Consider the following 99,626-nt stretch of genomic DNA (forward strand, 5'->3'; position numbering starts at 1 on the left):
CCTGGCGACTGACGACAACGCGGCGAGGTGCGGTGCCAGACCCCGCGAGCCCGGCAAGATCCAAACGAGAGGCCCTAGCGGAACAGCCGCTCCAGGACCACCGCCACGCCGTCGTCCTCGTTCGACAGCGTGATCTCGTCCGCGACCGCCCGGAGCTCCGCGTGCGCGTTGGCCATCGCGACCCCGTGGGCCGCCCAGCGGAACATCGGGATGTCGTTCGGCATGTCCCCGAAGGCGATGGTGTCGCGGCCCGAGAAGCCCAACTCCCCCGCGGCCAGCGCCAGTCCGCTCGACTTGTCGATGCCCAGCGGCTGCAGCTCCACCGCGTGCTCGCCCGCCATGGTGACGTTGACCAGGTCCCCGACGACCGCGCGGGCCGCCCGCGTCAGCTCGTCGTCGTCCAGGTCCGGGTGCTGCATCAGCACCTTGGTGATCGGGGCGGACCACAACGCGTCCCGGCTCGCCACCCGTACGGTCGGCAGATGGCTGTGCCACATCCGGTAGCCCGGCCCGGTCAGCATCTCGGCGTCGACGCCCTCGCGGTTCACCGCCGCGTACACCTCGCCGATCTCGGCCTCGATCTTCGCCAGCGCCAGGTCGGCCAGCTCCCGGTCCATCGGCACGGACGACACCAGCCGGTGCGCCCCCGCGTCGTACACCTGCGCGCCCTGCCCGCACACCGCCAGCCCGCGGTAGCCGAGGCCGTCCAGCAGGTACCGCACCTGAGGGGCCGGGCGGCCGGTGACCACGATGTGCTGGGCGCCGGCCGCGCAGGCGGTGGCGAGCGCGGCGCGCGAGCGTGCGGAGACCGTCTCCCCGGCGGATCCTCCGCCCAGCAGGGTGCCGTCCAGGTCAGTGGCGATGAGGGCGTACGGAAGAGCGCGGGTCACGGCGACAAGGATGGCACTCCCGCCCCGGGCGGCGCCCACGTAACGTGTCGTCCAACACCGTGCTCACCGGGGACACCCCCCGGCCCCCGTGGAAAGGCGAGGCAGCACCCCATGCCCGAGCAGAGCCCGCTCGACATTGCCGAGGGCGACCCCTTCGGTCCGCACAACCTCCCGTACGGCGTCTTCTCCCGCACGGGCATCCCGGACGACCGGCCCCGGGTCGGCGTCCGCATCGGCGGCCATGTGCTGGACGCGGGGGCGGCGGCGGCCGCGCTGGGCTCGCCGTACGGCGCGCTGCTCGCGCGGCCGACGCTCAACCCGCTGCTGGCGGCCGGGCGTACGGCCTGGCGGGACGTCCGCCGCGCGCTGACCGCATGGGTCACCGTGCCCGCGCACCGGCCGGTGATCGAACCGCTGCTGTACCCGCTGGACGAGGTCACGCTGCACCTGCCGTACGAGGTCGCCGACTACGTCGACTTCTACGCAAGCGAGCACCACGCGACCAACGTCGGCCATATCTTCCGCCCCGACGGGGACGCGCTGACGCCCAACTGGAAGCACCTGCCGATCGGTTACCACGGCCGCGCCGGCACCGTCGTCGTCTCGGGCACGGACGTCGTCCGTCCGTCGGGCCAGCGCAAGGCGCCCACCGACCCCGCCCCCGTCTTCGGCCCGTCGGTCAAGCTCGACATCGAGGCCGAGGTCGGTTTCCTCGTCGGCGCCCCCTCCGAGCAGGGCACGCCGGTGGCCCTCGGGGACTTCCGCGAGCACGTGTTCGGGCTCTTCCTGCTGAACGACTGGTCGGCGCGCGACATCCAGGCCTGGGAGTACGTGCCGCTCGGCCCGTTCCTCGGCAAGTCCTTCGCGACCTCCGTCTCGGCCTGGGTCACCCCCCTGGAGGCCCTGGACGCGGCGCGGGTGGCGCCGCCGGCCCGCGACTTCCCCCTGCTGCCGTACCTCGACGACTCGGCTGAGGAGGAGCCCGGCGGCTTCGACCTGAACATCGAGGTCAGGATCAACGGGCACGTCGTCTCCCACCCGCCCTTCTCGTCCATGTACTGGACCGCGGCCCAGCAGCTGACGCACATGACGGTGAACGGCGCGTCCCTGCGTACGGGAGACCTCTTCGGCTCCGGCACGGTCAGCGGACCCGAGGTCGCACAGCGCGGCTCCCTGCTGGAGCTGACCTGGAACGGCCGCGACGCCCTGGAACTGCCGGACGGCAAGCGGACGTTCCTGGAGGACGGCGACGAGGTCACGATGACGGCCTGGGCCCCCGGCCCGGACGGCACCAGGGTCGGCCTGGGCGAGGTGACGGGCCGGATCGTCCCGACGGCATGACCCGCGCACGGGCCTGGCTGCTCCTGCCGGTGCTGCTCCTGGCCGCCTCCTGCGCGGAGCCGCCGAGCCCGGCGGAGCAGTACCGGGAGGGCTACCACTACGGCCGGGGGGACGGGGGCCCCGACGGCCACGTGGACGACACCCCCGCCCCGGCCGACCCCGCCGCGGAGGACCCCGCCGGGGACGAGGACTCCGCGGCGGATTCGGAATGCGGTGAGCACGCGGAGTCGGACGGGATCCAGCCGTTCCCGCCCTCGAAGGACTGGATGGCGGGCTGCAGGGACGGCGCGCTGGGCCGCCCGTCGGCGGAGGACCGGTACTGAGCCCGTACGGCCCGCCGCCCCGGCGTCCGGGGCTCCGCCATGCGAGGACGCTCCGGCGGGCCTAGCGTGGTGGGGAGTGATGTCCTCGTCGGATGTACTCGTCTGGCAGGAGGCCTTTCGTGAGGTACTCGCAGATGTGTTGCCGCAGGGCGTACGTGGGACTGGCCGCGGCCGCGATGCTGGCCGTACCGGCGGCCCCGGGAAGCGCGTACGGCGTCGCACCCGCCCTGGAACCGTCCTTCTCCGCACAGCCGTCCCCCAGCGACACCGACTTCCCCGAGCTCACCCCGGCCGTCGCCGCGCGTCTGGACACCGCCGTCCGGAAGGTCATGAGCGAGGCCGGGGTGCCCGGTGTGACCGTCGGGCTGTCGGCCCCGGGCAAGGGGACCTACATCCGGTCCTTCGGCGTCGCCGACAAGGCCACCGACGCACCCATGAAGCCGGATCTCTACATGCGGATCGGCAGCGAGACCAAGACCTTCACCGTGACCGCCCTGCTCGAACTGGTCGACCAGGGCAAGGTGGGCCTGGACGATCCCATCGCGAAGTACATCAAGGGAGTCCCCAACGGAGACCGGATCACCCTGCGCAATCTCGCGGGCATGCGCAGCGGGCTGTTCAACTACTCCATGGACGAGGACTTCTTCAAGGCGCTCACCTCCGACCCGAAACGGGCTTGGAAGCCGCAGGAGTTGCTGGACATCGCCTTCAAGCACCCGGTGCAGTTCCAGCCCGGTGAGGAGTTCGAGTACTGCAACACCAACCTGATCCTGCTGGGGCTGGTCGTGGAGAAGGCCGGCGGTATGCCGCTGCCCGAGTTCATCGAGCAGAAGGTGTTGAAACCGGCCGGGCTGCGCCAGACCGTCTTCCCGACCGGCGCCGAGTTCCCCAGCCCGCACGCCCACGGCTACACCAACCAGACCGCCTCCGGCAAGGTCGAGGACTCCACGGACTGGAATCCCTCCTGGGGGTGGGCGGCCGGCGCGATGATCTCCAACCTGCAGGACCTGCGCAGTTGGGCCCGTACGCTCGCCACCGGCACCCTGCTGTCCCCCGAGACGCAGGCCCAGCGCCTCAAGACCGAGCCGACGACGATTCCGGGCGCCGCCTACGGTCTGGGCATCTTCAACGTCCAGGGCTGGATCGGGCACAACGGCTCACTGCCCGGCTACGAGTCGCTGACCATCTATCTGCCCGAATCGCAGGCGACGTTGGTCGTGCTCCTCAACACGGACATCCTGCACGACCAGTCGGAGCCCAGCACCCTCTTCGGCCAGGCCATCACCCGCATCGTGACCCCCGAGCACGTGTTCAACCTGCCGGTGACGGGGGCCCGGCCGACGCCCAAGCCGACGTCCACGCCGACCTCCGAGTGACGGCGGAACGGCTCGGGCCCGGCTCCCCCCGAGGGAGCCGGGCCCGGTCGCGTATTGCGGAGCGGCGCTACCGCACGAACACTCCCGCCTGGCTCGCCAGGTCCAGGAAGTACTGCGGCGCCACGCCCAGGACCAGGGTGACCGCCACGCCCACGCCGATCGCCGAGATCGTCAGCGGCGACGGGACGGCGACCGTCGGGCCGTCCGCCTTCGGCTCGCTGAAGAACATCAGCACGATCACCCGGATGTAGAAGAACGCGGCGATCGCGGACGAGATCACACCGACCACGACCAGCGCCCCGGCGCCGCCCTCCGCCGCGGCCTTGAACACCGCGAACTTGCCGGAGAAGCCCGACGTGAGCGGGATGCCGGCGAAGGCCAGCAGGAAGATCGCGAACACCGCCGCGACCAGCGGCGAACGGCGGCCGAGGCCCGCCCACTTCGACAGGTGCGTCGCCTCGCCGCCCGCGTCGCGTACCAGCGTGACCACGGCGAACGCGCCGATGGTCACGAAGGAGTACGCGGCCAGGTAGAAGAGGACGGACGAAATGCCGTCCGGTGTCGTGGCGATGACACCGGCCAGGATGAACCCGGCGTGCGCGATGGAGGAGTACGCCAGCAGCCGCTTCACATCGGTCTGGGTGATCGCGATGACCGCGCCCGCCAGCATCGTGACGATCGCGACGCCCCACATCACCGGCCGCCAGTCCCAGCGCAGGCCGGGCAGGACGACGTACAGCAGGCGCAGCAGCGCCCCGAAGGCCGCGACCTTGGTGGCCGCCGCCATAAAGCCGGTGACCGGCGTCGGGGCGCCCTGGTAGACGTCCGGGGTCCACATGTGGAACGGAACCGCGCCGACCTTGAAGAGCAGGCCGGTCAGGATCATCGCGCCGCCGATGAGCAGCAGCGCGTCGTTGCCCATGGTGCCGGCGAGCGCCGGGTCGATCTGCGTCAGGTTGCCGTCGACGACGTCGGCGATACGGGCGTACGAGACGGAGCCCGCGTAGCCGTACAGCAGCGCGATCCCGAACAGCAGGAACGCCGAGGAGAAGGCCCCCAGCAGGAAGTACTTCACCGCGGCCTCCTGCGACATCAGCCGCTGGCGGCGGGCGACGGCGCACAGGAGGTAGAGCGGGAGGGAGAAGACCTCCAGCGCGATGAACAGCGTCAGCAGGTCGTTCGCCGCCGGGAAGACCAGCATGCCCGCGATGGCGAACAGGGCGAGCGGGAACACCTCGGTGGTGGTGAACCCGGCCCTGACCGCGGCCTTCTCGCTGTCGCTGCCCGGTACGGACGCGGCCTGCGCGGCGAAGGAGTCGACGCGCTTGCCGTGCGCGACCGGGTCCAGCCGGCGCTCGGCGAAGGTGAAGACGGCGACCAGCGAGGCCAGCAGGATGGTGCCCTGGAGGAACAGCGCCGGGCCGTCGACGGCGATCGCGCCCATGGCGGCGATCTGCGCCTTCGAGGTGCCGTAGCCGCCGGCCGCGAGCCCGACGACCGCCGCGAAGGCGGCGGCGAGGGCGACCACCGACAGGAACACCTGGACGTAGTACCGGGCCTTGCGCGGAACGACGGCCTCGACGAGTACGCCGAGGACCGCGGCGCCGACGACGATCAGCATCGGGGCGAGCTGCGCGTACTCGATCTGGGGGGTCGGGATCTGCTCGACCGGGTCGACGGCGGCGGCCGTCGCCGTCGTCCACAGGCTGTGGGCAACTGATGCGCTCACGGGGCCGCCTCCACCTCTGGCTTGGGGTCCTTCTGCTGTACGTCGGACATGGTGTGCTCCACCGCCGGGTTGACGATCTCCGTCAGCGGCTTCGGGTAGACGCCGAGGAAGATCAGCAGCGCGATCAGCGGGGTGATCACCACCAGCTCACGGACCCGGAGGTCGGGCAGCTTCTCCAGACCCGGTTTCAGCGGGCCGGTCATCGTCCGCTGGTACAGGACGAGCGTGTAGAGCGCCGCCAGGACGATGCCGAGGGTGGCGATGATCCCGATGACTGGGTAGCGGGCGAACGTGCCGACCAGGACCAGGAATTCACTGACGAAGGGGGCGAGCCCCGGCAGCGACAGCGTCGCGAGGCCGCCGATCAGGAAGGTGCCGGCGAGCACCGGCGCCACCTTCTGCACCCCGCCGTAGTCGGCGATGAGCCGCGAGCCGCGCCGCGAGATCAGGAAGCCGGCCACCAGCATCAGTGCGGCGGTCGAGATCCCGTGGTTGACCATGTAGAGGGTCGCGCCCGACTGGCCCTGGGACGTCATCGCGAAGATGCCCAGGATGATGAAGCCGAAGTGCGAGATCGAGGCGTAGGCGATCAGCCGCTTGATGTCCCGCTGGCCGACCGCGAGCAGCGCCCCGTAGATGATGCTGACCAGTGCGAGGACCAGGATCACCGGCGTCGCCCACTTGCTGGCCTCCGGGAAGAGCTGGAGGCAGAAGCGCAGCATCGCGAAGGTGCCGACCTTGTCGACGACCGCGGTGATCAGCACGGCGACGGGGGCGGTGGCCTCGCCCATGGCGTTGGGCAGCCAGGTGTGCAGCGGCCACAGCGGCGCCTTCACCGCGAAGGCGAAGAAGAAGCCGAGGAAGAGCAGCCGCTCGGTGTTGGCCGCCATCTCCAGCTCGCCGCTCGCCCGCGCCGCGGCGATCTCCTGGAGGGAGAAGTTCCCGGCTACGACGTACAGCCCGATGACGGCGGCCAGCATGATGAGCCCGCCGGCCAGGTTGTAGAGCAGGAACTTGACGGCGGCGTACGAACGCTGGGTCGCCGCCGTCGCTTCGTCGCCGGCGTGCGCCCGGTCCCCGAAGCCGCCGATGAGGAAGTACATCGGAATGAGCATGGCTTCGAAGAAGATGTAGAAGAGGAAGACGTCGGTGGCCTCGAAGGAGATGATCACCATCGCCTCGACCAGCAGGATCAGGGCGAAGAAGCCCTGAGTCGGCCGCCACCTGGACGACTTGCCCGCGGCGGAGCCGCTATTGGACACAGCCAGCGGGTCGGCGTCGTGCCAGCCGGCGAGGATGACGAACGGGATCAGCAGCGCGGTGAGCGCGATCAGCGCGACCGCGATGCCGTCGACCCCGAGCTCGTACCGCACCCCGAAGTCCGCGATCCAGGCGTGGGACTCGGTGAGCTGGTAGCGGTCGCCGCCGGGGTCGAACCGTACGAGCACGACCGCGGCCAGGACCAGCGTCGCGAGCGAGAAGAGCAGCGCGAGCCATTTGGCGGCCGTGCGGCGGGCGGCCGGCACCGCGGCGGTGGCGATGGCGCCGACCGCCGGGAGCGCGGCCGTCGCCGTCAGCAGAGGAAAGCCTGCGTTCGCTACTACAGACATGTCGATCAGACCGCCCTCATCAGCAGGGTCGCGGCGATGACGATCGCCGTACCGCCGAACATCGAGACCGCGTAACTGCGGGCGTAGCCGTTCTGCAGCTTGCGCAGCCGGCCGGACGCCCCGCCGACCGAGGCGGCCGTACCGTTGACGACTCCGTCGACCAGCTTGTGGTCGACGTACACCAGCGAGCGGGTGAGGTGCTCGCCGCCGCGGACCAGGACGACGTGGTTGAAGTCGTCCTGGAGGAGGTCCCGCCGGGCGGCCCGGGTGAGCAGCGAGCCGCGCGGAGCGGTCACCGGGACGGGCTTGCGCCCGTACTGGAGGTACGCGAGCCCGACGCCGATGACCATCACCGCGACCGTGGCGGTCGTGATGGCGGCCGCTCCGATCGGCGGGTGACCGTGCTCGAACTGCGTGACGGGCTTGAGCCAGTTGACGAAGGCGTCGTTCAGGCTGAAGAGCCCGCCGGCGAACACGGAGCCGAAGGCGAGCAGGATCATCGGGATGGTCATCGACTTCGGCGACTCGTGCGGGTGCGGCATGTCACCGGGCTTCGCCTCGATGCCGGGCTCGACTCCCGCCGTGGTCTCCGGGTCGGGGGCGGGCTGCCAGCGCTTCTCACCGAAGAAGGTCAGGATCATCACGCGGGTCATGTAGTACGCGGTGATGGCCGCACCCAGCAGCGTGACGGCGCCGAGAATCCAGCCCTCCGTACCGCCCTTGGCGAAGGCCGCCTCGATGATCTTGTCCTTGGACCAGAAGCCGGACAGGCCGGGGAAGCCGATGATGGCCAGGTAGCCGAGGCCGAACGTCACGAAGGTCACCGGCATGTACTTGCGCAGGCCGCCGTACTTCCGCATGTCGACCTCGTCGTTCATGCCGTGCATGACCGATCCGGCGCCGAGGAAGAGCCCGGCCTTGAAGAAGCCGTGCGTGACCAGGTGCATGATCGCGAAGACGTAGCCGATCGGACCGAGACCGGCGGCCAGGATCATGTAGCCGATCTGCGACATCGTCGAACCGGCCAGGGCCTTCTTGATGTCGTCCTTCGCGCAACCGACGATCGCACCGAAGAGGAGCGTGACCGCGCCGACGACCACGACGGCCAGTTGGGCGTCGGGCGCGGCGTTGAAGATCGCGCCGGACCGGGTGATCAGGTACACGCCCGCGGTCACCATCGTCGCGGCGTGGATGAGGGCCGAGACCGGGGTAGGGCCCTCCATCGCGTCCCCGAGCCAGGACTGCAGCGGCACCTGGGCCGACTTGCCGCAGGCGGCGAGCAGCAGCATCAGGCCGATGGCGGTGAGCATGCCCTCGGAGGTCTCACCGGTCGACGCGAGCACCGGCCCGAAGGCGAAGGTCCCGAAGGTCGTGAACATCAGCATGATCGCGATCGACAGGCCCATGTCGCCGACCCGGTTGACCAGGAAGGCCTTCTTGGCCGCCGTGGCCGCGCTGGGCTTGTGCTGCCAGAAGCCGATCAGCAGGTACGACGCCAGACCGACGCCCTCCCAGCCGACGTACAGCAGCAGGTAGTTGTCGGCGATGACGAGCAGCAGCATCGCCGCGAGGAACAGGTTCAGATAACCGAAGAAGCGGCGGCGGCGCTCGTCGTGCGCCATGTAGCCGATCGAGTAGAGGTGGATCAGCGTGCCCACCCCGGTGATCAGCAGTACGAAGGTCATCGACAACTGGTCGAGCTGGAAGGCGACATCCGCCTGGAAGCCCTCGACGGGGATCCAGCTGAACAGATGCTGGCGCATGGTCCTGGCTTCGGTCTCGTACCCCAGCATGCTGCTGAAGAGCACCGCGCCGATCACGAAGGACGCGGCCGCCAGCAGGGTGCCGAGCCAGTGCCCCGTACGGTCCAGGCGCCGCCCGCCGCACAGCAGTACCGCCGCTCCGAGCAGTGGCGCTGCGACAAGCAGCGCAATCAGGTTCTCCACTTTTCAGCGACCCCTTACAACTTCATCAGGCTGGCGTCGTCGACCGAGGCCGAGTGGCGGGTACGGAAGAGCGACACGATGATCGCCAGACCGACCACGACCTCCGCGGCGGCGACGACCATCGTGAAGAACGCGATGATCTGGCCGTCGAGGTTGCCGTGCATCCGGGAGAAGGCGACGAGCGCGAGGTTGCAGGCATTGAGCATCAGCTCGATGCACATGAAGACGACGATCGCGTTCCGCCTGATCAGGACCCCGGCCGCACCGATGGTGAACAGCAGCGCGGCGAGATAGAGGTAGTTGACGGGATTCACTGCGCGGCCCCCTCTGCACGGTTACCGTCCCGGTCGCGGCCCAGCCGGTCCGCCGACTTCTGCTCCAGCGCCTTGAGATCGGCGATCGCCTGGTCCGACACGTCGCGGATCTGGCCGCGGGCGCGCAGCGTCTTGCTGACGGTGAGCTCCGACGGGGTGCCGTCCGGCAGCAGACCGGCGATGTCCACCGCGTTGTGCCGGGCGTAGACGCCGGGCGCGGGCAGCGGCGGGAGCTGCTTGCCGCTCCGTACGCGCTGCTCGGCCAGCTCGCGCTGGGTCGCGGGCCGCTCGGTGCGCTCGCGGTGGGTCAGCAGCATCGCCCCGACCGCCGCGGTGATCAGCAGCGCACCGGTGATCTCGAAGGCGAAGACGTACTTGGTGAAGATGAGGGCGGCCAGACCCTCCACGTTCCCACCGGAGTTGACCCGGCCGAGCCCGTTGAAGGTCGTCAGCGACGCGTTGCCGAGGCCGGCGATCAGCAGGATGCCGAAGCCGAGCCCGCAGGCGGCGGCCAGCCAGCGCTGGCCCTTCAGCGTCTCCTTCAGGGAGTCCGCCGCCGTCACACCGACCAGCATCACGACGAACAGGAAGAGCATCATGATCGCGCCGGTGTAGACGATGATCTGGACGACGCCCAGGAAGTACGCACCGTTGGCGAGGTAGAAGACCGCCAGGATGATCATCGTCGCGGCGAGACTCAGCGCGCTGTGCACGGCCTTCTTCATCAGGATGGTGCCCAGCGCGCCGATCACGGCGACCGTGCCCAGCAGCCAGAACTGCACGGCCTCGCCCGTGGAGGTGGTGGAGGCCGCGGTGGTGGAAACGGCGGCGGCGAAGGCGCTCATCGTCCGATCACCTTCTCCGACGCCGGCTCGTTCTCGCCGAAGTCCGAAGCGCCCTCCTGCGGGGTCTCGCCCTTGGAGACCGCGACCTGGCGGACCGTGCCGGGCGCGGCCTCCGTCACCAGGCCCCGGTAGTAGTCCTGCTCGTCCGTGCCGGGGAAGATCGAGTGCGGAGTCTCGACCATGCCCTCCTCCAGCCCGGCGAGCAGCTGCTCCTTGGTGTAGATGAGGGCCTCGCGGCTGCTGTCGGCCAGTTCGAACTCGTTGGTCATCGTCAGCGCCCGGGTGGGGCAGGCCTCGATGCACAGCCCGCACAGAATGCAGCGGGCGTAGTTGATCTGGTAGACGCGCCCGTAGCGCTCACCCGGGGAGTAGCGCTCCTCCTCGGTGTTGTCCGCGCCCTCGACGTAGATCGCGTCGGCGGGACAGGCCCAGGCACACAGCTCGCACCCGATGCACTTCTCCAGCCCGTCCGGATGCCGGTTGAGCTGGTGCCGCCCGTGGAAGCGCGGAGCGGTGGTCTTCTGCTGCTCCGGGTACTGCTCGGTCAGCCGCTTCTTGAACATGGCCTTGAAGGTCACGCCGAAGCCGGCGACAGGGTTCTGGAACGGGGTCCGGGAGGTTTCCTCCCGGGAGGACTCACTAGGCACCGTCGGCCTCCTCACCATTGGATGTCTCGGCCGTGCCGACCAACTGCCTCTCGTGCCGGGACCTTCGGCGCGGTACGGGCGGCAGGGTCTGCCCGGGCTTCGGCGGTACGGGGTAGCCGCCCGCCATGGGATCGAAGGGCGCCTCGTCCTCGACGGGGACCGCTTCCTTCTCCCGCTTGTCGCGCTGGTCCCGGAAGATGTCCGCGACGAAGGAGAGCAGCAGGATCGCGACGACCGCGCCTCCGACGTAGAGCACGATCTGCTGGAAGTCGTAGTTCTCGTTGCGCAGCGCGCGCACGGTCGCGACCAGCATCAGCCAGACCACCGAGACCGGGATCAGGACCTTCCAGCCGAGCTTCATCAGCTGGTCGTAGCGGACGCGTGGCAGCGTGCCGCGCAGCCAGATGAAGAAGAACAGCAGCAGCTGGACCTTGATGACGAACCAGAGCATCGGCCACCAGCCGTGGTTCGCGCCCTCCCAGAAGGTGCTGATCGGGTACGGGGCCCGCCAGCCGCCCAGGAAGAGGGTGACCGAGACCGCCGAGACAGTGACCATGTTGACGTACTCGGCCAGCATGAACATCGCGAACTTGATCGAGCTGTACTCGGTGTTGAAGCCGCCGACGAGGTCGCCCTCGGACTCCGGCATGTCGAAGGGGGCGCGGTTGGTCTCGCCCACCATCGTGACGACGTAGATGATGAAGGAGACCGGCAGCAGGATGATGAACCAGCGGTCCGCCTGCGCCTCGACGATCGCCGACGTCGACATCGACCCGGAGTAGAGGAAGACGGAGGCGAAGGCCGCGCCCATCGCGATCTCGTAGCTGATCATCTGAGCGCAGGAGCGTAGTCCGCCGAGCAGCGGGTACGTCGATCCGGAGGACCAGCCGGCGAGGACGATGCCGTAGATGCCGACGGAGGCGACCGCGAGGATGTAGAGCATCGCGATCGGCAGGTCGGTGAGCTGCATCGTGGTGCGGTGGCCGAAGATCGAGACCTCGTTGCCGGCCGGGCCGAACGGGATCACGGCGATCGCCATGAAGGCCGGGATGGCGGCGACGATCGGCGCGAGGACGTAGACGACCTTGTCCGCGCGCTTGACGATCACGTCTTCCTTGAGCATCAGCTTGATGCCGTCGGCGAGCGACTGGAGCATGCCCCAAGGACCGTGCCGGTTGGGCCCGATGCGCAGCTGCATCCAGGCGACCACCTTGCGCTCCCACACGATGGAGAACAGCACGGTGATCATCAGGAACGCGAAGCAGAAGACGGCCTTGATGACGACGAGCCACCAGGGATCGCGGCCGAACATGCTGAGGTCCTCGGCCGCGAGGACGCTCCGCTGGGCTTCCGCGATATGCGCGAGGGCGCTCATGCTCGCACCTCCGTTGCGGGCGTTGCCGGGGCGGTGCCCGGCCGGACGAAGACGGTCACGACTGCACCTCCGGTGCGTTCACGGCTGCGCCGATGCGGACCAGATCGCCCGGGCGGGAGCCCGTGTCGGCGGTGACACCGCGGCCGGCGGAGTTGAGCGGCAGCCACACCACCCGGTCCGGCATCGGGGTGACCTGCAGGGGCAGCCGGACCGTGCCCGAGGGACCGGTGACCGCCAGCAGGTCGCCGTCCTTGACGCCCGTCTCGGCCGCGGTGGCGGCGGAGAGCCGGGCCACCGCCGCGTGCCGGGTGCCGGCCAGCGCCTCGTCGCCGTCCTGCAGACGGCCCTGGTCGAGGAGGAGCCGGTGGCCCGCGAGGACGGCCTCGCCCTCGGCCGGGCGCGGCAGCGGGCGCGGCGACTCGGACGGGTCGGCGGCGTGCGGACCGGTCCAGGACCCGAGGCGGTCCAGCTCGGCGTGTACGGCCCGGACGTCCGGCAGCGCGAAGTCGCTGTACCTGTCAGCGCCTTCGGCGCCGGCCATCGCGTCCGCGAGCATGTGCAGCACCCGCGCGTCCGACGGTGCGAGCCGGCGAGTCATCTGGTCCGGCTTGAGCGCGGCCTCGAACGGCCGCAGCCTGCCCTCCCAGTTGAGGAACGCGCCGGCCTTCTCGGCGACCGCGGCGACCGGGAGGACCACGTCCGCCCGTTCGGTGACCTCGCTCGGCCGCAGCTCCAGGGAGACCAGGAACCCGACCGCGTCGAGCGCGCCGAGCGCCCGCGCCGGGTCCGGCAGGTCCGCGACCTCGACCCCGGCGACCAGCAGCGCGCCCAGTTCGCCGGTGGCGGCCGCCTCCAGGATCTGGCCGGTGTCGCGGCCGTAGCGGTGCGGGAGTTCCGCGACCCGCCAGACGGCGGCGACCTCCTCGCGGGCCCGCGGGTCGGTGGCCGGCCGGCCACCGGGCAGCAGCGACGGGATCGCACCCGCCTCCACCGCGCCGCGTTCGCCCGCCCGGCGCGGGATCCACACCAGCTCGGCGCCGGCCGCGGTCGCGGCCCGTACGGCGGCGGTCAGCGCACCGGGCACACCGGCCAGCCGCTCGCCGACGACGATGACCGACCCGGCGGCGCGCAGCGCCTCGGCGGCCTGCTGTGCGACCTCGTCCTCGGCGGTGCCGCCGGCCAGCGCGTCGAACCATTCGGTCTCGGTGCCGGGGGCGGCGGGAAGCAGCGTGCCACCCGCCTTCTGCAGTCCGCGCGTCACATGCGTGGCCAGGGCGAACGTGCGCTGACCGTACTTGCGGTGGGCCTTGCGCAGCCGCAGGAAGACGCCGGGCGCCTCCTCCTCGGACTCGAATCCGGCGAGCAGGACGGCCGGGGCCTTCTCCAGCGAGGTGTACGTGACGCCCCCGCCACCGAGGTCCTTGCCGCGGCCTGCCACCCGGGAGGCCAGGAAGTCCGCCTCCTCACTGCTGTGCACGCGGGCCCGGAAGTCGATGTCGTTGGTGTCCAGGACGACCCGGGCGAACTTGGCGTACGCGTACGCGTCCTCGACCGTGAGCCGGCCGCCGGCCAGCACGCCTGCCCGGCCCCGCGCGCCGGACAGACCGCGCGCGGCCGCCTCCAGCGCCTCGGGCCAGCTCGCCGGCTCCAGGACGCCGTCCGCGTTCCGTACCAGCGGAGTGGTGAGCCGGTCGGGACGCTGCGCGTAACGGAACGCGAAGCGGCCCTTGTCGCACATCCACTCCTCGTTGACCTCGGGGTCGTCGGCCGCCATCCGCCGCATGACCTTGCCGCGCCGGTGGTCGGTACGGGTCGCGCAGCCGCCCGCGCAGTGCTCGCAGACGCTCGGGGACGAGACCAGGTCGAAGGGGCGGGAGCGGAACCGGTACGCCGCCGACGTCAGCGCGCCCACCGGACAGATCTGGATGGTGTTGCCGGAGAAGTACGACTGGAAGGGGTCGCCCTCGCCGGTGCCGACCTGCTGGAGCGCACCGCGCTCGATCAGTTCGATCATCGGGTCGCCCGCGACCTGGTTGGAGAACCGGGTGCAGCGGGCGCACAGGACGCACCGCTCACGGTCGAGCAGCACCTGGGTGGAGATGGGCACGGGCTTCTCGTACGTCCGCTTCCTGCCCTCGAAGCGGGTGTCCGGGTCGCCGACCTGCATGGCCTGGTTCTGCAGCGGGCACTCGCCGCCCTTGTCGCAGACCGGGCAGTCCAGCGGGTGGTTGATGAGCAGCAGCTCCATCACGCCACGCTGGGCCTTCTCCGCCACCGGCGAGGTGAGCTGGGACTTCACCACCATGCCGTCGGTGCAGGTGATGGTGCACGACGCCATCGGCTTGCGCTGGCCCTCGACCTCGACGATGCACTGCCGGCAGGCGCCGGCCGGGTCCAGGAGCGGGTGGTCGCAGAACCTCGGGATCTCGATGCCGAGCAGCTCGGCGGCGCGGATGACCAGCGTGCCCTTGGGGACGCTGATCTCGATGCCGTCGATGGTCAGCGAGACGAGGTCCTCGGGCGGGACTGCCGCCTCGCCGCCGCCGGAGGGGGCGTTGGTGGTGACGGTCATGCGTTCACCCCCTGGTGAGAGTTCTTGTCATCGGCCCAGAGGGTCGACTTCGAGGGGTCGAAGGGGCAGCCCCGGCCCGTGATGTGCTGCTCGTACTCCTCGCGGAAGTACTTGAGCGAGGAGAAGATCGGCGAGGCGGCGCCGTCGCCGAGAGCGCAGAACGACTTGCCGTTGATGTTGTCGGCGATGTCGTTCAGCTTGTCGAGGTCGGACATCTGTCCCTTGCCGGCCTCGATGTCGCGGAGCAACTGCACCAGCCAGTAGGTGCCTTCGCGGCAGGGTGTGCACTTGCCGCAGGACTCGTGGGCGTAGAACTCGGTCCACCGGGTCACGGCCCGCACGACGCAGGTGGTCTCGTCGAAGCACTGCAGCGCCTTGGTGCCGAGCATCGACCCGGCGGCGCCCACGCCCTCGTAGTCCAGCGGGACGTCGAGGTGCTCGTCGGTGAACATCGGGGTCGAGGAACCGCCCGGGGTCCAGAACTTCAGCCGGTGGCCGGGCCGCATGCCGCCGCTCATGTCGAGCAGCTGGCGCAGGGTGATGCCGAGCGGGGCCTCGTACTGGCCGGGTCCGGCGACATGGCCGCTCAGCGAGTACAGCGTGAAGCCCGGGGACTTCTCGCTGCCCATCGACTTGAACCAGTCCTTGCCCCGGCTCAGGATCGCGGGAACGGAGGCGATCGACTCGACGTTGTTCACCACAGTGGGGCACGCGTACAGACCCGCGACGGCAGGGAAGGGGGGACGCAGCCGGGGCTGGCCGCGACGGCCTTCGAGCGAGTCGAGCAGCGCGGTCTCCTCACCGCAGATGTACGCGCCCGCGCCCGCGTGCACGGTGAGTTCGAGGTCGAGTCCGCTGCCCAGGATGTTCTCGCCGAGGTAGCCGGCCGCGTACGCCTCGCGGACCGCCTCGTGCACCCTGCGCAGGACGGGGACGACCTCGCCGCGCAGGTAGATGAAGGCGTGCTGCGAGCGGATCGCGTAGCAGGCGATCACGATGCCCTCGATGAGCGAGTGCGGATTGGCGAACAGAAGGGGGATGTCCTTGCAGGTGCCCGGTTCCGACTCGTCGGCGTTGACGACGAGGTAGTGCGGCTTTCCGTCGCCCTGCGGGATGAACTGCCACTTCATTCCGGTGGGGAAGCCCGCACCGCCGCGCCCGCGCAGACCGGAGTCCTTGACGTACGCGATCAGGTCGTCGGGTGACATCGCGAGGGCCTTCTTGAGGCCTTCGTACCCGTCGTGCCGCTTGTAGGTCTCCAGGGTCCAGCTGTCCGGCGCGTCCCAGAAGGCCGACAGGACGGGCGCGAGCAGCTTCTCCGGGCTCGTCTCGCCGCCGGCCTCCGGCCGGGGGGCTCCCCCGTATTCGGTGGACATGGTCATCACTCCCCCTCCTCGGCGTCGCGCGGGTGCACCACACGCGGTGCCTCGCCCTTGGCGAGCCGCAGGCCCGCGAGCGAGGCGGGACCCGCGCCGCCGGACGCCTCGACCGCACCGGGGCGCTCGTCGGGGAAGCCGGCCAGGATGCGGGCGGTCTCCTGGTACGTGCACAGGGGCGCCCCGCGGGTCGGGGAGACCTGCCGTCCTGCCCGCAGGTCGTCGACGAGCTGCTTGGCGGACTCGACGGTCTGGTTGTCGAAGAACTCCCAGTTGACCATCACCACGGGGGCGAAGTCGCAGGCCGCGTTGCACTCGATGTGCTCCAGCGTGACCTTGCCGTCGTCGGTGGTCTCGCTGTTGCCGACGCCCAGGTGCTGCTTGAGCTCGTCGAAGATGGCGTCGCCGCCCATGACCGCGCACAGGGTGTTGGTGCAGACGCCCACCTGGTAGTCGCCCGAGGGCTTGCGGCGGTACATCGAGTAGAAGGTGGAGACGGCGGTGACCTCGGCGGTGGTCAGGCCCAGCACCTCGGCGCAGAAGCGGACGCCGGTGCGGGTGACGTACCCCTCCTCCGCCTGCACGAGGTGCAGCAGCGGCAGCAGGGCGGACCGGCTGTCGGGGTAGCGGGCGATCAGCTCCTTCGCGTCCGCTTCGAGCCGGGCGCGTACGTCGGCCGGGTAGTCGGGGGCGGGGAGCTGAGGCATCCCCAGCGCCACCTCTTGATTTGCGGGTGTGGCTGTCACCGGTCGACGCCTCCCATCACGGGGTCGATGGACGCGACGGCGACGATGACGTCGGCGACCTGGCCGCCCTCGCACATCGCCGCCATGGCCTGCAGATTGGTGAAGGACGGGTCCCGGAAGTGGACCCGGTAGGGGCGGGTGCCGCCGTCGGAGACGACGTGCACGCCCAGTTCGCCCTTGGGCGACTCGACGGCCGTGTACGCCTGTCCGGCCGGGACCCGGAAGCCCTCGGTCACCAGCTTGAAGTGGTGGATCAGCGCCTCCATGGAGGTGCCCATGATCTTCTTGATGTGGTCGAGCGAGTTGCCGAGCCCGTCCGGGCCGAGCGCGAGCTGCGCGGGCCAGGCGATCTTCTTGTCGGCGACCATCACCGGTCCGGGCTCCAGCCGGTCCAGGCACTGCTCGACGATCCGCAGCGACTGCCGCATCTCTTCGAGCCGGATCAGGAAGCGGCCGTAGGAGTCGCAGGTGTCCGCGGTCGGGACGTCGAAGTCGTACGTCTCGTAGCCGCAGTAGGGGTCGGTCTTGCGCAGGTCGTGCGGCAGGCCGGCCGCGCGGAGGATCGGCCCGGTGGCGCCGAGCGCCATGCAGCCGGCCAGGTCGAGGTAGCCCACGTCCTGCATGCGTGCCTTGAAGATCGGGTTGCCGGTGGCGAGCTTGTCGTACTCCGGCAGGTTCTTCTTCATGGTCTTCACGAACTCGCGGACCTGGTCCACGGCGCCCGGGGGCAGGTCCTGGGCGAGCCCGCCGGGCCGGATGAACGCGTGGTTCATCCGGAGGCCGGTGATCAGCTCGTAGATGTCGAGAATGAGTTCACGATCACGGAAGCCGTAGATCATGATCGTCGTCGCGCCCAGCTCCATACCGCCGGTGGCGATGCACACCAGGTGCGAGGAGAGCCGGTTGAGCTCCATCAGCAGGACCCGGATGACCGTCGCCCGGTCGGGGATCTGGTCCTCGATGCCGAGCAGCTTCTCGACACCGAGGCAGTACGCCGTCTCGTTGTAGAACGAGGTCAGGTAATCCATGCGCGTGACGAAGGTCGTGCCCTGCGTCCAGTTCCGGTACTCGAGGTTCTTCTCGATACCGGTGTGCAGGTAGCCGATGCCGCAGCGGGCCTCGGTGACCGTCTCGCCCTCGATCTCCAGGATGAGCCGGAGCACGCCGTGCGTGGACGGGTGCTGCGGCCCCATGTTGACGACGATGCGCTCGTCGTCGGCCTTGGCCGCGGACTGGACGACCTCGTCCCAGTCACCGCCGGTGACGGTGTAGACGGTGCCCTCGGTGGTGGCCCTAGCCGGGGAAGGATGTTGCTGCGCGTGGGGAGTGGTCACGAGTACGACCTCCGCTGGTCCGGAGCCGGGATCTGGGCGCCCTTGTACTCGACGGGGATGCCGCCGAGCGGATAGTCCTTGCGCTGCGGGAAGCCCTGCCAGTCGTCCGGCATCATGATCCGGGTGAGGGCCGGGTGCCCGTCGAAGACGATGCCGAAGAAGTCGTACGTCTCGCGCTCGTGCCAGTCGTTGGTCGGATAGACCTCGACCAGGGACGGGATGTGCGGGTCCGCATCCGGCGCGCCGGCCTCCAGCCGGATCAGCCGGCCGTGCGTGATCGAGCGCAGGTGGTAGACCGCGTGCAGCTCACGTCCCTTGTCCTCGAGGTAGTGGACGCCGGAGACGCCCGTACAGAGCTCGAAGCGCAGGGCCGGGTCGTCGCGCAGGGTCCGCGCCACCTGGAGCAGGTGCTCGCGCGCGATGTGGAAGGTCAGCTCACCGCGGTCGACGACGGTCTTCTCGATGGCGTTCTCGGGGACGAGTCCCTGCTCTTCGAGGGCGCCTTCGAGCTCGTCGGCGACCTCGTCGAACCAGCCACCGTAGGGACGGCTGGTCGCGCCCGGCAGGGTCACGGTCCGGACGAGTCCGCCGTAACCGGAGGTGTCGCCGCCGTCGGCGGCACCGAACATGCCCCTGCGTACGCCGATGACCTCACCGGTGTCGTCCCGCTGGGCAGGAACGTTGTTCCCGTTCCGCTGCTCGTCACTCACCGCAGCAGCCCCTTCATCTCAATGGTGGGGAGCGCCTTGAGGGCCGCTTCCTCCGCCTCGCGGGCGGCTTCTTCCTGGTTCACCCCGAGCTTGGAGTGCTGGATCTTGTGATGGAGCTTGAGGATGGCGTCCATCAGCATCTCGGGGCGGGGCGGGCAGCCGGGCAAATAGATATCGACAGGAACAATGTGATCAACACCCTGCACAATGGCGTAATTGTTGAACATCCCGCCCGATGAGGCACAAACCCCCATGGAGATAACCCACTTGGGGGCGGGCATCTGGTCGTAGACCTGCCGCAGCACCGGCGCCATCTTCTGGCTGACCCGGCCGGCCACGATCATCAGGTCCGCCTGGCGCGGAGAGCCCCGGAAGACCTCCATGCCGAAGCGGGCGAGGTCGTAGCGGCCGGCGCCGGTGGTCATCATCTCGATGGCACAGCAGGCGAGGCCGAAGGTCGCGGGGAAGACGGAGGATTTACGCACCCAGCCCGCGGCCTGCTCGACGGTGGTCAGCAGGAAGCCGCTCGGCAGCTTCTCTTCGAGTCCCATTGGTAAGGCCCCTCAGTCCCATTCCAGGCCGCCGCGCCGCCATACGTACGCGTAGGCAACGAAGACGGTGAGCACGAAGAGCAACATCTCCACGAGCCCGAAAAGCCCCAGGGCGTCGAAGGTGACGGCCCAGGGATAGAGGAAGACGATCTCGATGTCGAAAATGATGAAGAGCATCGCCGTCAGGTAGTACTTGATCGGGAAGCGGCCGCCCCCGGCCGGCGTGGGAGTGGGTTCGATACCGCACTCGTAAGCCTCAAGCTTCGCCCGGTTGTACCTCTTTGGGCCGATAAGCGTGGCCATGACCACGGAGAAGATCGCAAACCCTGCCCCGAGGGCGCCGAGCACGAGGATGGGTGCGTACGCATTCACGCTCCTCGCTCCTTCCAGTCGTCCTTGACCGTTGGACCGCTGCCGGGCGGGTTCCCCGCCCCACGAAGATCGTGCTCATGTGAGGCAGTTCACAAGCCTGGCTGCTGCGCATCCTATGCCTGTCGGTCTGTGATCTGCGACACGGGGTCGGACAACGACTTTGTGATCTCCACCACCAGTCGAACGATCATGAAGGCGGATGAGCGGTGATCTTCATACGTGAAGCACTCATCTGATTACCAGTTGTGACATCCGAGCGCGTTACCGCTGGTGAGCGGCGTGCGACCTATCAAGGCACGACCCCCGCGAGCAAATTGGCTCTGGACCGAATCGGGTGATAAAGGAGCGGGGTCGCACGGTCGGGGGAGTCGGCGGGACGGAAGTGGACGCGTGCGTCCGTTCACGAGCCGAGGAGCCTGCCCCTCCGTGATCATTCTGTGATCTGCACCACAGCCGTTTCGCTCCGGTAAAACCGGGCTTGGCCAACGGTGTGAACGGATGGTAGGCGCCACGCAATTAGGGCGTATTAGTGATAACCCGTGATCACAGCCCTGTCATGGCCAGTCCGATTCGTCCGTTACGGCGTCAATAAGGCCCGCAGCGCGTCCGATTCGCGCCTTCGGCGAGCAACTGTGGCGCACCCCACGTTTCTTGATGGGAACCGCGAACCCCTGATAGCCGTTGTTCTCATGTCCCACACCGCTCACATACCCAGCCACCGGAAGCCCCGCCGCAGCGCGTCGAAACTCGCGCTCCGAGCCGGAGTTGCCGGTGGCGTCCTCAGCACCATCGCGGTGGCCGGAGCTGCCGGGCCGGCGAATGCCGAGCCGGTGACCGAGACCATCGAGATGCCCACCCTCACCTCCGGGCTGTCCACCGCCGTCGCCAAGTCCGCGGACGCCACCCAGCAGGCCGCGCTCGGCTACGAGCTGCAGGCCCAGGAGGAGGCTGCCCGCACCACCGCCGAGGCGGCCGCCAAGAAGTCCAAGGCAGAGGCGGAGCGCAAGGCCGAGGCCAAGCGCAAGGCTGAGGAAGCCGCGAAGAAGAAGGCCGAGGAGCGCGCGTCGCGGTCCTCCGACCGTACGACGCTCAGCACGGTCTCCAGCTCCTCCTCCCCCGCGAGCGGCTCGACCGCGACCGTCATCGCCTTCCTCAAGGCGCAGCTCGGCGACGCGTACGTCCTGGGCGCCACCGGCCCGAACTCGTGGGACTGCTCCAGCCTCGTCCAGGCCGCTTTCCGGCAGGTCGGCGTCGACCTCCCCCGCGTCTCGCAGGACCAGTCGCTGGCCGGCACGCCGGTCTCCCTGGACAACCTCCAGGTCGGCGACATCCTCTACTGGGGCGGCGCGGGCTCCGCGTGGCACACCGGCGTCTACATCGGCGGCGGCCAGTACCTCGACGCCGCCAACCCCGGCAAGGGCGTCGTGATCCAGGACCTGTCGGGCTACCCGGCCAGCGGCGCGGTCCGCGTTCTCTGATCCACCCGCACCTCGACGCACGGCGAAGGGCCGCGGCTCCCCCGCTCGGGGGTGGAGCCGCGGCCCTTCGGCGTTCCTCGTCCGCTACGCCTTCGGGGCCACCTTGCTCAGCCCGTTGATGATGCGGTCCATCGCGTCGCCGCCCGTCGGGTCGGTGAGGTTCGCCAGCATCTTCAGCGTGAACTTCATCAGCAGCGGGTGGGTCAGGCCGCGCTGCGTCGCGATCTTCATGACCTTCGGGTTGCCGATGAGCTTCACGAAGGCGCGGCCCAGCGTGTAGTAGCCGCCGTAGGTGTCCTTGAGGATCTTCGGGTAGGCGTGCAGCGCCAGTTCGCGCTGGGCCGGGGTCTGCCGGGCATGCGCCTGGACGATGACGTCCGCCGCGATCTGGCCGGACTCCATGGCGTACGCGATGCCCTCGCCGTTGAACGGGTTGACCAGGCCGCCCGCGTCACCGACGAGCAGCAGGCCCTTGGTGTAGTGCGGCTGCCGGTTGAAGGCCATCGGCAGCGCCGCGCCGCGGATCGGCATCGTCATGTTGTCCGGGGTGTAGCCCCAGTCCTCCGGCATCGAGGCGCACCAGGCCTTCAGCACCTCGCGCCAGTCCAGCTCCTTGAAGGAGTCGGAGGTGTTCAGGACACCGAGGCCGACGTTGGACGTACCGTCGCCCATGCCGAAGATCCAGCCGTAGCCGGGCAGCAGCCGGTCCTCACCGGGGCCGCGCCGGTCCCACAGCTCCAGCCAGGACTCCAGGTAGTCGTCGTCGTGGCGCGGGCTGGTGAAGTACGTCCGTACCGCCACACCCATCGGGCGGTCCTCGCGGCGGTGCAGGCCCATGGCGAGCGAGAGCCGCGTGGAGTTGCCGTCGGCGGCGACCACCAGCGGGGCGTGGAAGGTGACCGGGGTCTTCTCCTCGCCCATCTTGGCGTGCACGCCGGTGATCCGGCCGGTCCGCTCGTCGACGATCGGCGCCCCGACGTTGCAGCGCTCGTGCAGGCGCGCGCCCGCCTTCTGCGCCTGGCGGGCCAGCTGCTCGTCGAAGTCGTCGCGCTTGCGCACGAGTCCGTAGTCCGGGTAGCTCGCGAGATCCGGCCAGTCGAGCTGGAGCCGGACACCGCCGCCGATGATGCGCAGGCCCTTATTGCGCAGCCAGCCGGCCTCTTCGGAGATGTCGATGCCCATGGCGACGAGCTGCTTGGTGGCGCGCGGCGTGAGGCCGTCACCGCAGACCTTCTCGCGCGGGAAGGCGGTCTTCTCCAGCAGGAGGACGTCGAGTCCGGCCTTCGCCAGGTAGTACGCGGTCGTGGAGCCGGCGGGCCCGGCCCCGACGACGATCACATCTGCGGTGTGTTCGGAGAGGGGCTCGGTCACGGCGGGATCTCCCGAAGACTCGATATTGCGTGCCGAACGGCACAGGACAGAGGCAGTCTATGCAGCAGCACTGACCGGTTTACTGAAGGGCTGCCCTCCATGACCAAGCCGCTCCCCGTCGTCCAGCTCCGCGTGCCCACCGAGGAGGACGCCCTCGCCTGGCACCAAGTCTTCGACGACCCGGACGTGATGGAGTTCCACGGCGGGGCCTCGGCCGAACTCTCGGTGTACGACGAGCTGACCGCCCGGCAGCGGATGCACGACGCCGCCCACGGCTTCTGCCTGTGGACGATGCTGGACGAGAGCGGCACCGTCCTGGGGTTCACCGGCGCGCAGCCGTGGCCGCACGCGTGGGGGCCGGCGGGCCGGATCGAGATCGGCTGGCGGCTCGGCCGCGCGTACTGGGGTCAGGGGTACGCGACCGCCGCCGCCGCGGCGACGCTGGAGCGGGTCCGGGCGGCCGGGGTGAAGGAGGTGGTGGCGATGGTCGACGCCCGGAACGAGCGGTCCATCGCGGTCACCCGGCGGCTGGGCATGGAGCTGGCGGAGACGCTCTACACGCCGGTGTCGAAGAAGAAGTGCTTCCGCTACCAGCTCGCGCTGTAGGGGCTGTCCGCTCAGAAGACCGAGAGGCCGGTGAGCGTGGTGAAGCGGTCCAGCGCCGCCACACCGGCCACCGAGTTCCCCCGCGCGTCCAGGCCGGGGCTCCACACGCACAGCGTGCAGCGCCCCGGCACGACCGCCACGATCCCGCCGCCCACGCCGCTCTTGCCCGGCAGCCCGACCCGGTGGGCGAAGTCGCCGGCCGCGTCGTACGTGCCGCAGGTGAGCATCACCGCGTTGATCTGCTTCGCCTCGCTGCGGGTCAGCAGGCGGGTGCCGTCCGCGCGCAGGCCGTGGCGGGCCAGAAAGCGGGCGGCCAGCGCGAGGTCGGCGCAGCTCATCTCGATCGCGCACTGCCAGAAGTAGTGGTCGAGGAGGGTGGGCACGGGGTTGGTGATGTTGCCGTACGAGGCCATGAAGTGGGCCAGGGCGGCATTGCGGTCGCCGTGCGCGGCCTCCGACTCGGCGACCTCCGGGTCGAAGGCCAGGTCGGGGTTCCCGCTCTCCTGCCGCAGGAACTCCAGGAGTTCACTGCTCGCGTCGCCGGTCAGGGTCTGCAGGCGGTCGGTGACGACGAGCGCGCCCGCGTTGATGAACGGATTGCGTGGGATGCCGTTCTCGTACTCCAGCTGCACGAGGGAGTTGAAGGGGTTGCCGGAGGGCTCGCGGCCGACCTGCCGCCAGAGGCTGTCGCCGCCCTGGGCCAGAACGAGGGCCAGGGTGAAGACCTTGGTGATGGACTGGGCGGAGAAGGGCTGCCGCCAGTCCCCCACTCCGTACACCGTGCCGTCCAGATCGGCGAGGGCCATGCCGAAGCGGTGCGGGTCCACGGAGGCGAGGGCCGGGATGTACTCGGCGGGGCGGCCGCCGCCGATCCGCGGTGCGACGTCCTCGGCGACCCGCTCCAGGACGGCCTGGTAGTCCACGGCAGGTCAGGCGGCGGGATCGGCGGGATCGGCCGGCTTGGTGCCGCGGTGCAGCGCGACGATCCCGCCGGACAGGTTGCGCCAGGCCACCCGGGACCAGCCGGCCCGCTGGAGCCGCGAGGCCAGCGCGGGCTGGTCGGGCCAGTCGCGGATGGACTCGGCGAGGTAGACGTACGCGTCGGGGTTGCTGGAGACGGCCCGGGCTACGGGCGGCAGCGCGCGCATCAGGTACTCGGTGTAGACCGTGCGGAACGGGGCCCAGGTCGGGTGCGAGAACTCGCAGATCACCACCCGGCCGCCGGGCTTGGTGACCCGGTACAGCTCGCGCAGCGCCAGGTCGGTGTCGTGCACGTTGCGCAGGCCGAACGAGATCGTCACCGCGTCGAAGACGCCGTCACGGAACGGCAGCTTCGTCGCGTCACCGGCAGTCAGCGGCAGATGCGGATGGCGCTTCTTGCCCTCGCGCAGCATGCCGAGCGAGAAGTCGCACGGGACGACGTACGCACCGGCGGCGGCGAACGGGAGCGAGGACGTGGCCGTGCCGGCGGCGAGGTCGAGGACCTTCTGCGCGGGGCGGGCGTCCACGGCCCTGGCGACCTCTCTGCGCCACAGCCGGTCCTGACCGAGCGAGATCACGTCGTTGGTGAGGTCGTAGTTCGCCGCCACGTCGTCGAACATCGAGGCGACTTCGTGCGGCTGCTTGTTCAGGTATGCGCGGGTCACGCGGCCATTGTGTCCTGCGAGCCGCCGGACACGGCCCGCAGGGGGTGCGGTGTCGCCCTCCGGCGGCGGGCCCGGCGTACCGAGCAGCCCCAGGCCCCCACCTCGCGGCCCGGCACGACCCGGCCGGCCGGTGGCCGGGGCCGCGGTCGTGGCGGGCGGCCGGCAGCCGCGCAGGCGGGTCAGCGGGCTCGGTACACCAGCCGGCCGTCGAGCACGGTGGCGACGCAGCTCGCCGCGCCCGCCGCCCGCAGAGCCACCTCGTCGGGCACGTCGAAGGCGGCGAGGTCCGCGCGGGCGCCGACGGCCAGGGGGGCGTGCACCGACCCCGCCAGGTCGTGGCCCTCCACGAAAGGGTCGAGGTCCGGCCCGTCGAGGAGCATGCTGCCCGGGCCGCCCGCCGCAGAGACGACGGTCAGCCCGGAGCGCTGCACGGCGGTCCGCACCGCCGGGTCGTCGCGCAGCACCGCCAGCGCCGTGGTGCCGTGGCGCAGCATCCGCTGCAGACCGCGCCGTACGCTGCCCGCCCAGCGGGCGCCGTCCAGCTCCAGCCGCTCCAACGCCTTGCCGGACAGCGGCAGTTCGCCGAGCTCCGCGTACTCGCGGGGATCGGGGTGGTAGCAGCGCGTCAGCAGCCACGTGCCGTGCCACTGGCGGAGTCCGGGCGTCAGTACGCCGGGCCACCGCCGGACGCGGGCGTCCGGATGCGTCGCCGCCAGCTCCTCGTACGGGCCTATCGCGGCGATCCGGCTGCCGTCGACGACGACCGCACCGTCCGGCACCTGCGCCGCGCCGACCGGCAGGACCAGCGGCGCGGCGTGAATCGTCAGCACCGCGGCCTCAGTTGGTCGCGATGAGCTTCAGCTCGGGATGCGCCGTTCCGCCCGCGATCGCCGTGGACGAGATGTGCGAGGCCACGCGCTCGTCGACCGGGTCGTTCGCCGGGTCGTGGTGCACGAGCAGGTGCTCGTACGTCGTCGCGCGCTGCGCCGGCACCCGGTCCGCCTTGCGGATCAGGTCGATGATCTCCTGCCGGTTCGACCGGTGCTTGGCGCCGGCCGACGACACCACGTTCTCCTCCAGCATGATCGAGCCGAGGTCGTCCGCGCCGTAGTGCAGCGACAGCTGGCCGACCTCCTTGCCCGTGGTCAGCCAGGAGCCCTGGATATGGGCGACGTTGTCGAGGAAGAGGCGCGCGATGGCGATCATCCGCAGGTACTCGAAGAGCGTGGCCTGCGTGCGGCCCTTCAGGTGGTTGTTCTCGGGCTGGTATGTGTACGGGATGAAGGCGCGGAAGCCACCCGTCCGGTCCTGCACGTCGCGGATCATCCGCAGGTGCTCGATGCGCTCGGCGTTGGTCTCGCCCGTACCCATGAGCATCGTCGACGTCGACTCGACGCCCATCCGGTGCGCGATCTCCATGATCTCCAGCCACCGCTCGCCGGACTCCTTGAGCGGGGCGATCGCCTTGCGCGGCCGGGCGGGCAGCAGTTCGGCGCCCGCGCCGGCGAAGGAGTCGAGACCAGCCGCGTGGATACGGGAGATGGCCTCCTCGACGGAGACACCCGAGATCCGGGCCATGTGCTCGACCTCGGACGCGCCGAGGGAGTGGATGACCAGCTGCGGGTAGGCCTTCTTGATCGCGGAGAAGTGCTTCTCGTAGTACTCGACGCCGTAGTCCGGGTGGTGGCCACCCTGGAACATGATCTGCGTACCGCCCAGCTCGACGGTCTCCGCGCAGCGGCGCAGGATGTCGTCGAGGTCGCGGGTCCAGCCCTTCTCCGTGTCCTTCGGCGGGGCGTAGAACGCGCAGAACTTGCAGGCGGTCACACACACGTTGGTGTAGTTGATGTTCCGCTCGATGATGTACGTCGCGATGTGCTCCGTACCCGCGTACCGGCGGCGGCGCACTGCGTCGGCGGCGGCGCCGAGCGCGTGCAGCGGGGCCGAGCGGTAGAGGTCGAGCGCCTCCTCCGGGGTGATCCGGCCACCCTCGGCAGCGCGGTCGAGGACAGACTGAAGGTCGGCCTTCTCGGTCACCGGGGCGTCACCTTTCGGTGGTGGATCACTGTTTGTGCGGACCGATCCAGCCTACGCCAGCGCACCGACAGCCCTGCGGGCGGCCGGTCGTGCCCCGCCGGGTGCGGTGGGTGGTGGGGTGTGTCGCGGGAACCGGCCGCGTCACGGCACCCGGTTGAGGTCGCCCTCCGGGTTGCCCGCCGGCTTGTCGCCGGACTTGTAGTGCAGGCTGCCGCCCGGGTTGAGCGTGAACCGCTCGTTGGCCGAGCCGTTGGAGCAGATGCCGGGCGCCGGGTTCGTGCCGCCGCTGGTGTCCAGGACGACGGACCGCTCGGTGGCCGACACCAGCTTCCAGTCGCCGCTGCAGTCGGTCTTCGTACCGAGCAGGTCCATGACCGACTTGTCCCGTCCGACCACCTCGCCGACCCTGCCCTTCCTGAGGGTGATCTCGAACGGTGTGCTGATCCCGGCGTTCAGGGTGACGAAACCCTTCCAGGTGCCGACCAGCGCGTCCGGAACGGTGGTCCGCGCCACCCCCTGCTCCGTGTCCGAGGGGGCCGAGGACGAGGCCGACGCCGCCGGGGGCTTCGGCTTCGCCCCCGCCTTGTCGCCGCTGTCCTCGTCGACACCCGGCATCAGGTCCAGTACGAAGATCCCGCCGACCGTCACGGCCGCCAGCGCCGCCGCCACGGCCAGAGCCACCGTGCAGCTCATCCGGCGGCCGCCCCGTTCGCCGTCGCCGGCCGGCACCGAGTTCGCGGTGACCGAGACCGCGAGCCGGCCGGGCGACGCGTCGCGCGGCTCGCGCGGCTGCGGTACGCCTTGGCCGTACGACGGGTCGGGAGGCCCGAACGTACCGATCGAGGGGCCGCCGGCCATCGAGGGGCCGCCGCCCGGATCGCCACCGGCCGAAGGCCCGCCCACCGAGGGGCTGCTGAACGGCACCGGTCCGGACCCGCCCGGCGCCGACGGCTGCGGCTCCAGGTCGAGCAGCCGCACCGCGGCCCGGCTCACCTGCTCGACCAGGGGTCCCGGCAGCCAGCCCGCCGCGACCAGCGGGGCCGCGCCGCCGGGCGCCAGACGCTCGGCGATCTCGCGCGGGCCGGGGCGGGTGCCGGGGGCCTTGGCCAGGCAGTCGGCGACCAGTGCGCGCAGCTCGCCGCTCAGTCGGTCGCCGAGCTCCGGCTCCTCGTGCACCACCTTGTAGAGGAGGGTGGCCGAGTTGTCGCCGGGGAAGGGCGGAGTACCGGCCGCGGCGTACGCGAGCACCGCGCCGAGCGAGAAGACGTCGGCGGCGCCGGTCACCCCCTTGCCGAGGATCTGCTCGGGGGACATGTAGCCGGGTGAGCCGATCGAGACACCGGTCGAGGTCAGCGACGCCGTGCCGTCGGTGGCCCGTGCGATGCCGAAGTCGATGAGCCGGGGCCCGTCGAGGGTGAGCAGCACATTGGACGGCTTCACGTCACGGTGGACGAGTCCCAGTTCGTGCACGGCGGCCAGCGCCTCGGCGAGTCCGGCGCCCAGCGCGCGTACCGCGTGCTCGGGCAGCGGACCGTACTCACCGATCGCCTGCCCCAGCGCCGGGCCCGCCACATAGCCGGTGGCCACCCACGGCACGGACGCGTCGGGGTCGGCGTCCAGGACGGGCGCGGTCCAGTCGCCGCCGACCTGCCGGGCGGCCTCGACCTCGCGGCGGAAGCGGGCGCGGAACTCCTCGTCGGAGGCGAAGTGCGGGTGGACCACCTTGACCGCGACGGTACGGCCGCCCGCGCTGCGCCCCAGATAGACCCGGCCCATGCCGCCCGCGCCGAGCCGGCCGAGCAGCCGGTAGGCGCCGATGGTCTGCGGTTCGCCGGCTTCGAGCGGCTGCATGACGTCGACCTCCCCCTCGGACCCCCGACCCCCGGGGCCCCCTGGGACTTCCCAGGCTTCCGAGACTCCGAGCAGCCTATGCCCTCGCCGCTTGGCGCTGGCCGCGAAGCCTGGCGGCCCGGACGTTTATCTGGCGTTCCAGATCGGCACCAGGGAATCCGGGGTGGCCGGCCTGAAGAAGTTCGTCAGGAATTGGACGGTCAGCGCATCAGCGCAGGAGTTCGACGTTCACATCGGCCGGGAATCCGGTCGTGGGTCCGGTCCGGCGGGCGAATTCGCGTACGCCCGCGAGCTGCTCCGGCCCGAACCGGAAGTCCAGCGTCGTGAAATAGCGCTTCAGCAGATCCGCGTCGAAGGACTCCCACCGGGCCGCCTGCTCGGCGACCTTGGCGACCTCCTCCAGAGACAGGTCACGCGAGGCCAGGAACGCCTCGTGCACCTGCTCCACAACGACGGGCTCGCGCGCCAGGTACTCCTTGCGCGCCGCCCAGACGGCGAACACGAAGGGCAGCCCCGTCCACTCCTTCCACATCAGCCCCAGATCGTGCACCTCCAGCCCCAGCCGGGGCGCGTCGTGCAGGGAGGCACGCAGGGCCGCGTCCCCGATCAGTACGGCCGCGTCGGCCTCCTGCATCATCACCCCGAGGTCGGGCGGGCACGTGAAGTAGTCGGGCTCGACGCCGTACTGCTCGGTGAGGAGCAGCTGCGCGAGGCGTACGGACGTACGGGACGTGGAGCCGAGGGCGACCCGGGCGCCGTCGAGCCGGCTCAGCGGCACCTGGGAGACGATCACGCAGGACATGACGGGGCCGTCGCAGCCGACCGCGAGGTCGGGGAAGGCGACGAGCTGGTCGGCGTGGCGCAGGAACTCGACCAGGGTGATGGGCGCGATGTCCAGGTCGCCCGCCACCAGGCGCTCGCTGAGCTTTTCGGGGGTGTCCTTCGTCAGCTCGAGATCGAGGAGCGTTCCGGTCCTGGCGAGCCCCCAGTAGAGGGGCAGGCAGTTCAGGAACTGGATGTGGCCGACACGCGGCCGGCTGCGACGGTGGGCGTCGGCCGCTGTGTCTGCTTCGGTGCCGGGTTCGGTGCCTGTTTCGGTGTCCACATCGCGAGGCTAGCCCTGGCGTCTTCGTCAGCACGTCAGAGGGGTGTCAAACGTCCGGGTGACGTGATCTTTTTCCCTCTACCCCTCAGCCGATCCTGCGTGCTAGGCTCATCGCAAGTTGCAGTTTGGTTTCCCTTGCAGTACAGAGCCTGCGGAGCATGTGACCCGCAGGCTTTTGTAGTTTTCAGACTTCTTAGCAGGTTCTGGAGCAGGGCAACCCTTTGGCCCAAGGAGGGCTTATGGCTACCGGAACCGTGAAGTGGTTCAACGCTGAAAAGGGCTTCGGCTTCATCGCCCAGGACGGCGGCGGCCCGGATGTCTTCGTCCACTACTCCGCGATCAACGCGTCTGGCTTCCGCTCCCTCGAGGAGAACCAGACCGTTAACTTCGACGTCACGCAGGGTCCGAAGGGCCCGCAGGCTGAGAACGTCACCCCGGCCTAGTTGCCCGGGCCGACCGGATCGCGGTCGGAGTTAGCAGTACCCAAGGAGCCCTGTCCCCACCTCGGTGGGGACAGGGCTCCTGCCTTTGTTGCTTCCTTTTTGTCTCTTGTCTGCTGTCTGCCGCTACGGCTCGGGCGTCGGGGCGGGGGCCGACTCGGCCGGCTTCTCCTTGACCGTGAGGGTGATGTCCAGGGTGACGCCCTCGGGCGTGGTCAGGCGCAGCGTGTACGTGCCCGGCTTGTCGTCCGTGAAGATCTCCGGGAGTACGGCCTTGCCGTCGGCGCCGGTGGCCGGGAGCGTGAGCGTGCGGACCGGCTTGCCGTCCGTTTCCGCGTCCGTGGCCGTGGCCTTGAAGTACGGGCCGGTCTCGGCCGGGACCCAGTCGCCGTTCTCGTCCTTGGTGAGCACGCTCGCGGTGAGCACGGTGCCCGCGACGGCCTTGCCGTCGGCGGTCGCCAGGATGCCGACCGGTTCGGTGAAGCTGTCGCCCGCGACCGTTTCCAGCGGCTTGTCGCTCGTACGGGCCAGCGCGTCCGCCACGGGGGCGGGCGCGGGCTTGACGGTGGCGCTGAAGCCGACGGCGGGCAGGTCCCGGGCGGGGATCGTGGCGCGCACGGCGAAGGTGCCGGGCCGGTCGCCGGCCGAGAGGGCGGGGGCGGTGGCACGGCCGTCGGGGCCGGTGGTCACGAAGGCGGTTCGCTTGCCGGACGGGAAGCGGGCGTCGGTGTCGCCGACGATCTCGAACCGCACGGCCTCACCGGCGGCCGGCTTGCCGTCGCTCTTGCCCGCCTTGACCTGGGGGCGGGTGGCGAACTCGGCGCCGGCCTCGGCGGTCAGCGCCGAACTGCCGACTCGCTCCAGCTTGTTCACGGTGGGAGCGGGCGGGGTCGGCTTTTCGGGGGTGGTCGGGGGCGTCGGGGTGCCCGGCCCGGGGGGCGTGGTCGGGGGGGTGGTGGGCGGTGTGGTCGGGGGTGTGGTGGGAGGCGTCGCGGGGGTGGTGGGGGGCGGGGTCGGGACGACCGGGGTGGCCGGCGTCTCGGGGACCGGGTTGACCACGGCCGGCGGGTTGGGCACCTCGGCGGCGCCGCCCTGCTGGTACGTACGCATCCAGGTGAGGACCGTGTTCACGTACTCGCGGGAGCGGTTGTAGCTGAGGAGCGCCTTGTCGAGGTCCTCGGCCTTGGCCAGGTCGCGGTCACCGGCACACAGGTACATACCCGTGCCGAGCGCGGCGTCGTAGATGTTGTTCGGGTCCCGCTGGCCGTCGCCGTTGCCGTCCATCTCCCAGTCCGCCCACGTCGAGGGGATGAACTGGGTCGGGCCGATCGCCCGGTCGAACTCGGTGTCGCCGTCCCAGCGCCCGCCGTCCGTGTCCTTGATGAGTGCGAACTGCTTGCCGTCCAGGCGCGGTCCGCGGATCGGCTTCTCGGTCGAGCCGTCGGCCTTCAGGCCGTAGCCCGAGGCGTGTACGGACTCCACCCGGCCGATGCCGGCGATCAGCTCCCAGGGCAGATGGCACCCGGGCAGGGCGGCTGCCACCGAGGTCGCTGCGCGCTTGTACGCGTCGAGGGCCGTGCCGGGTATACCCGCGGCTCCGTCCGGACTGCCCGGTGGGGCGGGCGGGTTGACCACCAGATCCGGCAACTCCAGCCGCGCGTTGCCACGGTCCTGAGCCTGCGGGCTGTCGGGCGTGGGCTCCGACTCCCCCGCACCGGCGGTCGTGGGCGAGCCCACGACGGCGGCGGTGGTCAGGGTGGCTGCCAGCGCGGCGGCGCACAGCACTTGACGGGTGACGTTGATGAGATGGCGGCGAAGAGGCTTCACAGTGCGGAGGTCCCCCTGGGCGTACGCAGGCCGATCGGGCCGTGAACGACCTCTGTGTCTATCAGGTCGCGTGGCGCGCGTCTGCACCAACCCCCACTTCCTTTACCGAATGCCCGGACGGAATCCCTTTTGTCCACGGGGAGTTCACGAGCGCGGGGATTGAGATAGAGGATGAGATGGGGGGATTCCTCTCGGTTCGGGACGTTCGGGACGCGACGGGTTGTCAGCCGGGTGGGGGGATGGGGGCGTGGGCCGGATGGCGTCCGGCTTGGCCGGGGGTGGGTGGTGCGGGGAGGGGGCCGCCCGGTTGCGATGATGGCGGCTCCGGGCCGGCCCCCGGCGCTGCTTGCGCCCCACTTGCGGTCCGCCCCCGGCCGCAGGCCGGTGGGCAGTTCCGGGACGCGGTCTCTCCGCTGTGGGCCCGGCCCCGGCTCAGCGGCCGCAGGCCGGTGGGGGGGCATCCGCGCCCGGGAGCGAGCAGTGCGGGGAGGGGGCCGCCCGGTTGTGATGATGGCGGCTCCAGGCCGGGCGTCAAGGGCGCTCCTTCGTCGCGTCGCTGCGCGATGGCCTTCGGCCACCCTGGACTCCCGTCCCTCCACCGCTACTGCTTGTTGAGGGGGCGGCCCCCGGAGCGGGGCCCCGGGGATCCACCGGCTGCTGGTCCCGGTCGGCCCCCGGCCGCAGGCCGGTGGGCGGTTGCGGGACGCGGCAGGCCCGGGATGAGTCCGGCCCCGGCTCAGCGGCCACCGGGTGGTGGGTGGTGCGCGATCCGCCTCGGTATGGGCGCGGCCCCGGCTCAGCGGCCACCGGGTGGCGTGGGGTGCGCGATCGCCTCGGCATGGGCCCGGCCCCGGCTCATCGGCCGCAGGCCGGTGGGTGGGGGCGACAGACTCGTGGTGCGCCCGATCCGGCGCAGCGGCCGCAGGCCGGTGGGCAGGGCGCCATCTTCTCCGGCCCACCGGCCGCAGGCCGGTGGGTGATTGTCGCGTGCGGCAGGCAGGGAGGGCCCCGGGCCGCCTATGCGGCCGTCAGGCCGTTGGAGCCGAGGTGTGGCGACATCAGTCCGCATGCGGGGTCCGCCGAGCCTCAATCGTGCCCGGTTTGCCGGGGTTTGTGGCCTGCTTGCGGGCCCCCTCGGCCGCTTGGTGTCGTCCCACCTCGGATCCGGCGTTGTCCCAGCACAACAGGCGGCCGTCGGCCGCTATGCCGGGGCCCGCAGCCCCCGAACCTGGTGCGTGTCTTGCCCCGCCCACCGGGCTGAGGTCACCGACGAGAGCGCAGCCAGCGTCCCAGCTCTGGTGGGGCCCCGCTCCCCGGGGCCGCCCGACACTCATCTGCACCAGCGGGACGGGGCGGACGGTCAAGGGGGGCCGAAGGCCATCGCGCAGCGACGCGACGCAGGAGCGCCCTTGACGGTCCGACCCGGCCCGCCATACTCACAAACCGGGCGGCCCCGGGTTTCCCGTCCACCCCTCGCCCCCGGACACAGTCACCCCCCCATCACGCCGCCTCGTCCGTCTCCACAGCCCTTCCCAGCTTGTCCGCGCCTTCGGTGATCGTCCGGGCCGCGCTGCGGCAGGGTGAGTCCTTTGCATCGGCCGCCGGGTCGCCTGCGCACTATGGACAGCCCGTGGCCCACCCGTGACCGCCCGGTGAACCCCCGTCACCTCCCGTACAGCCCCTCGATCTCCTTCCCGAAGTCCCGCTCGATCGCCGCCCGCTTCAGCTTGAGCGACGGCGTCAGGTGGCCGCTCTCCTCCGTGAAGTCCACCGGTAGTACGGCGAACCGGCGGATCGACTCCGCCCGCGACACCAGGCGGTTCGCGTCGTCCACCGCGCGCTGGAGGGCGGCCCGCAGCTCCTCGTCCGCCACCAGCTCACGCAGCGGCACATCCTGCTTCTTCTTCATCTGCCGCCAGTGCAACAGCCCGTCCGGCTCCAGCGTGAGCAGCGCCGTGATGTACGGGCGGTTGTCGCCGATCACCATGCACTGACCGACCAGCGGATGCGCCCGCAGCCAGTCCTCCAGGGGCGCCGGCGCCACGTTCTTGCCGCCGGACGTGATGATCAGGTCCTTCTTGCGGCCCGTGATCGAGAGATAGCCGTCCTCGTCGAGCGCGCCGATGTCACCCGTGGCCAGCCATCCGTCGGCAGCCACCGGCACGGCCTCCGCCCGCTGCGCGTCCCAGTAGCCGCCGAACACGTGCCCGCCCGCGAGCAGCACCTCGCCGTCGTCCGCGATGCGTACGGCCGTACCGGGCAGCGGCCAGCCCACCGTACCCAGGCGCGGCTTGAGCGGCGGGGTGACGGTCGAGGCCGCGGTCGTCTCCGTCAGGCCGTAACCCTCGAAGATCTCGATGCCCGCGCCCGCGTAGAACGCGGCGAGCCGGCGGCCGAGCGGTGAGCCGCCGCAGATCGCGTACCTGACCTTGCCGCCGAGCGCGGCCCGGATCGGCCGGTAGACCAGCGGATCGTAGAGCGCGCGGGCCGCGCGCAGCCCGAAGCCGGGGCCGGGGCCCGTGCCGTGCTCCGCGGCCTCGACGGCCTGCCCGTACCGCTGGGCGATGCGCGCCGCGCGGTCGAAGGAGGAGGCCCGGCCCATCTTCTCGGCCGTCGCGCGGCCGGTGTTGTAGACCTTCTCCAGGACGTAGGGGATGGCGAGGAGGAAGGTGGGCCGGAAGCCGGCCAGGTCAGCCAGGAGATCCTCGGTCTGGATGCTGGGCGCATGCCCGAGGCGGACCCGCGCCCGCAGGCAGCCGACGGCGACCATGCGCCCGAAGACGTGGGACAGGGGGAGGAAGAGGAGCGTGGAGGCCGGCTCCTTGCTCACCGACTTGAAGACGGGGTGCAGCAGCTCGATCGAATTGTCCACCTCGGCGAAGAAGTTGGCGTGGGTGAGGACGCAGCCCTTCGGCCGGCCGGTGGTTCCCGAGGTGTAGATGAGTGTGGCGATCGCGTCGGGCGACAGACGCGCGCGGCGCGCAGTCACCACCTCGTCCGGGACCTTCGCCCCGGCCCGTACGAGCCGGGCCACGGCCCCCGTGTCGAACTCCCACAGGTGCGCGAGGTCCGGCATGTGCTGCCGCTCCGCGCTGACGACCCGCGCCTGCTCCTTGCTCTCGACCGCGCACGCGACCGCGCCCGAGTCCTGGATGATCCAGCGCGCCTGGAAGGCGGAGGACGTCGGGTAGATGGGGACGGTGACCAGGCCCGCCGCCCAGCCGGCGAAGTCGAGCAGCGTCCATTCGTACGTCGTACGGGCCATGATGGCGAGCCGGTCGCCGGGCTTCAGGCCCTCCGCGATCAGCCCCTTCGCGACGGCGAGCACCTCCCCGGCGAACTCGGCCGCCGTCACGTCCCGCCAGCTGCCGTCGGGCTGCTTCCGGCTGAGGACGGCCTCGCCGGGGGCCTGGCGGGCGTTGTCGAAGGGGATGTCGGCGAGCGACCCGCGCCGGACGGGCGGCACCAGGGCCGGCACCGACGCCTGCCGTACGACGCCGTCGACCCGGGTCAGTTCGGGCTCGACGAGGGTGGGGGGTGCCGGGTTCTGCCGTATGCGCTCTGCCTGCTTCACGTCCTGCTGTACGTCCACGAGCGGCTCCTTCACCAGGGGTTCGGGTCGTGCGGCTGTGCAGAATCGATGAACTGATCGGGCGCCAGGGGCGCCAGGGGCTTCACGAGGCAGCGGCGTCAGGGTCGTTCCAGGATCGCCGTCACGCCCTGGCCGCCCGCCGCGCAGATCGAGATCAGGCCCCGGCCCGGCGCGTCCCGTTCCGCCAGGAGCTTGGCCAGGGTGGCCACGATCCGGGCGCCCGTGGCCGCGAAGGGGTGGCCCGTGGCCAGCGACGAGCCGGCGACGTTGAGGCGGTCCCGGTCGAGCGGGGGCAGTCCCTGCTTCTCCCACGCGGCCAGCGTGGCCAGCACCTGGGACGCGAACGCCTCGTGGATCTCGTACAGGTCGAAGTCACCGAGGCCGAGGCCGGCCCGCGCCAGCATGCGCGGTACGGCGTACGCGGGCGCCATCAGCAGCCCGTCCGCGCCGCCCACGTAGTCCACGGCGGCCGTCTCGTACGCCGTCAGATAGGCCAGCGGTACGAGACCGCGCTCGCACGCCCACTCCTCGCTCGCCAGCAGCACGGTCGCCGCGCCGTCCGTGAGCGGGGTCGAGTTGCCCGCGGTCATCGTCGCCTCGGCCGGGTGGTCGGTCCCGAACACCGGCTTGAGGGTGGCGAGTTTCCCGGGCGTGGAGCCGGGGCGGAGGTTCTGGTCGCGGGCCAGGCCGCGGAACGGCACCACCAGGTCGTCCAGGAACCCGCGTTCGTACGCGGCGGCGAGCCGCCGGTGGCTGCCGGCGGCCAGCGCGTCCTGATCCTCGCGGGCGATGCCCCACTCGCGGGCCGTCACGGCCGCGTGCTCGCCCATCGAAAGGCCGGTGCGCGGCTCGGCGTTGCGCGGGATGTCCGGCACGAGGTGGGACGGACGTACCCGCGCCAGCGCCCTGACCCGGCCGCCGAGCGACGTGGCGCGGCGCGCCCGGAGCAGCAGCTTCCGCAGCTCGTCGTTGACGCCGAGCGGTGCGTCGCTCGTGGTGTCCGTACCGCCCGCGACCGCCGAATCGAGCTGGCCGAGCGCGATCTTGTTGGCGGCGGCGATGACCGCCTGCAGCCCGGTGCCACAGGCCTGCTGGATGTCGTACGCGGGCGTGCGCGGGTCGAGGCGCGAGCCGAGCACGGTCTCGCGGGCGAGGTTGAAGTCCCGGCTGTGCTTGAGGACCGCGCCGGCGACGAACTCCCCCACCTGCTGCCCCGCGAGGCCGAAGCGTTCGACGAGTCCGTCCAGGGCCGCGGTGAGCATCTCCTGGTTGGAGGCGGTCGCGTACGGGCCGTCCGAGCGCGCGAACGGGATGCGGCTGCCGCCGAGAATCGCGACGCGCCGCGGTTCCGGAAGCCTGAGGGGATCCATCTCGACCAGCTCCTGACCCTTGAGTAACCTTACTCAGAAGTAAACTCACGACCAGGCAGGGAGTTTGGACAATGGCGGATCGCTATCTTCACTTCGCGGGCACCACTCCCGGCCGGTTCCTCACCCGGCGGCTCGGCCTTCCGCAGCCCGCCCCGCTGCGCCGCTGGACAGCTGAAACGCCCGCCCTGGACGGCCCTTTGCTCCACCTCACGGCCGGCAGCTCCCGTCATACGACGGCCCTGGCCGGGCTCCTCCCGCGGATCCTCCCGACCGGAACCGGACGCCCGGCCGGAACCGGGCGCCCGGCCGCCGTCGTTCTCGACGCGAGCGGAGTCACGAGCGCCGGCGCCCTTGCCGACGTGCACGGCGCGCTCCACCCCGTCGTACGGTCCCTCGCGCCGAGCGGCCGCATCGTCGTCCTCGGTGCCCGCCCGTCGCCCGACGACCACCACCAGGCGGCGGCGCAGCAGGCGCTGGAAGGCTTCGTACGCTCTCTCGCCAAGGAACTCGGCGGCGGCCGCACGGCCCAACTCGTCCGCCTCGGCGCGTCCGTCTCGGCCGCGGAATCGACGCTGCGCTTCCTGCTGTCCCCCAAGTCGGCCTACATCAGCGGCCAGGTCATCGAGGTCGGCGATACGGAACCCACCGCTCCGGACGACTGGAGCCGCCCCCTCGCCGGCCGTACCGCCCTCGTCACCGGCGCGGCGCGCGGCATCGGAGCAGCCGTCGCCGCCGTCCTCGCCCGCGACGGCGCGCATGTCGTCTGCCTGGACATCCCACAGGCCCAGGCCGACCTCGTCCGCACCGCCGACCGGCTCGGCGCCACCGCCCTCCCGCTGGACATCACCGCCCCCGACGCGGCCGACCGCATCGCGGCGGCGCTCCCCGACGGGCTCGGCATCCTGGTCCACAACGCGGGCATCACCCGCGACCGGCGGCTGGCCAACATGCCCGCCGACCGCTGGGATCCCGTCCTCGCCGTCAACCTGGCGAGCGTGCTGGACACGACCGACGCGCTGCTGAAGTCCGGCACTCTCCGCCCGGGCGGCCGGATCGTCGCCACCGCGTCCATCAGCGGCATCGCCGGTAACACCGGCCAGACCAACTACGCGGCGAGCAAGGCGGGCATCATCGGTCTGGTGCGCTCCCTGGCCCCGCGGGCGGCCGCGGAACACGGGGTCACGGTCAACGCGGTGGCCCCGGGGTTCATCGAGACCAGGATGACCGCGGCCGTTCCTCTCCTCATCCGGGAGGCCGGGCGCAGGATGAACTCCCTCGCGCAGGGCGGCCTCCCGGCCGATGTCGCCGAGACCACCGCATGGCTCGCCCACCCCGCCTCGGCGGCGGTCAACGGCCAGGTCGTACGCGTCTGCGGCCAGAGCCTGCTGGGGGCCTGATGCTGACCACGCTGGTACGCGGCGCGCTGGCCTCCCGGCGCAAGCGGCGGGCGCTGGGCGACGGCGCGCCCGCCCTGCCGACCACCCGGCTGACCCAGCCGGCGACGGCGATCGACCCCGCGCACGTGGCGGCGTACGCGGACGTCTGCGGCTTCCCGCCGGCCCGCGGCGGCCCGCTCCCCCTCACCTACCCGCACGTACTGGCCTTCCCGCTCACGATGCGGCTGATGGCGGACCCGTCGTTCCCGCTTCCGCTGCTGGGCCTGGTCCACACGTCGATCGAGATCACCCGCCACGGCCCCCTCACCGGTGCGGACACCCCGGAACTGACGGTGTACGCATCGGAACTGACCCCGCACCGCCGCGGCACGGAGGTGAAGATCACCACGGAGGCCCGTCTGGCCGGCACCCTGGCCTGGACATCCCACAGCACCTACCTGGCCCGCCACCGACTGCCAACCGCCCCGCAGAAAGCCGGTCCGGCCGTGACCGCGCCGGGCCCGGAAACCCCCACCCCGGACCGGCCCGCGCCCCGCCCCACCCCGGACCGGCACGCGCTACGCCCGGAAACCCCGGCCCAGGACCGGCCCGCGCCCGACCCGGGCAGGCCCACCGCGCCGCCGCGCGGCGGCAGAACGGCCGCGTCCCGGCCGGGAAGCGGGCCGGAAACGCGGCCAGGGGCCACCGGCCCCGAAGCAACCCCCGGGCCGCCGAACACCACCCCGCCGAGCAACGGCACCACCGAGCCCCGGCCGCGAAGCAGGCCGGAAACCGGGCCCGGGGCCACCGGCCACGAAGCACAGGTCGCACCCCGGCCGCGAAGCGGGCCGGGAAGCGGGGCCGGGGGGCTTGCCCCCCGGGATCAGGGCGGGTGGGTGGGGGACCCGCCGCCGCGCAGCGGCGGACCCGGCTTCGCGCGGGTCGCCCAGTGGCGGCTGCCCGCCGGGCTCGGCCGGCGTTACGGGGCCGTGTCCGGCGACCGTAACCCCATCCACCTGCACCCGCTCACCGCGAAAGCCTTCGGCTTCCCCCGGGCCATCGCCCACGGCATGTGGACCGTCGCGCGCTGCCTCGCCGAGGCGGACCCCGAGGGCCGCGTCACCCACGCGCACGCCGAGTTCAAGGCACCCGTGCTGCTGCCCGCCACCGTGACCTACGCCACCGAGGGCCGGACCCTCCAGCTCCGCAGCGGCGACCGCGTGCACCTCGTCTGCCGCACCACCACTCGCGCTACGCGGACGGAGTCCACCGCTTCCCGTTCATGAGGTTCTCCAGGCCCGCCCACGCGAAGTTCATCAACGTCGCCGCGGTGTCCTTCGCCGACACCCCCGGCGTCACATTGGCCCACTCGGCCAGGGACTCCGCGGCCCCCACCAGCGCGTGGGCGAGGCCGGCCACCTCCCGGTCGGCCAGCACCGGGTCGCAGCCCGCCTCCGCCGCCGCCGCCGCGATCAGCATCGTCACCAGCGCGGTGATCTCCGCGCGCATCGCGGCGACCTCCGCCGCGAACGGCTCCCCGTGCGTACGGGCCTGATTGCTGAGCACCGCCCACCCGTCAGGGTTCTCCGCCGTGTGCGCGAAGAACGCGAGCAGTCCGTTCCACAGCTGCCGGTCGGCCGGCACCCCCGGGGTGATCCCGCCCCGTACCGCCGCCACCAGTGCCTCCGCCTCCCGGCGGATACACGCGGTGAACAGCTCCTCCTTGGAGTTCAGGTACAGGTACACGAGCGGCTTCGAGACCCCGGCCAGCTCCGCGATCTCGTCCATCGACGCGGCCCGGTACCCCCGCTGCCCGAACGTCGTCACTGCGGCGTCGAGCATCTGCTGCTCCCGCACCGCGCGCGGCATCCGTTTGCCCTTCACCGCACCTGCCACAGAAACTCCTCCGCCCCGCACGCCCTACTCGTAAGTAAGCGTACGGGGCGGAGGATTGGCACCGACCGGATCAGGACGACCAGGCAGCCGATCAGACTGCGACCGGCACCGGCACCTTCCGCTCGGACTGCTCGTTCTCGGCCGTCGACCGCAGGAGCACCCGACCGGCCACGCTCGTAACCCTATGTTCCGTATGTACGTTGAGCAGCTCGGTATTGGCCGACAGAGGGGACAAGATCATGGCCACGCCGAAGCGCGTAGGGATCTACGTCCGGATCAGTAGAGACCGCAAGGGCCAGGAACTGGGCCTTGCGCGTCAGGAGAAGGCGTGCCGTGAGTTGTGCGAACGCCTCGGGTGGGAAGTGTCCAAGGTCTACCCCGAGAACGACGCATCGGCATCAACCACCAGCAAGCGGCAGCGCCCCTTGTACGCGGAGATGTTGCGCGATGCTCGAGACGGCTTGGTCGACGGCATCGTGGTCTACTCCATCGACCGGCTCACCCGGCGGATCACCGAGCTGACGACATTCCTGGATGATCAGAATGAGCACGGTTTCGCATTCGCCACGACGGAAGGCGAGGACACTTCGACCGCAAACGGTCGGATGGTACTGACGATCAAGGGAGCAGTGGCTCAGCAGGAGACCGAGCGCATGTCGGAGAGAGTAAACAGCTCCCTGCTCCAGCGCCGCGAGAAGGGGAAGCCACATGCCGGGGGCTCACGAGTCTTCGGATTCGAGCCCGGCTCGAACTTCCAACGAGTCGTGCCCGAGGAGGTAGAGCTGATCCGGCGCGGCTACCACATGCTCGTGGGCCCGACTCAGGGGACTCCGGGTGATGTAGCACGCCTCTGGAACGAGTCCGGAGCGCGGACTCCCGGGACTCGGACCGCATGGACCATTCAGAAGGTCAAGCGGGTGTACCGGTCCGAGCGCGTCGGGGGAATCATCACGTACAAGGGTCAGGACATCGGCGACAGCATCTACCCGCACCCGCTCACGCGGGAGGAGTGGGAGAGAGTTCAGGCCCTTCTCAATGACCGCGCCACACCTGCCGCCCAGGGATCGGGCAAGCGGAAGCACATGTACTCAGGATTTCTCAAATGCGGGTACTGCAAATCCACGATGCGCATTCAATGGGCGACGATCCAGGGGCGCACGTTCCGTCGTACGTTCTGCCACTCAGGACAGGTCGGCGCGAATGGCGAACTGGGCTGCGGCAAAGTAAGCCGGGCGTACTCATGGATCGAGGAACGTCTCAACGAGGTGATGGAAGCAGCTCTCGAGACGCGCGGTCCGGAGTCACCATCCGCTCCCTCGGAAGACCTGACTGACGCCATCGCCGTCCAAGAGGGGCGTATCCGGGGACTTCGCAGTCGCTGGAAGGAGGGAGAGATGGAAGACGAGGACTACTTCGACTCCCTCAAGCATCTCCGGGACAAACTGCAGGTGCTCCGCACGCGGCAGGCCGCTGCCGCCGTCCGGCAGTCACGCGCCGAGACCGATGCCCTCGCCATCTGGCATGACAAGGACGAGAACAACCTCGAACGCCGCAGGAGCATCGTCGCCGGCGTCATCAAGGAGGTCGCCGTCTACAGCGTGGGCAGGGGGCGACGGAAGCCACCCGAGATCGACTCGATCAAGGTCACGCCGACCGGCTCAAGCCCCGGCGAATCCCGGCCCTGAGAGGGCTTGGCTGAGAGCTGAGTACCAGTCGACCACAGCCTGCACGCTCGTGTGCCCCCAAACCACAGAGATCTGGGGGCACAGGCCAAGTGGTGCGAAGGGTCATACCGTAACCGGCACCGGGACCTTCTCGGCTTCCGTCACCTCACGGTCGTCGACCGGCGATGCCGAAGCGGCGTTGTACGCGTCACGGTCGAGGATGTTCTCGCGCGCGGCCACGATCAACGGCGATACAACCTGGCCCGCCACGTTCGTCGCCGTACGCATCATGTCCAGGATCGGGTCGATGGCCATCAGCAGGCCGACGCCCTCCAGCGGCAGGCCCAGGGCCGAGAGCGTCAGCGTCAGCATGACCGTCGCGCCGGTCAGGCCGGCGGTGGCGGCCGAGCCGATCACCGAGACGAAGGCGATCATCAGGTAGTCGCCGATGCCGAGCTGGACGTCGAAGATCTGCGCGATGAAGATCGCGGCGAGCGCCGGGTAGATCGCGGCGCAGCCGTCCATCTTCGTGGTGGCCCCGAACGGGACAGCGAACGACGCGTACTCCTTCGGCACGCCGAGCCGCTCGGTGACCTTCTGGGTGACCGGCATGGTGCCGACCGAGGAGCGGGAGACGAAGGCGAGCTGGATCGCCGGCCAGGCGCCCCGGTAGAACTGGAGCGGGTTGACCTTGGCGACGGTCGCGAGCAGCAGCGGGTAGACGCCGAACAGCACCAGCGCGCAGCCGATGTAGACGTCGGCCGTGAAGGTCGCGTACTTGCCGATGAGGTTCCAGCCGTAGTCGGCGATGGCGTAGCCGATGAGGCCGACGGTGCCGAGCGGGGCAAGCCGGATGACCCACCACAGGGCCTTCTGCAGCAGCTCCAGCACGGACTCGCTGAGGGTGAGGATTGGCTTGGCGCGGTCGCCGAGCTTGAGCGCGGCGACACCGGCGACGGCGGCCATGAAGACGATCTGGAGGACGTTCAGCTCGGTGAACGGCGTGATGACGTCCGTCGGCACGATGCCGGTCAGGAAGTCGATCCAGGAGCCGGCCTTCTCGGGCTTCTCGCCGTCCTTGGGGGTGAGGCCGGTGCCCGCGCCCGGGTTCGTGAGGAGGCCGATCGTGAGGCCGATGCCCACCGCAATCAGCGACGTGATCATGAACCAGAGGAGGGTACGGGAGGCCAGCCGCGCGGCGTTGTTGACCTTGCGCAGGTTGGTGATCGAGACGAGGATCGCGAAGAAGACCAGCGGGGCCACGGCCAGTTTCAGCAGCTGGACGAAGATGCCGCCGACCTGGTCCAGGGTGGTCTTGAGCCAGCTGATGTCCTGGCTGCGGGCGAGCCAGCCGAGCAGGACACCGAGCACGAGACCGGTGACGATCTGGGCCCAGAAGGGCACCTTGAAGACGTTGGATATCCGGGACACGGACACACTCCGGGGTAAACGCACGACGAAACGGGGGCGGGGTGCGGTGCGCCGGAAAAGGGGGACGGCACCGCTGCTGTGTCGCTCAGCGGCAACAGGCCGCGGACAGGCAGCGGCAGAGATCGACATGCAGACGCGCCACGAGCGGGATGCCCGGGGTGACGCGGTTGAGGTCTGCAGTCTTCATGCCGAACACGTTAACACTTGAACTTTGAGAACCTCAAAGGCGTGCTTTGACCACCGAGGCTCCGCTCACGCGGTCCGCGCCGCGTCGTCGGCGGCGTCCTCCTGGCTGCGGTTGTCGTTCAGCTTGGCCTTCACGCTGCTCACGCGGTCGACGATCTGCTCGGACATCGCGTCGCGCTGCTTGCGCAGGAGTACGAAGCTGAGCGGCGCGGAGATGACGAGCGACAGCACCAGGACCCACATGAGGTTCGATTCGCCGAGCCCGGCCGGCACGAAGCCGAGGCGGACCAGGCCCCAGACGGCGAAGAAGCAGCCCACGAAGATGGCCAGACGCATCGCGGTGTAGCGGAACGTGGCGCTCGGCTTGGGGGGCACGGCGAGCCTTCTCTCTTCATTCGCGTACGACGATTTCTGCCCGACCAGTGAAGCACGAGTCATTTGTGATCAATTCAGTGGGAGCAGCATGACGATGTCGTCCCGGTCGTCCCCCTCCGCGACCCGGATCGCGCCCGGCACCCGGCCGACCTCCTTGTAGCCGCAGGCGGCGTAGAAGCGGTCGGCGCCGGTGCCGCCGCGGCAGGTGAGGCGGATCGCCTCGATGCCCTCGATGGTGCGGGCGGAGTCCGCGGCGGCCGCCATGAGCTCACGGCCGTACCCCTTGCCCTGGTGCCGGGGGTGGACCATGACCGTGTAGAGCCAGAGCCAGTGCGTCATCAGCCGGTGGGTGTTGAGGGTGAGGAAGGCGGTCGCGGCGACCGCGCCGTCCTCGTCGTGCCCGACGAGTAGCCGGGTGCGGCCCTCGCTCATGGCGGCGAGGTGCTTGACCAGCTCCGGCCGGACGATGCCTGGGGTGACGGGCGGCACGAAACCGACGGCCCCGCCCGCGTTGGAGACGTCGGACCAGAGGGTGAGGACGCCGTCCCGCAGAGCGCGGTCGATCGGGGGATCCAGCCGGAAGGTAAGGGCCATGAGGCGATATTAGGGATTACCGACGGTGGGGCTCAAACGCCGTCCACCACGCGAGAAGCCCCAGCACAGGGCCGGGGCTTCGGGCGCTTCGGGCGCTTCGGGCGTGAGAGTTCGTACCGCGTCAGACCCGCATCGGCTGCGGGGACTCCCGCCGGGACTCGTCCGGGCCGGGGTACTCGCGGATGATCTCGTAGCGGGTGTTCCGCTCGACCGGGCGGAAGCCGGCGTCGCGGATCAGGTCGAGCAGATCCTCGCGGCCCAGCTTGTTCGGCGTGCCGTAGTTGTCGGCGTCGTGCGTGATCTTGTACTCGACGACCGAGCCGTCCATGTCGTCCGCGCCGTGCTGAAGCGCGAGCTGGGCCGTCTGGACGCCGTGCATGACCCAGAAGACCTTGACGTGCTGGACGTTGTCGAAGAGCAGCCGCGAGACCGCGAAGGTCTTGAGCGCTTCCGCGCCGGTGGCCATGGTCGTACGCGCCTGGAGGCGGTTGCGGACCTTGCCGTCCTGCATGTCGACGAAGTCGTGCTGGTAGCGCAGCGGGATGAAGACCTGGAAGCCGCCGGTCTCGTCCTGGAGTTCACGCAGCCGGAGCACGTGGTCCACCCGGTGCCGGGGCTCCTCGATGTGCCCGTACAGCATCGTGCACGGGGTCTTCAGGCCCTTCTCGTGCGCGAGGCGGTGGATGCGCGACCAGTCCTCCCAGTGGGTGCGGTGGTCGACGATGTGCTGACGGACCTCCCAGTCGAAGATCTCCGCGCCGCCGCCGGTGAGGGACTCCAGCCCCGCCTCGATCAGCTCGTCGAGGATCTCGGAGGCGGACAGCCCGGAGATCGTCTCGAAGTGGTGGATCTCGGTGGCGGTGAAGGCCTTGAGGGAGACGTCCGGCAGGGCCTTCTTCAGCTCGCTCAGCGACCGCGGGTAGTAGCGCCAGGGCAGGTTGGGGTGGAGGCCGTTGACGATGTGCAGCTCGGTGAGGTTGTCGTTCTCCATCGCCTTGGCGAGGCGGACGGCCTCCTCGATGCGCATGGTGTACGCGTCCTTCTCGCCCGGCTTGCGCTGGAACGAGCAGTAGGCGCACGACGCGGTGCACACGTTCGTCATGTTGAGGTGGCGATTGACGTTGAAGTGGACGACGTCGCCGTTCTTGCGCGTCCGCACCTCGTGGGCGAGGCCGCCGAGCCAGGCCAGGTCGTCCGACTCGTAGAGGGCGATGCCGTCCTCACGGGTCAGCCGCTCCCCGGAACGGACCTTCTCCTCCAGCTCGCGCTTGAGCACAGCGTCCATCCGGCGCCTCCCATACGTCTGTCAATCGGGCTCACCCACCGTACTCTTACGACTCCTCCGGCAGATCGCCGACCCGGTTCTCCCACTTGGTTGACAGCACGATGGTGGTACGCGTCCGGGAGACGCCCTTCGTGCCGGACAGCCGGCGGATCGTCTTCTCCAGGCCGTCCACGTCGTTCGCCCGGACCTTGAGCATGAACGAGTCGTCACCCGCGATGAACCAGCAGTCCTCGATCTCGGCGAGGTCCTTCAACCGGCGCGCCACGTCCTCGTGGTCGGCCGCGTCGGAGAGGGAGATACCGATCAGCGCGGTGACGCCGAGGCCGAGCGAGGCCGCGTTGACGGTCGCCCGGTAGCCGGTGATGACACCTGCCGTCTCCAGGCGGTTGATCCGGTCCGTGACGCTGGGCCCGGAGAGTCCGACGAGCCGTCCGAGCTCGGCGTACGAGGCCCTGCCGTTTTCCCGGAGGGCCTGGATGAGCTGCCTGTCCACCGCGTCCATATGCCTGGAGCCTTCCATTGCTCAGCGATCCAGCAGTTTACGTATAGAATTTAAGGCATGCAGGCCTGAAGTCCTGCGAATCTTACCAATGATCAGCGACAATCTTTCAGGAGACGAGCTTCACAGCGCTGGTACAGCTAGTCCGGACGAGAGCCACCGAGCTCTCCCTCCCAACGGCGGTACAGCTGGTGCGGCACCCCGGCCGCGTCCAGCACGCGCCCCGCGACGAAGTCCACCAGATCCTGGATGTGCGTGGCTCCCGCGTAGAACGCCGGTGAGGCGGGCAGCACCACGGCGCCCGCCTCGTCCAGCGCCACCAGCTGCTTCAGCGTCTGTCCGTTCAGCGGGGTCTCCCGCACCGCGACCACCAGTCGGCGCCGCTCCTTGAGCGTCACGCTCGCCGCACGCTGCAGCAGGTCCTTCGACAGTCCCAGCGCCACCCCGGCCACGCACGCCGTGCTCGCCGGGACGATCAGCATGCCCTTGACCGGGTACGAACCGGAGGACGGCCCCGCGGCCAGGTCCCCGGCGGCCCAGTACCGCACGTCGGCGAGGTCGCCGGCGTCGGCCCCGTCGTGCCCGCCGGCCGCGTCGGGCCCGCCGGGCAGCGGGCGGGCGCCGGGATACGGCTTGCCGTCCGCGCCCCGCGCCAGCCACGCCGCCAGGTCCTCGCGCCAGTGCGCGTCCCGGAACGCGATGCCCGTCTCGTCCAGCAGCGTCAGCCGCGAGGCCCGGCTGACGACCAGGTCCACGCTCTCGCCCGCCGCGAGCAGCCCGCGCAGCACGGCGGCGGCGTACGGCGTCCCGGACGCGCCGGACACGCCGACGACCCAGGGGCGCCGCTGCGGGGGGTGTTCATCTCCGTACGTACCGGGCTTCACGCGTCCGAGCCTATCCGGCGGCGCCGGGCCGGAACCCGGCCGCCCGTCCCACGCGTTGGGCACAGCAAGGGGAAGGGGCATCGGGATGGCGTACGGACCATACGAACCGGTGGCGCCGCGGTCACCGGGACCGCCGCGAGGCGTGGCGACGACACGGACCGCCCGGATCAGGACGGCGGCCCTCCTGATGGCCGGCTGGGTCGCGCTGCTGTGGGCGCTGGAAGCGATCGACACGGCGAGCGGCCACGCCCTCGACCAGTACGGCGTATCACCGCGCGACATCGGCGAGCTGCGGGACGTGGTGCCCTCGGCGTTCCTGCACTTCGGGTACGACCACGTGGCGTCGAACACGGGCCCGCTGCTGATACTCGGCTTCCTCACCGCGCTCTCGGGCATACGCCGCTTCGCGGCCGTGGTGGCCGTGATCGTGCTGGCGAGCGGGCTGGGCGAGTGGCTGACGGCGCCGGCCGACAGCGTCTCGGCGGGCGCCTCGGGCGTCGTCTTCGGCCTCTTCGGCTATCTGCTGGTGCGCGGCTTCGTGGACCGCCGGGCTTCGGACGTCGTCATCGGCGTGCTGGTCGCCGCGGTGTACGGGTCGTCGATGCTGTGGGGTGTGCTGCCCGGCGACGCCGAGGTGAGCTGGCAGGGGCACCTGTTCGGGCTGCTGGGCGGCGTGGCGGCGGCGTTCCTGTTCCGCCGCCGGACCGCCCTGGGCGCCGACGGCGGAACCGGTGTGCCGGGCAGGGCCTACTAGCTACGACTAGGGGGTGAGACCCCGGACTACCAGGTCCAGCAGGGCGCACACGAACAGGGCGATCCCGATGAAGCCGTTGACCGTGAAGAACGCCCGGTTCAGGCGGGACAGGTCGTGCGGCCTGACGATCGTGTGCTCGTACAGGAACGCCGCCGCGACGACGGCCAGGCCGAACCAGAAGAACGCACCGGCCCCGGTCGCCAGGGCGTACCAGACGAGGAGGACCGTGGTCACGAGGTGGCAGGCCCGCGCCCCGTACAGCGCACCGGGCACACCGAAACGCGCCGGTACGGACATGACGCCCTCGGCGCGGTCCGCCTGGACGTCCTGGCAGGCGAAGATCAGGTCGAAGCCGCCGATCCACACACCGACGGCCAGCCCGAGGATCACCGCGTCCCAGGACCACTCCCCCGTGACGGCGATCCAGGCGCCGACCGGGCCGATGGCCTGGGCGAGGCCGAGGATCGCGTGCGGGTAGTTGGTGAACCGTTTCCCGTACGGATAGACGACCATCGGGATCACCGCGACGGGAGCGAGCGCCAGGCAGAGCGGATTGAGCAGCGCGGCCGCACCGAGGAAGACCACGACGGCGACACCCGCGCCCACCCAGGCGGACCGTACCGAGACCGCGCCGGTCACGAGCTCGCGCCCGGCCGTGCGCGGATTGCGGGCGTCGATCTCGCGGTCGATGATCCGGTTGCAGGCCATCGCGAACGTCCGCAGGCCGACCATGGCGACCGTGACGAGCAGCAGGGTGACCCAGTGGATGGTGCGGTCCAGCTGGAACATCGCGGTGAGCGAGGCGATGTAGGCGAAAGGCAGCGCGAAGACCGAGTGCTCGATCATCACCAGCCGCAGGAAGGCCCTGACCCTGCCGGGCGGCGCGGGTTCGGTTCCGAAGACGTCCGGAGTCGCTGAATCGGCACCCATCCTCAGAACCCGTATTCCTTCCAGCGGCGGTCGACCTTCGCCGCCGTCTCCGGGTCGGACTCGACCATGTCGGGCCACCCGCCGTCCCGGGTGTAGCCCTCCTCGGGCAGCTTCTTCGTCGCGTCGATGCCCGCCTTGCCACCCCAGAACTGCTGGTAGGAGGCATGGTCGAGGTGGTCGACCGGGCCCTCGACGACCGTGAGGTCGCGGGCGTAGTCGGTGTTGCCCAGAGCCCGCCAGGACACCTCGTGCAGGTCGTGGACATCGCAGTCGGCGTCCACGACCACGATCAGCTTGGTCAGCGACATCATGTGCGCGCCCCAGATGGCGTGCATGACCTTCTGGGCGTGCTTCGGGTACTTCTTGTCGATCGAGACGATCGCGCAGTTGTGGAAGCCGCCCGACTCCGGCAGGTGGTAGTCCACGATGTCCGGCACGATGATCTTGAGCAGTGGGAGGAAGAACCGCTCGGTGGCGCGGCCCAGCGGCCCGTCCTCGGTCGGCGGCCGGCCCACCACGATGGACTGGAGCAGCGGGCGCTTGCGCATGGTGACGCAGTCGATGGTCAGCGCGGGGAACGGTTCCTGCGGCGTGTAGAAGCCGGTGTGGTCGCCGAACGGCCCCTCCGGGAGCATCTTCCCGGGCTCCAGCCACCCCTCGATGACGACCTCGGCCTGCGCGGGCACCTGGAGCGGCACGGTCTTGCAGTCGACCATCTCGATCCGCTTGCCCTGCACGAAGCCGGCGAAGAGGTACTCGTCGATGTCCCCGGGCAGCGGCGCGGTGGACGCGTACGTCACGGCCGGCGGGCAGCCGAAGGCGATCGCGACCGGCAGCCGCTCCCCGCGCTTGGCGGCCACCTGGTAGTGGTTGCGGCTGTCCTTGTGGATCTGCCAGTGCATGCCGATGGTGCGCCGGTCGTGGCGCTGGAGCCGGTACAGCCCGAGATTGCGGACCCCGGTCTCCGGGTGCTTGGTGTGCGTGAGGCCGAGGTTGAAGAACGACCCGCCGTCCTGCGGCCAGGTGAACAGCGCCGGCAGCAGGTCGAGGTCCACGTCGTCGCCGGTGAGGACGACCTCCTGGACCGGGGCGTTGTCCGACTTCACCTTCTTCGGCGGAACGTGCGCCATCGCGCCGAGTTTCCCGAAGGCCTCGCGCACGCCGATGAAGCCCTGCGGCAGCTCCGGCTTGAGCAGCCCGCCGATCTTGTCGCTGATCTCCTCGTAGGACTTCAGGCCGAGCGCCTTCAGCAGCCGGCGGTCGGTCCCGAAGACGTTCATCGCCAGGGGCATCGCCGAGCCCTTGACGTTCTCGAAGAGAAGCGCCGGGCCACCCGCCTTGTTCACCCGGTCGACGATCTCCCCGACCTCCAGATGCGGGTCGACTTCGGCCTTGATGCGCTTGAGGTCGCCCTCGCGCTCCAGCGCCCTGAGCAGCGAGCGAAGATCGTCGTAAGCCATGCCGACCAGTTTGGCATCCTCCCCAGCGTGATCTCGCGGGGGCTTCCCCACCTCAGTAGTCCGAGGCAGTTGCGCACCGGGGATCCGGTGGCCTGGTTGACGCTTCACAGCCCCGGCTACTGCCTGGAGGGCTCCACGTCCTGTAACCGCCATGCCCGGCGGCCAGTGTGTTCTTCGCCCCGACGATGTCCGCGTGCTCCGCATGGGCGCAGGCAGTGCATACGAACTCCGCTTGGCTCTTGCGTGAGTCCGCATCCACATGGCCGCACTTCGGACACGTCTGTGATGTGTAGGCGGGGTTGATCTTACGGATCAACGTGCCGGTGGTCCGGGCGGCACTGCGCAGCGCCAGCTCCAAGCCGTACCAGCCCTTGTTCAGAATCGCGCGGTTCAGGCCAGACTTCTGCGCCACCATGCGCCCCGGCTGCTCCATGGATCCGCGCGCAGACGTCGTCATGCTCTTGATCTTCAGGTCCTCAATAACGATCAGCGCGTTGTCAGCGACGAGTGTGCGGGCGGTCTGAGCGTTGAAGTCAGCTCGGCGGTACCGAACCCGTCTCGTGATCGCGCCCATGGCCTCCTTGATGCGCCGACGCCGCTTGGAGCCCTTCTTGGCTCGGGTAAGCCGACGCTCAAGGCGCAGATAGCGTTCGGCTTCACCATCAGTGATGAACTCCCTATCGAAGAAGCCGTCTCTGGTAACCCAGTCGGCTTTCGAGGTGACAGCGGCATTGACCACGCCTCGGTCGACCCCGATTCGGCCCCGCTCCAGCGAGACCGTCGCCGGTTCCCGCCCGGTGTTCACGAGGAAGGACACGCACCAGCGCCGACCGTCCCACCGCAGAGTTGCTGAGCGGATCACGCCGCCCAAGGGGCGGGACAACCGGAACCGGACCCACCCGAGCTTGGGCAGCTTCACCTGCGCCCACTTCCGCGACAGCCGCTCCAGACGAAGACAGCGACCCTCGGGGAACCGCATCGAGGCCTGCCATCTGTCCTTCGACCTCCAATGCACCGCCCACGTGCCGTGTGTCCGACACGCCTTGTCCAGATCCATCAGCACCTGCTGCAAAACGTGTCCCGGCGCTTCCCGCAGCCACGAGAACAGCGGATCCCGCTTGGCGTCAGCAAGCTGTGCCGCCTGCTCGCGATAGCTGATCCAAGCGCCGCGACGCCGGTATTCGCGACGCTGCTCGAGACCGATGTTCCAGACCAAACGACACGCGCCGGCGTACTGTTCGGCAGCCTCGGCCTGCACACCCGTCAACTCCGCTTCATACTTGCGGCCGACGAACATGCCCGGAACACCCCCTCGCCGCTACGCAAGTCGCCCTCCTCGGCTCTCTGCGATCCGCAGCGCATCAGCGAGGCACTCGGAGAGCCGGGCGGCTGCGAAGCGCAGTTCGGCGGCAGTCGCTTGCCGGTCGGCGATCAGAGGCTGCGCGCACTGCAACACATCTGCGGCCATACCTAACTGCACGGCTTCCATCTGGTCCGCTACCCGCGAGACATAGCCATTGCCATCCGTGCTCAAGTAGCACGGGTTTCCATCGGGTCCCGTCCACGGCAGCAACCGCGCACGAGCGGAGTCGAGCTTCTTCGCATCGCCCATGAAAGCGAGACTGGACCGGTGGACCGGTCCAGTCAAGAGATTTCCAACTTCCTCATCCCATCGGGTAGTTGTCGGTCTGCTCCCAAAGGTGGGCCGGAGTCACACCCTCCTCGCACACCAAAGCGCGGCCCTCGTCGTCGTAGGCCACGTGGAGGACAACAGCCACGGCCTCGGGCAATGCAAGTCCGAGTTCTGCGGCCTCCTCGTCTCGGGCCAGGCGGACAGAGATGGTGTCTGTTCCTTCGGCAGGCGAACGCCCGAGAGTCCGCGTGATGTAGTGCGTAGTCCCTTCTGCGATCGGACCTTTCTGCGCGAGCCTCGGGCAGGCGTCTGCCACATCCTCGGGGAACCACGCCGTGACGAGGGATGAAGGAGCGCCGTCGTCCAGCAGCATCAGCCGCGCCCTCCGCAGCGCAACGTCGCCATCTTCCAAGCCCAGCGCATTTGCCACCCTCGGCGACGGCCGTTCCTTGCGTGGGGTCCCCAGCCGACGGAACGGGCCGCCACCCGCAGTACGGGGCGCGCCTGCCGCCCGGCGTCCGGCGGGCCGGGCAAGCGGAGTCTCTACGACGGTGAACCCGGAGCCCTGCCGCGCCACAACAACCCCGTCATTGCGCAGCACATCCATCGCTTTGACAACCGTGGCACGCGCAACCGACCACTGCTCACACAGGTCACGGCCGGACGGCAGCAGGTCGCCGGGTCCGAATTCGCCGTCCGAGATCCTGGCACGCAGAGACTCCGCGATCTGCTCGTACTTGAGAAGCGGCACAACTGCCTCCTGGTAACTGGACAGGTCAACCGGCTAGGTTAGTTCACCACTACGTGCGCCGGACCACTGGCCGGAGTGGGGATGGATTCATGACGATTCACCAAGTACCGCCGGGGATCATCGACTTCTACTCGTCTTACTTCAACGAGTCCGACCGTCTTTCCACTTCGGCCGATGGCGTTCTGGAACTAGTCCGCACCCAGGAACTCCTGCGCCGTCATCTGCCTCACGCACCCGCGACGGTCCTCGACGTAGGCGGTGGGCCGGGAGTCCATGCCCGCTGGCTCATGGACGACGGCTATCGGGTTCACCTCGTCGACCCGGTACCACGACATCTCACAACGGCCAGGCAGAACGGCTGCACCGTCGAGTTGGGCGACGCCCGGTCACTGACTGCCAGTGACGGCTCGTACGACGTCGTCCTCGTGCTCGGCCCTCTCTACCATCTTGTCGAACCAACCGACCGGCGCACAGCCCTCGGCGAGGCCTACCGCGCGGTCCGGCCCGGCGGACTGGTGGCCGCAGCGGGTATCAACCGGTACGCCTCTCTCTTCGAGCACACCGCCCTTGCTCATCTCGACCACGCGCCACTCCAGGCAGGCATCGCCAAGATCCTGGCCACCGGCGCACACGACGGGAAGAAAGGCTTCACCGAGGCGTACTTCCACACTGGAGCCCAGCTGGAGGACGAACTCTGCGCGGCAGGCTTCACCGAAACCACGGTTTACGGCATCGAAGGCCCTACCTGGTCGCTACTGAAGGCGACAGAGCAGTACACCGGCGAATCCCTCACCAACTCTGGAATGTTTGCATCCGCCCTGGCTGCCGCCCGCATGGCCGAGCCATACCCAGAGCTGCTTGCTGCCAGCTCGCATCTGCTGGCAGTGGGGCGCCGCCCGGACGCGAGCTGATACCCGGCCGGGGTACGGGCTCCTGACGGCGAACGCTCATAGGATCTCGCGATCGGCCACCCGCTACTCTGGCCCGGTCACCGGGGCCGGACAGGCCCGTCACCGCTCCCTGGGGGGACCTGCGCCACCATGATCAGATATCTGCCGTTCATCCTGATCCTGGCCCTGACGATCTACGCCTTCATCGACTGCCTGAACACCCCCGAGGACGAGGTCAGGCACCTTCCCAAGGTCGTCTGGGTCATCATCATCCTGCTCTTCTCCATCGTCGGACCGATCGTCTGGTTCGCGGCCGGGAAGCTGCGCCACGCGCCCGCCGGAGGCCGTACGCCCTCGGAGTGGCATCGCAACCACCGCACGAAGTGGGTCGCGCCGGACGACAATCCCGAGTTCCTGAAGCAGATCAAGGACGAGAACAAGAAGGACGAGTCGCTCCTGAAGGACTGGGAGGCGGACCTGCGCCGCCGCGAGGAGGAGCTCAAGAAGCGCGACGAGAACGGCGGCAAGGAAGACAACCCGCCCGCCTCCTGATGAACTGACCCCCATGGACCGGGCACAGGCACAGGACTGGCTCGCGACCGCCGTCGCCGAGGCGCGGGCCGGTCTCGCGGAGGGCGGCATCCCGATCGGCGCGGCGCTGTACGGAGCCGACGGCGTCCTCCTCGGCCGTGGTCACAACCGCCGCGTCCAGGACGGCGACCCGTCGCTGCACGCGGAGACGGCCGCCTTCCGGGCGGCGGGGCGACAGCGCTCGTACCGCGGTACGACGATGGTCACCACCCTCTCGCCCTGCTGGTACTGCAGCGGGCTGGTGCGACAGTTCGGGATCTCGCGGGTGGTGATCGGCGAGGCCGAGACGTTCCGGGGCGGGCAGGACTGGCTGGCCGCGCACGGGGTGGAGATCCTGCTGCTGGACGATCCGGAGTGCGTGGCGCTGATGCGCGCGTTCATCCGGGACCGGCCGGCCCTGTGGAACGAGGACATCGGCGAGGACTGACGCCCGCCGGCCCCCGCCGCGCCGTAAACCTGCCGCCTCGCCGGCCTCACGCCCGGGCCGCGTAGTCCCCCCGTAGCCGGTGCCAGCGGTCCGCCGTCCAGTCGGACCAGGCCGACGCGTCGTGGGGGCGACCGTCGAGCGCGTCCGCGAGGTACTCCAGGTGGCTGTGCCAGCCGGCGAGGCAGTCCAGCAGCTCCGCCTCCGTGGCCCGCCGCTCGTTGGTGAAGCGCACCACCGTCGAGTCCGTCCCGACCGCCTCCAGGTGGAACCGGATTCGCCCGTGGACGCTGACCGTGTACTCGGCGACATGCTCCGGGTCCCAGGCCGTGACCGTACCGGTGGCGACCGTGCTGCGGCCCTCGGCGTCGGTGTTCAGCCACCGCAGGGCGACCGCGCCGCCGATGTGGTGCTCCAGCTCGTCGGCGGCGGCCAGCCACTCCCGCAGGCCCTCCGGGGTGGTCACGGCGGCCCAGATCCGCTGTGCGGGATGCGGCAGATGGAGCTCGTACCGCAGGACGTGGTGATCACCGTCCCGCGTCTCGCTGGTGCCGTACGCGACGGTTTCTGCCATGGCACCAGCCTGACGCGAACAGGTGGGATCCGCACCCCACGCCCCTTACGCCAGCACCTTGTCGCGCCAGTGGACGAACAGGTTCTCCGGGTCTCCGGTGTACGACCACGGCACGCGCGTGGCCCGGTTGTCCAGGAGGCGGAAGACGTGGGCCGCGTCCTCCGCCATCCCGGCGTGCACGAGGCCGTGCGCCAGGTGGTTGAGGTCGGCGACGTCCTGCGCGTACGGATTGATCCGGCGGGCGATCCACTTCTCCACGGCCGTGCGCAGGTCCCAGCGGGCCCGCTCGCCGCTCCAGTGGTACGTCAGGCCGATCGCGGTCCGGCCCTCCGTCTCCGTCTGGTGGCGGTAGTGCTCGGCCCGCGCCACCTGGGGCAGCATCGCGAGCGGCGAGCCGGCCGGGACGTACGCGGCCGTCTCCCACGCGAAGTTGTACGCCTCGCCGTTCGAGCCGTGCCAGCGGGCGGACAGGTAACGCAGGGCCTGGTGGTGGCCCTCGCGGTGGTACGGGTCGCGGTTGCGGAGCTCCTTCCACCAGTGCGCCATGTGCGGATCCCCGCCCGCGTAGAGCCGGCCGAGCGTCACCAGGGACACCCAGGGGTGCGGGTCCTCGGGGGCCAGGTCGGACGCCTGGAGGCAGACCCGGGACACCCGGTCCAGGCTGTCGTGGGCCGGCATGGTCCCCGAGCGCGCGGCGGCGAACATCCGCATCACCTCGGTCTCCGCGCGCAGGACGGCCGCGTCCGGGTTGCCGGGGTCGGACGCCTGCCAGACGTCCACGGTCCGCCGGTTGGCAGCTGCGTCGGCGAGCAGACGCAGCCGGTGCGCGCGCCGGTCCCAGTCGTCGCGGGGCCCCTCGGCCAGCAGGTCGCGAGCGCCCTCCCAGCGGCCCATGACCATGTCCTGGCAGCCGTCCGCGAGGCGGGCGTCGCCGAACGCCTGGTCGTAGAGCGGTGCTCCGGGGCGGCGACGCAGCCAGGCTGACATGGGCGGGTCCTCCTTGGGGGCGGACTGAGACGTGAGGCGGACGCGTGTCGGACGGGTCAGAAGTCGGTGAGGACTTCGTCCCGCCGCTGGGCGGCCGCGGGGGCCGGTCCGGCCCCGGGGCCCGCGTAGTGGTCGTCCATCGCGTCGGCCTGCTCGGGATCCAGCGGAGTCGGCCGGAAGTACGAGCTGCCCCGGAACCAGGCCAGGAGCATCGGCACGACACCCAGGGCCAGCGCCCCGAGGCCGATGCCGAGCGCGCTGCCGCTGAGTTCGGGGATCGACCTGGCGAAGATCCAGGCCATGAAGACCGCGCCGCCGAGCGGCCACAGCCCGATGAAGACGAAGTTGCCCGCGGACCGGAACAGCACCTTGCGGTACGCGACGACGACCGACAGCCCGGCGAGAGCGTAGTAGAACGCGATGTGCAGTCCGATGCCGCTGACGGCGTCCCGGACGAACTGCGCTCCGGAACCCGCCGAGGCGGAGACGACGATGAGCAGCAGCGCCACGGCGGCCACGGCGGCGGTGGCCACCCACGGGGTCTGCCACTCCCGGTGGGTACGGGCGAACACGGCCGGGACCGTGCGGTCGCGGCCCATGGCGAAGAGCGTGCGGGTGGCCTGGAGGAGGGTGGTCTCCAGGGTGGCGATCATGGACAGCATCACGGCCAGGACGAGCAGCCGGCCGCCCCAGCCCGGCCAGATGACTTCGCCGAGCAGGGAGAGGAAGCCCTCGGGGTTCGCGCGTACCGCGTCCGAGCCGATGACGACGTTGGCGGCGACGGTGAAGAGGACGAAGACCGTGAGGGCCACCAGGACGCCCATGAGACCGCCGAGCCCGAAGCCGCGGCGGCTGCCGCGGGTCTCCTCGCTGAGGTTGCTGGTGACGTCCCAGCCCCAGTAACTGACGCCGGCGATGAGCGCGCCGCCAACGAAGGTGTGGGTGTCGTCGAAGTGGCCGAAGCCGAACCAGGAGAGGGAGAAGTCCGCCGCCGTGGCCTCGTGGGTGAGGGCGGCGACGGCAAAGGTCACGAGCAGCGCGAGCTGCGTGCCGGTGAGGATCGTCCGGGCGTACGGACTGATCCTGGCCCCCAGCGCGACCACGCCGGCCATGAGCAGGAACCAGCCGACGCCCACCCCGGTGGCCAGGCCGGTGTCACCGGCCAGCTCGGGGTCGACGAGGGCGAGCGTGGCGGCGCCGGCGGGCAGCGTCGCGGACACCAGGAAGACGGTGGTGGCGACCACCAGCGCCCATCCGCTGAGGAAGCCGAGGAATGGATGGAGGGCGCGCGCCACCCAGGTGTAGGTGGCGCCGGCGTTGACGTCGAGCCGGCCGAGGTGGCGGAAGGCCAGGGCGATGCCGACCATCGGGATCGCGCAGTACAGGAGCACCGCCGGGCCGGCGACACCGACGGCGACGACGAGCGCGGGGATCGTCGCCGCGATCGTGTAGGCCGGGCCGCAGCCCGCGACTGCCATGACGATGGAGTCGAACGTCCCGAGGGAGCCGGCGCGCAGGCCGCCCCCCTCGGTGCCGGGCCTCTTGCTCAACGGTCGCACCTTCCGATTACGTACGGTGGCCAGATCTTGCCCGGAGTGGCAGGGGTGACGCAAGTGGGAACCTACGATTTCTTTCGTCGCAGGGTTGGTTCGAAGTGCCGATACTCCTAAGTAGGGATGGTCAGCTTCGGATTTCGTTGCGAAGGAGCCTGAAACGCAAAAACGGAGCCCCCTGTTTCCAGGAGGCTCCGCCGAGAGTCCGCTCGCGGGGGTCAGACGCCCGCGTACGAGTGCTTGCCGGTGACGAAGATGTTCACGCCGTAGTAGTTGAAGAGCCAGCAGCCGAAGGCGAGCAGCGCCAGGTAGGCCGCCTTGCGGCCCTTCCAGCCCGCCGTCGCGCGTGCGTGCAGGTAGCAGGCGTACGCGACCCAGGTGATGAAGGACCAGACCTCCTTGGGGTCCCAGCCCCAGTAGCGGCCCCAGGCGTCGCCGGCCCAGATCGCTCCCGCGATGATCGTGAAGGTCCACAGTGGGAAGACGGCCGCGTTGACGCGGTACGCGAACTTGTCGAGCGAGGCGGCCGACGGCATCCGCTCCAGTACGGAGGTGGCGAAGCTGCCCGGCTTGCCGCCGCGGGCGAGCTTGCTCTCGTAACCGTCGCGGAAGAGGTACAGGAGCGTGCCGACGGCGCCCAGATAGAAGACCGCGCCGCAGAAGATCGCGGTGGAGACGTGGATCCACAGCCAGTACGAGTCGAGCGCCGGGACCAGCTGGTCGCTGTCGGTGTAGAGCCATGTGGTGGCGATGCCCAGGTCGAGCAGGACCGTGGTGACCAGGGCCAGTCCGAGCCAGCGGACGTTCTTCCGGGCGGCCAGGAAGGCGAGGTACGCGCCGACCGCCACCGTGGAGAAGGTGATGGAGAACTCGTACATGTTGCCCCACGGCGCCCGCTGCACCGACAGCGCGCGGGCCACCACCCCGCTCGCCTCGACGAGGAACGCGAGGGCGGTCAGCGAGACGGCGATACGGCCGTACAGGTCGCCCTGGGCGTCCCCGCCGGCCGCGCCCGGCCCGTCCGGGACGTCCCGGGTCCCGGCGGCGGAGCGGGTGACGACCTTCGGCTTGTCGAGGACGGCGGTCCCCCCGCCCTGCGCGGCGACCTTGACCGTGATCGCGGGAGCGGCGGCGGACCCGCCGGTCAGCGCGGCCGCCGTACGGCCGACCTTGCTACGGCTGCCGAACACCCACTCGGCGATGTGTGCGAAGAAGGCGAGCGTGTAGACCGCCATCGACGAATAGATCAGAACGTTGCTGATGTTGGCCAGGTTCTCGTTGGCCGCGGCAGCGAGAGTCACGCGCGCGCTCCTTCGACAGGATCCTCGGAATCTGCGGAATCGGTTGCAGGCGAATCCGCGGCCGGCGCGGTGGGCGCCTCCGCGTGCACTGCTGCGGCCAGATCGGCCAGCTCCTCCGGGAGCTTGGCGGACTCGCTGCGGCCGAGGCCCGCCATCTCGACGACGGTGACGCCGTCCGCGCCGCGCACGGCCCGCACCCACACCCGGCGCCGCTGGATGAACAGCGATCCGACGAGTCCGGCGATGGCCGCGATCGCACCGGCGAGGGCGAGGCCGCTGCCGGGCTGCTGGGAGATCTGGAAGGTGGCCCAGCGCTCCACACCCTCGAACTTCACCGTGCCGGCGCCGCCGGGCAGGGTCATGGACTCACCGGGCAGCAACCGCTGCTTGAACAGCTTGCCCTCGGAGTCCTTGAACTCCTTCATCTTGCTGGTGTCGAGCTGGTAGACGTTCTGCGGCAGGCCCGAGTCGACACCGAGGCTGCCGTGGTAGGCGCTCAGCGCGAGCACCGGGAAGTCCAGTGCCGGGAACTGCGAGAACATCTGCCCCTTGCCCTCGCCCGCGAAGGTCGGCACGAAGAACGCGTTGAAGCCGAGCTGCTCGTCCTTGCCGCTCTTGTCGCGGTAGCCGTCGGTCACCTTGACCGCGCCGGTCGAGGTGATGTTGGAGTCGATGGGCAGCAGCGGGACGGCACTGCGGAAGACCTTCTTGCCGCGCGCGTCGGTGACCGAGACGACGGGTGCGTAGCCGTGCCCGAGGAGGTAGACCTTCGTACCGTCGACCACCAGCGGCTTGTTGACCTCGATCGCGGCCTTCCGCGGCTCGCCGTCGGCGCCCTCGGCGATGGTGACGTGCGCCTTGAAGGTGCGGGGCGTGCCCTTCTGGGGCCCGCTGCGCTCGTACGTCGCGTCGAAGCGGTCCAGGGTGAAGCTGAACGGCGGCAGGTCGTCGGTGTTGAAGAGGCTGCCGGACTTGAAGTCGTCGTACTGGGTCAGCGTGTTGGCGAAGCCGCTTCCCCTGAGGACCAGTTTGCCGCCCTCGGACTTGAAGAGCTGTCCGGCGGCGAAGGCCACCAGCATCACGATCAGAGCGAGATGGAAGAGCAGATTGCCCGCTTCGCGCAGATAGCCCTTCTCGGCGGCGACCGCGTCACCGACCGTGTCGGCCCGGAAGCGACGCTTCTTCAGCAGCCCCTGCGCGGCCGCGAGTACCTCCTCGGGCTCGCTCGCGGTGCGCCAGGTCGTGTACGCGGGCAGTCGCGTCAGCCGCTTCGGCGCGCCCGGCGGGCGGCCGCGGAGCTGGCCGACGAACTGCCAGGTGCGGGGCACGATGCAGCCGATGAGGGAGATGAACAGCAGGAGGTAGATCGCCGAGAACCACACCGAGCTGTAGACGTCGAAGAGCTGGAGCTTTTCGAAGAGCGGCGTCCAGAACTCGTTGGCGGCCTTCCAGTCGGCGACCTTGAGCTCGTCCACGCTGGTCTGCGGGATCAGTGAGCCGGGGATCGCCCCCAGCGAGAGCAGAAAGAGCAGGATCAGCGCGACCCGCATCGACGTCAGCTGCCGCCAGAACCAGCGGGCCCAGCCAATGACGCCCAGCGCGGGAACCTGGCCGAGCTCTTCCCGGGGAGCGGTGGAGAGCTGGGAACCGGCGGCGCCGAGGTCCTGCTCGTCCGTCGTGTCTGTGTTGCTCATGGAGTCAGATCCCCACCGTGAAGCCGTCGGACCATGCCTGCATTTCGCCCACCATGCTGTCCCATACGCCGGTGACGAGCAGCAGACCGGTCGCGATCATCATGACGCCGCCGATGCGCATCACCCACGCGTAGTGCTGCTTCACCCAGCCGAACGCGCCGAGCGCCTTGCGGAACGCCACCGCGGCCACCACGAAGGGCAGGCCGAGGCCGAGACAGTACGCGACGGTCAGTACGGCCCCGCGGCCGGCGCTGGCCTGGTCGATGGCGAGGGTCTGCACCGCGGAGAGCGTCGGGCCGATGCACGGGGTCCAGCCGATGCCGAACATCACGCCGAGCAGCGGGGCACCCGCCAGACCCGCGACCGGCCGCTTGTGGAAGCGGAATTCGCGCTGGGTGAGCCCCGGGATCAGGCCCATGAAGAACAGGCCCATCAGGATGACCAGTCCGCCGAGCACCTTGGAGATGATCCCCCGGTTCTCCTGGAGGGTGGAGCCGAAGTACCCGAACAGCGCGCCGCCCGAGACGAACACCGCGGTGAAGCCGAGGACGAAGAGCCCCGCGCCCGCGACCATTCGGCCGCGTCTGGCCTCCGCCAGGTCGGCCCCGCTCACCCCGGTGACGTACGAGAGGTAGCCGGGGACCAGGGGAAGGACGCAGGGGGAGAAGAAGGAGACGAGTCCGCCGAGCACGGCGACCGGCAGGGCCAGCAGCAGGGCCCCGCTGAGGACGGTCTCGTTCACGCCGGGGGTCGAGGCGGCAAGGGCGAGCACAGGATCACTTCTCCGCGATCAGCGGGTCGATCATCTTGCGCAGCTTCGTGTCGTCGATGGCGGCCAGCGTGCGCGCCGCGATCTTTCCGTCCCGGTCGAGGACGATCGTCGACGGAATGGCCTGCGGAAGCAGCGTGCCCTTGGGGAATCGCAGCATGAGCTTGCCGATCGGGTCGTACAGGCTCGGGTACTCGACGCCGAACTTCTCCTCGAAGGCGAGCGCCGGCTGCTTGTCGTTGTCGCGGGTGTTGATGCCGACGAACTCGACGCCCTTGGCCTTGGTCTCCTTGGCGACCTTGGCGAAGTGCGGAGCCTCGGCCCGGCAGGGCGGGCACCACGAACCCCAGACGTTCAGCACGACGACCTTGCCCTTGAGGGCGGTGACGTCGAGCCGGCCGCCGTCGAGGGTCTCGCCGTCGAGCTTGGGGGCCGCCTGGCGTTCACCCTTCTTGACCGTGGAGATGCCGTCGGGCCCGGTGACGAAGTTCGTGTTGCCCGAACCGCCGGACTTGACGCCCGACCCGCCCGACTCGCCGCACGCCGAGAGCGTCAGCGCGCCGGCCGCGGCAACGGCGGTCAGCAGTGCGGCGCGGCGGCGGTACGAGCGGCGGTGGGGGGCGCTGTTACGGCTCATGTGAAAAGTTTCGCATGGGCGTTTTGGGGATCTTGCGCGCCCCCCGGAGGAAACGTTCAGGCAGCGGGAGTGGAGGCCGGCGCCGAGCCGAGGAAGCCGCTCCATCCGCCCGCCGGCTGCTGGCCCGGGGCGAGCGTGCGGAGTTTGGCGAGGACCTTCGGGTCCTGGACATCGAGCCAGTCGGTGAACTGCCGGAAGGAGACGAGCCGTACGTCCTTTTTGTCCGCCATGCCCTTCAGTGCCTCTTCCACGGCGTCCATATAGATGCCGCCGTTCCACTGCTCGAAGTGGTTGCCGATGAAGAAGGGCGCGCGATTGGACTCGTAGGCACGCCGGAAGCCGTTGAGATAGGCGCCCGTCGCCTGCCTCTTCCAGTGCGGATAGTTCGAGGGCACGCCGTTCGTCGAATTCTTCGACTGGTTGGCGAGGATGTTGTAGTCCATCGAGAGAACCTCGAAGGAATGCCCCGGGAACGGGACGGCCTGCAAGGGGAGATCCCAAATGCCCTGCTTCTTGTCCGGCCATGTCTGCAGACCGCCGGAGGAGCTGGCGTCATAGCGCCAGCCGAGCTTCTTCGCCGTCGGGAGCAGTTTGTCCTGACCGAGCAGACAAGGGGTCCGGGCGCCGGCGAGTTCCTTCGTGTAGTCGAAGGGAAGCGGTTCGAGATCGGTGAAGCCGGTGTTCGTACGCCAGTTGGTGACGAAGGACACAGCCTGGTCGATCTCGTTCTGCCAGTCGTCGGGAGACCAGTTGCCCACCGAGCCGGAACCGCCGCAGAAGTGGCCGTTGAAGTGCGTGCCTATCTCGTGCCCGTCGAGCCATGCCTGACGGACGTTCTTGATCGTCTCCTTCACGTGGTCATCGGTGAGATAACCGATGTCCGAGGCGCCCACCGGATTGTTCGGCGGCTTGTACAGGCTTTTCTTCGACTCGGGCAGCAGATAGAGCCCGGAGAGGAAGAACGTGTACGCGGCGCCGTGGTCCTTGGCGAGTTTGAGGAAGCGCGGGAACAGGCCGTTGCCCACCTCGCCCGCCCCGTCCCAGGAGAAGATCACGAACTGCGGCGGGGTCTGGCCGGGTTCGAGCGGCACGGGCTTCTCGGGCTGGTTCGGCTGCGGACCGGTGTCGGCGGTGGAGCCGTCACCGATCAGCTTCACGTCGTCCCCGGTCGGGCCGCCCGTCCCTTTGCCCTCACCCTTTCCGGGATCCGAGGAGCCCTGCCCGGACTCTCCGCCGGAGCCGCAGCCGGACATTCCCACAGCCGCTGCCGCACCGAGTCCCAGGCCGAGCAGGCCCCTTCGACTGAAGTCGCGCATCTGACCGTCCCCGCCCCTCGGCTCGCCCGCTCAAGTTCCGTCCCGCACAAGGACAATGACTGAGAGGCGGCTGAGGGCACAGCGGTTCCGCGCTACTTCCACATCTTTCGGTAAAGCGATGACGATCCCGGAAAGATCTAGGTTCTGTCCGAACCCGGGCCTAGGCGCCGAATGCCTTCGACTTGCCCTTGACCGGCTTGGCGCCCGCGAGCAGATGCGCCGGAACGAGATCCCGGGCCGGCTCGCTGTATCCGACGGACACGATGTTGTCGCCGCGGTACGTGAAGGACGTCAGCGAAGCCAGCGTGCACTGCCGCCGGCGCGGGTCGTGCCAGAGCCGCCGCCGCTCGACGAAGCTCCGTACGATCCAGATCGGCAGCTGATGGCTGACGCACACCGCCTCGTGCCCACGGGCCGCCTCACGCGCCGCGTCCAGGGCGCGGATCATCCGTACGACCTGGTCGACGTACGGCTCGCCCCAGGACGGCCGGAACGGATTGGTCAGGTGCTTCCAGTTCTCGGGCCGGCGCAGCGCGCCGTCGCCGACCCCGAAGGTCTTGCCCTCGAAGACGTTGCCCGCCTCGATCAGCCGCTCGTCGGTGACCACGTCGAGGCCGTGGATCTTGGCGATCGGCTCGGCGGTCTCCTGCGCGCGCTCCAGCGGCGAGGACACGACATGCGTGATGTCGCGGCCTTCGAGGTGCCCGGCGACCCGGTCGGCCATCCGGTGGCCGAGCTCGGACAGGTGGTAGCCGGACCTGCGCCCGTAGAGCACGCCGTCCGGGTTCTCCACCTCGCCGTGCCGCATGAGGTGGACGACGGTGATCTCGGCGCTCCCGCTGCCCCCCGGCCCGCTCCCCGTCGTCCCGCTCGTCCCGCTCATGCCGTTGCCTCCGTGGCCTCGGCGGCCGCGCGGGCGGCGGCGGGCAGGGCGGCGGCGATGCGCTCGACCGCCCGGTCGTCGTGGGCCGTCGAGACGAACCAGGACTCGAACGCCGACGGCGGCAGGTAGACGCCCTGCGCAAGCATCGAGTGGAAGAAGGCGTTGAAGCGGAAGGCCTCCTGCTTCTTCGCGTCGTCGTAGTCGCGGACGTCCTCGGCGGTGAAGAACACCGAGAACATGTTGCTCGCCGTCTGCAGCCGGTGGGCCACGCCCTCCTTGCCGAGCGCGTCCGTGACCAGGTTCTGGATCTCCCGCGAGACCGCGTCGACCTTCTCGTACGCCGCGTCGTCGAGCAGCCGCAGCTGCGCCAGGCCCGCGGCCGTGGCGACCGGGTTACCGGAGAGCGTGCCCGCCTGGTAGACGGGCCCGGCCGGGGCGAGGTGGGCCATGACATCGGCACGGCCGCCGAAGGCCGCGGCCGGGAAGCCGCCGCCCATGACCTTGCCGAAGGTCATCAGGTCGGGCTCGACCCCGTCGACGCCGTACCAGCCGGCCTTCGACGTACGGAAGCCGGTCATCACCTCGTCGGAGATGTACAGCGCGCCGTTGTCCGCACACAGGTCCTTCAGGCCCTGGTTGAAGCCGTCCCGCGGCGGTACGACGCCCATGTTGCCGGGCGAGGCCTCGGTAATCACACAGGCGATCTCGCCGGGGTGCGCGGCGAAGGCCTGGCGCACCGCGTCGAGGTCGTTGTACGGCAGGACGATCGTGTCGCCGGCCTGGGCGCCCGTGACACCGGGGGTGTCGGGCAGCGCGAAGGTCGCCAGGCCGGAACCGGCCGCGGCCAGCAGAGCGTCCACATGACCGTGGTAGCAGCCGGCGAACTTGACGACCTTGGCGCGGCCGGTGAAACCGCGGGCCAGCCGGATCGCCGACATGGTCGCCTCGGTGCCGGACGACACCAGACGTACCTGCTCGACGGGGCCGATCCGGGCCACGATCTCCTCGGCCAGGGCGACCTCGCCCTCACCGGGCGTACCGAAGGAGGTGCCACGGGCGACGGCGGCCTGAACGGCCTCGATGACGGCGGGGTGGGAGTGGCCGAGGATCATCGGCCCCCACGAGCAGACGAGGTCGACGTACTCGCGTCCATCGGCATCGGTGAGGTACGGACCGGTACCGGACACCATGAACCGGGGCGTACCACCCACGGCACGGAACGCGCGCACGGGAGAGTTCACGCCGCCGGGGGTCACGAGGGACGCGCGGTCGAAAAGCGTCTGCGAAACTGGGGCTTCGTACGGATAGCTCACACAAGCCATGGTGTCAGAGGCTCGGACGGTCTTGCGGACAGGTGTTTCACTGCCCGGCCGTGGGGGAGGTCACTGACACGATGATCGGGTTGCGCGGCGGGTGCTGTGCCATCTACAAAGCATTCGGGTGAAAGTTATGCATCGCGGTGGCGGACTGGGCGAGGGGACCGACGACCTGGGTCCCGAGCGTGCCCGGCGCGGCGGGCGGCACCGGCGTGGGCGCGACGCGGAGGCCGCGGAGACTGCTGACGCGGAAGCCGTGGGAACGGGGAGCAGGAGTGGCCGAGTGGGGGTGACCTACAAGTACTTCGGTGCTCCCGACGGAGCCACGGCGGCCCGCGTGCCCATTTCGATGCGCCCGGAGGAGCTCGGCGGTGACGAGCTCGGCATGGGCGGCATGTTCACCAAGATCAAGCCGGAGACGATGGCCGCGATGGTCCTCACCGGCATCGAGGGCATACCCCTGCACAAGGTGCCCCCGCTCGAGCTCGTCGTACTCCACCCCGACTACGCGGTGGTCAAGCTTCCGATGACGGTGGTCGACCCGCTGCGCGGCATCGGCGAGGAATCGGTCGGCGCGGCGGCGTTCATCTGGTCGACGGTCCCGGACCGGGGCGGTCCGCGGGACGCGTTCAACGTGTACCAGCTGCTGCACGAGTGGCAGGACTTCTCCCACCGGCTGCACGAGGCCGGCCACCAGCCGTACTGCCTGGTCTGGCCCTGATCCTCGTCCGGCCCTGATCCTCGTCCGGCGCTGACCCCTGTCCGGCCCTGATCCCCGTCCGGCCTGGTTGCCGTCCGGGCCTGCCCGTCCGCCGCTGATGCTTGTCCGGCCCTGATTCTCGTCTCGCTCCCGTCCTCCGGCCGGTCCAGGGTGACCGACCGTGCGGCAATTGCCCGGTCTCGTCTCCTCGGTCAACGCACTCGGGCGTGGGGCCGGCCCGCCTACTCGGCCGTGAAGGCGGGCCTGATCGCGCTCGCCCGCACGCTCGCCGTCTCGACCGCTCCCGCGGGCATCCGGGTCAACGCCGTCGCTCCCGGAAGCGTCGCCGCCGACGACGGCTCGGTGGGGCGGGAGCAGGACCCGGCCGTCGTCGCGGAGCTTCGGAGGTCCGTCCCGCTCGGGAAGCCGGCCACGGCGGACGATGTCGCCCGCGTCTTCGCCGCGCTGGCCCTGGACCTCACGCACGTCACCGGCCAGACGCTCGTCGTGGACGGCGGCCAGGACGCGCGACGGTGGATACGACCGACGCGATCCGGCCATTTTTGGCCGGGGAAGATCTCTTGCCCCCACTCCAGGCATGCCGATGCAAAAAACGTCGACCCGAATCGGTACGGGCATCGGCATCGGCATCGAGGGAGACGCGCCGTGGGCGACATTCTGCTGGCTCTGTGCATTCCGCTCATGGTGTGCGCGAGCGGGATCTACGCCGGCTGCGAGTGCCTGTGGCGGCGCCGGCATCCGGCGCCGCCACTCCCGTACAGCCGGGACGCCGCGAGATCGGCCGAGCGGGAGCTGATCGCCGCCGCGGAGGCCATCGTCGCCGAGTCCTACGCCGCGATCGGCGGCCTGTACGTCAGGGCGTCCAGCGTGGGTCCCGGCCGGTCGACGCCAGCAGCTCCTCGAACGGAGTCGCCCCGTCCGGAGCCGGGTACGGCTCCGCGAACATCTTCATCCGCCGGGCCGTCGGACCCGTCTCCGCCACCAGCGCGCCGAGCGCACTGACGACCGCCGCGTCCGGCGTGAAGTCCTGCCCGGTCGCCCGGGCCAGATCCCAGACGTGCACGGTCAGGTCGAGCAGCACCATCGAGCCGACCGTCCGGGCCGGGAGGTTCATCGCTCCCGTGGTGCCCTCCTCGGCACCGGGAACCGCCCAGGCGTCGACGAGCAGCCGGGTCTCCGCGGCGAACCGGCCCCGCCAGTCGCGCGCAGGCTCCGGCCCCAGATAGTCGGGCGTGTGCGAGAAGTCGGCTTCCTTCCGGGCCGCGAGCGCCTGGAAGCCGACCACCACATGCATCAGGTGGTTGAGCAGGTCGCGTACGTCGTACTCGGCGCACGGCGTGCGCGCACCGAGCTGCTGGTCGTCCACGCCGCGCACCACGGGCTCTGCGTGTGCGGCGGCTGCTTCGAGCAGGTCACTGATCTTGTCGGTCATACGAGCGACGCTACGAACGCCCGGCCCCCGCGGCTTGAAGAAACGCGACATAGGATCGCCGCCATGGCTGGTCCTCGGCGCGACACCCGGGGCATCGTCGATGCCCGGGAGCTCTTCGCGCGCGTGCGCTTCCGCCGCCGTGAGCCGGCCGGGCCGCTGCGGCCGTATCTGGAGCACTACTGGCTGATCGACTGGGACCTGGCGGAGCCGTTCGTGTCGCACGTCGTCCCGCATCCGTCCGTGAACATCGTCTTCCAGCGCTACGGCGACGGGCCCGCCACCGGGGAAGTGGCCGGGGTCGGGCTGGAACTCTTCACGCAGAAGCTGGAGGGCCGCGGCCGGGTGTGCGGAATCCAGTTCCGGCCGGGCGGCTTCCGCCCGTTCCTGACGGGCCGGCTGGCGGCGGGCCCGGGGCCCGTGCCAGGGCGGATGTCAGGGCCGATGTCCGGACCGGTGTCGGAGCTGACCGGCCGGCGGATCCCTCTGCCGGAGGTGTTCCCCGGCCTGCCCGGCACGCCCGGCCTGGTGCTGGGGCCGGAGCCGGACGACGCCCGCGTCCGCGCGCTCGACGACTTCCTGCTCGCCCTCGGCCCGGCACCCGACCCGCAGGCCGACCGCGCGATGGCCCTGGCGGACCGGATCCGGCGGGACCGTTCGATCCGCCGGGTCGGTGAACTGGCCGACGCGGCGGGCCTCTCGCCGCGCTCGCTCCAGCGGCTGTTCGCGGCGTACGTGGGAGTCAGCCCGAAGTGGGTCATCCTGCGCTACCGCATCCACGAGGCCCTGGAACGCGCCGAGTCGGACGCGGCGGTGGACTGGGCCGGACTCGCCGCCGACCTCGGCTACAGCGATCAGGCCCACCTGGTCCGCGACTTCACGGCGCGGGTGGGCGTCCCACCGACGGCGTACGCGCAGCCCATCGGCGGCAGCCGTGGTTCGGGGCCGCCGACAGGCGGGAAAACCATGGGCCCGGCTCCGCGGCCGGTGGCATGCTGGCGGCGTGAACGGACCGGAGATCCACCTCACCTTCGCCCCTGAGCTGCGACTCTTCGCCGCCCCCGAACGCCGCCTGGGCCCGACGAAGACCGTCACCGACGGATCATCCAGCCTCGGCCATGTCGTCGAGTCGCTGGGCGTGCCGCTGACCGAGGTCGGCCGGCTGCTCGTCGACGGGCGCGAGATGCCGGTCTCGCACGTGCCGCGCGCGGGCGAATCGGTGGAGGTGTGCGGGGTGGTACGGCCGCAGCAGGTGCCGGGCGCGCCGCTGCGCTTCCTGCTCGACGTCCACCTCGGAACGCTCGCACGGCGGCTGCGGCTGCTCGGTGTCGACGCGGCGTACGAGAACGAGGACATCGGCGACCCGGCGCTCGCGACGTGCTCCGCGGCGGAGCGGCGGGTCCTGCTGTCCCGGGACCGGGGACTGCTGCGACGGCGCGAGATCTGGGCCGGCGCGTACATCTACAGCGACCGGCCGGACGAGCAGCTGCGCGATGTCCTGGGCAGGTTCACACCGGAGCTCTCCCCGTGGACCCGGTGCACCGCCTGCAACGGGTCGCTGCGGGACGCCGACAAGGAGTCGGTCGGCGGGCACCTGGAGCGCGGCACTCAGCGTACGTACGACGTCTTCGCGCAGTGCGCGAGCTGCGGGCGGGTGTACTGGCGCGGCGCCCACCACGCGCGTCTGGAGGCGATCGTCGAGGACGCGCTGCGCGAGTTCGGCGACGCGGCGGCCTGAGCCGGCCGGGCGCCGGCCCGCTGCCCCCTGCTCCTACGGCACGTCCGGCCGTCAGGGCTGCTCCGCCGTCAGGTACCGCTGCACGGTCGGCGCGAGCCAGGCGATCACCTCGTCCCGGCTCATCGCCACGGCGGGCGGGAAGCGCAGCACGTACCGGGCCATCGCCATGCCGAGGATCTGTGAGGCGGCGAGCGCGGCGCGGGCCGGGGCCTCGGCGGGGTCGGGGCAGACGCCGGCGGCGAGTGGGCCGAGCTGCTCCCTGAACACGGCCTGCATGCGCTCCGCGCCCGCGGCGTTGGTGACGCCGACGCGCAGCAGCGCGGTCAGTACGTCGTCCCGCTCCCAGCGATCGAGGAAGTGGCCGACGAGCACCGCCCCGATGTGCTTGCCGGGCAGTCCGCCCAGCTCCGGGAGCCGGAGGTCGATCTCGGACGCGGCGGCGAACAGCCCCTCCTTGTTGCCGTAGTAGCGCATCACCATCGACGGGTCGATGCCGGCATCGCGCGCGATGGCGCGGATGGTGGCGCGCTCGTACCCGTCGGCGGCGAAGCGCTCGCGGGCGGCGTCGAGGATCGCGGCCCGGGTGGCGTCCGAGCGGCGGGGGGCGGGCGGGGCTTCCTTCATGCCAACGACTGTAGGCCAACAGGTGTTGACATGCCAGGGCGGGGCGTTCTACATTTGCCAACAAGCGTTGACCAACACTTGTTGGCCCACGAACGTTGACCGCCACTTCAGGAGGCAGCCATGAGCGGCAGGCCCAGCAAGGAGAACGGCACCGGCACGAGCATCACCACCAGGACCGGTACAGACGCCGGCACCGGCACCGGCGCGACCATCACCGACGTCCTCGTCGTGGGCGCGGGCCCCACCGGGATACTGCTCGCCGGCGACCTGGCCGCCGCCGGGCTCTCCGTCACCGTGGTCGAGCGCCGCCCACACGAAACGAGCAACATCACCCGGGCCTTCGGCGTGCACGCCCGCACCCTCGAACTGCTCGACGCGCGGGACCTCGCGGACGACCTCGTCAAGACGGGCAGCAGGATCACCCGGCTGCGGCTCTTCCGGCGGCTGTCCCTCGACCTCACTCGGCTGCCCTCCCGCTTCCCGTACCTGCTCATCACCCCGCAGTACGAGGTCGAGCACCTGCTGGAGCGCCGGGCCCTGTCCGCCGGCGTGGACTTCCGGTACGGCGTCGAACTGCGCGGCCTGCGCCAGGACGCGGACACGGTCACCGCCGAGGTGACGGACGCGTCGGGCGCCGAAACCACCGTTCGCGCCCGCTACCTCGTCGGCACCGACGGGGTGCGCAGCTCCGTGCGCAAGGCCCTCGGCCTGCCCTTCCCCGGCGTCTCCGTGATCCGCTCGATCGTCCTCGCCGATGTGCGCCTCACCGAGGAACCGGAAGGGCTGCTCACCGTCAACGGCGTCGGCGACGCCTTCGCCTTCATCGCCCCCTTCGGCGACGGCTGGTACCGGGTCATGGGCTGGAACCGCAGCCGCCAGGTCGACGACAGCGAGCCCGTCGACCTCGACGAGGTCCGGGAGATCGCCCGCCTCGCCCTCGGCACCGACTACGGCATGCACGACGCCCGCTGGATCTCCCGCTTCCACAGCGACGAGCGGCAGGTCCCCGAGTACCGGGTCGGCCGGGTCTTCCTCGCCGGAGACGCCGCGCACGTCCACTCCCCGGCCGGCGGCCAGGGTATGAACACCGGCATCCAGGACGCGGCCAACCTCTCCTGGAAGCTCGCCGCCGTCCTGCGCGGGCACTCCCCCGCATCCCTCCTGGACAGCTACCAGGCCGAGCGCCACCCGGTCGGCCGGGCGGTGCTGCGCAGCAGCGGCACCATCGTCCGCCTGGCGATGGCTCACAACCCGCTGCAGCGAGCGGCCCGTTCACTGGTCGCCCGCATCCTGAACACCGTCCGCCCGGCAGCCGCCAAGGCGCTGGGCATGCTCTCCGGAATCGGCATCGCGTACGCCGCGGAGCGCGGAGCCCACCCCCTCGCGGGCAGGCGCGCCCCCGACCTGGCGCTCACCGAAGGGCGTCTCTACGAACTGCTGCGGGCCGGGTCGTTCGTCCTGGTCACCCCGCCGTCCACCGCGGTGGACGCGCCCGCGCACGTCATACCCGCCCACTGGGCGGGCGACCGCCGTACCGCCCTGCTCGTCCGCCCCGACGGATACATCGCCTGGGCGAGCGACAAGCCGGACGACGACGGACTGCGTACGGCACTGGCCCGCTGGACCGGCGGGACCCGGTGAGTCCGGAACGGCACGGCCGGCATGGCAGGGTGATCCCATGCTCGTCGTCCGTTCCGCCGCCCTGTTCGCCCTCGCCGCCCTCTTCGAGATCGGTGGCGCCTGGCTCGTCTGGCAGGGCGTGCGCGGCAGCGACACCGGAGGCGGGCGAGGCTGGATCTGGATCGGCGCGGGCGTCATCGCCCTCGGCGCGTACGGCTTCGTCGCCACGCTCCAGCCCCACAGTGAGTTCGGCCGCATCCTCGCCGCGTACGGCGGGGTCTTCGTGGCCGGCTCGCTCGCCTGGGGCATGGTCGCCGACGGCTACCGTCCCGACCGCTGGGACGTGACGGGCGCCCTGATCTGCCTCGCCGGGATGGCCGTGATCATGTACGCCCCACGCGGCCACTGATCCGGCTGCCTATTCTGACCGCGTACCGATCGTACGAACGAGGAGCTGCCCCATGACCGCCGCCGCACGTACCGCAGTCGTCACCGGCGCGAGCAGCGGAATCGGCGCCGCCACCGCCCGGCAACTGGCCGCCGCCGGCTACCACGTCGTCCTCACCGCCCGCCGCAAGGACCGCGTGGAGGCACTCGCCGCGGAACTCAGCGACGCCGGCCACCGCGCCACGGCATACGCCCTCGACGTCACCGACCGCCCGGCCGTCGACGCGTTCGCCGCCTCCCTCGACCGCTGCGACGTACTGGTCAACAACGCGGGCGGCGCACTCGGCGCCGACCCGGTCGCGACCGGCGATCCGGCCGACTGGCGCACGATGTACGAGGTCAACGTCATCGGCACCCTCCACACCACCCAGGCGCTGCTCCCCGCCCTCACCGCCAGCGGCGACGGAACGATCGTGATCCTCTCCTCCACCGCGGCCCACGCCACCTACGAGGGCGGCGCCGGCTACGTCGCCGCGAAGAACGGCGCCCGCGTCCTCGCCGAGACCCTGCGCCTGGAGATCCTCGGCCAGCCGGTCCGCGTCATCGAGATCGCCCCCGGCATGGTCAAGACGGACGAGTTCGCCACCACCCGCTTCCGCGGCGACACCGAGAAGGCGGCCAAGGTCTACGCCGGCGTGGCCGAACCCCTCACCGCGGACGACGTGGCGGACACCATCACCTGGGCGGTCACCCGCCCGAGCCACGTCAACATCGACCTCTTGGTGGTCCGCCCCCGAGCCCAGGCGTCCAACACAAAGGTCCACCGCGAACTCTGACACCGGACCGGGCCTGCCGCCCGCGTGAAGGGCCGGTATCAGCCCTTCACGCAGACGACCTGCTTCAGCTTGGCGACGACCTCCACCAGGTCCCGCTGCTGGTCGATGACCTTCTCGATCGGCTTGTACGCGCCCGGGATCTCATCCACCACGCCGGAGTCCTTACGGCACTCCACGCCCCGCGTCTGCTCCTCCAGGTCCCGCGTCGAGAACCGCCGCTTCGCGGCGTTCCGGCTCATCTTCCGGCCGGCCCCGTGCGACGCGGAGTTGAACGACTTCGCGTTGCCCAGACCGCGGACGATGTACGACCCGGTACCCATCGAGCCCGGGATGATCCCGTAGTCGCCGCTACCGGCCCGGATCGCACCCTTCCGCGTGACCAGCAGGTCCATGCCCTCGTACCGCTCCTCCGCAACGTAGTTGTGGTGGCAGGAGATGACTTCGCCAAAAGTAACTTTTGCCTTCTTGAACTCACGGCGGATGACGTCCTGGCTGAGTGCCATCATGATCGCGCGGTTGTACTTCGCGTACTCCTGCGCCCAGAACAGGTCGTTCCGGTAAGCGGCCATCTGTGGAGTGTCCGCGATGAAGACGGCCAGGTCCCGGTCGATCAGTCCCTGGTTGTGCGGCAGCTTCTGGGCCTGGCCGATGTGGTACTCGGCCAGCTCCTTACCGATGTTCCGGGAACCGGAGTGGAGCATGATCCAGACGGAGTTGTCCGTATCGATGCAAAGTTCCCAGAAATGGTTTCCGCTTCCGAGCGAACCCATTTGCTTGACCGCCCGCTCCTGGCGGAACTTGACCGCTTCCGCGATCCCGTCGAACCGCTTCCAGAAGTCGTCCCAGCCCGCCGTCGGGAATGCGTGCAGCCGTCCCGGCTCCACCGCGTCGTCGTGCATCCCGCGGCCGACCGGGATCGCCTGCTCGATCTTCGACCGGAGTCGCGACAGATCCCCCGGGAGGTCGTTGGCCGTGAGCGACGTCCGCACGGCCGACATACCGCAGCCGATGTCGACGCCGACCGCGGCCGGGCAGACCGCCCCGTGCATCGCGATCACCGAGCCGACCGTCGCCCCCTTGCCGTAGTGGACGTCCGGCATCACGGCGAGACCCTTGATCCACGGCAGCGTGGTGACGTTCCGCAGCTGCTGCATCGCGCCGTCCTCGACGGACGCCGGATCGGTCCACATCCGGATCGGGACCTTCGCGCCCGGTACCTCTACATACGACATAACAGCCTCATTCCCCCGAAAAGTATGAAAACGCAAAAGCCTCGCATCAGCCCGTAAAGGAGACAACGGACCGGCGTCCACAGCAGTGCGTGCGATACACATTGTGTCCACCGGCCGCCATCGGGCGGCAACCGTTTTTCCTGTCGAAGGGAGCCAGGGACCGTGCAGCGAAAGGCGTACGTACCGGGCATCGCGCTCCTCGCAGCGCTGGTCACCGGCTGCACGGGCGGCTCCGGAACCGATGACGCACCGGCCGATTCCAAGCCGGGCGAGACGACCGTCGCCGCACCCCCCGGCAAGTACCGCACCCTCCCCGAACCGTGCGGCTCCATCGAGTCCGAGCGGCTGAAGGACATGCTGCCCGGCACCGAGGAGCTCACCCCGGAGCAGCAGGAGCAGGCGTACCAGGGCAGGGCGGACGCCACCCACGACGGTGACCGCCGGGTCGGCTGCCGCTGGAAGGTCGAGTCGGCGGAGGCCACCCGCCACCTCTTCGTCGGCTTCGAGCGCGTCGTCTCGTACGACCGGGCCGTGAGCGACGACGACCGGGCGCAGGAGGTGTACGCGAAGAAGGCGGCCTCCGCGAACCTCGACCAGCCCATCGACCCGCGGGACGAACTCGGGAACAGCGCCACGAAGTCCCCCTCCGGTACGGCCACCCCGGTCACGCCCCCGGCCCGCACCCCGTCCGGGACCCCGACCCCGGCCCCGCCGCAGAACCCGTCCCAGGCCCCGGCGGAGGGCCTGGAGCCGCGCCTGCTGGAGGGACTGGGCAACGACGCCTTCCTGAACGACGTCCTCGCCGCGTCCGGCTCGACCTCGCAGACGCGCACGGTCACGGTCGTCTTCCGTACCTCGAACGTCATCGTGACGGTCGAGTACGCCGAGCAGCCCGCCCTCGTCTCGGCCGCCGTGCCGGACAGCAAGTACATGCAGGACAAGGCACAGGGCCTGGCCCGCAAGCTTTCCGAGCAGTTCGACGAGGACCAGTAGAGACCCATGAGTGAAGGAACCATGCACCGATCAGCCCAGCGACTCACCCGCATACTCGCCTGCGCAGCCGTTCCGGTGATGCTCGTCGCCGCCGGCTGCTCGTCCGACTCCGGCTCCGGCTCCGACGGCAAGAAGGGCTCGGACGCCTCGTCGCCGGCGAAGTCGCCGAGCGTGAAGCCGTCCCCGACGGTCGAGAAGGCGGTGTTCGACAAGCTTCCCGACCCCTGCAAGTCGGTCACCGCGAAGACCGTCGAATCCCTCGTACCGGAGGCGAAGGACAAGTCCGGTACCAAGTCCAAGTCGAACGACATCTCCAGCCGCGGCAGCTGCTCCTGGAACGGTCTCGAGGACGACGGCCTCAAGGGCTCGCAGTACCGCTGGCTGTCGGTCTCCCTCACGCGTTACGACTCCGACCAGGCACTCGGCAGCGGCAACAAGCGCGCCGAGGAGCAGTACGCCAAGCAGGTCGCGGCGGCGAGCGCCGCGCAGGGCGCCCGGAGCCTCAAGACCGAGAGCGTGTCCGGCATCGGCGACCAGGCGACGGCCGTCACCTACACGATGCGTAAGACCGTGGACTTCCGGAACCAGACGATCGTGGCGCGCACGCAGAACGTCGTCCTCACGCTCGACTACAACGGCACGTCCTACGAAGGCGGAAAGATCCCGTCCACCGCGGATCTGCTGAAGGACGCCCAGAAGGCCGCGAAGGAGGTCGTCGCGGCCGTCGCGACGACCAACAAGCCGTAGCGTTCTGCGCCGGTTCACGGAGCTCGGTCCCCCTACGGGGCCGGGCTCCGGCCGTCCCCACGCGACGCGTTCGGCGACCATGTGCCAGGCTGTGCCCCGCCAGATGTCGAAAGTGGGAGGGGATCGCGGGTGGCCGCGATGCAGCTGACACGCACGCACCGGATACTCATCGGCGTCGTCGTAGCGGGCGCGGTGATCATCGCCGCGATCGGTTTCGCCGGGTCGTACGCCGCTGTGCGCGAGCTCGCCGAGCAGAAGGGCTTCGGCAGGTTCTCCCTCTTCTTCCCGATCGGTATCGACGCGGGCATCTGTGTCCTGCTGGCCCTGGACCTGCTGCTGACGTGGATACGGATTCCGTTCCCGCTGCTGCGCCAGACCGCCTGGCTGCTCACGGCGGCGACCATCGCCTTCAACGGCGCCGCCGCCTGGCCCGATCCGCTCGGCGTCGGCATGCATGCCGTGATCCCGGTGCTGTTCGTCGTCTGCGTCGAGGCCGCCCGGCACGCCGTCGGCCGGATCGCGGACATCACCGCCGACAAGCACATGGAAGGCGTCCGCCTCACCCGCTGGCTGCTCTCCCCGGTCCCCACGTTCAAACTCTGGCGCCGGATGAAGCTCTGGGAGCTGCGGTCGTACGAGCAGGTCATCAGACTCGAACAGGACCGGCTGATCTATCAGGCCCGTCTCCAGGCCCGCTTCGGCCGCAACTGGCGGCGCAAGGCCCCCATCGAGTCCCTGATGCCGCTGCGGCTCGCCCGCTTCGGCGTCCCGCTGTCGGAGACCGCCCCGGCCGGTCTCGCCGCCGCCGGCATCGAGCCCGCCCTGCTGCCCCCCGCTCCCGCACAGGCCGGTCCGCAGGCTCAGCCGGCGCGTGCGGAAGCGATCCTTCCGGAGCAGGCCGGCACCGCCCCGGCGCTGCCGTCGGGCCCCGCCGAGGAGCGGCCGCGCGACACGGACACCCCGCAGGAAGCGGCGGACGCCGAAGGGCCGGGGACGCACGAGAGCCCCTGGTTCGCGGCGCCCTCGGCGGCCCAGGCGGCGTACGACAACGGCTACAACCCGCAGTACGTCGAGGGCCTGGAACCCACCCCGGTCATGGTCCCGTCGGGCCCGGGCCGTACCCGCCCGCTCGGCGGGTACGGGCCGCAGCCTCAGCAGCAGCAGTACGAGCAGCCGTACGAGCAGCAGCCCGCGTACACCGAGCCTCCGTACGAGCAGCCGGAGTACGAGGAGCCGCAGTACGAGCAGCCGGACCCGGAGCCCGATCCGGACGCGCTGCCTCCCGAGGAGGAGTACTACCTCGCGTTCCGCAAGTTCATAGGAGAGAACGGCACCATCCCGAGCCCCCGCACCCTCGGCGCGTACCTCCACGACCTCGGCTACACCCACACCCTGCTCGACAGCGAGCTGAGCCGCTACGCCAAGCGCTTCGAGGTCCGGTACCAGCAGGAGCTGGACGCCGAACACATCGCCTAGGCGCATCCGGACATGCGTCAGGGCCGCCACCCGCCGATGCGGAGGCGGCCCTGACGAACGTACGGCCGTACGTACCGGCTACGCGCCCAGCAGCTTCCGCACCCGGTCCGCGCCCACGGCCAGCAGCAGCGTGGGCAGCCGCGGGCCGGTGTCCTTGCCGACCAGCAGGTGGTAGAGCAGCGCGAAGAACGACCGCTGCGCCGTCTTCAGTTCGGGCGTCGGCTTGGCGTCCGGCTCCAGGCCCGCCATCACCTTCGGCACCCCGTAGACGAGCGTGGTCAGCCCGTCCAGGGACCAGTGCGTGTCCAGCCCCTCCAGCAGCAGCCGCAGCGACTCGCGCCCCTGCTCGTCCAGGGAGCCCAGCAGCTCCTTGTCCGGCTCCTCGCGTACGAGCGTGCGCTGCTCGGCCGGGACCTGGGTGGTGATCCAGTTCTCGGCGCGGTCGAGCCGCGGACGGGCCTCGTCCAGCGAGGAGAGCGGGTTCGCGGGGTCCAGGTCGCTCAGGATCCTCAGCGTCTGCTCGTCGTGTCCGGCCGTGATGTCGACGACCGAGGCGAGCGTGCGGTACGGCAGCGGGCGCGGCGTGTGCGGCAGTTCGCCGGCGGCGGTACGGGTCGCCCGCGAGTACGCCGCCGCGTCGGCCGGCAGTACCGAGCCGTCCGCGACCTTGCGCTCCAGCGAGTCCCACTCGTCGTACAGCCGCTGGATCTCCTGGTCGAACGCGATCTTGAAGGCCTGGTTCGGCCGCCGCCTGGCGTACAGCCAGCGCAGCAGCGGCGCCTCCATGATCTTCAGCGCGTCGGCCGGAGTCGGCACACCGCCCTTGGACGACGACATCTTCGCCATCCCGGAGATCCCCACGAACGCGTACATCGGGCCGATCGGCTGCACGCCGTCGAACACCTCGCGCACGATCTGCCCGCCGACGACGAACGACGAGCCGGGCGAGGAGTGGTCGACGCCGGAGGGCTCGAAGACGACGCCCTCGTAGGCCCAGCGCATCGGCCAGTCGACCTTCCAGACCAGCTTGCCGCCGTTGAACTCGCTGAGGAGGACGGTCTCGGAGTGACCGCAGGCGGTGCAGGTGTACGCGAGCGCCGTGCTCTCGTCGTCGTACGCCGTGACCGTCGTCAGGTCCTTCTGGCAGACGGTGCAGTACGGCTTGTACGGGTAGTAGCCCGCGGCGCCGCCGCTGCCGTCGTCCTCGCTCGCCGCGCCGGAGCCCTCGGCGGCCTCCAGCTCGGCCTCGTCGACCGGCTTCTGCTGCTGCTTCTTCCCGCCCTTGGCTGCCGCCGGCTTGTCCTTGGTCCGGTAGCGGTCGAGCACAGCGTCGATGTCGGCACGGTGCTTCATCGCGTGCAGGATCTGCTCACGGTAGACACCGCTGGTGTACTGCTCGGTCTGGCTGATGCCGTCGTACTCGACACCCAGCTCGTCCAGCGCCTCGACCATGGCGGCCTTGAAGTGCTCGGCCCAGTTCGGGTACGCGGACCCGGCCGGCGCGGGCACGGACGTCAGCGGCTTGCCGATGTGCTCGGCCCACGAGTCGTCGACCCCGGCGACTCCGGCGGGCACCTTGCGGTAGCGGTCGTAGTCGTCCCACGACAGGACGTGCCGCACCTCGATGCCGCGCCGCCTGATCTCGTCGGCGACCAGGTGCGGGGTCATGACCTCACGCAGGTTGCCGAGGTGGATCGGCCCGGAGGGGGAGAGTCCGGACGCGACGACGACCACCGGAGGGGTGGCGGCTGAGTGTTTCGCGCCAGGCGCACGTCGCTCCGCCTCGGCGATGACCTCGTCCGCGAAACGGGAGACCCAGTCGGTCTCGGTGCTGCTCTGAGCCACGATCGGCACGTCCTTCTTTCTCGATAGTTGGCGCCAGGGGGTGCCCGCCGCCATTCTCCCAGACGGAAGAGCCCTCTCCGGGGTTGTTTATTTCCCAGCGAAACGGGTGGCGCCCCCGTGGGATACTCAAGACCCATCCCTACGTACCGACAGGAACGGCACCTCATGGCCTCGGTCCCTTCCCTCGCTTCAACCGTCCACCAGCGCGTCGCGGACGCCCTCTCGGCTGCCCTGCCGGAGGCCGGCACCGCCGACCCGCTGCTGCGACGAAGCGACCGGGCCGACTTCCAGGCCAACGGGATCCTGGCGCTCGCCAAGAAGGCCAAGGCGAACCCGCGCGAGCTGGCCGCGAAGGTCGTCGAGAGCCTGCCGGCCGGCACCGCGACCACGGACGGCGTGATCAAGGACATCGAGGTCTCCGGCCCCGGCTTCCTCAACATCACGGTCGCCGACCGGGCGATCACCGAGACCCTCGCCGCGCGCGCCGCGGACGAGCGGCTGGGCGTCCCGTACACCGAGACCCCGGGCACCACGGTCATCGACTACGCCCAGCCGAACGTGGCCAAGGAGATGCACGTCGGCCACCTCCGCTCCGCGGTGATCGGTGACGCGATGGTGCAGATCCTGGAGTTCGCGGGCGAGAAGGTGATCCGGCGCCATCACATCGGCGACTGGGGCACCCAGTTCGGCATGCTCATCCAGTACCTGATCGAGCACCCGCACGAGCTGGACCACGAGGGCGGCAAGGCGGTCTCCGGCGAGGAGGCCATGTCCAGCCTCAACCGGATCTACAAGGCGGCGCGGGTCCTTTTCGACTCGGACGAGGAGTTCAAGGACCGGGCGCGCCGCCGGGTCGTCGACCTCCAGGCCGGCGACAAGGAGACGCTCGCCCTCTGGCAGCGGTTCGTCGACGAGTCGAAGATCTACTTCTACTCGGTCTTCGGCAAGCTCGACATGGAGATCCGCGACCCCGACGTCGTCGGCGAGTCGGGCTACAACGACATGCTCGAGGAGACCTGCCGGATCCTGGAGGAGTCGGGCGTGGCGGTCCGCTCCGAGGGCGCGCTCTGCGTGTTCTTCGACGACGTCAAGGGCCCGGACGGCAACCCGGTCCCGCTGATCGTGAAGAAGTCGAACGGCGGGTACGGCTATGCCGCGACCGACCTCTCGGCGATCCGGGACCGGGTGCAGAGCCTGGGCGCGGACACGCTGGTGTACGTCGTGGACGCCCGCCAGTCCCTGCACTTCAAGATGGTCTTCGAGACCGCGCGCCGGGCCGGCTGGCTGAACGACCAGGTGCACGCCGTCCAGCTGGCCTTCGGCACGGTGCTGGGCAAGGACGGCAAGCCGTTCAAGACGCGTGAGGGCGAGACGGTCCGGCTGGTGGACCTGCTGGACGAGGCGGTCGAGCGGGCGGCGGCGGTCGTCCGGGAGAAGGCCCAGGACCTGACCGAGGAGGAGATCGCCGAGCGCGCCACCCAGGTGGGCATCGGTGCGATCAAGTACGCGGACCTGTCGACCTCTGCCTCGCGCGACTACAAGTTCGACCTGGACCAGATGGTGTCCCTCAACGGTGACACGAGCGTGTACCTCCAGTACGCGTACGCCCGTATCCAGTCGATCCTGCGCAAGGCCGGGGACGCGAAGCCGGCTGCCCATCCGGAGCTCGGACTGGCCCCGGCCGAGCGGGCGTTGGGGCTGCACCTGGACCAGTTCGCGGAGGTGCTGGCCGAGGTGGCCTCGTCGTACGAGCCGCACAAGCTGGCCGCGTACCTCTACCAGCTGGCGTCGCACCTCACGAAGTTCTACGACCAGTGCCCGGTCCTGAAGGCCGAGACGTCTGCGCACGTCGAGAACCGTCTGTTCCTCTGCGACCTGACGGGACGCACGCTGCACCAGGGCATGGCGCTGCTCGGTATCAGGACCCCTGAGCGCCTCTGATCCGCCTCTGATCACGGCACTCCGACCGCATAGGGCGATGCCCCTCACCGGGACCGGTGGGGGGCATCGCCGTGGTGCGGTCCGCGTCAGCGGGAGTCACGGTCGCCCGCGACCTCGTCGATCTCCGCGTGCGCCTTCTTCAGCAGCTGCGACGAGAGGTCCATGAGGGCCCGAGCGCCGGCGATCTCCTCGCCCACGCGCAGTTGTTCCGGATCCGAGGGGTGGCGGCTGGCGGTTCCGTGGGCCCGGAACTCCGTGCCGTCGCCGAGGCGCACCATCGCGGCCGCCTTGGTCTTCTCGCCCTCCTCCCGGAACTCCATCTCGATGTGCCATCCGACGAGTGTCTTCATGTCCGATCACCTCCGGGGTTGCCCTTCCAGAGTGCGCCGCCGGAGCCCCGAACACCACCACACATATTGGTCTACACCCTTGACTGGTACATACCAAAGCGCTTGAGTGTTCCGCGCAACCCCCCACCGCGGCCCCGCCCGGACGCAACGCCGCCTCCGGGTGCGGCCGTTGCCGCGCAAAGGAGTCATCGAGTGCCGAAACACCGAGCGCTGAAACATCGCATGGTCGCGCTGCTCGTCGCGATCCTCGCCGGAAGCGGACTGGCGGCGACCCTCCTGCCCGCCTCGGCCGCTTCCGCCGCCGGCGTCTGCGACACCGCCCCCACCTGGGTGCAGGGCAGGTCCTACATCGCTGGCAACGTTGTCAAATACAGCGACGGCAGGTTCTACGTCGCCGAGCACGACAACCCGGGCTACGACCCGACCATCAGCACCTGGTACTGGGACCCGTACACCTGCGAGGGCGGCACCACCCCGAACCCCTCCGGCTTCGTCGTCAGCGAGACCCAGTTCAACCAGATGTTCCCGAACCGGAACTCCTTCTACACGTACAGCGGCCTGACCGCCGCACTCAGCGCCTACCCGGGCTTCGCCAACACCGGCAGCGACACCGTCAGGAAGCAGGAGGCCGCGGCCTTCCTCGCCAACGTCAGCCACGAGACCGGCGGCCTGGTCCACATCGTCGAGCAGAACACCGCCAACTACCCGCACTACTGCGACTGGGGCCGCCCGTACGGCTGCCCGGCCGGCCAGGCCGCGTACTACGGCCGCGGACCGATCCAGCTCAGCTGGAACTTCAACTACAAGGCCGCGGGCGACGCGCTCGGCCTCGACCTGCTGGGCAACCCCTGGCTCGTACAGAACAACGCCGCGGTCGCCTGGAAGACCGGCCTCTGGTACTGGAACACCCAGACCGGCCCCGGCACGATGACCCCGCACCACGCCATGGTCAACAGCCGTGGCTTCGGCGAGACCATCCGCAGCATCAACGGCAGCCTGGAGTGCAACGGCGGCAACCCCGGCCAGGTGCAGAGCCGGGTCACCAAGTACCAGCAGTTCGTCCAGATCCTCGGCGTCGCCCCCGGCAGCAACCTGTACTGCTGACGCCCCCCACCCGACCGCATGCGAAAAGCGGGCCACCGACCCGGTGGCCCGCTTCCATGCACAGCTCTCACAGCCTCACAGCCCGCGCGCGACCTCCGTCGCCCAGTACGTCAGGATCATGCTCGCGCCCGCGCGCCTGATCCCGGTCAGGGACTCCAGGATCGCCTTGTCCCGGTCGATCCAGCCCTTCTCCGCCGCCGCCTCGATCATCGCGTACTCGCCGGAGATCTGGTACGCGGCCACCGGCACGTCCACCGACTCCGCCACCCGGTACACGATGTCCAGGTACGGGCCGGCCGGCTTGACCATCACCATGTCGGCGCCCTCTTCGAGGTCGAGCGCCAGCTCCCGCAGCGACTCCCGGGCGTTCGCCGGGTCCTGCTGGTACGTCTTGCGGTCGCCCGTGAGCGACGAGCCGACGGCCTCCCGGAAGGGCCCGTAGAAGGCCGAGGAGTACTTCGCGGTGTACGCGAGCACGGCCACGTCCTCGTGCCCGGTCTGGTCCAGCGCGTCGCGGATGACCCCGACCTGACCGTCCATCATGCCGCTCGGGCCCACCACGTGGACGCCCGCGTCGGCCTGGACCTGCGCCATCTCGGCGTACCGCTCCAGCGTCGCGTCGTTGTCGACCCGGCCGTCGGCGTCCAGTACGCCGCAGTGGCCGTGATCGGTGTACTCGTCCAGGCACAGGTCCGACATGATGACGAGGTCGTCACCCACCTCGGCGCGGACATCGCGGATCGCGACCTGGAGGATGCCGTCCGGGTCGGTACCCGCCGTGCCGGCCCCGTCCTTCTTCTCGTCCTCCGGCACGCCGAACAGCATGATCCCGCCGACACCGGCCTCACGGGCCTCGACGGCGGCCTTTCGCAGCGTGTCCCGCGTGTGCTGGACGACGCCCGGCATCGCGGAAATCGGAACGGGCTCGCTGATCCCCTCACGCACGAACGCGGGAAGAATCAGATCGGCCGGATGCAGCCGGGTCTCGGCGACCATGCGCCGCATGGCCGGGGTGGTCCGCAGCCGCCGCGGCCGCGCGCCGGGGAAGGATCCGTACACAGTCATACGGCCACGCTACGCCCGTCCGGACCGGGCAATTACCGACAGGGCGTCGGAGGGGCAGAGCCCCGGGACGCCGGAGGGCGGGCAGGGAATGAACCCCACCCGCCCCGGAGACACATGCCCCCGACAGCGTCAGGTGGTGCGCCGGCGTCGGGCTCCCGGGCGGCGCTCGCTCGGCCGGGTGACCGGCTCGCCCGCCTCCTTCGCCGCCGCGCGGCGCTGCGCGCCGAACTCGGCGAGCGCCTCGGCCAGCCTGTGCACCGACGGCTCCGGCGAGAGTACGTCCACGCGCAGCCCGTGCTCCTCGGCCGTCTTGGCCGTGGCGGGCCCGATGCAGGCGATCACCGTGACGTTGTGCGGCTTGCCCGCGATCCCGACGAGGTTGCGGACCGTACTCGAAGACGTGAAGAGCACGGCGTCGAAGCCGCCGCCCTTGATCGCCTCGCGGGTGTCGGCCGGCGGCGGCGAGGCCCGCACGGTCCGGTAGGCCGTCACGTCGTCGACCTCCCAGCCGAGCTCGATCAGCCCGGCCACCAGCGTCTCGGTGGCGATGTCGGCACGCGGCAGGAAGACGCGGTCGATCGGGTCGAAGACCGGGTCGTACGGCGGCCAGTCCTCCAGCAGTCCGGCCGCGGACTGCTCACCGCTGGGCACCAGGTCCGGCTTCACGCCGAACTCGATCAGCGACCGGGCGGTCTGCTCGCCCACCGCGGCCACCTTGATGCCCGCGAAGGCGCGGGCGTCGAGCCCGTACTCCTCGAACTTCTCCCGGACGGCCTTCACGGCGTTGACCGAGGTGAAGGCGATCCACTCGTAGCGGCCGGTGACCAGGCCCTTGACCGCGCGCTCCATCTGCTGGGGCGTGCGCGGCGGTTCGACGGCGATCGTCGGGACCTCGTGCGGCACCGCGCCGTACGACGTGAGCTGGTCGGAGAGCGAGGCCGCCTGCTCCTTCGTACGCGGCACGAGCACCCGCCACCCGAAGAGCGGCTTCGACTCGAACCACGACAGCTGGTCGCGCTGGGCGGCAGCACTGCGCTCGCCGACCACGGCTATGACGGGCTGGTGGCCCTCGGGCGACGGCAGCACCTTCGCCTGCTTCAGGACCTGCGCCACTGTTCCCAGCGTCGCGTTCCACGTCCGCTGGCGCGTGGTGGTGCCGGCGACGGTGACGGTCATCGGGGTGTCCGGCTTGCGGCCGGCCGCGACCAGTTCGCCCGCGGCCGCGGCGACCGTCTCCAGCGTCGTCGAGACCACGGCTGTCGCGTCGCTGGCGCCGACCTCGGTCCAGCAGCGCTGGGAAGCCGTACGGGCATCGACGAACCGGACGTCCGCGCCGTGCGCGTCACGCAGCGGCACACCGGCGTACGCGGGCACGCCCACCGCGGTTGCGACACCGGGCACGACCTCGAACGGGATGCCCTCGGCGGCGCAGGCGAGCATCTCGTCACCCGCGTTGGCGTCCAGACCGGGGTCGCCCGCAACCGCACGGACGACCCGCCTGCCGCTGCGCGCAGCCTCCATGACAAGATTGGCGGCGTCCCGGATCACCGGGACTCCGGCGGCTACTGACGCCTCGTCAGCGACCGTCAGCTGATGCGTGTCGACTCCCGCCCGCGCATGCGTACGCACCACGTCGAGCACATGCGGCTCGGCGACCAGTACGTCCGCACTCGCGAGCGCCTCGACGGCGCGCAGCGTGAGCAGTCCCGGATCTCCGGGTCCGGCACCGAGGAAGGTGACGTGCCCGGATGCGGGGAAGGCAGGGTTGGCGGTGGTGGGGCTCAAAGTGCTCGCTCCCCCATAAGACCGGCCGCACCCTTGGCGAGCATCTCGGACGCGAGTTCGCGACCGAGCGCGAGGGCGTCGCCGTGCGACGTGGGTACGGGACCGGTGGTGGACAGCTGCACCAGCGTGGAGCCGTCGGTCGTGCCGACGACGCCGCGCAGGCGCATTTCGGTGACAACCTGTCCGTCGGCCAGCAGGTCGGCGAGCGCACCCACAGGTGCGCTGCAGCCGGCCTCCAGGGCGGCGAGCAGGGCTCGCTCGGCGGTCACGGCGGCCCGGGTGAACGGGTCGTCGAGCTCTCCGAGCGCGGCGGCGAGGTCTGCGTTGGCCGCAGTGCACTCGACCGCCAGGGCTCCTTGGCCGGGGGCGGGCAGGACGGAGTCGACCGAGAGGAACTCGGTGACCTCGTCGGTCCTGCCGATGCGGTTGAGGCCGGCCGCGGCGAGAACCACCGCGTCCAGTTCCCCGTTCCGCACGTACCCGATGCGCGTGTCGATGTTGCCGCGGATCGGCACGGTCTCGATGCGCATGCCGTGCGAGCGGGCGTACGCGTTGAGCTGCGCCATCCGCCGCGGCGAACCGGTGCCGACCTTCGCGCCCGCCGGCAGCTGCTCGAACGTCAGCCCGTCGCGGGCGACCAGCACATCGCGGGGGTCCTCGCGGCGCGGGATCGCGGCCAGCACCAGGTCGTCCGGCTGCGCGGTCGGCAGATCCTTCAGCGAGTGCACGGCGAAATCGACATCGCCCCTGACCAGCGCGTCGCGCAGGGCGGTGACGAACACACCGGTCCCGCCGATCTGCGTGAGATGCTCGCGGGAGGTGTCGCCGAACGTGGTGATCTCCACCAGCTCGACGGGACGCCCGGTGATCCGGCGCACCGCCTCGGCGACATGCCCGGACTGGGCCATGGCGAGCTTGCTGCGCCTGGTTCCCAGCTTCAAAGCGGCTTGGGTCATGATGCCCGCCCTCGGTTCTTGACGTCCACGTCGTTCAGGTCGGCCCGGCTGACGGCGGCGACCGCCAGCGGGTCGAGATCGAAGAGTTCACGCAGCGCGTCCGCGTACCCGGCGCCGCCGGGCTCGCTCGCGAGCTGCTTGACCCGCACGGTGGGCGCGTGCAGGAGCTTGTCGACGACCCGGCGCACGGTCTGGGTGATCTCCGCGCGCTCCTTGTCGTCCAGTCCCGGCAGCCGCCCCTCGAGCCGCGCGACCTCGTTCGCGACCACGTCGGCGGCCATGGTGCGCAGCGCGACCACGGTGGGGGTGATGTGCGCGGCACGCTGAGCGGCGCCGAAGGCGGCGACCTCGTCGGCCACTATCGTCCGCACCTGGTCGACGTCGGCCGCCATCGGGGCGTCCGCGGACGCCTCGGCGAGCGACTCGATGTCGACCAGCCGTACCCCGGGGATGCGGTGCACGGCGGCGTCGATGTCGCGCGGCATGGCGAGGTCGAGCAGCGCGAGCCGTACGGGAACCCCGTGGCCCGCCCGGCGTGCCGCCGTACCGGACACGATCCGGCGGTCGGTCGTGCCCCGGTCGGCCCATGCGCCGTGCAGTTCCATGGAGTCGGCGTCGGTACCTGCACCGGCACCGGCCCGCGGCGCGTCGGCGATCAGCGCGGCCCGCTCGGCGAGCCCGGCCACGAGGGCCTCACTGTCGGCGCCGGGGTGCATGTCGTCCAACCCGACGGGACACCCGGCGTCGCCGTCCGGCCGGCCGTCACCACCGAAGTCCTGCCCGACGGACGCACTGTCCGCACCGGCGTACCGGTCGCCGCCACCGGCGGCGGAACCCCGCCCGCCGGGGCCCCCGAACGCGCCGCCCGGCGCACCGGCACCGGCGCTGGGCGCCCAGCCGGCGCCGCCCGGCGCTTCGGCGATCCGGCCGTGCCGTGCCGCGGCGGCGGCCGCGAGGCGCGCGACGAGCGCGTCGTCGGGCAGCCGAAGCTCATCGGCGGCCGCGCTCGCACCGGCCGGGGCCGAGCCGTCGGCCGGCTCGGCCGGGGACACCGGGTGGTCGTGCGGCGCCGGCTCCGGCTCCAGCCCCAGGGCCGTACGTACCGCGGCAGCGGTCAGCACCAGGCTCGTCGCGCCCGTGCAGGAGATCGCGACGTCGACTCGTGTCAGTTCGTCAGCGACGGCGTCCATCGCCACCGCGCGCGCCGCCACCCCGGTACCGCTCTGCTCCGTCAGCAGGGTCGCGAGCCGCTCGGCCCGCTCCGGCGTCCGGTTCGCGACGACGACCTCCGCCACCCCGGCCCGCGCCAGCGTCGCCGCGGCCAGCGACGACATCGAGCCCGCGCCGATGACCAGCGCGCGCTTGCCGCGGGCCCAGCCCGCGACCTCGCTGCCGGTGCCCACCGCGAGCTGTTCGAGCCCGAAGGTGACGAGCGACTGCCCGGCGCGGTCGATACCGGTCTCGGAGTGCGCCCGCTTGCCGACCCGCAGCGCCTGCTGGAACAGGTCGTTCAGCAGCCGGTCGGCGGTGTGGAGCTCCTGCCCCAGCGCGAGCGCGTCCTTGATCTGGCCGAGGATCTGGCCCTCGCCGACCACCATCGAGTCCAGCCCGCACGCCACCGAGAAGAGGTGGTGGACGGCCCGGTCCTCGTAGTGCACGTAGAGATAAGGAGTGAGCTCTTCCAGCCCGACCCCGCTGTGCTGCGCGAGCAGCGTGGACAGCTCGGCGACGCCCGCGTGGAACTTGTCCACGTCGGCGTACAGCTCGATGCGGTTGCACGTCGCGAGCACCGCCGCCTCGGTGGCCGGCTCGGCGGCCAGCGTGTCCTGAAGCAGCTTGGCCTGCGCGTCGGCGGCCAGCGAAGCCCGCTCCAGCACGCTCACCGGTGCGCTGCGGTGACTGAGTCCTACGACCAGGAGGCTCATGCCGGCATCACGGCGGGGACGTCCCCGTCGGGTCCCTTCCGGCCCGCGGCCGAAGCGCTCCGCACTGAGGGCGGCGCGACGCCGGCCGCCTCCGCGGCGGCCTCCTCGCCGGCCTTGCGCTGCTCGTGGAAGGCGAGGATCTGCAGCTCGATGGAGAGGTCGACCTTGCGCACGTCCACCCCGTCCGGCACGGACAGCACGGTGGGCGCGAAGTTCAGGATGGAGGTGACACCAGCCGCGATCAGCCGCTCGCACACCTGCTGCGCGGCGCCGGCGGGCGTCGAGATGACACCGATGGACACGCCGTTGTCGCTGATGATCTTCTCGAGTTCGTCGGTGTGCTGCACGGGCATCCCGGCGACCGGCTTGCCCGCCATCGCGGGGTCGGCGTCGATCAGCGCGGCGACCCGGAAGCCTCGGGAGGCGAACCCGCCGTAGTTGGCGAGCGCGGCGCCCAGGTTACCGATGCCGACGATGACGACCGGCCAGTCCTGCGTCAGCCCGAGCTCACGGGAGATCTGGTAGACGAGGTACTCAACGTCGTAGCCCACGCCACGGGTCCCGTACGAACCGAGGTACGAGAAGTCCTTGCGCAGCTTCGCCGAGTTGACGCCCGCGGCGGCCGCGAGCTCCTCGGAGGAGACCGTGGGGACCGAGCGCTCGGACAGCGCGGTCAGGGCGCGCAGATACAGCGGAAGCCTGGCGACAGTGGCCTCGGGGATTCCTCGGCTGCGGGTCGCCGGTCGGTGTGTTCGGCCAGTTGCCACGGTGCTCCTGCGGGATGAGCGGGGCTGCAGGCGGCCGCTTGTCCCAGGACCGCCCCGTCGAGGCCAGGCTATGTCTTTGTGAACGCGTGCACAAAGATGGTGTCCGTTTTGTCCGTGCAAAGTGACCGGGGTCACGCGGCCCGGAGGCCTGATCTTGGAACTACGGGCGTGGCACACCCGTTGAAGACCCGAAGGGCGCAAAACCGTACACACTCCTCACGACTACACCCCCGAGACCGCCCAAATCGCCCACGATGGTAGCCCGATTACGGGTCAGGCCCCCAGTGCGCGGCGGAGCCGGTCCGCGTCCACCCGCCAGAACGTGTGCTGCTCCCCGTCCACGAGGACAACCGGAATCTGTTCCCAGTACAAGCGGTTCAGCTCCTCGTCCTGGGTGATGTCCTTCTCCTCCCACGGCGTGCCGGCCTCCCCGCACACCCGGGAGACCACCTCCCGCGCGTCGTCGCAGAGGTGACAGCCGGGCTTGCCGACGAGTGTGACCAGACGCTCACCGGGCTTCTTGCCCGAACGCCGCAACAGGGGACTCATGCCCTCCATTCTCAACCCGCCCGGGCCCCGGCCGGCTCCGGCCGGCAGCGTCCGATCGGTCCCTTTAACAGGCCCGCCGCGCACTGTTCACGCCAACGCACCCTCGTGAGGCGGGAAGTACCGAACAGAATGGCTATGCTCACGGCCATGGCCGCACTGGGATGGCTCACCCCCCGCAGGCGCTCCGCGACAGCACGGAGCGTGCTGGCAGGCGAGGCCGCCGCCGAGGCGGCGCGCAAGTCCGAGCAGGAGATCGACGCGAGCACGCCGGCGCCGGCCGGCGACGCCGCCGCACCCGATTTCCCCGTCCTCGGGGACGACCGGGCCGCCGCCTTCTTCGACCTCGACAACACCGTGATGCAGGGCGCCGCGATCTTCCACTTCGGTCGCGGGCTGTACAAGCGGAAGTTCTTCCAGCGCCGCGAACTGGCCCGGTTCGCCTGGCAGCAGGCCTGGTTCAGGCTCGCCGGCGTCGAGGACCCCGAGCACATGCAGGACGCGCGCGAGAGCGCCCTGTCCATCGTGAAGGGCCACCGCGTCTCCGAACTGATGACCATCGGCGAGGAGATCTACGACGAGTACATGGCCGAGCGCATCTGGCCGGGCACCCGCGCCCTCGCCCAGGCGCACTTGGACGCGGGCCAGAAGGTCTGGCTGGTCACCGCCGCCCCGGTGGAGACCGCGACGATCATCGCCCGCCGCCTCGGCCTGACCGGCGCGCTGGGCACGGTCGCCGAGTCCATGGACGGCGTCTATACCGGCAAGCTGGTGGGCGAGCCGCTGCACGGCCCGGCGAAGGCCGAGGCCGTCCGCGCGCTGGCCATGGCGGAGGGCCTGGACCTCTCCCGCTGCGCCGCGTACAGCGATTCGCACAACGACATCCCGATGCTGTCGCTCGTCGGGCATCCGTACGCGATCAACCCGGACACGAAACTGCGCAAGCATGCCCGGGACCGCGAATGGCGGCTGCGCGACTACCGCACCGGCCGCAAGGCCGCCAAGGTCGGCATCCCGGCCGCCGCCGGCGTGGGCGCCCTGGCGGGCGGCACGGCCGCCGCGCTCGCCATGCAGCGCCGCCGCCGTTAGCACGCCGCTTGCACTCGGCCACAACACACCCCTGAAGCAGACAGATCGCGAACCGAACCGATCAACAACCGGTCACGATCTGCGACTCGTTGCGCCCTCGATCAGTAACAGAAGCGACGTAATCGATGATTTGAGCAACTGGGTGTAGCACTGCCTGTACGAAGCGTTATTCTCCTCAGACGCATACGGGCCAATTCCTCGCCACTCCATGGCGACCGAGTGTCAACGGTCCCGCACTGCACGTGTTGGAAGCTCTGCCTCTGGGAGTCCCGTGTACCCACACGTCGGGGTTGACGCCTCGGGCCTGGCTACGCTGCGCGCAACGGTCCTCGACCACTTGCGCGGCTTCGTCCCCACCGCGTACGCCGTCCCCGCATTTGCCACGCCAGCCCCTGCCGCAATCGGCCCTGCCGGTCCTTGCTACGCCTTGGCCGACGGTGGTGCGACGGTTGGCAGACGCGGCCGTGGCGGCACCGGCACATCCACCGCCCGCCGCCCGAGCGCCGACAGTGACAGCGCCCGCATGATGGACCTGGTCGAACGCGCCCAGGCCGGCGAAGCCGAAGCCTTCGGCAGGCTGTACGACCAGTACAGCGACACCGTCTACCGCTATATCTACTACCGCGTCGGCGGCAAGGCGACGGCCGAGGACCTCACGAGTGAGACGTTCCTGCGCGCCCTGCGCCGCATCTCCACCTTCACCTGGCAGGGCCGCGACTTCGGCGCCTGGCTGGTGACCATCGCCCGCAACCTGGTGGCGGACCACTTCAAGTCCAGCCGCTTCCGCCTGGAAGTCACCACCGGTGAAATGCTCGACGCGAACGAGGTCGAGCGCAGCCCGGAGGACTCGGTCCTCGAAGCCCTCTCCAACGCGGCCCTGCTGGAAGCCGTACGGAAACTCAATCCGCAGCAGCAGGAGTGCGTGACCCTGCGCTTCCTGCAAGGCCTGTCCGTCGCCGAGACGGCCCGGGTGATGGGGAAGAACGAGGGCGCGATCAAAACCCTCCAGTACCGGGCGGTCCGCACCCTGGCCCGCCTCCTCCCGGACGACGCCCGCTGACCCCGGCACCTGCCCAGTACCCGCCCGACGCCCGCTCGACACCACTCCCATACACACCCGGTGACGCTTCGATGACGCTGTGGTCCGATCATCTTTCCTGCGTAACCCAAGTGCCGCGCCGCTCGTTGTGCGGGATGCAGGCTCCCTGTGGACACGCCATGCCCACAGCCACTCACTCGATCGAGTGGATGTGCTCAAGGTGTGCAACCTTCCGGAACCCCCGGGGAGTCGATCGTCATGACGAGAGGAGGTGCCGCCAGTGATCGGACAAGTTTCGGCGCACCGGCGGGCGAACGCCTTCGCCCGGGCCCTGGAGGATCAGAGCCTCGAGGAGAGCGCAGCCTCGGCGGCCGAGCAGCCCGAACCACCTGAGCACGTACGCCTGTTGGCCCTGGCGAACGGTCTGGGCGAGCTGCCGCGGCCGGAGTTGGACCCCGAGGTCAAAGTGGTGCAGCGGGCACAGCTCGTTGCCGCCATGGAGGCCATGGTCGCCGAGGGCGGTGCGTCCACGGGCCCTCAGGTGCCCGAACAGCGGACCGGCCGCGGCGCCCACCGGGCGGCCCCGCTCCGCAAGCTGCGGCCGCGCTCCCGCTGGTCGAAGGGCATCGCGGCGGGCGGACTCACCGTCGGTGTGGCCGCGGGGGCCTTCAGCGGAGTGGCCGCTGCCAGTTCCGACGCCCTGCCGGGTGATTCGCTGTACGGACTCAAGCGCGGCATGGAGGACATCAAACTCGGCATGGCCGAGGGCGAGTCCGACCGCGGCGAGATCTATCTCGACCAGGCGTCGACCCGGCTCCACGAGGCACGCCGCCTCATGGAGCGGGACCGCGCGGGCGAACTCGACCACGAGTCGCTGGGCGAGGTCAGACGCGTCCTGTCCGGGATGCGGCACGACGCGGCCGAGGGTCATCGCCTGCTGCACGAGGCGTACGAACGGGACGGCTCGCTGGGCCCCATCCAGACGCTGTCCTCGTTCTCCCGGTCCCACCGGGCATCGTGGAGCCAGCTCCGCGACCGGCTGCCGGCGCAGCTCACGGACGTGGGCGACGAGGTGAGCTCGGTCTTCGACGCCATAGAGGACGAGGTCGCTCCGCTGCGCTCGCGACTGCCGCGCCCGCCGCAGCAGCGACGCACGTCCGAGCAGCCGGGCTCCGGTCCGCACAGCTCGGGTCAGGCCGACAAGGACCGCCCGGCGCCCTCCTCGACGGCCTCGGACGACGGCCGGACGGGCGACACCGACCGGCCCCAGCCCTCCAGCTCCGGCACCGAGGAGGACGGCCTGCTCGGCGGCGGTACGAGCGGCCTGCTCGACCCCCCGTCGAGCGGCACCAGCCCCACCCCGTCCGCCGGCAGCAGCGACCCGGAACCGGACATCACCCTCCCGCCGATCCTCCCGGGCCTGATCGGAGGCCTGGGCATCGACAGCGAGGACGCGAACTAGGGCCCGTCCGCGAACAGCAAGAGTGCGGGACGCTCCGGGGGAGCGTCCCGCACTCTTGTGTGTCGGTGTGCGTCGCTGGGTGTCGGGTCAGAAGAACACCGACCTCCGCTGGACCAGCAGCTTGTACAGCGTGTGCTGAATCTGCTCGCGGACCTGGTCCGTCAGGTTGAACATCAGCATCGGGTCCTCCGCCGCCTCCGGCGGATACCCGTCCGTCGCTATCGGCTCGCCGAACTGGATCGTCCACTTCGTCGGCAACGGCACCGCCCCCAACGGCCCGAGCCACGGGAACGTCGGCGTGATCGGGAAGTACGGGAAGCCCAGCAGCCGCGCCAGCGTCTTCGCGTTGCCGATCATCGGGTAGATCTCCTCCGCGCCCACGATCGAGCACGGCACGATCGGCGTGCCCGCCCGCAGCGCCGTGGAGACGAAGCCGCCGCGGCCGAAGCGCTGGAGCTTGTAGCGCTCGCTGAACGGCTTTCCGATGCCCTTGAAGCCCTCCGGCATCACCCCGACGACCTCGCCCCGCTCGAGCAGCCGCTCCGCGTCCTCCGTGCACGCCAGCGTGTGCCCGGCCTTCCGCGCGAGTTCGTTTATCACCGGCAGCATGAAGACCAGATCGGCGGCCAGCAGCCGCAGATGACGGCCGGCCGGGTGGTGATCGTGCACCGCGACCTGAAGCATCAGCCCGTCCAGCGGCAGTGTCCCGGAGTGGTTGGCGACGATGAGCGCCCCGCCCTCCGACGGGATGTTCTCGACGCCCTTCACCTCGACCCGGAAGTACTTCTCGTACAGCGGCCGGACCATCGACATCAGGACCTGGTCGGTGAGGTCCTTGTCGTACCCGAACTCGTCGACCTCGTACTCGCCGGTGATCCGGCGCCGCAGGAACGACAGCCCGCCCGCGATCCGCCGGTCCCAGCCACCGCCGCCCCCGTCCGCCGCGGAGCGGCCCGTCGCGTCCGCGTGCAGGGCCGTCGGCGCGGCCCCGCCGTCCTGGCCTGCGCCGTCCTGGTCCGCGTCGTGCTGCGCCGGCAGGGCGCTCACCGGCGCCTCGCGCACACCCGAGGGCACGCCGGCGGGCTCCGGTTTACGACGGCCCGCCGGCCGGCGCCGCGGCGGCCGGGCCGCACTGCCGCGCGAGCGGTCGTCGTCGAACGGAATGACCTTGGCGTCCGCCATTATCGGTGCGCTCCTTCTTCGGCGCTCTGCGTCGGCTGTCCTGGCCCGCGTCCTGGCCCGCGTACTGGTTCAGGTCCGGTCCCGCGTCCACCGCCCGCGAGGGGCAGCGCCGCCATCCGGTCGACCGCCCTCGCCAGGGAGTCCGGCGGCAGCAGACCCGGCCCGCGGCTCCGCGCGAAGTCCGCGAAGGTCTCCGGGGTCGTGAACCTGGGCGCGAACCCCAGCGTCTCGCGCATCTGCGTCGTACGGACCACCCTGCCGTGGGTGAGCAAACGAATCTGCTCCGGGGAGAAGTCCGTGACACCCACGGTGCGAAGCGCGGAACCGACCCACGTGACCGCCGGCAGGAACACCGGCACGGTCGGCCGCCCCAGCCGCCGCGAACACTGCGACAGCAGCAGTACCCCGTCTCCCGCCACATTGAACGTGCCGCTGTTCAGCGTGCCGCGCCGGGCCTCGTGCGAAGCGATCCTGAGCACATCGATGACGTCGTCCTCATGGACGAACTGCAGCCGCGGGTCGTAGCCGAAGACCGTCGGCAGGACGGGCAGCGAGAAGTACTCGGCGAGCGGCGAGTCCGCGCACGGGCCCAGGATGTTCGCGAAGCGCAGCACGCACACCGCGACATCGGGCCTGCGGCGCGCGAAGCCCCGTACGTACCCCTCGACCTCCACCGCGTCCTTCGCGAAGCCGCCGCTGGGCAGCGACTTGGGCGGGGTGGTCTCGGTGAAGACGGCCGGGTCGCGCGGCGCGGAACCGTACACGCTCGTACTGGACTTCACCACGAAGCGCTTGACCGACGGCGACTTCTGGCAGGCACCGAGCAGCTGCATGGTGCCGATGACGTTGGTCTCCTTGACCGTGGTGCGCCCGCCACTGCCCAGCGGAGTGCCCGTCACATCCAGATGGACGACCGTGTCGACGGCGTGCTCCGCGAGCACCCGCGCGATCGCCGGCTGCCGGATGTCGGCCCGGATGAAATCGGCGCCCCCCAGATGATGCGCCGGTTCGACGGCGTCCACACCGATCACCCGGTCCACCTCGGGGTCGCGCTGGATGCGCCGCACGAAGCGGCCGCCGAGCTGCCGGGCCACCCCGGTCACGAGCACGACCTTGCCCAAGATCAGCGCCTTCCCTCAACCCGAATCCCGTAGTCGTCACCGTAGCGGGTGGACGTTGCGCTGTGATGACCACTCGATGCCTGAAGTGACAGCTCCCACAAACGGCCGCATACGCACCGCAGCCCCTCCACCGGATGGGTGGAGGGGCTGCGGAGACACGTACAGCGCCGCTTACTTCTTGTTGCGACGCTGAACGCGGGTGCGCTTGAGCAGCTTGCGGTGCTTCTTCTTGGCCATCCGCTTGCGCCGCTTCTTGATAACAGAGCCCACGACTACCCTCGCTCACTTCTCTTCACTCGGTGCGGGGCGTCTGGGCCCACACGACCTACGTCGGCCTAGCCTACCCGCCACCGAGTGAGGGACGTAATCCGAGTGCACCGTCAGGCGGACTCCACCCCCACATACGACTCGCGGAGGTACTCGTGTACAGCGTTCTCCGGGACTCGGAAGGACCTCCCCACCCGGATCGCGGGCAGATGGCCGTTGTGCACCAAGCGGTACACGGTCATCTTGGACACGCGCATCACCGAGGCGACTTCCGCCACGGTCAGGAACTGAACCTCGCTGAGAGGCCTCTCGCCAGCAGCCATGACACACCTGAACCTTCCGCAAACGACGGGCACCGGCTTCCCCTTCCGGTGACTCCTCGTCGCTGTTCGCTCACTCCCCAGACTAGGGGCGGGTGATACGAGTGGGGAAGAGGAGCAGCGATCGGCCGCCTACTGTGACAGACACGCTCGATTGAGTACATAGCGAGTAAGCGGCCGGTAGTAATCGGACCGCACAGCGTCATCAAGCGGAACGGCGACGGACACCCGCCCCTCCGCCTCTCCCACGAACAGCGCCGGATCGTCCGTGTCCGCGAGCCCGATGGCCTCGATACCCAGCTGACCTGCCCCGCAGACCCAGCCGTGGTCGCCGACAACGAGCTCGGGGAGCGGGCCGCGGCCCTCGGCCAGGCCGGCCAGTGCGGCCCGAACCGGGAGCGGCGAATGGGTGTGCGCGCCGGTCTCACTCCCGGCTCGCCGGGCACCCGGTTCGCGCACCAGCGCGACTCCCTGTACGTAGTCAAGGTTGTACGTGCGTACCCCGAACCGGGTCGTTATGTCGACAGAGCAACCCTGCGCGGGGGTGAGAACAGCACATCCCGCCGCCGAGAGAGCGTCTGCCAGCGCGGCGTAGAACCCGAGCAGCCGATGCGGATGCCCCGTCCCGAGCAGCACCGGAGCCCGCCGCGCCGCGACCTCCCGCAACCGCTCGCCGAACGCGTCCAGGGCCGCCAGGGTCCGCTCCGGATCAATGACGTCGGGCCCGCTGACGTGGGCGGGATCCGCCGACACCCCGCACTTGTCCGCCATCAGCGCCATCACATCGCGCTCGCCCCACGCCCATTCGGGGTCCAGGCCGAGCAGCACCCGCGGGTCGCGCGCCGCGAAGAGCCGATAACTGCGCAGGCTCTCCTCCCTCGAGGTGGCCACGGGCCCGGCCAGCCGGGCGGCCAGCAGATGCGCTCGCAGCGCGCCGGTGCTCAACACCCTGCCGATGCTGCCCCACCCGGCGACGCGAGGTGCCAAAAGGCCGGATACGCCGCACTGTTGGCGTAATCCGCGCAGGCGGCGGCAGTCAGCGGCAGGCAGCCGCTACGGGAGCAGCCCGCGCAGCGGGAACACCGCCCGCCGCGTCGCCAGTACCGCCTGGTCCAGCCGGTCCGCCGGATCGTAGCCCGCTTCCCACTCCGCCCACTCGGGCGTCCGGCCGTCCGTCATCCGGCTCGGCGCCAACTGCCGTGTCCGTGCGAACACTTCGTCCCGCCACGAGGACGGGATCACCGATCCCGGCTCGACCGGCCGGTGCGCGGCGATTCCCACCAGGTGCGTCCACGACCGCGGCACGACGTCCACGACCGCGTACCCGCCGCCGCCGAGGGCGAGCCAGCGCCCGTCGGCGTGCGCGTGCGCCAGGTCGTGGCAGGCCTCCTGCACGGCCCGCTGCGCGTCCAGCGAGACCGCCAGATGGGCCAGCGGGTCCTCTACGTGCGTGTCCGCCCCGTGCTGGGTCACGAGCAGCTGCGGCCGGAAGCCGGCCAGCAGCTCCGGTACGACGGCGTGGAAGGCCCGCAGCCAGCCGGCGTCCCCGGTGCCGGCCGGCAGCGCCACATTCACCGCGCCGCCCTCGGCGGACGCCCCGCCGGTCTCCTCCGGCCATCCGGTCTGCGGGAAGAGCGTCCGCGGATGCTCGTGCATCGAGATGGTCAGCACGCGCGGATCGTCCCAGAACGCCGCCTGGACCCCGTCCCCGTGGTGCACGTCCACGTCCACGTACGCGATCCGCTCGGCCCCCAGCTCCAACGCCCGGGCGATGGCCAGCGCCGCGTCGTTGTAGACACAGAACCCGGCGGCACTGCCCGGCATCGCGTGGTGCAGGCCGCCCGAGAAGTTCACCGCGTGCAGGGCCTCACCGCGCCAGACCGCCTCGGCCCCGGCCACCGACTGGCCCGCGATCAGGGCCGACGCCTCGTGCATCCCGGCGAAGGCGGGGTCGTCCATCGTCCCCAGCCCGTACGACCCGTCGGCCCCGCCCGGGTCCGCCGAGACCTCCCGTACCGCGTTCACGTAGTCCTCGCGGTGGACCAGCCGCAGCGTCGAGTCCCCGGCCGGCTTCGCCGCGACGACGTCCATCGCCGCGTCGAGACCGTACGCCCGCACCAGACCCATGGTGAGCGCGAGGCGCACCGGATCCATCGGATGGCCAGGCCCGAAGTCGTACTTCGTCAGCGCCTCGTCCCACATCAACACGTTGCGGCCGTTCATCCCTCAACCGTATCGGGCGGGCTCGACGCCGCACGGGTGGGCAGGGGGATCACCCCAACAGTCGGCGATCACAGGCGATCACACCAGCAGTCGGGGCAGCTCGCCCATGTCGGAGAAGAACGCGGTCGCACCGGCCAGCTTCTCGGCGGACATCATGGCAGTGAAGCCGTACACGTCCATCCCGGCCGCCCGCGCGGCCTGCACCCCCAGCGGGCTGTCCTCGATGACCACACACCGCTCGGCCGGTACGCCCATCCGTGCGGCCGCGTGGAGGAACAGGTCCGGCTCCGGCTTGCCCCGCCCGACATCCTCCGCGCTGAAGATCCACTCCTGCTCGAACCACTCGCCGAGCCCGGCCGCCCGGTGTCCGACGGCGATCCGCTCGTGGGTCCCGGACGAGGCCACGCAGTACGGCACTCCGGTGGCGACGAGCCAGCCGAGAACATCACTGACACCGGTGACGGGCTTGAGTTCACGCTCGAAGGCGGTGAACACGCGGGCGTGGAGGGTGTCGTCGAAGTCGTCGGGCAGCCGGCGCCCCGTCCGGTCGAGCACAAGATCGTGCACCCGGTGGACGGCAGATCCCATGTAGTCCCGGAGCGACTCCTCATAGGTGGTGGGGTGCCCGAGCTCGGAGAGGTAGCCGGCGAGGATGGTGTTGGAGATCGGCTCGCTGTCCACCAGGACGCCGTCATTGTCGAAGATCACCAGGTCATAGCTCATGAGCTGACCCTAAACGCAGAAAAGCCCCGCACCATGACGGTGCGGGGCTTTCCCACAATGATTGTTCGGCGGCGTCCTAC

91 protein-coding genes and 2 pseudogenes are annotated in these 99,626 nt (G+C 70.4%); 28 read left to right on the top strand and 65 right to left on the bottom strand.

Features of this window, described 5'->3' with window-relative positions:
- Nucleotides 1-74: 74 nt before the first annotated feature.
- Nucleotides 75-890 (bottom strand): Cof-type HAD-IIB family hydrolase, encoded by an 816-nt coding sequence (locus ACWV17_RS23510; protein WP_455352368.1) that lies wholly within the window; start codon nucleotides 888-890, stop codon nucleotides 75-77.
- Nucleotides 891-1,001: 111 nt separating this feature from the next.
- Between ACWV17_RS23510 and fahA the strand changes: the two genes are divergently transcribed.
- The 3 genes from fahA to ACWV17_RS23525 all read left to right on the top strand — a co-directional run bounded on the left by fahA (nucleotide 1,002) and on the right by ACWV17_RS23525 (nucleotide 3,930).
- The gene (gene fahA, locus ACWV17_RS23515) at nucleotides 1,002-2,231 is read left to right on the top strand and encodes a fumarylacetoacetase (protein ID WP_455361279.1); all 1,230 of its coding nucleotides are present in this window, start codon (nucleotides 1,002-1,004) and stop codon (nucleotides 2,229-2,231) included.
- Complete coding sequence (locus ACWV17_RS23520) at nucleotides 2,228-2,554, top strand: hypothetical protein (protein ID WP_455361280.1); 327 nt, start codon at nucleotides 2,228-2,230, stop codon at nucleotides 2,552-2,554. The genes fahA and ACWV17_RS23520 overlap by 4 nt, the downstream gene beginning before the upstream one ends.
- Nucleotides 2,555-2,688: 134 nt before the next feature.
- Nucleotides 2,689-3,930: a serine hydrolase domain-containing protein gene (locus tag ACWV17_RS23525; RefSeq protein WP_455361330.1), complete on the top strand. Its 1,242-nt coding sequence runs from the start codon at nucleotides 2,689-2,691 to the stop codon at nucleotides 3,928-3,930.
- Between the two features lie 67 nt (nucleotides 3,931-3,997).
- On the opposite strand, the gene nuoN is transcribed toward ACWV17_RS23525, so the two are convergent.
- From nuoN to ACWV17_RS23595, 14 genes are read right to left on the bottom strand one after another with little or no spacing between them, the layout of a single operon-like run.
- The gene (nuoN, locus tag ACWV17_RS23530; RefSeq protein WP_455361281.1) at nucleotides 3,998-5,659 is read right to left on the bottom strand and encodes an NADH-quinone oxidoreductase subunit NuoN; all 1,662 of its coding nucleotides are present in this window, start codon (nucleotides 5,657-5,659) and stop codon (nucleotides 3,998-4,000) included.
- Nucleotides 5,656-7,269, bottom strand: a complete 1,614-nt coding sequence (locus ACWV17_RS23535; protein ID WP_455361282.1) for an NADH-quinone oxidoreductase subunit M — start codon at nucleotides 7,267-7,269, stop codon at nucleotides 5,656-5,658. Before ACWV17_RS23535 ends, nuoN begins: the two co-directional genes overlap by 4 nt.
- A 5-nt stretch (nucleotides 7,270-7,274) precedes the next feature.
- Nucleotides 7,275-9,215: an NADH-quinone oxidoreductase subunit L gene (nuoL, locus tag ACWV17_RS23540; protein WP_455361283.1), complete on the bottom strand. Its 1,941-nt coding sequence runs from the start codon at nucleotides 9,213-9,215 to the stop codon at nucleotides 7,275-7,277.
- 14 nt (nucleotides 9,216-9,229) lie between these two features.
- Nucleotides 9,230-9,529, bottom strand: coding sequence for an NADH-quinone oxidoreductase subunit NuoK (gene nuoK, locus ACWV17_RS23545; protein WP_366076252.1), 300 nt, complete (start codon nucleotides 9,527-9,529; stop codon nucleotides 9,230-9,232).
- Nucleotides 9,526-10,374, bottom strand: a complete 849-nt coding sequence (locus ACWV17_RS23550; protein WP_455352362.1) for an NADH-quinone oxidoreductase subunit J — start codon at nucleotides 10,372-10,374, stop codon at nucleotides 9,526-9,528. The genes nuoK and ACWV17_RS23550 overlap by 4 nt, the downstream gene beginning before the upstream one ends.
- Nucleotides 10,371-11,039 (bottom strand): NADH-quinone oxidoreductase subunit NuoI, encoded by a 669-nt coding sequence (gene nuoI, locus ACWV17_RS23555; RefSeq protein ID WP_455352361.1) that lies wholly within the window; start codon nucleotides 11,037-11,039, stop codon nucleotides 10,371-10,373. Before nuoI ends, ACWV17_RS23550 begins: the two co-directional genes overlap by 4 nt.
- Nucleotides 11,014-12,396: an NADH-quinone oxidoreductase subunit NuoH gene (nuoH, locus tag ACWV17_RS23560; protein ID WP_455361284.1), complete on the bottom strand. Its 1,383-nt coding sequence runs from the start codon at nucleotides 12,394-12,396 to the stop codon at nucleotides 11,014-11,016. Before nuoH ends, nuoI begins: the two co-directional genes overlap by 26 nt.
- A gap of 55 nt (nucleotides 12,397-12,451) precedes the next feature.
- Nucleotides 12,452-14,968: an NADH-quinone oxidoreductase subunit G gene (locus tag ACWV17_RS23565; protein ID WP_455361285.1), complete on the bottom strand. Its 2,517-nt coding sequence runs from the start codon at nucleotides 14,966-14,968 to the stop codon at nucleotides 12,452-12,454.
- Nucleotides 14,965-16,350, bottom strand: a complete 1,386-nt coding sequence (nuoF, locus tag ACWV17_RS23570; protein ID WP_455361286.1) for an NADH-quinone oxidoreductase subunit NuoF — start codon at nucleotides 16,348-16,350, stop codon at nucleotides 14,965-14,967. Before nuoF ends, ACWV17_RS23565 begins: the two co-directional genes overlap by 4 nt.
- On the bottom strand, nucleotides 16,350-17,051 hold the full coding sequence (gene nuoE / locus ACWV17_RS23575; protein ID WP_455352357.1) for an NADH-quinone oxidoreductase subunit NuoE: 702 nt from the start codon (nucleotides 17,049-17,051) through the stop codon (nucleotides 16,350-16,352). The genes nuoF and nuoE overlap by 1 nt, the downstream gene beginning before the upstream one ends.
- A gap of 35 nt (nucleotides 17,052-17,086) precedes the next feature.
- Entirely contained in the window at nucleotides 17,087-18,424 is a 1,338-nt protein-coding gene (locus ACWV17_RS23580) for an NADH-quinone oxidoreductase subunit D (RefSeq protein WP_455352356.1), read from the bottom strand.
- A complete protein-coding gene (locus ACWV17_RS23585; protein ID WP_455352355.1) occupies nucleotides 18,421-19,134 on the bottom strand; it encodes an NADH-quinone oxidoreductase subunit C in 714 nt (237 codons plus the stop codon). Before ACWV17_RS23585 ends, ACWV17_RS23580 begins: the two co-directional genes overlap by 4 nt.
- Nucleotides 19,131-19,685 carry a NuoB/complex I 20 kDa subunit family protein gene (locus tag ACWV17_RS23590; RefSeq protein WP_455352354.1) on the bottom strand — a complete coding sequence of 185 codons (555 nt, stop codon included), beginning with the start codon at nucleotides 19,683-19,685 and terminating at the stop codon, nucleotides 19,131-19,133. The genes ACWV17_RS23585 and ACWV17_RS23590 overlap by 4 nt, the downstream gene beginning before the upstream one ends.
- Before the next feature lie 12 nt (nucleotides 19,686-19,697).
- A complete protein-coding gene (locus ACWV17_RS23595; protein WP_007490928.1) occupies nucleotides 19,698-20,057 on the bottom strand; it encodes an NADH-quinone oxidoreductase subunit A in 360 nt (119 codons plus the stop codon).
- Between the two features lie 689 nt (nucleotides 20,058-20,746).
- Between ACWV17_RS23595 and ACWV17_RS23600 the strand changes: the two genes are divergently transcribed.
- On the top strand, nucleotides 20,747-21,535 hold the full coding sequence (locus tag ACWV17_RS23600) for a C40 family peptidase (protein ID WP_455361287.1): 789 nt from the start codon (nucleotides 20,747-20,749) through the stop codon (nucleotides 21,533-21,535).
- A gap of 84 nt (nucleotides 21,536-21,619) precedes the next feature.
- On the opposite strand, the gene ACWV17_RS23605 is transcribed toward ACWV17_RS23600, so the two are convergent.
- A complete protein-coding gene (locus ACWV17_RS23605) occupies nucleotides 21,620-22,906 on the bottom strand; it encodes a geranylgeranyl reductase family protein (protein WP_455361288.1) in 1,287 nt (428 codons plus the stop codon).
- Between the two features lie 99 nt (nucleotides 22,907-23,005).
- On the opposite strand from ACWV17_RS23605, the gene ACWV17_RS23610 reads away from it, so the two are divergent.
- Nucleotides 23,006-23,512: a GNAT family N-acetyltransferase gene (locus ACWV17_RS23610; RefSeq protein ID WP_455352351.1), complete on the top strand. Its 507-nt coding sequence runs from the start codon at nucleotides 23,006-23,008 to the stop codon at nucleotides 23,510-23,512.
- A gap of 11 nt (nucleotides 23,513-23,523) precedes the next feature.
- Here the strand turns inward: ACWV17_RS23610 and ACWV17_RS23615 are convergent, their stop codons facing one another.
- The 6 genes from ACWV17_RS23615 to ACWV17_RS23640 all read right to left on the bottom strand — a co-directional run bounded on the left by ACWV17_RS23615 (nucleotide 23,524) and on the right by ACWV17_RS23640 (nucleotide 30,151).
- Nucleotides 23,524-24,435: a glutaminase gene (locus ACWV17_RS23615; protein ID WP_455352350.1), complete on the bottom strand. Its 912-nt coding sequence runs from the start codon at nucleotides 24,433-24,435 to the stop codon at nucleotides 23,524-23,526.
- 6 nt (nucleotides 24,436-24,441) lie between these two features.
- On the bottom strand, nucleotides 24,442-25,158 hold the full coding sequence (locus tag ACWV17_RS23620; RefSeq protein ID WP_455361289.1) for a demethylmenaquinone methyltransferase: 717 nt from the start codon (nucleotides 25,156-25,158) through the stop codon (nucleotides 24,442-24,444).
- A gap of 179 nt (nucleotides 25,159-25,337) precedes the next feature.
- Nucleotides 25,338-25,988: an amidohydrolase family protein gene (locus ACWV17_RS23625; RefSeq protein WP_455361290.1), complete on the bottom strand. Its 651-nt coding sequence runs from the start codon at nucleotides 25,986-25,988 to the stop codon at nucleotides 25,338-25,340.
- Between the two features lie 7 nt (nucleotides 25,989-25,995).
- A complete protein-coding gene (mqnC, locus tag ACWV17_RS23630) occupies nucleotides 25,996-27,195 on the bottom strand; it encodes a cyclic dehypoxanthinyl futalosine synthase (RefSeq protein WP_455361291.1) in 1,200 nt (399 codons plus the stop codon).
- Between the two features lie 141 nt (nucleotides 27,196-27,336).
- On the bottom strand, nucleotides 27,337-29,046 hold the full coding sequence (locus ACWV17_RS23635) for a protein kinase domain-containing protein (RefSeq protein WP_455361292.1): 1,710 nt from the start codon (nucleotides 29,044-29,046) through the stop codon (nucleotides 27,337-27,339).
- 208 nt (nucleotides 29,047-29,254) lie between these two features.
- On the bottom strand, nucleotides 29,255-30,151 hold the full coding sequence (locus ACWV17_RS23640) for a menaquinone biosynthetic enzyme MqnA/MqnD family protein (protein ID WP_455352345.1): 897 nt from the start codon (nucleotides 30,149-30,151) through the stop codon (nucleotides 29,255-29,257).
- Between the two features lie 239 nt (nucleotides 30,152-30,390).
- Here ACWV17_RS23640 and ACWV17_RS23645 point away from each other — a divergent pair, with 239 nt between their 5' ends.
- A complete protein-coding gene (locus ACWV17_RS23645) occupies nucleotides 30,391-30,594 on the top strand; it encodes a cold-shock protein (protein WP_030012116.1) in 204 nt (67 codons plus the stop codon).
- Between the two features lie 123 nt (nucleotides 30,595-30,717).
- Here ACWV17_RS23645 and ACWV17_RS23650 read toward each other — a convergent pair whose 3' ends face one another.
- The 3 genes from ACWV17_RS23650 to ACWV17_RS23660 all read right to left on the bottom strand — a co-directional run bounded on the left by ACWV17_RS23650 (nucleotide 30,718) and on the right by ACWV17_RS23660 (nucleotide 37,380).
- Nucleotides 30,718-32,418, bottom strand: a complete 1,701-nt coding sequence (locus ACWV17_RS23650) for a lytic transglycosylase domain-containing protein (RefSeq protein ID WP_455361293.1) — start codon at nucleotides 32,416-32,418, stop codon at nucleotides 30,718-30,720.
- A 1,663-nt stretch (nucleotides 32,419-34,081) separates the two neighbouring features.
- A complete protein-coding gene (locus tag ACWV17_RS23655) occupies nucleotides 34,082-36,010 on the bottom strand; it encodes an AMP-dependent synthetase/ligase (protein ID WP_455361294.1) in 1,929 nt (642 codons plus the stop codon).
- A 98-nt stretch (nucleotides 36,011-36,108) separates the two neighbouring features.
- Nucleotides 36,109-37,380, bottom strand: coding sequence for an acetyl-CoA C-acetyltransferase (locus tag ACWV17_RS23660; protein WP_455361295.1), 1,272 nt, complete (start codon nucleotides 37,378-37,380; stop codon nucleotides 36,109-36,111).
- Nucleotides 37,381-37,451: 71 nt separating this feature from the next.
- Here ACWV17_RS23660 and ACWV17_RS23665 point away from each other — a divergent pair, with 71 nt between their 5' ends.
- Both ACWV17_RS23665 and ACWV17_RS23670 read left to right on the top strand, forming a co-directional pair.
- Nucleotides 37,452-38,777 carry a 3-oxoacyl-ACP reductase gene (locus tag ACWV17_RS23665; RefSeq protein WP_455361296.1) on the top strand — a complete coding sequence of 442 codons (1,326 nt, stop codon included), beginning with the start codon at nucleotides 37,452-37,454 and terminating at the stop codon, nucleotides 38,775-38,777.
- A gap of 920 nt (nucleotides 38,778-39,697) precedes the next feature.
- A pseudogene (locus ACWV17_RS23670) lies at nucleotides 39,698-40,042 on the top strand (MaoC/PaaZ C-terminal domain-containing protein); the annotation flags it as partial.
- On the opposite strand, the gene ACWV17_RS23675 reads toward ACWV17_RS23670, so the two are convergent.
- Nucleotides 40,008-40,625, bottom strand: a complete 618-nt coding sequence (locus ACWV17_RS23675; RefSeq protein ID WP_455352581.1) for a TetR/AcrR family transcriptional regulator — start codon at nucleotides 40,623-40,625, stop codon at nucleotides 40,008-40,010. The pseudogene ACWV17_RS23670 and the gene ACWV17_RS23675 overlap by 35 nt on opposite strands.
- Nucleotides 40,626-40,891: 266 nt before the next feature.
- Between ACWV17_RS23675 and ACWV17_RS23680 the strand changes: the two genes are divergently transcribed.
- The gene (locus ACWV17_RS23680) at nucleotides 40,892-42,337 is read left to right on the top strand and encodes a recombinase family protein (protein WP_455361297.1); all 1,446 of its coding nucleotides are present in this window, start codon (nucleotides 40,892-40,894) and stop codon (nucleotides 42,335-42,337) included.
- Between the two features lie 102 nt (nucleotides 42,338-42,439).
- Here the strand turns inward: ACWV17_RS23680 and ACWV17_RS23685 are convergent, their stop codons facing one another.
- The 6 genes from ACWV17_RS23685 to ACWV17_RS23710 form a co-directional block, all read right to left on the bottom strand.
- Nucleotides 42,440-43,747 (bottom strand): dicarboxylate/amino acid:cation symporter, encoded by a 1,308-nt coding sequence (locus ACWV17_RS23685; protein WP_455361298.1) that lies wholly within the window; start codon nucleotides 43,745-43,747, stop codon nucleotides 42,440-42,442.
- Between the two features lie 252 nt (nucleotides 43,748-43,999).
- The gene (locus ACWV17_RS23690) at nucleotides 44,000-44,269 is read right to left on the bottom strand and encodes a DUF4229 domain-containing protein (protein ID WP_455352580.1); all 270 of its coding nucleotides are present in this window, start codon (nucleotides 44,267-44,269) and stop codon (nucleotides 44,000-44,002) included.
- 108 nt (nucleotides 44,270-44,377) lie between these two features.
- Nucleotides 44,378-44,902 carry an N-acetyltransferase family protein gene (locus tag ACWV17_RS23695; protein WP_455352337.1) on the bottom strand — a complete coding sequence of 175 codons (525 nt, stop codon included), beginning with the start codon at nucleotides 44,900-44,902 and terminating at the stop codon, nucleotides 44,378-44,380.
- Between the two features lie 121 nt (nucleotides 44,903-45,023).
- On the bottom strand, nucleotides 45,024-46,187 hold the full coding sequence (gene mqnE / locus ACWV17_RS23700) for an aminofutalosine synthase MqnE (RefSeq protein ID WP_455352336.1): 1,164 nt from the start codon (nucleotides 46,185-46,187) through the stop codon (nucleotides 45,024-45,026).
- 46 nt (nucleotides 46,188-46,233) lie between these two features.
- Nucleotides 46,234-46,689 (bottom strand): Lrp/AsnC family transcriptional regulator, encoded by a 456-nt coding sequence (locus ACWV17_RS23705; RefSeq protein WP_455352579.1) that lies wholly within the window; start codon nucleotides 46,687-46,689, stop codon nucleotides 46,234-46,236.
- Between the two features lie 137 nt (nucleotides 46,690-46,826).
- Nucleotides 46,827-47,570, bottom strand: coding sequence for a UbiX family flavin prenyltransferase (locus ACWV17_RS23710; protein ID WP_455361299.1), 744 nt, complete (start codon nucleotides 47,568-47,570; stop codon nucleotides 46,827-46,829).
- 187 nt (nucleotides 47,571-47,757) lie between these two features.
- On the opposite strand from ACWV17_RS23710, the gene ACWV17_RS23715 reads away from it, so the two are divergent.
- Nucleotides 47,758-48,324: a rhomboid family intramembrane serine protease gene (locus ACWV17_RS23715; RefSeq protein WP_455361331.1), complete on the top strand. Its 567-nt coding sequence runs from the start codon at nucleotides 47,758-47,760 to the stop codon at nucleotides 48,322-48,324.
- A 6-nt stretch (nucleotides 48,325-48,330) separates the two neighbouring features.
- Here ACWV17_RS23715 and mqnP read toward each other — a convergent pair whose 3' ends face one another.
- From mqnP to ACWV17_RS23740, 5 genes are read right to left on the bottom strand one after another with little or no spacing between them, the layout of a single operon-like run.
- Entirely contained in the window at nucleotides 48,331-49,254 is a 924-nt protein-coding gene (mqnP, locus tag ACWV17_RS23720; protein WP_455352334.1) for a menaquinone biosynthesis prenyltransferase MqnP, read from the bottom strand.
- 2 nt (nucleotides 49,255-49,256) lie between these two features.
- Nucleotides 49,257-50,714 (bottom strand): menaquinone biosynthesis decarboxylase, encoded by a 1,458-nt coding sequence (locus tag ACWV17_RS23725; RefSeq protein WP_455352333.1) that lies wholly within the window; start codon nucleotides 50,712-50,714, stop codon nucleotides 49,257-49,259.
- Nucleotides 50,715-50,766: 52 nt separating this feature from the next.
- Nucleotides 50,767-52,011: an RNA-guided endonuclease InsQ/TnpB family protein gene (locus ACWV17_RS23730; protein WP_455361300.1), complete on the bottom strand. Its 1,245-nt coding sequence runs from the start codon at nucleotides 52,009-52,011 to the stop codon at nucleotides 50,767-50,769.
- A gap of 21 nt (nucleotides 52,012-52,032) precedes the next feature.
- The gene (locus tag ACWV17_RS23735; RefSeq protein WP_455361301.1) at nucleotides 52,033-52,326 is read right to left on the bottom strand and encodes a hypothetical protein; all 294 of its coding nucleotides are present in this window, start codon (nucleotides 52,324-52,326) and stop codon (nucleotides 52,033-52,035) included.
- 52 nt (nucleotides 52,327-52,378) lie between these two features.
- Nucleotides 52,379-53,098, bottom strand: a complete 720-nt coding sequence (locus ACWV17_RS23740; RefSeq protein ID WP_455361302.1) for a GntR family transcriptional regulator — start codon at nucleotides 53,096-53,098, stop codon at nucleotides 52,379-52,381.
- 89 nt (nucleotides 53,099-53,187) lie between these two features.
- Here ACWV17_RS23740 and ACWV17_RS23745 point away from each other — a divergent pair, with 89 nt between their 5' ends.
- From ACWV17_RS23745 to ACWV17_RS23755, 3 genes are all read left to right on the top strand, one after another.
- Nucleotides 53,188-54,009: a class I SAM-dependent methyltransferase gene (locus tag ACWV17_RS23745; RefSeq protein WP_455352329.1), complete on the top strand. Its 822-nt coding sequence runs from the start codon at nucleotides 53,188-53,190 to the stop codon at nucleotides 54,007-54,009.
- A gap of 129 nt (nucleotides 54,010-54,138) precedes the next feature.
- Nucleotides 54,139-54,540, top strand: coding sequence for a PLD nuclease N-terminal domain-containing protein (locus ACWV17_RS23750; protein ID WP_455352328.1), 402 nt, complete (start codon nucleotides 54,139-54,141; stop codon nucleotides 54,538-54,540).
- Between the two features lie 13 nt (nucleotides 54,541-54,553).
- Nucleotides 54,554-55,006 carry a nucleoside deaminase gene (locus ACWV17_RS23755; RefSeq protein ID WP_455361303.1) on the top strand — a complete coding sequence of 151 codons (453 nt, stop codon included), beginning with the start codon at nucleotides 54,554-54,556 and terminating at the stop codon, nucleotides 55,004-55,006.
- Nucleotides 55,007-55,052: 46 nt separating this feature from the next.
- Here the strand turns inward: ACWV17_RS23755 and ACWV17_RS23760 are convergent, their stop codons facing one another.
- The 10 genes from ACWV17_RS23760 to hemL all read right to left on the bottom strand — a co-directional run bounded on the left by ACWV17_RS23760 (nucleotide 55,053) and on the right by hemL (nucleotide 66,039).
- Nucleotides 55,053-55,577, bottom strand: a complete 525-nt coding sequence (locus tag ACWV17_RS23760) for an SRPBCC domain-containing protein (protein ID WP_455361304.1) — start codon at nucleotides 55,575-55,577, stop codon at nucleotides 55,053-55,055.
- A 45-nt stretch (nucleotides 55,578-55,622) separates the two neighbouring features.
- Entirely contained in the window at nucleotides 55,623-56,564 is a 942-nt protein-coding gene (locus ACWV17_RS23765) for a hypothetical protein (RefSeq protein ID WP_455361305.1), read from the bottom strand.
- Between the two features lie 56 nt (nucleotides 56,565-56,620).
- The gene (locus tag ACWV17_RS23770; protein WP_455361332.1) at nucleotides 56,621-58,042 is read right to left on the bottom strand and encodes an APC family permease; all 1,422 of its coding nucleotides are present in this window, start codon (nucleotides 58,040-58,042) and stop codon (nucleotides 56,621-56,623) included.
- Nucleotides 58,043-58,335: 293 nt separating this feature from the next.
- Nucleotides 58,336-59,418 (bottom strand): c-type cytochrome biogenesis protein CcsB, encoded by a 1,083-nt coding sequence (gene ccsB, locus ACWV17_RS23775; RefSeq protein WP_455361306.1) that lies wholly within the window; start codon nucleotides 59,416-59,418, stop codon nucleotides 58,336-58,338.
- Complete coding sequence (resB, locus tag ACWV17_RS23780) at nucleotides 59,415-61,112, bottom strand: cytochrome c biogenesis protein ResB (protein WP_455361307.1); 1,698 nt, start codon at nucleotides 61,110-61,112, stop codon at nucleotides 59,415-59,417. The genes ccsB and resB overlap by 4 nt, the downstream gene beginning before the upstream one ends.
- 4 nt (nucleotides 61,113-61,116) lie before the next feature.
- Nucleotides 61,117-61,884: a cytochrome c biogenesis CcdA family protein gene (locus ACWV17_RS23785; protein ID WP_455361308.1), complete on the bottom strand. Its 768-nt coding sequence runs from the start codon at nucleotides 61,882-61,884 to the stop codon at nucleotides 61,117-61,119.
- Between the two features lie 4 nt (nucleotides 61,885-61,888).
- Nucleotides 61,889-62,518 carry a TlpA family protein disulfide reductase gene (locus tag ACWV17_RS23790; RefSeq protein WP_455361309.1) on the bottom strand — a complete coding sequence of 210 codons (630 nt, stop codon included), beginning with the start codon at nucleotides 62,516-62,518 and terminating at the stop codon, nucleotides 61,889-61,891.
- Nucleotides 62,519-62,574: 56 nt separating this feature from the next.
- A complete protein-coding gene (locus ACWV17_RS23795) occupies nucleotides 62,575-63,834 on the bottom strand; it encodes a hypothetical protein (RefSeq protein ID WP_455361310.1) in 1,260 nt (419 codons plus the stop codon).
- 160 nt (nucleotides 63,835-63,994) lie between these two features.
- Nucleotides 63,995-64,717, bottom strand: coding sequence for a histidine phosphatase family protein (locus ACWV17_RS23800; protein ID WP_455352319.1), 723 nt, complete (start codon nucleotides 64,715-64,717; stop codon nucleotides 63,995-63,997).
- Entirely contained in the window at nucleotides 64,714-66,039 is a 1,326-nt protein-coding gene (gene hemL, locus ACWV17_RS23805; protein ID WP_455361311.1) for a glutamate-1-semialdehyde 2,1-aminomutase, read from the bottom strand. Before hemL ends, ACWV17_RS23800 begins: the two co-directional genes overlap by 4 nt.
- A gap of 127 nt (nucleotides 66,040-66,166) precedes the next feature.
- On the opposite strand from hemL, the gene ACWV17_RS23810 reads away from it, so the two are divergent.
- The gene (locus ACWV17_RS23810; RefSeq protein WP_455352576.1) at nucleotides 66,167-66,754 is read left to right on the top strand and encodes a hypothetical protein; all 588 of its coding nucleotides are present in this window, start codon (nucleotides 66,167-66,169) and stop codon (nucleotides 66,752-66,754) included.
- Between the two features lie 231 nt (nucleotides 66,755-66,985).
- Nucleotides 66,986-67,192: pseudogene (locus ACWV17_RS23815) on the top strand (SDR family oxidoreductase); the annotation flags it as partial.
- Nucleotides 67,193-67,607: 415 nt separating this feature from the next.
- Here ACWV17_RS23815 and ACWV17_RS23820 read toward each other — a convergent pair.
- Entirely contained in the window at nucleotides 67,608-68,186 is a 579-nt protein-coding gene (locus tag ACWV17_RS23820; RefSeq protein WP_455361312.1) for a TIGR03086 family metal-binding protein, read from the bottom strand.
- Nucleotides 68,187-68,249: 63 nt separating this feature from the next.
- Here ACWV17_RS23820 and ACWV17_RS23825 point away from each other — a divergent pair, with 63 nt between their 5' ends.
- Nucleotides 68,250-69,224 (top strand): AraC family transcriptional regulator, encoded by a 975-nt coding sequence (locus ACWV17_RS23825; protein WP_455361313.1) that lies wholly within the window; start codon nucleotides 68,250-68,252, stop codon nucleotides 69,222-69,224.
- Nucleotides 69,187-69,921 (top strand): Mut7-C RNAse domain-containing protein, encoded by a 735-nt coding sequence (locus ACWV17_RS23830; protein ID WP_455352315.1) that lies wholly within the window; start codon nucleotides 69,187-69,189, stop codon nucleotides 69,919-69,921. The genes ACWV17_RS23825 and ACWV17_RS23830 overlap by 38 nt, the downstream gene beginning before the upstream one ends.
- Nucleotides 69,922-69,972: 51 nt before the next feature.
- Here ACWV17_RS23830 and ACWV17_RS23835 read toward each other — a convergent pair whose 3' ends face one another.
- Entirely contained in the window at nucleotides 69,973-70,545 is a 573-nt protein-coding gene (locus ACWV17_RS23835) for a TetR/AcrR family transcriptional regulator (protein ID WP_455361314.1), read from the bottom strand.
- A 120-nt stretch (nucleotides 70,546-70,665) separates the two neighbouring features.
- On the opposite strand from ACWV17_RS23835, the gene ACWV17_RS23840 reads away from it, so the two are divergent.
- Genes ACWV17_RS23840 through ACWV17_RS23850 form a run of 3 tightly spaced genes read left to right on the top strand, consistent with a single transcriptional unit; the run spans nucleotide 70,666 to nucleotide 73,388 of the window.
- On the top strand, nucleotides 70,666-72,186 hold the full coding sequence (locus tag ACWV17_RS23840; protein ID WP_455361315.1) for an FAD-dependent monooxygenase: 1,521 nt from the start codon (nucleotides 70,666-70,668) through the stop codon (nucleotides 72,184-72,186).
- A 37-nt stretch (nucleotides 72,187-72,223) separates the two neighbouring features.
- Nucleotides 72,224-72,574, top strand: coding sequence for a YnfA family protein (locus ACWV17_RS23845; protein WP_455352312.1), 351 nt, complete (start codon nucleotides 72,224-72,226; stop codon nucleotides 72,572-72,574).
- Nucleotides 72,575-72,626: 52 nt separating this feature from the next.
- Nucleotides 72,627-73,388 (top strand): SDR family NAD(P)-dependent oxidoreductase, encoded by a 762-nt coding sequence (locus ACWV17_RS23850; RefSeq protein WP_455352311.1) that lies wholly within the window; start codon nucleotides 72,627-72,629, stop codon nucleotides 73,386-73,388.
- A 38-nt stretch (nucleotides 73,389-73,426) separates the two neighbouring features.
- Here the strand turns inward: ACWV17_RS23850 and ACWV17_RS23855 are convergent, their stop codons facing one another.
- On the bottom strand, nucleotides 73,427-74,620 hold the full coding sequence (locus ACWV17_RS23855) for an RtcB family protein (protein ID WP_455352310.1): 1,194 nt from the start codon (nucleotides 74,618-74,620) through the stop codon (nucleotides 73,427-73,429).
- Between the two features lie 162 nt (nucleotides 74,621-74,782).
- Between ACWV17_RS23855 and ACWV17_RS23860 the strand changes: the two genes are divergently transcribed.
- From ACWV17_RS23860 to ACWV17_RS23870, 3 genes are all read left to right on the top strand, one after another.
- Nucleotides 74,783-75,613, top strand: coding sequence for a DUF3558 domain-containing protein (locus ACWV17_RS23860; RefSeq protein WP_455361316.1), 831 nt, complete (start codon nucleotides 74,783-74,785; stop codon nucleotides 75,611-75,613).
- Nucleotides 75,614-75,634: 21 nt separating this feature from the next.
- On the top strand, nucleotides 75,635-76,360 hold the full coding sequence (locus ACWV17_RS23865; protein WP_455361317.1) for a DUF3558 family protein: 726 nt from the start codon (nucleotides 75,635-75,637) through the stop codon (nucleotides 76,358-76,360).
- Between the two features lie 129 nt (nucleotides 76,361-76,489).
- A complete protein-coding gene (locus tag ACWV17_RS23870) occupies nucleotides 76,490-77,836 on the top strand; it encodes a DUF2637 domain-containing protein (protein ID WP_455361318.1) in 1,347 nt (448 codons plus the stop codon).
- Between the two features lie 78 nt (nucleotides 77,837-77,914).
- On the opposite strand, the gene lysS is transcribed toward ACWV17_RS23870, so the two are convergent.
- Nucleotides 77,915-79,690 (bottom strand): lysine--tRNA ligase, encoded by a 1,776-nt coding sequence (lysS, locus tag ACWV17_RS23875; protein ID WP_455361319.1) that lies wholly within the window; start codon nucleotides 79,688-79,690, stop codon nucleotides 77,915-77,917.
- A gap of 156 nt (nucleotides 79,691-79,846) precedes the next feature.
- Between lysS and argS the strand changes: the two genes are divergently transcribed.
- Nucleotides 79,847-81,622 (top strand): arginine--tRNA ligase, encoded by a 1,776-nt coding sequence (gene argS / locus ACWV17_RS23880; protein WP_455361320.1) that lies wholly within the window; start codon nucleotides 79,847-79,849, stop codon nucleotides 81,620-81,622.
- 86 nt (nucleotides 81,623-81,708) lie between these two features.
- On the opposite strand, the gene ACWV17_RS23885 is transcribed toward argS, so the two are convergent.
- Entirely contained in the window at nucleotides 81,709-81,972 is a 264-nt protein-coding gene (locus tag ACWV17_RS23885) for a DUF1876 domain-containing protein (RefSeq protein WP_455352304.1), read from the bottom strand.
- A 222-nt stretch (nucleotides 81,973-82,194) separates the two neighbouring features.
- On the opposite strand from ACWV17_RS23885, the gene ACWV17_RS23890 reads away from it, so the two are divergent.
- Nucleotides 82,195-83,076: a chitinase gene (locus ACWV17_RS23890; protein WP_455361333.1), complete on the top strand. Its 882-nt coding sequence runs from the start codon at nucleotides 82,195-82,197 to the stop codon at nucleotides 83,074-83,076.
- A gap of 75 nt (nucleotides 83,077-83,151) precedes the next feature.
- On the opposite strand, the gene hemB is transcribed toward ACWV17_RS23890, so the two are convergent.
- From hemB to ACWV17_RS23920, 6 genes are all read right to left on the bottom strand, one after another.
- A complete protein-coding gene (hemB, locus tag ACWV17_RS23895) occupies nucleotides 83,152-84,141 on the bottom strand; it encodes a porphobilinogen synthase (RefSeq protein ID WP_455361321.1) in 990 nt (329 codons plus the stop codon).
- A 129-nt stretch (nucleotides 84,142-84,270) separates the two neighbouring features.
- The gene (locus tag ACWV17_RS23900) at nucleotides 84,271-85,926 is read right to left on the bottom strand and encodes a uroporphyrinogen-III synthase (protein WP_455361322.1); all 1,656 of its coding nucleotides are present in this window, start codon (nucleotides 85,924-85,926) and stop codon (nucleotides 84,271-84,273) included.
- A complete protein-coding gene (gene hemC, locus ACWV17_RS23905; protein ID WP_455361323.1) occupies nucleotides 85,923-86,882 on the bottom strand; it encodes a hydroxymethylbilane synthase in 960 nt (319 codons plus the stop codon). The genes ACWV17_RS23900 and hemC overlap by 4 nt, the downstream gene beginning before the upstream one ends.
- Nucleotides 86,879-88,807 (bottom strand): glutamyl-tRNA reductase, encoded by a 1,929-nt coding sequence (locus tag ACWV17_RS23910; protein ID WP_455361324.1) that lies wholly within the window; start codon nucleotides 88,805-88,807, stop codon nucleotides 86,879-86,881. The genes hemC and ACWV17_RS23910 overlap by 4 nt, the downstream gene beginning before the upstream one ends.
- Entirely contained in the window at nucleotides 88,804-89,574 is a 771-nt protein-coding gene (locus ACWV17_RS23915; protein ID WP_455352291.1) for a redox-sensing transcriptional repressor Rex, read from the bottom strand. Before ACWV17_RS23915 ends, ACWV17_RS23910 begins: the two co-directional genes overlap by 4 nt.
- A 273-nt stretch (nucleotides 89,575-89,847) precedes the next feature.
- Nucleotides 89,848-90,123, bottom strand: a complete 276-nt coding sequence (locus ACWV17_RS23920; protein ID WP_455352290.1) for a glutaredoxin family protein — start codon at nucleotides 90,121-90,123, stop codon at nucleotides 89,848-89,850.
- A gap of 147 nt (nucleotides 90,124-90,270) precedes the next feature.
- Between ACWV17_RS23920 and ACWV17_RS23925 the strand changes: the two genes are divergently transcribed.
- The 3 genes from ACWV17_RS23925 to ACWV17_RS23935 all read left to right on the top strand — a co-directional run bounded on the left by ACWV17_RS23925 (nucleotide 90,271) and on the right by ACWV17_RS23935 (nucleotide 93,710).
- A complete protein-coding gene (locus ACWV17_RS23925) occupies nucleotides 90,271-91,209 on the top strand; it encodes an HAD family hydrolase (protein WP_455352289.1) in 939 nt (312 codons plus the stop codon).
- Between the two features lie 271 nt (nucleotides 91,210-91,480).
- A complete protein-coding gene (locus ACWV17_RS23930) occupies nucleotides 91,481-92,269 on the top strand; it encodes an ECF subfamily RNA polymerase sigma factor, BldN family (protein WP_366076181.1) in 789 nt (262 codons plus the stop codon).
- Between the two features lie 259 nt (nucleotides 92,270-92,528).
- Nucleotides 92,529-93,710 carry a DUF5667 domain-containing protein gene (locus ACWV17_RS23935; RefSeq protein ID WP_455361325.1) on the top strand — a complete coding sequence of 394 codons (1,182 nt, stop codon included), beginning with the start codon at nucleotides 92,529-92,531 and terminating at the stop codon, nucleotides 93,708-93,710.
- Between the two features lie 87 nt (nucleotides 93,711-93,797).
- Here the strand turns inward: ACWV17_RS23935 and ACWV17_RS23940 are convergent, their stop codons facing one another.
- The 7 genes from ACWV17_RS23940 to ACWV17_RS23970 all read right to left on the bottom strand — a co-directional run bounded on the left by ACWV17_RS23940 (nucleotide 93,798) and on the right by ACWV17_RS23970 (nucleotide 99,546).
- A complete protein-coding gene (locus tag ACWV17_RS23940; protein WP_455361326.1) occupies nucleotides 93,798-94,892 on the bottom strand; it encodes a lysophospholipid acyltransferase family protein in 1,095 nt (364 codons plus the stop codon).
- Nucleotides 94,892-96,013 carry an NAD-dependent epimerase/dehydratase family protein gene (locus ACWV17_RS23945; RefSeq protein ID WP_455361327.1) on the bottom strand — a complete coding sequence of 374 codons (1,122 nt, stop codon included), beginning with the start codon at nucleotides 96,011-96,013 and terminating at the stop codon, nucleotides 94,892-94,894. Before ACWV17_RS23945 ends, ACWV17_RS23940 begins: the two co-directional genes overlap by 1 nt.
- A gap of 171 nt (nucleotides 96,014-96,184) precedes the next feature.
- Nucleotides 96,185-96,283, bottom strand: coding sequence for a 30S ribosomal protein bS22 (locus ACWV17_RS23950; protein ID WP_003948845.1), 99 nt, complete (start codon nucleotides 96,281-96,283; stop codon nucleotides 96,185-96,187).
- A gap of 110 nt (nucleotides 96,284-96,393) precedes the next feature.
- On the bottom strand, nucleotides 96,394-96,603 hold the full coding sequence (locus ACWV17_RS23955; RefSeq protein ID WP_008738568.1) for a helix-turn-helix domain-containing protein: 210 nt from the start codon (nucleotides 96,601-96,603) through the stop codon (nucleotides 96,394-96,396).
- Between the two features lie 129 nt (nucleotides 96,604-96,732).
- Entirely contained in the window at nucleotides 96,733-97,548 is an 816-nt protein-coding gene (locus tag ACWV17_RS23960; protein WP_455352285.1) for a phosphatase, read from the bottom strand.
- A 105-nt stretch (nucleotides 97,549-97,653) separates the two neighbouring features.
- The gene (locus ACWV17_RS23965) at nucleotides 97,654-98,823 is read right to left on the bottom strand and encodes an acetoin utilization protein AcuC (protein WP_455361328.1); all 1,170 of its coding nucleotides are present in this window, start codon (nucleotides 98,821-98,823) and stop codon (nucleotides 97,654-97,656) included.
- A gap of 78 nt (nucleotides 98,824-98,901) precedes the next feature.
- A complete protein-coding gene (locus tag ACWV17_RS23970) occupies nucleotides 98,902-99,546 on the bottom strand; it encodes an HAD family hydrolase (RefSeq protein ID WP_455361329.1) in 645 nt (214 codons plus the stop codon).
- Nucleotides 99,547-99,626: the final 80 nt, after the last annotated feature.

The sequence above is a fragment of the Streptomyces mabaensis genome, assembly GCF_053763515.1.

What these genes read in the sequence shown, in the direction of transcription:
- fahA (WP_455361279.1), top strand. Translation starts at nt 1,002, where the DNA reads ATGCCCGAGCAGAGCCCGCTCGACATTGCCGAGGGCGACCCCTTCGGT.
- ACWV17_RS23520 (WP_455361280.1), top strand. Translation starts at nt 2,228, where the DNA reads ATGACCCGCGCACGGGCCTGGCTGCTCCTGCCGGTGCTGCTCCTGGCC.
- ACWV17_RS23525 (WP_455361330.1), top strand. Translation starts at nt 2,689, where the DNA reads ATGTGTTGCCGCAGGGCGTACGTGGGACTGGCCGCGGCCGCGATGCTG.
- ACWV17_RS23535 (WP_455361282.1), bottom strand. Translation starts at nt 7,269, where the DNA reads ATGTCTGTAGTAGCGAACGCAGGCTTTCCTCTGCTGACGGCGACGGCC.
- ACWV17_RS23550 (WP_455352362.1), bottom strand. Translation starts at nt 10,374, where the DNA reads ATGAGCGCCTTCGCCGCCGCCGTTTCCACCACCGCGGCCTCCACCACC.
- nuoI (WP_455352361.1), bottom strand. Translation starts at nt 11,039, where the DNA reads ATGGTGAGGAGGCCGACGGTGCCTAGTGAGTCCTCCCGGGAGGAAACC.
- nuoH (WP_455361284.1), bottom strand. Translation starts at nt 12,396, where the DNA reads ATGAGCGCCCTCGCGCATATCGCGGAAGCCCAGCGGAGCGTCCTCGCG.
- ACWV17_RS23565 (WP_455361285.1), bottom strand. Translation starts at nt 14,968, where the DNA reads ATGACCGTCACCACCAACGCCCCCTCCGGCGGCGGCGAGGCGGCAGTC.
- nuoF (WP_455361286.1), bottom strand. Translation starts at nt 16,350, where the DNA reads ATGACCATGTCCACCGAATACGGGGGAGCCCCCCGGCCGGAGGCCGGC.
- nuoE (WP_455352357.1), bottom strand. Translation starts at nt 17,051, where the DNA reads ATGCCTCAGCTCCCCGCCCCCGACTACCCGGCCGACGTACGCGCCCGG.
- ACWV17_RS23590 (WP_455352354.1), bottom strand. Translation starts at nt 19,685, where the DNA reads ATGGGACTCGAAGAGAAGCTGCCGAGCGGCTTCCTGCTGACCACCGTC.
- ACWV17_RS23600 (WP_455361287.1), top strand. Translation starts at nt 20,747, where the DNA reads ATGTCCCACACCGCTCACATACCCAGCCACCGGAAGCCCCGCCGCAGC.
- ACWV17_RS23610 (WP_455352351.1), top strand. Translation starts at nt 23,006, where the DNA reads ATGACCAAGCCGCTCCCCGTCGTCCAGCTCCGCGTGCCCACCGAGGAG.
- ACWV17_RS23635 (WP_455361292.1), bottom strand. Translation starts at nt 29,046, where the DNA reads ATGCAGCCGCTCGAAGCCGGCGAACCGCAGACCATCGGCGCCTACCGG.
- ACWV17_RS23645 (WP_030012116.1), top strand. Translation starts at nt 30,391, where the DNA reads ATGGCTACCGGAACCGTGAAGTGGTTCAACGCTGAAAAGGGCTTCGGC.
- ACWV17_RS23660 (WP_455361295.1), bottom strand. Translation starts at nt 37,380, where the DNA reads ATGGATCCCCTCAGGCTTCCGGAACCGCGGCGCGTCGCGATTCTCGGC.
- ACWV17_RS23665 (WP_455361296.1), top strand. Translation starts at nt 37,452, where the DNA reads ATGGCGGATCGCTATCTTCACTTCGCGGGCACCACTCCCGGCCGGTTC.
- ACWV17_RS23675 (WP_455352581.1), bottom strand. Translation starts at nt 40,625, where the DNA reads ATGCCGCGCGCGGTGCGGGAGCAGCAGATGCTCGACGCCGCAGTGACG.
- ACWV17_RS23680 (WP_455361297.1), top strand. Translation starts at nt 40,892, where the DNA reads ATGGCCACGCCGAAGCGCGTAGGGATCTACGTCCGGATCAGTAGAGAC.
- ACWV17_RS23690 (WP_455352580.1), bottom strand. Translation starts at nt 44,269, where the DNA reads ATGCGTCTGGCCATCTTCGTGGGCTGCTTCTTCGCCGTCTGGGGCCTG.
- ACWV17_RS23695 (WP_455352337.1), bottom strand. Translation starts at nt 44,902, where the DNA reads ATGGCCCTTACCTTCCGGCTGGATCCCCCGATCGACCGCGCTCTGCGG.
- mqnE (WP_455352336.1), bottom strand. Translation starts at nt 46,187, where the DNA reads ATGGACGCTGTGCTCAAGCGCGAGCTGGAGGAGAAGGTCCGTTCCGGG.
- ACWV17_RS23705 (WP_455352579.1), bottom strand. Translation starts at nt 46,689, where the DNA reads ATGGACGCGGTGGACAGGCAGCTCATCCAGGCCCTCCGGGAAAACGGC.
- ACWV17_RS23715 (WP_455361331.1), top strand. Translation starts at nt 47,758, where the DNA reads ATGGCCGGCTGGGTCGCGCTGCTGTGGGCGCTGGAAGCGATCGACACG.
- mqnP (WP_455352334.1), bottom strand. Translation starts at nt 49,254, where the DNA reads ATGGGTGCCGATTCAGCGACTCCGGACGTCTTCGGAACCGAACCCGCG.
- ACWV17_RS23725 (WP_455352333.1), bottom strand. Translation starts at nt 50,714, where the DNA reads ATGGCTTACGACGATCTTCGCTCGCTGCTCAGGGCGCTGGAGCGCGAG.
- ACWV17_RS23730 (WP_455361300.1), bottom strand. Translation starts at nt 52,011, where the DNA reads ATGTTCGTCGGCCGCAAGTATGAAGCGGAGTTGACGGGTGTGCAGGCC.
- ACWV17_RS23735 (WP_455361301.1), bottom strand. Translation starts at nt 52,326, where the DNA reads ATGGGCGATGCGAAGAAGCTCGACTCCGCTCGTGCGCGGTTGCTGCCG.
- ACWV17_RS23745 (WP_455352329.1), top strand. Translation starts at nt 53,188, where the DNA reads ATGACGATTCACCAAGTACCGCCGGGGATCATCGACTTCTACTCGTCT.
- ACWV17_RS23750 (WP_455352328.1), top strand. Translation starts at nt 54,139, where the DNA reads ATGATCAGATATCTGCCGTTCATCCTGATCCTGGCCCTGACGATCTAC.
- ACWV17_RS23755 (WP_455361303.1), top strand. Translation starts at nt 54,554, where the DNA reads ATGGACCGGGCACAGGCACAGGACTGGCTCGCGACCGCCGTCGCCGAG.
- ACWV17_RS23760 (WP_455361304.1), bottom strand. Translation starts at nt 55,577, where the DNA reads ATGGCAGAAACCGTCGCGTACGGCACCAGCGAGACGCGGGACGGTGAT.
- ACWV17_RS23765 (WP_455361305.1), bottom strand. Translation starts at nt 56,564, where the DNA reads ATGTCAGCCTGGCTGCGTCGCCGCCCCGGAGCACCGCTCTACGACCAG.
- ACWV17_RS23770 (WP_455361332.1), bottom strand. Translation starts at nt 58,042, where the DNA reads ATGGCAGTCGCGGGCTGCGGCCCGGCCTACACGATCGCGGCGACGATC.
- resB (WP_455361307.1), bottom strand. Translation starts at nt 61,112, where the DNA reads ATGAGCAACACAGACACGACGGACGAGCAGGACCTCGGCGCCGCCGGT.
- ACWV17_RS23790 (WP_455361309.1), bottom strand. Translation starts at nt 62,518, where the DNA reads ATGAGCCGTAACAGCGCCCCCCACCGCCGCTCGTACCGCCGCCGCGCC.
- ACWV17_RS23795 (WP_455361310.1), bottom strand. Translation starts at nt 63,834, where the DNA reads ATGCGCGACTTCAGTCGAAGGGGCCTGCTCGGCCTGGGACTCGGTGCG.
- ACWV17_RS23800 (WP_455352319.1), bottom strand. Translation starts at nt 64,717, where the DNA reads ATGAGCGGGACGAGCGGGACGACGGGGAGCGGGCCGGGGGGCAGCGGG.
- hemL (WP_455361311.1), bottom strand. Translation starts at nt 66,039, where the DNA reads ATGGCTTGTGTGAGCTATCCGTACGAAGCCCCAGTTTCGCAGACGCTT.
- ACWV17_RS23810 (WP_455352576.1), top strand. Translation starts at nt 66,167, where the DNA reads ATGCATCGCGGTGGCGGACTGGGCGAGGGGACCGACGACCTGGGTCCC.
- ACWV17_RS23820 (WP_455361312.1), bottom strand. Translation starts at nt 68,186, where the DNA reads ATGACCGACAAGATCAGTGACCTGCTCGAAGCAGCCGCCGCACACGCA.
- ACWV17_RS23825 (WP_455361313.1), top strand. Translation starts at nt 68,250, where the DNA reads ATGGCTGGTCCTCGGCGCGACACCCGGGGCATCGTCGATGCCCGGGAG.
- ACWV17_RS23835 (WP_455361314.1), bottom strand. Translation starts at nt 70,545, where the DNA reads ATGAAGGAAGCCCCGCCCGCCCCCCGCCGCTCGGACGCCACCCGGGCC.
- ACWV17_RS23840 (WP_455361315.1), top strand. Translation starts at nt 70,666, where the DNA reads ATGAGCGGCAGGCCCAGCAAGGAGAACGGCACCGGCACGAGCATCACC.
- ACWV17_RS23845 (WP_455352312.1), top strand. Translation starts at nt 72,224, where the DNA reads ATGCTCGTCGTCCGTTCCGCCGCCCTGTTCGCCCTCGCCGCCCTCTTC.
- ACWV17_RS23850 (WP_455352311.1), top strand. Translation starts at nt 72,627, where the DNA reads ATGACCGCCGCCGCACGTACCGCAGTCGTCACCGGCGCGAGCAGCGGA.
- ACWV17_RS23855 (WP_455352310.1), bottom strand. Translation starts at nt 74,620, where the DNA reads ATGTCGTATGTAGAGGTACCGGGCGCGAAGGTCCCGATCCGGATGTGG.
- ACWV17_RS23865 (WP_455361317.1), top strand. Translation starts at nt 75,635, where the DNA reads ATGCACCGATCAGCCCAGCGACTCACCCGCATACTCGCCTGCGCAGCC.
- argS (WP_455361320.1), top strand. Translation starts at nt 79,847, where the DNA reads ATGGCCTCGGTCCCTTCCCTCGCTTCAACCGTCCACCAGCGCGTCGCG.
- ACWV17_RS23885 (WP_455352304.1), bottom strand. Translation starts at nt 81,972, where the DNA reads ATGAAGACACTCGTCGGATGGCACATCGAGATGGAGTTCCGGGAGGAG.
- ACWV17_RS23890 (WP_455361333.1), top strand. Translation starts at nt 82,195, where the DNA reads ATGGTCGCGCTGCTCGTCGCGATCCTCGCCGGAAGCGGACTGGCGGCG.
- hemB (WP_455361321.1), bottom strand. Translation starts at nt 84,141, where the DNA reads ATGACTGTGTACGGATCCTTCCCCGGCGCGCGGCCGCGGCGGCTGCGG.
- hemC (WP_455361323.1), bottom strand. Translation starts at nt 86,882, where the DNA reads ATGACCCAAGCCGCTTTGAAGCTGGGAACCAGGCGCAGCAAGCTCGCC.
- ACWV17_RS23910 (WP_455361324.1), bottom strand. Translation starts at nt 88,807, where the DNA reads ATGAGCCTCCTGGTCGTAGGACTCAGTCACCGCAGCGCACCGGTGAGC.
- ACWV17_RS23920 (WP_455352290.1), bottom strand. Translation starts at nt 90,123, where the DNA reads ATGAGTCCCCTGTTGCGGCGTTCGGGCAAGAAGCCCGGTGAGCGTCTG.
- ACWV17_RS23925 (WP_455352289.1), top strand. Translation starts at nt 90,271, where the DNA reads ATGGCCGCACTGGGATGGCTCACCCCCCGCAGGCGCTCCGCGACAGCA.
- ACWV17_RS23940 (WP_455361326.1), bottom strand. Translation starts at nt 94,892, where the DNA reads ATGGCGGACGCCAAGGTCATTCCGTTCGACGACGACCGCTCGCGCGGC.
- ACWV17_RS23955 (WP_008738568.1), bottom strand. Translation starts at nt 96,603, where the DNA reads ATGGCTGCTGGCGAGAGGCCTCTCAGCGAGGTTCAGTTCCTGACCGTG.
- ACWV17_RS23965 (WP_455361328.1), bottom strand. Translation starts at nt 98,823, where the DNA reads ATGAACGGCCGCAACGTGTTGATGTGGGACGAGGCGCTGACGAAGTAC.
- ACWV17_RS23970 (WP_455361329.1), bottom strand. Translation starts at nt 99,546, where the DNA reads ATGAGCTATGACCTGGTGATCTTCGACAATGACGGCGTCCTGGTGGAC.